The organism is Pectobacterium betavasculorum, from assembly GCF_000749845.1.
Lineage (GTDB): Bacteria > Pseudomonadota > Gammaproteobacteria > Enterobacterales > Enterobacteriaceae > Pectobacterium > Pectobacterium betavasculorum.
Window position 1 is genome coordinate 1 of record NZ_JQHM01000008.1, and the last position, 115,343, is coordinate 115,343.

The following is a 115,343-nucleotide window of genomic DNA, read 5'->3' on the forward strand; positions in this document are numbered from 1 at the left end:
GCCAGACTCAGTGACAGGCTGAAAGGCCGGTTCAACCCCTCATCCAGCCTGAAATCCACCACCGCAAAGGTGCCTGCCTCCAGCGCGCCAACCTTTACGGTGAACTGTAATCCTGTACTGTTTGCCACCTGCCCTCTCCTTACTGGCCGTTGCCATAGCTACCGCACACCTCGGATTCCCCCGAAGCGGCACGTCGCTACCCTGATGAAAATGAAAACCTGCGTTGTAATCTGAGTCTGCTCACACCACAACGTTGTTGAATAAGTGTGTGAACGTCCTGTTCTGTATAGCAATACTCACGCCAAAATTTATTTCATTGTTTTAAATGAAAAATAACTTAACTCAAATTTTCATTAAGTAAAATTTGAGCAAGAAGTTGCGCAGACCTCGCGAAAAAACGGCATCCATTGCGCAAAAAGTGATTTTCACCAAAAAGTGAGCAATAAATTGCGCAGAATGCGCACTTATTCTGAAAATTTGAGTTATTGATGAATTGACCAAAGGAATGACCGATTTAGAAGTGTTGTTTTGATAGTTATATATTAAATAAGGCGATAATTTACTCATCTTTGCGACAGGCGTAAGTGAGCAATCACTTACATGCATTATGCATAATGCATTAGCTTGATTTCATCAGACAACATATAGCCGACGAATTTTTCTACTAGACTGAAATCATATGCCTGTTCCTGAGAGGGATCGCGTTCCTCTCTGTCCATGATATGAACAGGTCGCCCATCCAGTTAAGCCTATAATACGTTTATGGGTTAACGGATATAGAAGGAGAATGAGATGACGCAACCGAAAGTGAAGCTGGCGGACGGTAATATCATGCCCCAGCTAGGCCTTGGGGTCTGGCGGGCAAGCAGTGAAGACACGGCGATCGCCGTAACTGAAGCATTGTCCATCGGTTATCGGGCGATCGATACCGCCGCGATTTATAAGAATGAAGAAGCGGTCGGTCAGGCGCTAAGTTCCGCAAATCTACCGCGTGAAGAAGTATTCATCACCACCAAGCTCTGGAATGGCGATCACACCGATCCGCAAAAGGCACTGGAAGAGAGCCTGCGAAAACTGCGGTTAGATTATATCGATCTCTACCTGATTCATTGGCCGCTCCCACAGCAGAATACCTTCGTAGATGCCTGGCGTGGACTCATCAAACTTCAGGAGCAAGGTCTGGCTAAAAGTATCGGCGTCAGTAACTTCCATATTCACCACTTACAGCGGCTAAAAGAAGAAACGGGCGTATTGCCGGTCATCGATCAGGTTGAACTGCACCCGCTTCTCCAGCAAAAACAGCTTCATGCCTGGAATGCTACACACCATATCCAGACTGAATCCTGGAGCCCGCTGGCGCAAGGTGGCGAAGGGGTCTTTGATCATCCCATTATCCGTAAACTGGCGATGAAATACGGGAAAACACCGGCACAGATTGTCATCCGCTGGCATCTGGACAGTGGACTCGTGGTGATACCTAAATCGGTGACGCCTACACGTATCAAGGAAAACTTCGAGGTGTTTGATTTCCGTCTGGATAAAGACGAGCTGGGTGAAATTGCCAAGCTGGACAGCGGAAAACGCCTGGGATCGGATCCTGACGAACCAAGAAACGACTGATCCACCGTTGATGCCAGCATTCATAATGCTGGCATTTTTCCTCTAATCGGCAAATTGAATTTCATACACATCGCTACGGCAGTGCGCTTCGCTGTACTCCAATAGTTCGCCCTGTTCGTTATAAACATGCAGTTGGCAATACAGCACAGGAGTCTCCGCCGCGATACCAAGAAGCGCCGCGATTTCTGCTGAGCAGGCAATTGCTTTGAAACGATAGCGTTTTTTGTCCGGTGTAATCCCATGCGTCATCCAGTATTGATAGAGCGACTGTTCGAGAGCTTCTGGGTCGGGTAAGAATTGTTGCGGAATCCAGGTTGTTTCCAGCGAAACCGGTTCGTCATTACTAAGCCGGACACGCCGCAGATAGGTAACAGCTTCGCCTTCTGGCAGAGACATTTTTTCCGAGATGCTAGCAGGCGGAATCTGTATTGCTCTCTCTAACCAGAGGCTGCCAGCGATACCGCCTTGTTTCAGCACAAGCGCGGTGAACCCTTCATCCTCAGCACTCAAGGCATAGTTAAGCCGCTGGGTAACGCGGGTTCCCACTCCCTGCTGGCGAACAACCAGCCCTTTTTCTTCCAACAGCGACAGGGAGCGGGAAACCGTCACGCGCGATAACCCCAGTTGTTGCGCAATCAATCGTTCAGCAGGTAAAAACTGGCCTGACAACACCTTACGACGACCGATTTCTGATTCAAGCAACGACGCGAGCTGCATGTAGCGAGGCGCCGACGGCGCTCCAGCCAGCTGCTCCCTGACCCAAAGCAGTAATTCCCGCATAGTGCAGCCTTTTTTAGTGACGCAGCGTCTGGCTACGTACAGGTTAAAACAGAAGTGAACCTGATTTCATGGCGAAACGAAACGTTCTGACTCTGAAATTGTTGTAATAAGAAATGTTTTTTAGCACTCATCAGACACGGAATAGCACACGCCCGAATGGCAACTTACCTTAATTCAGAGCAACATCAATATATAAGGTATCGTCCGCACGGCTCAGCATCTTTAATTTTGGTTTGCCTGAATAGAGGTGGATCACACTAAAAAACAACTGGGCATCGGAAACATCTCGGTCAACGAGGTTGCCGTAACATTGGTCACGGCTGAGGGATAACGGCAGAAGATGACTGACGGGCTATAGATTTACATCGCTGACTGTACGATGAGCTGCCCTGTCGAGCCGCGATCGGCCAGTTCCAGCGTCTGGCTGTAATACAGGAAGGGGAATACCATTGAGGAAGGTTGCATGAAATAAACCAGCAGCTCGACATCATTATCCACCCAGACTGTATCTTTCCAGCCGCTGTCTTCCACTGCCGGTGGACGACCATTCGCGCTGCGCACCAGGAATTTTACGCCCTGAATGTGGAAAGCCTGCGGCGTGTCGGCGTGAATAATCCAGCGTTCACAGCGGCCAAGCTGGGTCTGCACATCGGCACGTGTCGTGTCCCACATCGCGCCATTGATGCCGGGTAAGCTATCGCCCAGACGGAATTCTCGCGTGCGGCTGATGCTGCCTTCAATAATGTTATCCGCCAGCAAACGCATCGGAAGGTTGTCCGTTACCAATGGCAACAACCCCGTCGGCTTAAGCGTCAGTATTTGGGTAGAAATCAGTATGCTGGAAGGCTCAAACAGCCCACGTAGGCGATCCATAATCCCGGCAGACTCACCGGCCGCCAGCGTGACTTCTTCGCCTTGCGACATGTCGATCAGAATTTCACGTCGTTCACCGGGCGCGAGAGAAAGCTGGCTCACGGCCATCGGTGCAGGTAGCAGCCCTTGATCGCTGGCGATCACGTGCATCGCTCGACCATCGCTTAATCGCATGAGGTAACGACGAGAGTTAGATGCATTCAGCAATCTCAGTCGAACCCAGCCACGGGAAACCTCAACAAAGGGGCTTTGGACGCCGTTAACTAGCAGAGAGTCCCCCACGAATCCACCGCTAGAAGGCGGGTTATAGAGAGGCACACCAAAGTTATCCAGTCTTTTATCCTGAATAATCAATGGGAAATCATCAACACCGTAGTGATTGGGAAGCGGTAGGGATTTACTGATGCTGTCTTCCACCAGCCATAGCCCAGCCAACCCGTTGTAAATATGAGGTGCCATGCGGTTAGGCGTATTCGCATGATACCAGCAGGTCGCCGACGGCTGACGAATCGGCAACACGGGTGACCAATCACCGCCTGGAGAAATAATACGAGCAGCACCCCCCATCAGCGGCCCTGGCACCTGCAATCCGCCAATTGTCATCGCAACAGGCTCGTTCAGGCGATTGCTGTAAATTAGCTTAACGTCATCGCCGTCATATACCCGAACCGTCGGCCCTAAATAACGGCCATTGATTCCCCAAATGGATGTTTTACGGTCACTGGAAAACGCCCAATGGGCACGTTGCATGGTCAGAAAAAGAGGCTGGCCTCGGCGCGATTCCAGTAATGGCGGTATCGGCAATGCGTCGGGACTCCCACTGGCCTTCGCAGCCAGTGGCGTCATACCTGCACATAACGCAAGACCCGATGCCTGAATAAACTGACGTCGGCTGAGTGACATAATGACTCCGTGAATTCATTAACCGTAAGCAAAGTTTAACTTCCGATTATTTATTTCGACTATGTATTCGAAATAAATAATCGGAAGAAATAATCCAATAACCGATGGGTAAACTTATTTTTTGCCCGTCGCTTCGCGTGCCGCGACTTCCGCATCCAACTCCGCAATCTTGGCGGCCATCACATCATGGCAATGCGTAGCCAGTTCGCGAACCTGCTCTTTGGTATACGCACGGGTATCAATGGGTGGCAACATTTCGACGATCACCAGGCCGTTATTCCAGCGATTCAATTTCACCTTATTGCTGGTAGTAGAAACACAAATCGGCACAATCGGCACGTCTGCGCTAATCGCGGCATGAAAAGCGCCGGTTTTAAATGGCAGCAGGCCACGTCCACGGCTACGTGTACCTTCTGGGAACATCCAGATAGACGTATTGCGCTCTTTAATATGCTTTACCACCTGAGCGATGGTGCCATGCGCTTTGGCTCGGTTTTCGCGATCAATCAGCAGATTGCCCGTCAGCCAGTAGAGTGGCCCAAAGAACGGAATCCACAGCAGGCTTTTCTTACCCACGGTAACAGTACGGGGCTGAACCGCGCTGGATACCGTGACCATATCGTAGTTATTCTGATGATTGGCGATATAGATGCAGTTGCCGTAATGCGCCGCTTCTTCCGGTATCCGCATTTCTACTTTCAGGCCAAACACCACGGACAAGCGACCAAAAAGATGGCCAAAAGTCGCTACGTGGCGGGGATTTCGAGGGCTGAACAGGCAGTAAAACAAGCCAAAAATACAGATCAAAATCGAAAAAATAACGACAACAAAAAAACGCAAAATGGATAACATAGCAACCTCATTAGCCGACAGCCGCCGCTAGTATAGCGATTTCGCGCTAAAACACACGGTGATTCAATTTGCTGCAAGATGGCAACCGGAAATCAAAGAAAGGCGGTAAACACCGCCTTTCTCAACATGCACATGACAATATGGAGGAATTATTCTTCGCTGCTGCCGGTGCTAATCTGCTGTGGTGCATCCACCTCAATTCGGTCGATGCGCTGTAGCCCACGCAGCAATGTGCCTTTCCGTCCGCGCTCCCCTTGATACTTCTGAAGCTCGTTCGGACGCAGCACCAGCTTACGCTTGCCGAAGTACAGCGTGACGGAAGCCTGTGGTGGCAGCAGATACAGCCAGGTCAGACGGTCTTTACCTTCCGCAAAATCAGCCGAGGAGATGGACACAATCTTGTTGCCCTTGCCTTTCGACAGTTGAGGCAGATCGGAGACAGGGAACAGCAGCATTCTGCCCGCGGCGGTGATCGCCATCAGCAGGTTATCCTCGCCCTTGATCTCGATCGGTGCCAGCGCCTTCGCGTTATCCGGCAGCGTAATAATCGCTTTACCTGCGCGGTTACGCGCCACCAGATCGTTGAAGGTACAGACGAAGCCATAACCCGCATCCGATGCCATCAGCAACGGCTGATCGTCTGCGGCCATCAGCACCTGTTCAATCGTCGCACCCGGCGGCGGTGTGAGTTTGCCCGTCAGTGGCTCACCTTGACCACGCGCAGAAGGCAGGCTGATCGGATCCAGCGCATAGCTACGACCCGTGGAGTCAATAAACACCACGGGCTGATTGCTCTTGCCTTTAGCAGCGGCGCGGAAGCTATCGCCCGCTTTATAGCTTAGTCCGGCAGGATCGATGTCATGCCCTTTCGCGCTACGTACCCAGCCCATTTCCGATAGCACGATAGTCACCGGTTCAGACGGTACAAAGTCGTGTTCACTCATCGCTTTCGCTTCGCCACGTTCATGTAGCGGCGAACGACGATCGTCACCATAGGCTTGCGCATCCGCCTGAATTTCTTTCTTAATCAGATTGCTAAGCTTACGCTCTGACGCCAACAGCGCTTGCAGTTGATCGCGCTCTTTGGCCAGATCGTCCTGCTCGCCGCGGATTTTCATCTCTTCCAGCTTGGCCAAGTGCCGTAATTTCAGCTCCAGAATCGCTTCAGCCTGTGTTTCACTCAGGCTGAACTGGCGCATCAAAACGGGCTTCGGCTCATCTTCCGTACGGATGATATGAATCACCTCGTCAATATTCAGGAACGCAATCAGCAAGCCTTCAAGGATATGCAGGCGCTTGAGCACTTTTTCCAGACGGTAGTTTAGCCGGCGGCACACGGTGTCGCGACGGAATACCAGCCACTCGCTCAGGATTTCGACCAGCCCTTTCACGCTGGGGCGACCATCCAGACCGATCATGTTCATGTTAACGCGATAGCTCTTTTCCAGATCGGTAGTCGCGAACAGATGATTCATCACCTGATCCATATCGATACGGTTTGAGCGCGGCACCAGCACCAGGCGGGTTGGATTCTCGTGATCGGATTCATCACGCAGGTCTTCCACCATCGGCAGCTTCTTCGCACGCATCTGGCTGGCAATCTGTTCCAGCACTTTGGCACCAGAAACCTGATGCGGTAGCGCGGTAATCACGACATCGCCGTCTTCTTTCTTCCAGACCGCGCGCATCCGCACCGAACCACGACCGTTCTGGTAAAGTTTGCGCACTTCATCACGCGGCGTGATGATTTCAGCTTCCGTAGGAAAATCCGGCCCCTGCACATGTTGGAGCAAATCTTCCAGCGAGGCTTTCGGGTTTTCCAGCAGCATGACGGCGGCAGCAGCGACTTCACGCACGTTATGCGGTGGAATATCCGTTGCCATCCCGACGGCGATCCCGGTGGTGCCGTTCAACAGAATATTCGGCAGACGCGCGGGCAGCATCTTCGGCTCTTGCATCGTGCCGTCAAAATTCGGGGTGTAATCGACCGTGCCCTGCCCTAACTCTGAGAGCAGCACTTCCGCGTATTTGGACAACCGCGATTCGGTATAACGCATGGCGGCGAACGATTTCGGGTCGTCCGGTGCCCCCCAGTTCCCCTGACCATCCACCAGCGGGTAGCGGTAAGAGAACGGCTGCGCCATCAACACCATCGCTTCATAGCAGGCGCTGTCACCGTGCGGATGGTATTTACCCAATACGTCACCCACGGTACGGGCGGATTTTTTAAATTTGGCGCTGGCATTCAGTCCCAGCTCGGACATCGCATACACAATGCGACGCTGCACAGGTTTCAGGCCATCGCCAATGAACGGCAATGCCCTGTCCATGATGACGTACATGGAATAATTCAGGTATGCATTTTCGGTAAACGTGCGCAGCGCAAGGCTTTCTGCGCCGTCATGAGTCATCTCACTCATTTATCTCACTTTCCTCACATCGCGGCGCGATTGTTACGCTTTCCGACACGCCATAGCGGCGGTATGTTTGGCGGGAATAGTACCTTATCTGATGAGGTGATGTCACAGGGAACAACGTCGCGACGCCTTTAGGCGATTTAGAATATCTTGCCATTCAAGCAGCGTTTCATCGGTTAAAGCGCAAACGCAGTCTGCTTTAGACTTTGATAGCAAACATACCGTTTCATTAAGAATTATTCATCATCATTGCCGCTTCAAACGATAATGATTAACATATTGATAATAATTATCATTACCACATGATAATTAATGTTATTCGCCGTTTTGCATTTCCCTTGCAGACGTTAGTTACCAGCACGCCATGTTTCCTCACGCCGCTGGTCAGAACAACCTTATAGCAGAGTATCATTATGTTAATTAACAAGAATTTAAATAAAATTCTTCTCACCGGCATCTTGACTGGTGTCGCGCTAAACAGCATGGCAGCGGATAGCACCACAGGCAACAACGCACTCAACGTGAAGAATCAAGACAATCCGGCAGCGAAAACGGAACCGACGGGTGACGTCATGACCGTGCACGCGCCTGAGATTGAGAAAAAAGCGGGTTCGTCCGTTTCAATCACAGCCAATGATATGCAGAAGTCTGGTGGTAATGACTTTGGCACTATCATGCGTTACCAGCCGTTAATCAGCGCTACAGGCTCCAGCGGCGGTAGCAATACGGGAAAAAGTGGCTTTGATCGTGGCGGCTACACGGGCTACAACATTCGCGGGATAGAAAGCAACCGCGTCGCCATTGATACCGATGGCATCGCGTTGCCCAATGCAACGGGGCGCAGTTATGCCAGCAGGGCTGGATTTAATACGTTTGGCATGGGGCGCGACTATGTCGACCCTTATCTCTATGGACGGGTCAATATAGAATCTGGCGTGACCTCGGCGGAAAATACGATTAATGCATTAGGTGGGAGCGTCTCATTCCGTCCCAAATCAGCAGACGACTATTTAAACGCGAATAAGCAGGAATATGTCGGCTTCCAGAGTGATTTCGACTCTGCCAACCATGGTTGGCATAACGGCATTACCGCCGCAGGCGGGGATGCCGAACTGCGCGGCATTGTCGTGCTCAGCCGCCGCGACGGCCAGCAAACACGTAATAACAGCGACGAGATCGCTGCTTACCCTGCAAACTGGCACTCTAACGCCATTCTGGCATCGGCTATCTGGCAGCCAAATGATGAACATCAGCTCACCGGTACGCTGGATTATTATCATAAAACCAACCATACCCACTACGATTACTGGGGTAACTTGCCGAGCGGCAATAATACGATTTATGGCACCGCACAACAAAGCAGCGAGACTCGCCGCTGGAGCGCCAGCCTGAAAGATCGCTGGACACCAATCAACAATACCTTAGTCGATATGATCGACAGCCGCATTTACTTCCAAAACAGTGAGTCTCACGACAACACCTGGTTGCCTGCAACAACAGGAACGGCAGCAGCCGATAGCCACCGCGTCTATTCTGATTACAATGTAAAAACGTACGGCTTCGATACCCATCTGGTGAAAAGCTGGGATCGTCACGAATTTAGCTGGGGCCTCAATGCCAGCCAAACCAAAACCGAGCGTCCGTTCAGGCAATCACCGAATCAAACGGGTGCGAATAACATCATGCAGCCAGAAGCCGATAGTGACAGCTACACCGTCGGCGGCTTCGTGCAGGATACTGTCTCCTGGGATCTGGCCGGGCATGCTTTCTCGGTCATCCCTGCCGTACGTGCCGTTCATCAACGTACCAAAGCGACCAACGTGGCTCGCCTGAGCGGTGATGGCAGCGTCATCAGTGGATCAGATGTCAACAGACTGTACGGTAAAACCAACAGCGATACGCAAATCCTGCCTTCACTGAGCTTCCTCTACGACATCACCCCCACGCTAACCACCTATTTGCAGTACCGTCGCGGCGCACAGTTCCCCGATGCCAGCCAACTTTATGGCAGCACCAACCTTGACGCCAACTATGCCGGGCCGTTCCAGTATGCTTTTATCGGCAATAGCGACCTCAAAACGGAAACCAGCAACAACGTAGAATGGGGATTAAAAGGAGAAGCAACGGAGGGGATCACATTCCGGACGGCGCTGTTCTACAACACGTATAAGAATTTTATCGCCAATACCCGCTACCGTCGTAGCGCAAACCCAGACAGATTTACCAATGTTCCAAGCAATATCAGTACGATATATCAGGCGGAAAACCGTGATAAAGCCTACATCTACGGCGGTGAAGTCAGCAGTAAAATACAGCTAGGCACCTGGTTCCCAGCGGTTGATGGCCTGAGCACCACGCTAGCGTTTGGTTACACCAAAGGCCAATCGCAATCCCGCTACCTTGGCGACCGCTATGTCGATCTCGACAGCGTTGCACCAATGAAAGCGATTGTTGGCATCGCCTATGACGATCCTTCGCAGCGCTACGGTGCCGCGCTGACGTCGACCTTCCAGAAAGGGAAACAGGCGCAGGATACGAATCGTCAAAACTACACCAATGCTGGCACTGCGATTGCCGGCTCGACTGCCGAATATATGCGGATTCCCGGTTATGGCATGGTGGACCTGACCGCCTACTATCGCGTCACCAAGGACGTGAAAATCAGCGGTGGCGTGTATAACCTGACTGACCGTAAATATTGGGACTACCTGAGCAGCCGTCAGATTGAAACCAATGACCGACAGGGACAATACGATCGCGCCCTGTCTACTGCTCCCGGCCGTTCCTTCCAGCTCGGCGTGAATATCGATTTCTAATCGGCATAACACATTGGCTCACTGAAAGTGAGGCGATGCTCAGTTCAGACATCGCCTCCGTCATCAGGCAAGAACGCGCAGTACGGCTTTCTTGCCTTTTTATTTCCCCCTGCCCTAACTTGCTCACATTCTTATTTTTACTGCATCGTTTAACGAAACAATTAATATGCAGATGAGATCACAATTATTACCCATAATAGCGTGATCGCGATCCCAATTAATATTCACTCAACACCCTGTTTTATTTTTGTCCTATTCAGCGGACAGCATTTAGTATTGTCCCTATCGACTATCACGACTAGATTAATCATTACAGCACCCTATTCAAATAAAATGAAAGTGAAAATAAAACAGGAAATCATTTAGAAAAAATCATCAATCCGATAAGCATCAGAAAATCTAACGAATCACAGAGGGTAATATGATGCAGCCACTCACCTCTCGCCAGAACCGTTTATTGAAATATCTGTTACAACACCAGGGATATGTAACAGTTAAAGATATTGCACATTACCTGGATGTGTCGGAAAAAACCGTCTATCGTGATATGCAATTTGTTGAAGCCTTCCTTTCTGTCTGGAATATTTATCCAGACAAAAAGGTCGGTGCGGGAATTATGTTAACAACGGATGACGACCGACACCTCACGTTGCTGGAACAGCAGCTTGTTGTGGATGATGGGGAGACCGATGCGCTGATCAACAATGCTCGCCGCGTCAAAATCGCCTCGCAGCTATTAAGCGATACGCCTCACGAAACCTCCATCAGCAAACTGTCAGAACGCTACTTTATCAGCAGTGCCTCTATCGTTAACGATCTGAAAATCATCGAAAGCTGGCTACATCCACTGGGATTATCACTGGTGCGCAGCCAGAGCGGCACGCACATTGAAGGCAGTGAAAATCAGGTGCGTCAGGCGATGGCGTCACTGATTAATGACGTTATGCATCATAAAGAACCCGGTTCGCTTAGCCACTCCCGCCTCGACCCCGGCAGCTATAGGGCGCTGATTAACTATTTCGGTGAAAAAGACGTTTCCTTCGTCGAAGCGCTGTTACAGGACATGGAGAAAGCGCTTTCTTATCCGCTAGGCGAGCCTTATTACATTAATATTTTCACCCATACCTTAATTATGATGCACCGCATTGCGCAGGGAAAAGCGCTCATCATCGCGGAAGACTCTGTTCATCAGCAGGTTGATAATCGCATATTCTCCATCGCTAAAAATATGGTGACCCAAATAGAGCAATGCGTCGAGAGTACGCTACCTTCTGATGAAGTCTGGTTTATTTACCAATATATTATTTCTTCAGGCATTGTGATGGAAGAGCGTGCGGATAATCAGTTACTCCACTATCAATTCTCTAATGGTGAGTCACGCAGAATTACACGTGCATTAACGCAGGTATTTTCTGATTTAATCAATATCGACTTGCGTACGGATAAGTTATTACATGAAGGATTGCTTATTCATATCAAGCCATTGCTTAACCGATTAAAATATCAAATACATATTCGCAATCCATTATTAGACGATATCAAAAGCGAGTTTATCGATATTTATGAGATGACTCAGCAAGCCATGAATGAAGTCTGTCTGCGGTTCCAATTAAAACCGGTCGCTGAGGATGAAGTCGGCTATCTGACCATTCATTTTCAAGCCGCGCTGGAACGTCAAATTGCTCACAAACGAATTTTGGTGGTGTGCTCCAGCGGTGTAGGAACATCGCATCTGCTAAAAAACCGAATTCTGCGCGCGTTTCCTGACTGGGTTATTGTTGGCGTTATTTCGGCTAGTAATATGCAGATATTCTGTCAGCAGGAAGATATTGAGCTAATTATTTCTACGATTCACCTGGAAGAGAAACTGATTCCAGTAGTTTATGTATCCGCCTTTTTTAATGACGATGACATTAAACGTGTTACCGAAAAAGTTATCGCGAATCAACTGCATCAGGCCGTTCCTCACTGATTATTGGCCGAACGTTAATTTTTTAAATTTATAGATGAGGTGTGATAAATGGATATCAATAAAATACTGAATGCCAACCGCGTGAAGTTAGACATGTCCGCGACCAATAAAGATGAAGTCATTAATGAATTAACCGATCTGTTATATGCCGATGGTGCTATTACCAATAAACAGGATTTTATTCACGATGTCTGGTTACGCGAAGCCGAAGGTTCCACCGGTTTTGAAAACCATATTGCGATCCCCCACGGGAAATCATCCGCCGTAAAACAAACCACGCTCGCGATTGGCCGAACCCGTCAGGATATTCCCTGGGAAACGCTCGACGGCAGCCAGGTTCGCTGCATTATTCTCTTTGCCGTGCGTCTGGAAGATCAGAACACGACACACATTCGCCTGCTGTCTCAGGTTGCCAGTGCACTGGCCGATGATGAGGTGATTACTCAACTGTTAGACGAATCCGATCCCCATAAAATTATTCAGCTGTTTAGTCAGTATGCAGAAACAGCGCCTGTCACTCCGACATAAGACGAGGCTCAAAATGAATATTGTTTGTGTTGCCGCCTGCACGGCAGGTATCGCGCATACCTATATCGCCCGCGAGAAACTGATTAAAGGTGCCAACGCGTTAAATTACGCGATCAAAGTGGAAACCCAAGGCACGATTGGCACCGAGAATGAATTAACACCCGATGAGATAGCCGCAGCCGATGTCGTTATTCTAGCTATCGATATCAAAATAACAGGAGAAGAACGATTTAAAGGTAAACCTATCGTTCGGGTAAAAACGGAGGTCGTTATTAAATCTCCAATCAAGTTTCTGGAAAAAGTCGCTAGCTCTTTAGCGGGTGCCTGAATATATCCATTTCGGGGTAATCATGATGAACACCAGAAAAATAACCATTGGACAGGAAATAAAACGGCATCTGCTTACCGGTATTTCCTGGATGATCCCGCTGATTGTTGCCGCCGGGATCTGCATTGCACTCGGTCAGGTTATCGGCGGACCGGATGTGGGTAAACAAACCGGCAGCATCGCATGGATGCTCAATCAGATCGGCGGCTGGGGAATGGGACTGATAGTGCCGCTGATCAGCGCCGCGATCGCTTACTCGATTGCCGACCGCCCCGGCTTCGCACCCGGCCTGATTGTGGGCTTTATCTGCGGCCAGATTCAAACCGGGTTTATCGGCGGTATTCTCGGCGGATTTTTAGTTGGCTACACCGTGTTGCTGCTGCGCCGCTACATCAAACTCCCCACGTCGATGCAGGGGCTGATGCCCGTCATGATCCTGCCGCTGCTCAGCACCATTATCGCGGGATTACTGATGATGACGTTTATCGGTCAACCCATCATCTGGCTGCAAAAATCGCTGATTCACCTGCTGGAATCCATGCAGGGCGGATCGAAATTCCTGATGGGTGCGATTTTGGGGGCAATGGCCACCTTCGATTTCGGCGGACCGGTAAACAAAACGATGTCGCTCTTCGCAGACGGCATGTTGGTCGATGGCATCTACGGGCCGGAAGCCGTCAAATTTGTCGGCTCAATGATCCCGCCCTTCGGCATCACACTGTCCTTCCTGTTGACCCGCTACAAATACACCCGCGCAGAAAAAGAGGCGCTGAAAGCCGCCTTCCCGATGGGGATCTGCATGATTACGGAGGGGGTCATCCCGATTGCCGCACGCGATTTGTTTAGGGTCGTTGCCAGTTGCGTCGTTGCCTCCGCCATTGCGGGCGGACTGATCATGGTCTGGGGTGTGGAGGCGCCCGTGCCGCACGGCGGCATGTTTGTAGTCCCGCTGTTTACCAAGCCGCTGATGTTCTGTCTGGCGCTCGGTATCGGCACCGTAATCTGCGGCGTGATGCTGTCGCTGATTAAGAAACGCGTGACGCAGGCAGATGAAGAGTTCGACGACGTTGACGACAGCAGCGTGCGTGACGAAGACATTAAATTCACTCTCGAATAACAGGAGCCGCCATGTATGCCGCAATGAAAGCCCTCATTGATGACGCGTATCAACGGCAGTATGCCGTGCTCGCCATCAACTGTTTCAACCTGGAGACCGCTCGTGCGGCCATTGCCGCCGCCGAGCAACAGCGTGCGCCGCTGATCCTGAATGTTTATCAAGGACACAGCGTACACTTTCCGCCGCATCTCGCGGTGCCGCTGGTCAAGGCGCTGGCCGAACGGGCAACCGTCCCTGTGGCGCTCAGCCTGGATCACGGCACGGCATTCAACCTGATCGGACAGGCGTTCCGTGCGGGGTTTACCGGACTGATGATCGATGCCTCCAGTCATCCGCTCGCGGAAAACATCCAGCGTACACAGCAGGTAGTTGCCATCGCCACAACCGCTGGCGTCTGTGTGGAAGGCGAGCTTGGGCACATCGCCGATGCTCCCGTCTACGACCTTGAGGATGCCACGGTGAAAATGACGCAGGTGGAAGATGTCACTCCCTTTATCCACCAAACCGGTATCGACCTGCTTGCCGTATCGGTCGGCACCGCCCACGGTATTTATCCTGCTGGAGTGACGCCACAGATTGATTTTGAGCGACTTGAAGCCCTGCACCGGGAATCCACGGTGCCACTGGCGCTACACGGCGGTAGCGGCACCAAAGCCGACGACATTCGTCGCGTCAGCCGTCACGGCGTCGCCAAAATCAACGTCGGTGCGGCCGTTTTTGAGGCAGGAAAAACGGCGTTACAGCAGTCGCTGCATCAACACCCAACAATGGAGCTATCCGACCTGCTGGCGAGGATGGAAACCGCCTGCCGCGATGTGGTCGCCGATTATCTCAGTTGGTCTGGTTCAACTAACAAAGCCTGACCGTTCGCGCTTTACCGACTTTCGCCATCAGTGGTTATCCACTGGTACAGGAACGCTTTGCCCTTTATCCGACACAGGAGAGAAATAATATGTTGATTTCAATGACCGATATGCTTAAGCCCACGCGTGAACACCGCTTCGCTATCGGCGCCTTTAACGTGGCCGACAGCTGCTTTATCCGCGCCGTGGTAGAAGAAGCCGAAGCAACGAATACCCCCGCCATCATCTCTATCCACCCGAGCGAATTGGAATTCGTTACCGATGAGTTCTTCGCTTATGTGCGAGAAAGAACGCTGCGCAGCCCGGTGCCGTTTGTCATCCATCTCGATCATGGTGCATCGATCGCACACGTTTTGCGCGCCATTCAGTGCGGATTCACCTCCGTGATGATCGACGGCTCGCTCCTGCCTTACGAGGAGAACGTCGCACTCACCACCGAAGTGGTGAAACTGGCGCATGCCGTTGGTGTTTCCGTCGAGGGGGAATTAGGCACGATTGGCGATACCGGCACCACGATAGAAGGCGGCGTCAGCAAAGTGATCTATACCGACCCCGAGCAGGCGGAAGATTTCGTCAACCGGACGGGCGTTGATACATTAGCCGTCGCTATCGGCACCGCACACGGCATCTACCCCAAAGACCTGAAGCCAGAGCTGCAAATGCATATCCTGCGGGATATCTCGCAGCGGGTTTCTATCCCGCTCGTCCTGCATGGAGGTTCAGCAAACCCGGACGCCGAAATTGCCGAAGCGGTGACGCTTGGCGTGGGCAAAATCAATATCTCCAGCGACATGAAATTCGCCTATTTCCAGAAAGCGCGGGAAATCCTCAGCCGTGAAACCTGGTGGGACCCTAATGCCATCTACCCGGAACCCATCAACGCGGCGAAAGAGGTGATTCGCTATAAAATGGCGCTCTTCGGCTCAACTGGAAAAGCGGCTTTATATTGATATCTAATGCGTCAGGTTGGTATGTTCCCGAAACCTGCCTGACGCTTTAATATCAAAACAACATATTAATAGTGCTAATTAATTTTATTAACCCAGTCTGTAAATCAAGCCTCCCTTCTTTTTTAACCCCGTCTATACTTTAATTTTTCTAATTTAAAAGTTTCCTGTGTCAGTTATCAACGACATGAAATAGTAGACAAAAAAAGGGGATGTACTATGAACGCGACAGCTGAACTGTATAAGTCAAAGAAAATTTCATGGGGCAGTATCATCGCTGGTGTTGTCACCGTGTTAGCCGTTTCTCTACTGCTTTCCACATTAGGCACAAGTCTTGGCCTCGCCATTGTCGATCCATTATCGGATGAACCGGCCAGCGGCGTTGGCACTACCGTTCTGGTGTGGTCGTCTTTATCCATCATCATCAGTTTGGCTGTGGGCGGATTTATTGCGGGGAGACTGGCCGCGATTGATGGCGTTATTCACGGTTTTTTGGTGTGGGCAACAACGCTGCTCGTTGCCGCCGTTCTGGGTGGAATGTTGATTGGCGGTACACTGAAAGCAACGGGTAGTGCGCTAGGCTCTGTCGCTTCTGCGACAGGCAACGCGCTGTCCGGTGCAGGCTCGGTGGTGGGGGGAGGCCTTCAAGGGCTGGCGAATCTCGGTTCTCAGGCATTTGGTAACATCGAACTGGATTCTTCATTACAGCCGGAAGAAATCACTCAGGACGTCGCCGATGCACTGCGTAAAAGTGATATCGATTCCCTCCATCCAGACTATATGAAACAACAGTTGGAGGCCGCGAAAAAAGACATTAGCACAGCGGTTAAAGCCATCGCGGTAAACGGCGAAGACAGTGAAAAAGTGATTCAGGAGCTTCTGGCTAAACTCAAAAAACGTGGCGAAGCATTAACTCAGGATGTCGATCGTGACAGCCTGACCAAAACGCTAGCGGATAACACCAGCCTGTCACAGGACGAAGTGAATAAAACCGTCGATAATCTGATTGCCGCGAAAAACAAAACCGCTGAGTTAGTGAATACCCGTTTGCAGGATGTCGAAGCCAGCATTGAGCAGGCAAAACAGCAGTATGAGGCGCTGAAACAAAAAGCACGTGAACAAGCCGCAGAAGCCGCCGCCGCAGGTGCGAAAGCCGCGCTGTGGTCCTTCTTTGCGCTGTTAATTGGTGCCATCGTCAGCCTGTTCTCTGGTCTATGGGGGGTTAAAACCAGCGCACGCTATCGCCACACTGCACAGGCGTAGGGATGAACGCCGCGTGATATTGTTCGTCACAAGACAGTAAAAAAACGGCCACGAAGATAACCTCGTGGCCGCTTTTATCAGATAAACACAACCTGACGTTATACTTCGATCTCTGCCTTATCGCCTTTCTCTTGCAGCCAGTTGCGACGGTCTTCCGAGCGTTTCTTCGCCAGCAGCATATCCATCATCGCCATTGTCTGATCCATATCTTCTTCGTTGATGGTCAACTGCACCAGACGACGAGTATTTGGATCCAACGTCGTTTCGCGCAGTTGTAGCGGGTTCATTTCGCCCAGACCTTTAAAGCGCTGTACGTTTGGCTTGCCTCTCTTACGCTTAAGCTGTTCCAACACGCCCGCTTTTTCCTCTTCGTCCAGCGCGTAGTAAACCTCTTTGCCCAGATCGATGCGGTACAACGGCGGCATCGCGACATAGACATGCCCACCCTGAACCAGCGCCCGGAAATGACGAACAAACAGCGCACATAACAGCGTTGCGATGTGCAGGCCATCGGAGTCCGCATCCGCCAGGATACAGATCTTGCCGTAACGTAGTTGGCTAAGATCGGTGCTGTCGGGATCGATACCGATCGCCACCGAAATGTCGTGCACTTCCTGCGAAGCCAAAACTTCATCGGAGGAGACTTCCCAGGTATTCAGGATCTTACCTTTCAACGGCATGATCGCCTGGAATTCACGTTCGCGCGCCTGTTTAGCCGATCCACCCGCCGAATCCCCTTCCACCAGAAACAGTTCCGTCCGGTTGAGATCCTGCGAGGTGCAATCCGCCAGCTTGCCAGGCAACGCCGGCCCGCTGGTCAGCTTTTTACGCACCACTTTTTTGGCGGCACGCATACGGCGTTGAGCGCTGGAGATGGCCAGTTCAGCCAACTGCTCCGCGGCCTGTACGTTCTGGTTCAGCCACAGGCTGAAAGCATCTTTCACAACGCCGGACACGAACGCAGCACATTGACGAGAAGACAGACGCTCTTTCGTTTGACCAGCAAACTGTGGTTCTTGCATTTTTACCGACAGCACGTAAGCACAGCGTTCCCAGATATCATCTGCGCTCAGCTTCACGCCGCGTGGCAGAATATTGCGGAATTCGCAGAATTCTCGCATCGCATCCAGCAGCCCTTGACGCAGACCGTTAACGTGCGTCCCGCCCATTGGCGTGGGAATAAGGTTAACGTAGCTTTCCGTCAGCAGCTCACCGCCTTCCGGCAGCCAGAGCAGCGCCCAGTCTACGGCTTCCGTATCGCCGGTAATCGAGCCCAGAAACGGTTTTTCCGGCAGCGTGATCAGGCCATTTATTGCCTCACACAGGTAGTCGTTCAGGCCATCCTGATAACACCAGCGCTGCTCGGTGTTATTCACTTTATCTTTGAAGATGATTTCCACACCGGGGCACAAGACCGCTTTGGCCTTCAGCAGGTGCGTCAAACGAGATACCGAAAAGCGTGCGCTGTCGAAGAACTTCTCATCTGGCCAGAAATGCACGCGCGTACCGGTGTTGCGACGCCCGCAGGTGCCTGTTACCGTTAGTTCCTGCACTTTATCGCCGTTTTCAAAAGCGATGTCATAGACCTGGCCGTCACGCTTGACGGTGACTTCAACACGGGTAGACAGGGCGTTCACTACGGAAATCCCTACGCCGTGCAAGCCGCCGGAAAACTGATAGTTTTTACCGGAAAATTTGCCGCCCGCATGTAGACGACAGAGGATCAGCTCAACGGCGGGAACCCCCTCTTCCGGGTGAATATCTACCGGCATCCCACGGCCATCATCAATCACTTCAAGTGACTGATCGGCGTGCAAAATCACATCAATACGGCGTGCATGACCCGCCAGCGCTTCATCAACGCTGTTATCTATGACCTCTTGTCCCAGATGGTTAGGGCGCGTGGTATCGGTGTACATTCCCGGACGACGGCGCACCGGTTCCAGTCCGCTGAGTACTTCAATCGCATCAGCGTTATAACTTGATTGAGCCATAGTTTGCGTTAATTCTTTGAGTTCAGTGAATGGTGTTTAACGAACCGCTTCGGCGATTCGTTTTTCAATGCATAGGTGGCGATTCAGTCTGTCGCGAGCCCTAGAAAATTCACAATGGGTGTGAAAAAGTGCTCAAATCCAACAAAGGCATGATTGCCCCCTGACTCCACAGTTTGACGGCAGGCCGTGTAATACGCGACTGCCTGACGATAGTCCAGAACCTCATCTCCAGTCTGCAACAGCAGCCAGAGCAAATCCGGCGATTCCAGTCGGTCAACCTGCATGACTTTCAGATCGTACACGTGCCGAGACTCTAGCACATATTGTTCGCCAGTGTAGGGGTTCTGATATTCCCCCAGATGGTCCAGCAATAGCTCAAACGGCTTCACAGCAGGATTCACAACCACGGCAGGCAGCATAAAACACTGAGATAGCCAGGTGGCATAATAACCACCGAGGGAAGAACCAACAATGCCCACGGGACGACCAGCCCGTTCAATAATCAACGATTCCATCATCTCGGCGGCCTCTGCCGGATAAGGCGGAAGCTGTGGAATCACCATGTCAATTTCAGGATGCTGTTCTGCCAGCCACGTTTTCAGCGCCGTCGCTTTCGCCGACTGAGGTGTACTGTTGAAACCGTGCAAATAAAGAAGCGTTGGCATTAGTAACCGTCCGAATCCATGTCAGGCAGGAATTCACTGCCCGACAGACGGTAGACCTCAGTTTCCAAACGACCATCCGGTAGCAGGTCCAAATAGCGCCATCCCGGTGACACGTTATCAATAGTGAAATTAGTACAGTGAGGTTTGAACTGCACGCAGGTCGACGGCGTTGCCAGCAGGCGGCGGCCATGCCAGTCAAAATCCATCTCCTGATGAATATGCCCACACAGCACGGTGTTCACCTGTGGATAGCGATCCAGTACCGCAGAGAGATTATGCGCGTTACGCAGACTGTGCTGATCGAGCCAGGTACAGCCGGAAGGATGCGGGTGATGATGCAGCAGCAGCAGCGTAAAGCGATCGGGCTGACTTTTCAGACTGCGCTCCAGCCATTCAAGCTGGTATTCGCTCAGCTCGCCGTGTGGGACGCCAAATACCTGACTGTCCAACAGGATGATTTGCCACTTGTCACCCAGCAGCACATGCTTGGACGGCGCAATACCGGCGTCAGCCAGCGCATCGACCATCGCGGGTTGGAAATCGTGGTTACCCGGAAGCCATACGCAAGGTGCAGGGATCTGCGCAATCCCGCGTGAGAAATGGTGATAGGCTTGCAGCGTATGATCCTGCGCCAAATCGCCCGTCGCCACGATCAAATCAAACACATCCTGCCGAGCCTTGATGGCATTCAGCACAGCGTGATAGCTACGATAGGTATTGATACCCAGCAAGGTTTCATGCTCGCCCGCAAAAAGATGGGTATCTGTTATTTGTAAAATCCTGACTCTGGCGCCACTCGCCACAGGCAGTGTTAACAGGCTTTCCAAATGGTGTCCTTGGTTACGTAAATCTGTCTCTACCCGTCATCTTTCAAATTGCAGAATATATCCATCATACTTCAAGCTGCATGTGCGTTGGCTTTCCTCGCTCACCCCAGTCACTTACTGATGTAAGCTCCCAGGGATGAATGAGAGACATATTGTCTCTCACCAGAGGTCAGCCTTTGGCTGCTCAAATTCGCCTTTGACGAATTTGTCACTGTGTCGCCGCCATCCTGCAACTCGAATTATTTAGGGTATACGTTGGTTTCCCTTATGGCTCAACGGTCACTTTCCTGCACGTTGAAATCTATTGGGTATCAAAAACCGGTATCGACATCGAACCATACGCCAAACAATATTTTAGCCAATCAGCAAGAAACTGATTAATTTGATGCTTCTCGTCACGTTGATGTAACTTCTTATTAGGATAATCATAACGTGCTTTGAAACGAAAGATCTGCTGGCTGGCACACACTTCCGCAACCAACGCATCATGATACAACCTAACACTCATCATTGGCAGGCTCCAATAGCTGACAGCAGGTGCCGTCTGCTTAATTTCTACCAATGAGGTATAGCGAGTAGATTCAAGAATCGTCAACTGGTAGACCGCATTATCGACGTGATAAACCGCGATTTCACCGACCTCATCAACTTTTGGCAGCAAACGCCGTAATTGCATGAAATTGGTTTCACATAACCTCATCATGGCAGGGAAATCCGGTGTATAACGTTTCATCAATTCAACCCACCCACGCGCGTTTGAGTTCTTCATGGTGCAACGCCAACCATTGCAAGGCAATGACAGATGCCGCGTTATCAACAATCCCCGCTTCAACCCATTGATAGCTCTGCTCGCGGCTCACCACATGGACGCGGATATCTTCATTTTCCTCCGCCAGACCGTGAATTCCTTTTGCCATACGAGTATCCACTTCACCCACCATCACCGCCAAACGTTCGCTCGTGCCACCGGGGCTGGCAAGGTAGTTGATTATCGGTCGGCAACGGCCAACCCTTAATCCAGCTTCTTCTTCTGCTTCACGCCGCGCCACCTCTTCGTGGCTTTCTCCTGGCTCAATCATGCCAGCCACCAGCTCAAACAGCCAGGGAGACGCGCTGGTGTCATAGGCAGCGATACGAATCTGTTCTATTAATACCACTTCATCACGTACCGGATCGTAAGGTAGCAACACAGCGGCATGACCACGCTCTAAAATCTCACGACTGACTTCACCGCTCATACCGCCATTAAACAGGCGATGACGGAAACGGTAACGCTCCAGCGAAAAAAAACCGTCGTACAGCGTTTCGCGTGCAATAATTTCTACATCATCTTTGGTAAAAGTAACGGGGCCGGATACGAAAGACGCCATGGCTGCACTCCTGTAACAAGTATTAATGGAATCCGGTATTGTATGGCGGAATCCGCTGTCATTATACTCGTCATTGTTTTTGAACGTTTATTAGGCATGACGTCCGCGAGGTAGGGCTATCCCCGCTCGTCGCATCAGTTTTCGGTGCCTTACTGAATAGCAAAACGTCACACTGAATCATCCAACGGGTCAATTTACCTGACCATTTGGATATATTCCGCTGAAAGATGGCACGTTCAGCTACCTTATCCTATTGGCAGATTCTGATAGAATCGACAATTATTCGTCTACAGACAGCGCTACCATCGCGAGATTGCTGCACAACAAGGAATGCAAATGAAGAAATTGCTCCCTCTTCTTATTGGTCTTAGCCTGGGTGGCTTTAGTGCCATGAGTCAGGCGGAAAACCTGTTACAGGTCTACCAACAGGCAAAAAGCACCAACCCTGATTTACGCAGTTCTGCGGCAACCCGCGATGCCGCGTTTGAAAAAATCAACGAATCACGCAGCCCCTTACTGCCGCAGTTGGGTTTAGGCGCTGACTATACCTATAACAAAGGCTACCGTGACAGCAAAGACGTCAATAGCAACGTCAAGGGTGCTTCACTGCAATTGACCCAGACGCTGTTCGACATGTCCAAATGGCGTGCGCTGACGTTGCAGGAAAAACAGGCCGGTATTGAAGACGTAACCTACCAGACCGCTCAACAGAATCTGATGCTGAACACGGCGACCGCTTATTTCAACGTGCTGCGCGCTATTGACTCGCTGTCCTACATCAATGCGCAGAAGCAGGCGATTTATCGCCAGTTGGATCAGACGACACAGCGTTTCAACGTTGGCCTGGTGGCTATTACCGACGTACAGAACGCCCGTGCCCAATATGACAGCGTGCTGGCCAATGAAGTGTTGACGCGTAACACGTTGGATAATGCGCTCGAATCACTGCGCCAGATTACTGGCAATTTCTACCCGCAACTGGCCGGCCTGAATATCGAACGTTTCTCTACCCAGAAACCTGAAGCCGTTAACAACCTGCTGAAAGAAGCCGAAAACCGCAACCTGAATTTGTTATCCGCACGTTTGAGCCAGGATTTAGCACGTGAGCAGATTCGTTCCGCCGAAACAGGCTATATGCCAACGCTGGATCTCACGGCATCGACGGGCGTGAGCGATACCCGCTATTCCGGTTCACGGACGAATAGTGGCAACTTCAACGACACCGACGCTGGGCAGCACCAAGTGGGGATTAACTTCACTCTGCCGCTTTATAGCGGTGGCGCGACCAATTCTCAGGTGAAACAGGCGCAGCACAGCTACGTTAGCTCTAGTGAACTGCTGGAAAGCGCACACCGTTCTGTTATCCAGACGGTACGTTCATCGTTTAACAACATTTCAACCTCCATCAGCAGCATTAATGCATACAAACAGGCTGAAGTGTCTGCACAAAGCTCTCTGGATGCCATGGAAGCCGGCTATCAGGTAGGAACGCGCACCATCGTTGACGTACTGGACGCGACCACCACGCTTTATAACGCCAAACAGCAGCTCTCCAGCGCACGTTATGATTACCTGATCAATCAGTTAAACATCAAGTCCGCGCAGGGCACGTTGAGCGAAGCCGATCTGCAAGTACTGAATGCGTCATTAGGTCAACCAGTATCAACGACGCCGGCCGTAACGGATAATAACGCTCCGCAGGCAACGACCGCCTCAATGCTGCGTTAATCTGTAGCCGCGTGACAAGTATCCGATACAGGGGAACCACGGTTCCCCTTTTTTATACCGGTATCTTTTCCACAAAATAACGTAATGCCATCAGAACGCTGGGGCCGTCTTCCTTCTTCATAAAGAGAAACGCTGCACGACTTAATGTATAGCAACGTAAAGACCCCCTCCGTTACACCTATTGCTGCTTTAAATTCAAGCAACGTTCCCCTATTCTTAGGCATACTTATTTGCTATTGGCCGTGATGCTTTGCTCTGGGATAAACACGATGAAACGCACAAAAAATATTAATCAGGAAACGTTCCGCAAGGAATGGCGAACGCACCGTCTGGCACCTGTTGCTTTGGCCGTCAGCGCTGTATTTTTCCTCGCGGGCTGCGAACAAACGGATGAAACCGTTTCCCTCTACCAGAATGCGGATGACTGTTCGTCAGCAAACCCGTCAATGGCAGCCCAATGCACTACCGCGTACAATAATGCGTTAAAAGAAGCGGAAAAAACGGCACCGAAATACGCAACAAAAGAAGACTGCGTAGCGGAATTCGGCGAAGCACAATGTACCCAAACACCTGCGCCTGCACAGGCCGGTATGGCAGCAGAATCGCAGCAAGGCGGCGGTATGTCCTGGATGCCGTTGATGGCCGGTTACATGATGGGCAGGATGATGGGGGGTGGTGCCGGTTTCGCACAGCAGCCGCTGTTCAGTCCAAAAACGCCAGCCAGCCCAGCCAATGGGCAATTCGTTGATGCAGCAGGTAAAAACTACGGCAACGCGACAACAGGCCGCACGATGACCGTGCCTAAAACCGCACTGGCACCAAAGCCTGCAACCACCTCGACCATCACGCGTGGTGGCTTTGGTGAAACCGTCGCGAAGCAAAACAGCATGCAGCGCAGCAGCGCCAGTTCAAGTTCCAGCTCTTCCCGTAGCATGGGCGGCTGAGGACGTATCGAATGAAGCGGATAGATATTACAGCGCGTCCTGACTGGCAGGAAAAAGCCACCGAATTTGGTTTTCGTTTCCACACCATGTACGGCGAGCCTTACTGGAGTGAAGAGGCTTACTACCAGTTCACGCTCGCTCAGATCGAAGAGCTGGAGGAAACCACGGCAGAACTGCATCAGATGTGCCTGCAAGTGGTGGAAAAAGTCATTAACAGCGACGCGCTGCTCGCCAAATTCCGAATTCCCAAACACACCTGGGAATTCGTTAGACATTCATGGCGCACCAATCAGCCCTCACTGTATTCGCGTCTCGATCTGGCGTATGACGGCAAGTCTCCAGCCAAGCTGCTGGAAAACAATGCGGATACACCAACATCGCTATATGAAGCCGCCTTTTTCCAATGGCTGTGGCTGGAAGATCAAATCAACGCCGGAAATTTGCCGCAGAATTCTGACCAGTACAACAGCATCCAGGAAAAGCTGATCGAACGCTTTGAAGATCTGAAGCTGAATCATGGCTTTGGCTTGCTGCATTTCGCCTGCTGTCAGGATACGGAAGAAGATCGCGGTACGGTGCAATATCTTCAGGATTGTGCGCTGGAAGCAGGTCTGCCGAGCGAATTTCTGTACATCGAGGAAATCGGCCTCGGAGAGAAAGGGCAGTTTACCGATCCTGAAAATCAGGTAATTAGTAACCTGTTCAAGCTGTATCCGTGGGAATTCATGCTGCGTGAGGTGTTTTCCACCAAGCTGGAAGATGCAGGCGTGCGCTGGCTGGAGCCAGCCTGGAAAAGTATCATTTCCAATAAAGCGCTGCTGCCGATGCTGTGGGAAATGTTCCCGAATCACCCCAATCTGCTTCCTGCCTACTTTGCGGAAGATGAACACCCCAAACTGGACAGCTACGTCATCAAGCCGCTGTTTTCACGCGAAGGGGCAAACATCCAGATCGTTGAAAACGGAAAAGAGATTGCATCAGCCGACGGCCCTTACGGCGAAGAAGGGATGATCGTCCAGCAATACCATCAATTACCGAAGTTCGGCGACAGCTACACGCTGATTGGTAGCTGGCTGGTGAACGATCAACCTTGTGGTATCGGCGTACGTGAAGATCGCGCCCTGATCACGCAGGATCTCTCGCGTTTCTACCCGCATACCATTCTGGATTAAGCAGAAAAATTGAAAGTAAGAAGGCACGATTTTCACCGTGCCTTCTCATTTCTAAAGCAAAGAGCAGATTAGCCCACCTGTACCGACAGCATACTCAGCGATCCCATTTCAAGCCCATCGACTGGAATACTTATCGCTTCTTTGCCGTCCCAACTTCCCAGCACATAAAGCAGCGGGAAGTAGTGATCGGGCGTCGGGTTAGACAAGGCCGCACCATCATGCTGCATAAAATTAACCAGCGGATGATCGTCTCCCTGATACGTCAGGTTATCACGCACAAATTGATTGAATGAAACAGCCCAAGGATACGGCTCTGCGTCACTGTCCCATTTCACCATCCGCAGGTTATGCACGACGTTGCCACTGGCCACAATCATAAAGCCTTCATCACGCAGAGCTGCCAGCTTGCGCCCTAATTCGTAGTGATACGCAGCAGGCTGCGTACCGTCCACGCTCAGTTGCACAACGGGAATATCCGCGTTCGGATACATCTTTATCAGCACGCCCCAGGAACCATGATCCAAACCCCATTGGCTTTGATCGGCAGTAACCGGATACGGTGCCAGCACCTGTTGGATTCTCGCCGCTAACTCAGGTGAACCGGGTGCTGGATACTGGGTATCAAACAGCGCCTGTGGGAAACCGCCGAAATCATGAATTGTGCGTGGTTTCTCCATCGCCGTCACAGCCGTGCCACGGGTATACCAATGGGCGGAAACAGCAATAATTGCCTTCGGATGCGGCAACGTCTCACCTAGCGTTTGCCATGCCTGAGTATAAGTATTACTTTCCAACACGTTCATCGGGCTACCGTGGCCGAGGAACAGTGCAGGCATCCGGGAAGTGTTGTTCATAATCATATCCTCTGAAAGATGTCAGCGAGCGTGCAGCCGCACGCGATGGCCTTACTTTACGCGCTTTATGACAGAGAAAAAGTCAGAGTTATGTGATGGAGAACATCAATTAATTTGACAGGTGTGGCACGGCAAGAAAAACTACCGACAAGGGATAAGACTCGCAAAAGACCAGATTAAGCAGAGCGACCTTTTATAGTATTTCCTAAGCATCGCTTCACACTGACCGTTAAGCCGCGTTCTTTCATAAAAAGCGTCGTGGACAGTCATTCATCTTGCCTGCCCCATAAAGCAAAACCCCGCCGAAGCGAGGTTTCATGATGAAGGGCGTTGACCGTTAAGCCGCGTTCTTTCATAAAAAGCGTCGTGGACAGTCATTCATCTTGCCTGCCCCATAAAGCAAAACCCCGCCGAAGCGGGGTTTTATGATGAAGGGAGTTGACCGTTAAGCCGGGTTCTGTCGTGGACAGTCATTCATCTAGGCCAGCAATCACTCACTGGCTCAAGCAGCCTACCCGGGTTCAGTACGGGCCGTACCATGTGAACCCCTATTTGGCCTTGCTCCGGGTGGAGTTTACCGTGCCACGAACTGTTGCCAGTCGCGCGGTGCGCTCTTACCGCACCCTTTCACCCTTACCTGATCCCACTTGCGTGGGCCATCGGCGGTTTGCTCTCTGTTGCACTTGTCGTAGGCTTGCGCCTCCCAGGCGTTACCTGGCACCCTGCCCTGTGGAGCCCGGACTTTCCTCCCCTCCACCTGTCTCCCCCGAAAGGGACGGCAGTGAAGCGGCGACTGTCTGGTCAACTCCGGCGCGGATAATAGGACAAATTGTCCTACTTGTCATCTTCCGATTCGCCGCCACCTTCCTGTTCCAGCCCATAGCGATAAAGCGCGTTTTTCTTCACGCCGTGAATCTCTGCCGCCAGCGCCGCCGCTTTCTTCAACGGCAGCTCGCCGCGTAATAGCATTAGCGTGCGCAGCGCTTCGGAGGACAAGGCGCTCTCATCCACCTGATGCCCCTCGACAATCAGCACCATTTCCCCTTTGCGGCGATTCTCATCTTCTTTCACCCAGGCAAGCAATTCGCCCACAGGTGCGCCATGAATCGACTCCCAGGTTTTGGTAATTTCGCGTGCTAACACCACATAGCGTTCAGCCCCCAGCACCTCACAAATATCCTGCAAGCTATCCAAAAGGCGATGAGTCGATTCGTAGAAAATCAGCGTGCGGGGTTCTTCCTCTAGCTCACGCAGCTTATCTTTACGCCCTTTGGTTTTGGCTGGAAGAAAACCTTCATAGCAAAAACGGTCAGACGCCAGACCGGACGCAGAGAGCGCCGTTATAGCCGCACAAGCACCCGGTAGCGGAACAACACGAACACCCGCTTCGCGGCAGCGCCGAACCAAGTGGTAACCAGGGTCGTTAATCAGCGGCGTGCCTGCATCCGAAACCAGCGCGATACTTTGCCCTGACTGCAATTTAGCCAGCAGCACATCCGCTTTTTGTTGTTCGTTATGGTCGTGTAATGCGAACAGTCGCGCATTAATCGCAAAATGTTGTAACAGCAGACCGGTATGGCGGGTATCCTCTGCGGCGATCAGATCAACGCTCGCTAATACCGCCAGCGCACGCTGCGTGATGTCGCCCAGATTTCCGATTGGCGTGGGGACAATGTAGAGGGTAGATGCAGAAATATCTGCTTGTTGGTCTTGATTCATTGTTTCATCCGGGTTGCCGATTTAATATTGAGCATCTTTAAAAAAAATCACTGGATACAGTATGCTTCCCTTTCATTTCGTCCGTACCCAGGCAGGGCGTGTTATCCCAGTTTTGTTAGCAGCACTGTTTCTCGCAGGCTGTCCAAGTCACGCACCGCAGAGCCCATCACCCGAGGTTCAGGGCAAAGCCGACGCATCATCCGATTATTATCTGCAACAGATGCAGAAAAGTAGCGATAATAACAAGGCTGACTGGCAATTACTTGCTATTCGTTCCCTGCTACAGGAAGGGAAAGCGCCTCAGGCAAGCCAGCAGTTCAACGCGCTGCCAGAAAAACTGAGCGCGGCGCAGAAGCAAGAGCAACAGCTACTCAGTGCAGAACTGTCCGTCGCCCAGAACAATATGGATGCGGCTAAAGCCGCGCTGAGCCAGCTTGATGTGGGCGCACTTTCCGATCAGCAGAAACAGCGTTATTACCAGACGAAGATCAAAACAGCGCAAGGGCGTCCTTCCATTGAGCTGCTGCGCACCTATATCGCTCAGGAGCCGCTGCTGAAAGGCGACGAACATCAGATGAACCTCGATCAGACCTGGCTGGCCTTGACGCAAATGTCACCGCAGGAGTCCAGCTCGCTGCTGATTAATGCGAATGAAAACGTGCTGCAAGGCTGGGTCGATCTGCTTAATAACTATCAGGATAACCGTACTTCTCCCGATCAGTTGAAGAGTGCGATTCAGGATTGGCAAACCCGCTATCCGCACCATCCTGCTGCAAAAACGCTCCCTACGCAGTTGAATCAGGTCATTAACTACCAGCAGTCATCGGTTAACAGCATCGCATTGCTGTTGCCACTCAATGGTCAGGCGCAGGTTTTCGCCAATGCTATTCAGCAAGGCTTTAACGCGGCAAAGAATGGTCAGATAGTCACCGCCCCCGTATCTGCTCCTGCCGCACCGGCAACAGATCCGACACAAAACGGGCAGGTCACGCCATCATCGGATGGGCAGAGCACTCAGTCGCCTGCGCCATACAGCGATCAGGCGGTAGCATCAACGACACCAACACCGGAAGCACAGGCGACAAGCGCAGGGCTGTCCAGTTCGCTACCGGTAAAAGTGTATGACACCTCTTCACAACCGCTGGCCAATATTCTCACGCAGGCACAGCAAGATGGGGCATCGCTGGTCATCGGTCCGCTGCTGAAAAATGAAGTGGATCAGTTGGCGAACAGCCAGTCACCGCTGAATATTTTGGCACTGAACCAGCCGGAACATGTCGAAAATAGCCCCAACATCTGCTATTTCGCCCTCTCTCCAGAAGATGAAGCCAGAGACGCAGCAAAATTTATCCACCAGCAGGGTAAACAGCAGCCGCTGGTCTTAGCCCCTCGCGGTGCGCTGGGTGACCGTATCGTCAACGCCTTTGCTCAGGCCTGGAACCAGCAAAGCGGCACCAGTTCTCTACAACAACGTTTCGGCAACACGGCAGAGTTAAAACAGGCCATCAATAGCGGTGCAGGCTTAAGCCTGAACGGTCAGCCTGTTAACGTCTCGCAACCGCAGGCACAGCCGGGCACCACTATCGGCGGCCTGACCATCCCGTCACAGGTTCAACCAACAACCAGTTCGTCCGTCAGTGGCAATATTGATGCGGTCTATATCATCGCAACGCCAGACGAGCTGGCGCTGATTAAACCGATGATCGACATGCGCACCACTTCACGTGCACGTCCGGCACTCTATGCCAGTTCACGCAGCTTTCAGGCTGGATTAGGCCCTGACTTCCGCCTCGAAATGGAAGGTTTACAGTTCAGCGATATCCCACTGCTCGCCGGCGCGAACCCGGCATTGATGCAGCAGGTAAGTAGCCAGTTTAAAAACGATTACTCATTAGTCCGCCTATATGCAATGGGGATGGATGCCTGGACGCTCGCCAGCCGCTTTGGTGAAATGCGCCAGATTCCAGGCCACCAGATTTCCGGTGCAACAGGCATGTTAAGCTCAGGTCCGGATTGCACTATCAACAGGCAGTTAACCTGGCAGCAATACCGTCAGGGCCAGTTGGTGCCCGTTCTCTGAATCAACGAGCGGCTGGCGCAGTTTACGAACAACAGGCTCGGCGCTATCTTGAACGCGCAGGCCTAACCTTCACCGCCGCAAATGTTACGCTACGTGGCGGCGAACTGGATTTGATCATGCGCGATCGCCATATTTGGGTGTTTGTCGAAGTACGCTATCGGCGCAACGCACATTTTGGTGATGCGGCAGCCAGCATCACCCGACGCAAACAACAGCGGCTACTGCATGCTGCCGCCGTGTGGCTGGCACAACGAGGTGCCAGTTTTGACACGGTGGATTGCCGTTTTGACGTACTGGCAATTACGGGCGAGCAGTTCAACTGGATCCCCAATGCCTTTGCTGCACAGGGATAATACATCCTTGATGAATTTCAATTTACGTAGGTTAACTCAACGTGCTGGATAGAATAAAAGTTTGTTTTACCGAGAGTATTCAAACGCAGATTGCAGCGGCAGAAGCCTTGCCTGACGCCATTTCCCGTGGCGCAATCGCGATGGTGCAGTCTCTGCTGAACGGCAACAAGATTCTGTGCTGCGGTAATGGAACGTCGGCAGCGAATTCGCAGCATTTTGCCGCCAGCATGATTAATCGCTTTGAAGCCGAGCGTCCCAGCTTACCGGCCATCGCACTTAATGCGGATAATGTGGTCTTAACTGCGATAGCGAATGACCGCTTGCATGAAGAGGTCTATGCCAAGCAAGTCAGAGCGTTAGGTCAAGCGGGGGACGTATTACTGGCCATTTCAACCCGTGGTAACAGCCGCGATATTGTTAAAGCCGTAGAGTCAGCCGTTACCCGCGACATGACGATTGTCGCGCTGACCGGCTACGATGGCGGAGAACTGGCCGGGCTGCTCGGGCCGCAGGATGTGGAAATTCGCATCCCGTCACACCGCAGCGCCCGTATTCAGGAAATGCACATGCTGACAGTAAATTGCCTGTGCGATTTGATTGATAACACACTTTTTCCACACCAGAACGATTGAAGGAGCACTACATGAGGATAAGTTCTGCATTTGCCGTGCTGTCTATCGCCCTGCTGCTACAAGGCTGTGTCGGGGTTGTTGCTGTTGGCAGTGCCGTGGCAACCAAAACGGCCACTGACCCGCGCACTGTAGGCACGCAGGTTGACGATGGCACACTGGAAGTCCGCGTGACGAATGCAATCAGCAAAGACGAGCAGTTGAAAAAAGATGCCCGTATCATTGCGACGGCTTATCAAGGGAAAGTATTGTTAACAGGGCAGGCACCAAGCACCGAAATGGCAAGCCGGGCTAAGCAAATTGCCCTCGGCGTGGAAGGGGCTGCCGAAGTCTACAACGAAATACGTCAGGGTACTCCGGTTTCAATGGGAACCGCCTCCATGGATACCTGGATCACCACCAAAGTTCGCTCACAAATTTTGGCAAGCGACACGGTTAAATCCTCTAACGTCAAAGTCACAACGGAAAACGGCGAAGTCTTCCTGTTAGGCCTGGTGACACAGCGTGAAGGTACCTCCGCCGCAGAAATCGCCAGTAAGGTCGGCGGTGTGAAACACGTGACAACGGCCTTTACCTACCTGCAATAACACTTTGTCTCTTTGCGTTTTCGATGTATTAAAAAAACCGCTGATATCTTCATCAGCGGTTTTTTGTTTTCTGCTCTTTTTATCCTGGTTCGGGGAAACGTATCTTTACCCGATGGAATCAGCGTGCCACAGAATTACGGCGTAGCTGGATTAAGCAACCAAAGTGCGCGGCGGGTTTCAGCGCTGATATGACTCAGCTCTTTATCACGCGTACTCGCCTCGCCGGTGAGTAATTCAGCAAACCCCGCCTGCTTGATTTGCGTCTCGTAACGCGACGTTTTCAAACCACGCTCCGCCTGCAATAGCAGCGGAATAAGACGGCTGCTTTGCCTATCCATCGTCTTGCGCGGCCACGCTTTATTCTCATCGAGATACGGTGCCATAAAATCCAGTGCCTTTATCACACTGCTTCCTCTCGGCGTTTGGTATTGCCAGATATTCTCCCCGACACGAGAAGCCAGAATAGCCATATCCGTTATTGCCTGAAGATTGAAGTAGCTGTAATGGAAAGAGCGGGTACGCGCCAGCTCTTCTGGCTGAGAGCCATCCGCTTGCAGTTGGTGATCCAATTTCTCACGCTGCAATTGCGCCATGGATTTCACCACGTCGATTTTTCCCAGATACCAGGCGATACCCGCGACCTGCACGGTATACCAGCTACCGTGGTTGTTCTTGGCAGTCGCTTCTTTTTTACCCAGCTTACTCGTTTGTAGCCAGTGCAGATAATCGCCCATCCATTTCTGCATCTGCTGCTCATCCTGCGGTGTCCAGCCCGGAGCCTGACGCAATATCATCAGCGAATCGACAATACGGGTGGAAAAATAGCGTCCGTCCAACACGCCCGAGCCCCGACCCGGCGCAATGCCCGGAACGCCCTGTGCAAAATCAAGATTAGGGTTCATGCGCGTTGCAGGGTCGATAAACCAGGTACGGATCATCGACATGGCCTTATCGGCATAAGCCTGCTTGCCAGAGAAATACCATGCCAGCGTCAATGACTGCGTTTGGGCGGTGAATTTCGCCAGACGAACGCCGTCGGTCTCTTCATCCTTGCTAGCAGGGTTTACCTGCCCATCACGACGAATCCAAGGCAAACCATCAGCTTTGTCGGGATCGGGCCACCAGTAGGCGCTGAGGCTCAAATAATCATGCTTTGAACCACTGGGTGGCGTGGTTTTTTTTTCCGTCACTCTGGGGTTAGCAATTTTCAACGCACGATCGGCTTCCGAAATAAGCTGCTCATACGCCATTCGCGTCTGCGGCTTTTCTGTTTTCTGCTGTAGCTGCTGTTTCACTGCGGATAGTTGAGGCTGTTGCAAGAAGGCGTAAGGATTATCGGGGGATGACGCTTTATGCTCTGCGTCCGCACGGACAACGGAAGCGATACAACACAACACAACCAATAACCCTGACCAATAACGTAACCGCATACTTTCTCCTGGTGTCGAAAACACGACCGTTAACGCGAAAACCTCTCGGTATACTCAACGTAAAAATCGCCTTAATTCAGATGGTTATCTCGCAAAAATGCATCACCACCCATCTGTCGCATCTGACGTAAAATCCACTGCTGGCGTTGAATAACGTAGCCGGAGGGCGCATTCGCACGGAAGCGAATAGGATTTGGCAGCACCGCCGCCAGTAAAGCGGATTCGCTTGCCGTCAACTTGCTCGCGGGTTTATTGAAATAACGTCTGGCGGCCGCTTCCACGCCAAAAATCCCAGGGCCAAATTCGGCGATGTTGAGATACACGGTAAGAATTCGCCGCTTTGTCCAGACCAGCTCAACCCCAGTGGTAATACCCGCCTCAAGCCCCTTGCGTACCCAGCTACGCCCATCCCACAGGAACAGGTTCTTCACCATCTGTTGCGACAGCGTAGACGCACCGCGAATCCGCTGCGTATTGCGTTCGTTGTGTTTCAATGCCTGACCAATCGCATCAACATCAAAACCCCAATGCTGAGGAAATTTTTGGTCTTCCGCCGCAATCACCGCCAGCGCCATTTCCGTTGCGATATCCTCCATCGCCACCCAGTCCGAGTGCGCAACGTAGGAAAACTCGCCTTTCAGCCAGGCGCTGATCTGCCTGTCGACCATCACAGCGGAGAACGGCACGGGCAGGAAGGAAAATAACAGGATCCCAGCCAACCACACACCGATAACAACCAACACACTCCGAACGATCAGGCGCTTTAGCCGCATGAATAAGCCTCCACGCCCTCGGCTCCACCTCATTCGGTGAGATCCAATACGTGCGCAACGAGCTTATCAATGCCTTGTGCCGCTTCACTGATGGAGTTAGCCAACATATAAGCAGGCGTCGTCACGATTTTATGTTCTTCATCCACCACAATATCATCGACCGGACAAACAACATGGATACCCCCCATCTCTTCGATGGCTTCCGCGGTATCAATATCGTTACCAATGCTTACTCGAACGGGTATCCCCAGGATCGTCGGCAGTAACGCGGGCGAGATGCAAATAAAACCAATTGGTTTGTTTTGCTTATAAATTTCCTGTGTGAGCAATTTTAGCGTTTCATCAATCTGACAGGCCGATCCCTGCATCGCAAAATCGCTTAAATTTTTCGCAGCGCCAAAACCACCCGGCACAATCAGCGCATCTAAATCTTGTGCATTTGCTGTAGAAAGCGGCTGGATTTTTCCTCTGGCGATACGTGCTGATTCTGCTAAAACGTTGCGATTCTCATCAGTTACGTCACCTGTAAGGTGATTAACCACCTGTAATTGCGGTTTATCTGGCGCAAAGCAAACTGCTTGTGCGCCTGCGCGATCCAGCGCAAGTAACGTCAACACGGCTTCATGAATCTCGGAACCGTCATAAACACCACAGCCACTAAGTACAATGCCAACTCGTTTCATCATCTTTTCCCTCATTTCATTACATCAACTAATTGATTTTTTAATTGACAAACACTAATCTACATCACACATTTTAATGATTCTTGTAACAAAGATTTCTACATTTGCTATTTTGTTGCTTGATGAAGATGTAAAGTAGTTAGGTTGTAATTGTTGTTGTAAGCTGTATGTCGTTAAGACGGTTAGTTAAGACACGAATCTCCGCACTTGCGAGTTTACAAACCCTGAGATCTAAATGCAGGTGCATGTTTTCCCTGGTGTTGGCGCATAATTCGCGCACCCCGGCTTCGGCCGGGGTCATTTTTTTCTACCGTATGAAAACGTGCAAAGCCCTCGCATTCTCCATCCCTTTTCGGTAATAAACATCACTCATACCTGACGTCGTTCTGTATTTTTTGCAGAATAGCGCGTGATACGAAAAAATTTTTTCTAACCGTTTTACACGCCACATCCTTGTGGCCGCAGCTGTCTGAACCAACAGAAAGATCGTATCAGGACTCTTTTTCCGCTTTTGCTACCCAATCGCGCAGTACCTGAACGTCGTGACGCCAGTCGTGCTTAAGTTCATCAACCCATTCCTGCACATTGTCCCACCATGCTGGTAGCGATGAGGTCTGAATCTGCTGGGCGACTTGTTGCAAATGTCGTAACCCGACGGAACCCGCCGCCCCTTTAATTTTGTGACCTTCTTCCGTAATACCTTTCTGGTCACGCGCCGTCATGTTGGAATCCAGAATCGCCAGATAGCCCGGCATCATCTGCTCAAACATCTCCAGACTTTGGTGAATCAGTTTCGGTCCCACCAAATCCAGATACTGTTCCAGCATCGGGATATCCAGCAGATCTTCTTTTGCTTGTGCCATTTCATTACCTTTTTCAACCATCGGTTCTTCCGCCCACACGGTGTGAGTATCCCAGTATTGCTTAATAACGGCCGTTAGCGCAGGTACCGACAGCGGTTTACTAAGCACGTCATCCATACCCGCATCCAGATATTCGCGTTTATCCTTCAGCACGTTCGCCGTCAGCGCTACCAGCGGCGGCAGACTGCGGTTGCCATAGCGCGAACGTAGCTGACGTGCCACATCCAGCCCGGTCATATCCGGCAGTTGGATATCAAGCAACACCAGATCGAACTCATCGGGATCGAACATGTCCAGCGCTTCCTGCCCGGTCATCGCGACTTCCACGCTATTACCCAGCTTCTCCAGTACCGAACGCGCAACCACCACGTTGAGTTCAATATCCTCCACCAGCAGAACGTGCAGCGCCGGTAGCGGCAAATCATCATCGTCCTCCAGACCGCTTCCCGCGTCATCGACGCTCGGAGCAATGACCGTCAGGGTGAAGCAAGAGCCCTTGCCTTGCGTACTGGAAACATGGATATCCCCCCCCATGTTCTGTGCCAGACGCTTCGATACCGCCAGACCGATTCCTGAGCCCGTTGCTGGCTTCCCGCCGTGCTGATCTTTGACCTGATAATACATGGCGAAGATTTTTTCTAATTCATCTGCTGGAATACCCATCCCAGAATCTTCAACCTCGAAGCGCAGGCGATCGCCCTTTTCATGCCAGACGCGCACCACAATTTCGCCCTTTTCGCCTTTCTCACCCTTCGGCGTGAATTTCACCGCGTTACTGAGCAAGTTCCACAGAATCTGCCGCAGGCGCGTTCCGTCGGTAATCACTTTCTGCGGCAGAGGCTGGTGCTGATCCATAATCAGCTTCAAGCCTTTTGGTTCCGCCAGCAGACCACCGAGGTTCTCCAGATCCACCAGAAAACCGGTGAAATCTATCGGCTGGTTATCCAGTTGCACCTTGCGGCGCTCCTGTTTGTCCATCTCAATCACATCGTTAAAAATATTACCCAGCGTAATCGCGCTGACGTGGATGGTTTTCAGGTATTTTTGCTGTTCGGGGTCAAGTTGCGTATCCAGCAGGATGCGACTTAAGCCGACAATGCCATTAAGCGGCGTACGAAGCTCGTGGCTGATTGTTGAGATAAAAGTGGTCTTCTCCCTACTGGCGTTCTCTAACGCGTCCTGGTAACGCTTACGCTCCGTTATATCGCGTCCAAACCCCATTAGCCCGTGGCGTTTGCCCATTCGGTCATAAAACGGCACTTTGCGCAGCTCAAAACAGGCTTTACGCCCATCGGGATAAACCAGCCACTGTTCATAGGTCAGAGAAACGTTATGGCGGAACACTTTCTCGTCCGTCTCCATCACTTTCTCAGCAATATCGGGGGCGTAAACATCCTGCGGAGTTAGGCCAATGAGCTGCTTCTGGCTTTTGCCCACTAACAGCTCCATCGCACGATTGCAGCCGGAAAATTCTTTTTCTTCGTTACGGTAGTAAACCAGATCCGGCGAGGCATCGAGGAACGAGCGCAGCAATGCAGATTGCTGCTCCAGCTCAATCTGCGCCTGTTCGCGACGGGACATCTCTTCTTTGAGCCGGCTCATCACCAGCACACGAGCCTCTTCCGCTTTGATACGGTCGGCAATTTCCTGATTGAGCTGTGCGATGTTCTCTTGAAGCTGCGCGTTCAGCTCCAGATCCCGATGACGCATTTCTTCCAGCTTCGCCACCAGCTTCGACAGCCGCTGACGCGACTCTTCGAGCTGTTCCACCACCACGGAAAGAAAATAAACGGCCCAGGGCGTAATCAACAGCCCGAAGAAAATGGAGCGGACGACGTCGATATTTTCGACTTCCCCGCTGAGCAACAGGGTGACCGCCATTTGCACTACCATCGCCAGCAGCACCAATACCGAAGCCAGCAGCAGTGAAAAACGGACAAGCCCCAGTTTTACCATCAAATCAACATAGTACTGAGCCAACAGACGAATTTGCTTCATAGCGATTTCCCTTAGTCACCCACCCGCGCATCATAACGTAAAATGACGGCTTATACGGTGCGGTCCTGTAGATTCACAACATGAAATATCGGCTTCTACTGCCAGTCTCTTTTGACGAATTACACATCAGCATAGCGGTAGGGCGTGCCGAGCGCGGAACCCTGTACGCCATGCGTTTGCAGATAGCGGTCCAGTTCTACCATGCCCGTCCAGCGGTTTTCACACCAGAGCGGCGCAAGCAGGGTCGGGCAACGGGCGCTGGCGGAAATGCGGTGATAAATCACATCCGGCGGCGTATGGCGAATCATCTCTCCTGCCGTCTCCACATAACGCTCCAGCGCCAATTCAGGCAGCCTTCCCGCTCGCCAGGCTTTCGCCATCGTACTGCCTTCCACGATATGGAGAGGGTGCAGCTTAATGCCCTCAACGCCTGTTTCGACCACCTGCTCCAGCGTCGTTAAACAGCGCTGTGCATCTTCTCCCGGCAAACCCACAATCAGGTGGCTACATACCTTCAAGCCGCGTTCACGCGCGCGATGGGTGGTTTCCTGATAGCAGGCGAAGTCATGTCCACGATTAATACGATGCAGCGTTTTGTCACAGGCACTTTGCAATCCGAGTTCCAACCAAACCTCATAGCCTCGATCATGATAACGGGACAGCAAATCCAGTACCGCATCGGGCACACAATCAGGGCGTGTGCCCACGCAAATTCCTACCATCTCGGCCTGCTTCAGCGCTTCCTGATACATGCTTTCCAGAACCTGAACCTCGGCATAGGTACTGGTATACGCCTGAAAGTAAGCCAGATAGCGCTTGGCCCGATTCACCTTTCCCGCCTGCGCTTCCAACTGCTGCGCAATACTGCGTTGCTGCATCTGCTCATCGGCAAACGAAGCGACATTACAGAACGTACACCCGCCTCTCCCCAGCGTGCCATCACGGTTAGGGCAATTAAAACCACCGTGCAGCGTCAGCTTATGGATCTTCTCGCCATAGCGACGTTGAAGATTTCCGCCAAACATATTGATTAATTTTTGCAATTGCATATTCTAGCCTGCTCCCTTGAGGAACAGCAGGCTACCTTTCTCTTGCCTCTTTCGCGATGACCGCGATCAATCACACACCCCAATGAAATGAATTTTTATTCGCTTTGAGTGAAAATAAACTCACGTTCGTGCTAATTAATTTTTCTTATCCCGTATGCAGACTTAATGAAAAGATGAAGCAACACTTAAAAATAGTTTCATAAAATCTAAAAGTAGCCATATACAGCAGAATATTCTAGAACGCAGAAATAACGTAGCATGGATAAGGGTTCTCACGCTTTTGCATAGTGATACAGCTCACACTTCAATTAGATCCCATATTCACTTCCCGAGATAGTTTTTCTAAAAAAATCATTACGTTTCATAGGTATAATTAAAAATTATCGTTTATCAGCACATTTTGCACTGATATTTGACCTGAACAGGGTTTCTCGCTAATTTGGGAATCCGCTGGAAGCTTTCCTGACGGGTCCATGATTCGTCATATTTATGCAGTAAATGAAGACTCCCTCTAAAAACAAGTCATTTACCACTTGTGAGACCGTCACGAGAGGCCGAAGAAGAGAGCGTAATACTAGCCGCTCAACGCCACGGTGCTTTCTCGCAGTAGGTTGTGAGAGTCACACAGAGCCTGGGGAGGTTCACTAATTATGTTGTACGATGCATCCCAAGAGAGAGATAACTGTGGTTTCGGATTAATCGCCCATATAGAAGGTGAGCCAAGCCACAAAGTAGTGCGTACTGCCATTCACGCACTCGCACGCATGCAGCACCGTGGCGCAATCCTTGCTGACGGCAAGACTGGCGACGGCTGCGGTTTATTACTTCAGAAGCCCGATCGTTTCTTTCGTCTGGTGGCGGAAGAGCACGGCTGGCGTTTAGCCAAAAATTACGCCGTTGGCATGATGTTTCTCAATCAGGACGAAGAGCTGGCTCGCGCCACACGTCGGATTGTAGAAGAAGAGTTGCAGAACGAAACGCTGTCCGTACTCGGCTGGCGTGAAGTTCCGACCAACCCGGATGTGCTGGGTGAAATAGCCCTGTCATCTATGCCGCGTATTGAGCAAATTTTCGTTAACGCCCCAGCAGGCTGGCGTCAACGCGATATGGAACGCCGCCTATTCATGGCGCGTCGCCGTATCGAAAAGCGTATCGAAGACAAAGAGTTCTACGTTTGTAGTTTCTCCAATCTGGTCACGATCTATAAAGGTCTGTGCATGCCAGCGGATCTGCCACGCTTCTACCTCGATCTGGCCGATCTGCGTCTGGAATCGGCAATTTGCCTGTTCCACCAGCGCTTCTCAACCAACACCGTACCCCGCTGGCCGCTGGCACAGCCGTTCCGCTATCTGGCGCACAACGGCGAGATCAATACCATCGCCGGTAACCGTCAATGGGCACGCGCGCGTGCTTATAAATTCAAAACTCCGCTGATCCCAGATTTGCAGGATGCCGCACCGTTCGTCAACGAAACCGGTTCTGACTCCAGCTCACTGGACAACATGCTGGAACTGTTCCTGAGCGGCGGGATGGATATTATCCGTGCCATGCGCCTGCTCGTTCCGCCAGCCTGGCAGAACAACCCAGATATGGATCCTGAACTGCGCTCCTTCTTCGACTTTAACTCCATGCACATGGAGCCGTGGGATGGCCCGGCCGGTATCGTCATGTCCGACGGGCGCTATGCAGCCTGTAACCTGGATCGTAACGGCCTACGTCCCGCGCGCTATGTCATCACCAAAGACAAGTTGATCACCTGCGCGTCCGAAGTCGGTATCTGGGATTATCAGCCGGATGAAGTGGTTGAAAAAGGCCGCGTTGGCCCTGGCGAACTGATGGTGATCGACACCCGCAGCGGCCGCATCCTACACTCAGCCGAAACCGATAACGATCTGAAAAGCCGCCATCCTTACAAAGAGTGGATGGAGAAAAACGTTAAGCGTCTGGTTCCATTTGAAGAGTTGCCAGACGATCAGGTCGGCAGTCGTGAATTCAACGATGAGCTGCTGGAAACCTACCAGAAACAGTACGGCTACAGCAGTGAAGAGCTGGATCAGGTCATCCGTGTACTGGGCGAAAATGGTCAGGAAGCCACTGGCTCCATGGGCGACGACACGCCGTTCGCCGTGCTGTCGAGCCGTCCGCGCATCATTTATGACTACTTCCGTCAGCAGTTCGCGCAGGTGACCAACCCGCCGATCGATCCGCTGCGTGAAGCACATGTGATGTCGCTGGCGACCAGTATTGGTCGCGAGATGAACGTCTTCTGTGAAGCAGAAGGTCAGGCTCACCGCCTGAGCTTTAAATCACCGATCCTGCTTTACTCCGATTTCACTCAGTTGACGTCACAGGATGAGCTGCACTATCGCGCCGACACGCTGGATCTGACGTTTGATTCGTCGCAGCAAACGCTGCAACAGACGATCGAGAAACTGTGTGACGAAGCAGAAAGCAAGGTCAGAGACGGTGCCGTGCTGCTGGTGCTGTCCGACCGTGGCATTAGCGAATCACGCTTGCCAGTCCCTGCGCCGATGGCAGTGGGTGCCGTTCAGCGCCGTTTGGTAGAAAAGAGCCTGCGCTGTGACGCCAACATCATTGTTGAAACCGCCAGCGCACGCGACCCGCATCACTTTGCCGTGCTGTTAGGCTTTGGTGCGACGGCTATCTACCCTTACCTCGCCTACGAAACGCTAGCGCGGATGGTGGATAACCACACCATCGACAAACCTTATCGTGCCGTGATGCTGAACTACCGTAACGGCATCAATAAAGGCCTCTATAAGATTATGTCCAAAATGGGCATTTCGACGATTGCATCTTACCGCTGTTCCAAGCTGTTTGAAGCTGTGGGTCTGCATAAAGATGTGTCGACGCAATGCTTCCTGGGCGTAGTCAGCCGCATCGGCGGGGCAAACTACAGCGACTTCGAACAAGACTTGCTGAATCTGTCCAAGCGCGCCTGGCTGAAGCGCAAAACGCTGGAACAGGGTGGCCTGCTGAAATTTGTTCACGGCGGCGAATATCATGCCTATAACCCGGATGTCGTCACGACGCTGCAAACTGCGGTGAAAACTGGGGAGTACAGCGATTACGAACAATACGCCAAGCTGGTGAACGAGCGCCCAGCGGCGACGTTACGCGACCTGCTGGCGCTGAAACCGCAAGAAGGCGCGGCCATCGCTATCGACAGCGTTGAACCGGCCACTGAAATGTTCAAACGTTTCGATACCGCAGCCATGTCTATTGGTGCACTCAGCCCCGAAGCGCATGAATCGCTGGCAGAAGCGATGAACGAACTGGGCGGTTTCTCCAACTCCGGTGAGGGTGGTGAAGATCCAGCGCGTTACGGCACGAATAAAGTGTCCCGTATCAAGCAGGTTGCCTCTGGTCGCTTTGGTGTGACGCCAGCCTATCTGGTCAACGCCGATGTGATTCAGATTAAAGTAGCACAGGGTGCGAAACCGGGTGAAGGCGGTCAGTTACCGGGTGATAAAGTCACGCCGTACATTGCTCGTCTGCGCTATTCCGTACCGGGTGTGACGCTGATTTCGCCACCGCCGCACCACGATATTTACTCTATCGAAGACTTGGCACAGCTGATTTTCGATCTGAAGCAGGTCAACCCGAAAGCAATGATTTCGGTGAAACTGGTGTCCGAGCCGGGCGTTGGGACTATCGCTACGGGCGTTGCCAAGGCCTATGCCGATTTGATTACCATCGCCGGTTACGACGGTGGTACGGGTGCCAGCCCGCTGTCCTCCGTGAAATACGCGGGTTGTCCGTGGGAACTGGGTCTGGTTGAAACACAACAGGCTCTGGTATCCAACGGCCTACGTCACAAAATCCGCCTTCAGGTGGACGGTGGTCTGAAAACGGGTCTGGATATCGTCAAAGCAGCGATTCTGGGTGCGGAGAGCTTCGGCTTCGGAACTGGACCCATGGTTGCGTTGGGCTGTAAATACCTGCGTATTTGCCACCTGAATAACTGTGCAACGGGCGTTGCAACGCAGGATGAGAAGCTGCGTCGCGATCACTATCATGGCCTGCCTGAGCGTGTGACCAACTACTTCCACTTCATCGCACATGAAACTCGCGTACTGATGGCAGAACTGGGCGTTAGCCGTCTGGTGGATCTGATTGGTCGTACCGACCTGTTGGTTGAGCTGGACGGTTTCAGTGCGAAACAGAACAAGCTGGATCTGTCGCCGCTGCTGCACGCGGCACAGCCTCAGCCGGGCAAAGCGCTGTACTGCACTGAAAGCAATCTGTCGTTCGATAAAGGCTTGTTGAACAAAGAGCTGCTGGCGCAGGCACAGCCGCACATCGATGCGAAACAGGGTAAAGCGCTCTACTTCGATATCCGCAACACCGATCGCTCCGTCGGCGCGACGCTGTCTGGCGCGATTGCCGAGAAACACGGCGATCAAGGTCTGGCTGGCGATCCGATCAAAGCTCACTTCTCCGGTACCGCAGGACAGAGTTTTGGTGTCTGGAACGCTGGAGGTCTGGAGCTGAAATTAACCGGCGATGCCAACGACTACGTGGGCAAAGGTATGGCTGGCGGCAGTATCTCCGTGCGTCCTCCGGTGGGTTCGGCCTTCCGCAGTCACGAAGCCAGCATCATCGGTAACACCTGCCTCTACGGTGCCACTGGCGGCAAGCTGTTTGCCGCAGGCCGTGCAGGTGAGCGTTTCGCCGTGCGTAACTCCGGCTGTATCACCGTGGTAGAAGGTATCGGCGATAACGGCTGTGAATACATGACGGGCGGTATCGTCTGCGTGTTGGGTCGTACCGGCGTGAACTTTGGCGCAGGCATGACCGGCGGGTTCGCCTACGTACTGGATGAAGACGGCGAATTCCGCAAACGCGTTAACCCAGAGCTGGTAGAAGTGCTGGATGTGGAAGAGCTGGCTATTCATGAAGAGCATCTGCGTGGCCTGATCACCGAGCACGTACAGAATACCGGTTCACACCGCGGAGAAGAGATCCTCGCTAACTGGCCGACCTGGGCACCGAAATTTGCTCTGGTGAAACCGAAGTCAAGTGATGTGAAGGCATTGTTGGGTCACCGTAGTCGTTCCGCAGCTGAGCTGCGGGTTCAGGCGCAGTAAGAGGTCATCATGAGTCAAAATGTTTACCAATTTATCGACTTACAGCGCGTTGATCCGCCCAAGAAACCGCTGAAGATTCGTAAAATTGAATTTGTTGAGATCTACGAGCCGTTCTCAGAAAGCCAGTCCAAAGCACAGGCAGATCGCTGCCTGTCATGCGGAAACCCTTACTGTGAGTGGAAGTGTCCAGTACATAACTACATTCCGAACTGGCTGAAGCTGGCGAACGAAGGCCGCATTATCGAAGCGGCTGAGTTATCACACCAGACCAACAGCCTGCCGGAAGTCTGCGGCCGCGTATGCCCGCAGGATCGTCTGTGTGAAGGGTCTTGTACGCTGAATGATGAGTTCGGCGCGGTCACCATCGGCAACATCGAGCGCTATATCAATGATAAAGCGATAGAGATGGGCTGGAAGCCAAGCGTTGCCAACGTCAAACCAACCGGCAAACGCGTCGCCATCATTGGCGCAGGCCCAGCTGGGCTGGCCTGTGCCGATGTGCTGGCACGCAGTGGCGTACAGGCCGTCGTTTTCGATCGTCACCCTGAGATCGGTGGCCTGCTGACCTTCGGCATCCCCTCTTTCAAGCTGGAAAAAGAGGTGATGGTGAAACGCCGTGAAATCTTCACTGAGATGGGGATCGAATTCCGTCTGAATATCGAAGTCGGCAAAGACGTACAAATGAAAGCGCTGCTGGACGAGTACGATGCGGTATTCCTCGGTGTCGGCACTTATCAGTCTATGCGTGGCGGATTGGACAATGAAGATGCTCAAGGTGTCTACGATGCGCTGCCGTTCCTGATCGCTAACACCAAGCAGCTGATGGGCTTTGACGCCGCAGTAGACGAGCCTTACATCAGTATGCAGGGGAAACGCGTTGTGGTGCTGGGCGGTGGTGATACCGCGATGGACTGCGTGCGTACCTCGATTCGTCAGGGCGCAACGCACGTTACCTGTGCCTATCGTCGTGATGAAGAGAACATGCCAGGCTCCAAGCGCGAAGTGAAAAACGCGCGTGAAGAAGGCGTCGAGTTCAAATTCAACCTGCAACCGTTAAGCGTCGAGATCAATGGCACGGGCAAAGTGTGTGGCGTGAAAATGGCCCGTACTGCACTGGGCGCACCGGATGCCAACGGCCGTCGTCGTCCTGAAATCGTAGAGGGTTCCGAGCACGTACTGGAAGCGGATGCGGTCATCATGGCGTTCGGCTTTCGTCCGCACAAAATGGCGTGGCTGGCAGAACATGACGTCAAACTGGACGATCAAGGGCGCATTGTTGCACCAGAAAGCTGCGACAACGCTTTCCAAACCAGCAACCCGAAGATTTTTGCGGGCGGCGACGCAGTACGCGGTTCCGATCTGGTGGTTACGGCCATCGCAGAAGGTCGTAAAGCCGCAGACGGCATCATGAACTATCTGGAAGTGTAGAAACACAACACACCTCTTGAGGGCAGCATTAGCTGCCCTTTTCTTTTTCCGGTTTAACCTCAAGCACCTGTTAGCAACCGACAGAAACCCACTCTGTTTCTTTCTTTGGCATTTCACACCAGACGGGCTAATAAACCCTTCATCTTTCCACTCCGCTCTAAAGAACTTTTCGTAATAAATCCTGCAATTTTACGTGAAAGGCCTACACTTACCTCCGGCATTTACTTGTCTTTATTAAGATTGGATTTTATTAAGGAGGAAATATGACAGTTGAAGTGGCTCTTGTAACAGGAGGCGGTCAAGGTATTGGCCGTGCTATTGCTCTCAGACTGGCGGCAGATGGCTTTGCCGTCGCCATCGTGGACTATAACCAAGAATCCGCACACAGCGTGGCGCAGGAAATCGAAAAATCCGGCGGGCAAGCCATCGCACTACAGGCAGACGTCGCGGATCGTGAGGCGGTTTTCGCCGCCGTCGCAGAAGCCAAAAAGCGCTTTGGTGACTTTAACGTCATCGTCAATAACGCCGGTATTGCCCCCTCAACCCTGATTGAAGATATCACGCCAGAAGTCATCGATCGCGTTTACAACATCAACGTCAAAGGCGTCATCTGGGGCATTCAGGCTGCGCTTGATGCCTTCAAATCTCTGGGTCACGGCGGAAAAATCATCAATGCCTGCTCACAGGCTGGACATGTCGGTAATCCCGAACTCGCTGTATACAGTTCGAGTAAATTTGCCGTTCGCGGCTTGACGCAAACTGCCGCTCGCGATTTAGCGCCGTTGGGAATCACGGTTAATGGTTATTGTCCAGGCATCGTAAAAACGCCGATGTGGGATGAAATCGATCGAAAAATCTCTGAATCCGCAGGAAAACCGCAAGGCTATGCGACGGAGGAATTCGCCAAACGCATCACGCTGGGTCGTCTTTCCGAACCAGAAGATGTCGCCGCTTGCGTCTCCTATCTGGCCAGCCATGATTCCGACTATATGACAGGACAGTCGTTATTGATTGATGGCGGAATGGTGTTCAATTAACGTCATATTTTGCTAACGATACGAAATAAGCAAGGGCACCGCAGTGGTGCCCTTAGGAACAGATTACTTTACGACCCGTAGAGAGGGTCTGCCACCTTTAGGCGGCTGTGGTGGTTCATCATCAGAACCCGAGTCATCGTCAGGCGCTTCTGAATCAGGCGAGCTATCGACAATCGACATGACCGCTCCTGAAGAGGGTAAGTCTTCTTGCAAGTCTTCATATTCACCCGCGGATTCGTAAGCAGGTTCGGACTCAAACATCGTTCCAGCCCCGTTCTCACGTGCGTAGATCGCCATTACGGCCGCCATCGGCACATAAACCTGACGCGGTACGCCGCCAAAACGGGCATTGAAACGAACGCTGTCATCAGCTAACTCAAGGCCACCAACAGCGCGCGGTGCGATATTCAGCACAATCTGGCCGTCACGGGCAAACTCCATCGGCACCATAACATCTGGCAGAGTCACATCGACCACCAGATGAGGCGTTAATTGGTTGTCCAACAACCAATCATAAAAAGCCCGTAATAAATACGGACGACGCGGAGACAGTTGAGACAACGCCATACAGTTTAACCTCGGGTTTGCAAACGCATTTCACGTTCCACTTCCGTCAGGGAAGCCAGGAACGCATCACGCTCAAAGACGCGTGTCATGTAGCCTTTCAGTTCTTTCGCGCCCGAACCACTCAGTTCAATGCCTATCTGTGGCAAACGCCACAGCAGTGGAGCCAGATAGCAATCCACCAGGCTGAACTCCTCACTCATGAAATAAGGCGCTTCATTGAACACCGGGGCAATTGCCAGCAGTTCTTCACGCAGTTGTTTACGCGCAGCGTCCGCTTCCTGAGCGTTGCCATGCGTAATTTTCTTCAGCAAAGAATACCAGTCGCTCTCAATGCGATGCATCATCAGGCGGCTGTTACCGCGCGCAACCGGGTAGACGGGCATTAATGGCGGATGAGGAAAACGTTCATCCAGATACTCCATGATAATACGTGATTCATAGAGCGTCAGTTCGCGATCGACCAGCGTCGGCACGGAACCATAAGGATTGAGGTCAATAAGATCCTGAGGCAAATTATCCATGTCCACCTGCTCAATCTCGACACTCACACCTTTTTCCGCCAATACAATGCGGACCTGATGGCTAAAAATGTCGGACGGACCAGAAAACAGCGTCATTACCGAACGTTTGTTGGCAGCGACAGCCATGAAAACCTCCAAGTTTATTGAGAAAATATGGCGAATAACCACGCAGTGAATAACCTGCAAACCGCTATTCGAAATTCTGCTCGCCAATGTGTAAACGTCACCTGATAAAATCCATCGTTTTAAACGACTACGCGATAGCTGGCACACAGGCATAAAATCGGCTAATAGCTTATCAGATTTTGTTCGTTTTGTGGGGGCATAAGCGCAATTTCATCGCTAAGATACGGAAAGTAAAGCGTATATTTCGATTAAATTATTTTTAGACATAAAAAACCCGGTGACCAGCACCGGGTTTTTTGCATTGATTTCGCTGCAATGCAGCCAGAAATTAACGCTTGGAGAACTGAGGACGACGACGTGCTTTACGCAGACCGACTTTCTTACGTTCAACCTGACGAGCATCACGAGTAACGAAACCGGCTTTACGCAGTTCGCCACGCAGAGACTCATCATACTCCATCAGAGCACGGGTGATACCGTGACGGATCGCACCAGCCTGACCAGAGATACCACCACCTTTAACGGTGATGTACAGATCAAATTTACCAACCATGTCGACCAGTTCAAGCGGCTGACGAACTACCATGCGGGCAGTTTCGCGACCGAAGTACTGTTCCAGACTACGCTGGTTGATAACGATGTTACCGTTGCCCGGTTTGATGAACACGCGAGCGGCGGAGCTTTTGCGGCGACCAGTGCCGTAGTATTGATTTTCAGCCATTGCCTATAATCCCGATTAAATGTCCAGAACTTGCGGTTGCTGTGCCGCGTGATTGTGCTCGGTGCCCGCGTAAACTTTCAGTTTACGGAACATAGCACGACCCAACGGGCCCTTCGGCAGCATGCCTTTAACCGCGATTTCAATCACACGCTCAGGACGGCGGGCAATCATCTCTTCAAAGGTCGCTTGTTTAATACCACCGATGTGACCGGTGTGATGATAATAAATCTTGTCAGTACGCTTGTTGCCAGTTACAGCAACTTTGTCAGCGTTCAGAACGATGATGTAATCACCCGTATCAACGTGCGGAGTGTATTCCGCTTTATGCTTGCCGCGCAGACGACGAGCCAGTTCAGTAGCGAGACGGCCTAAAGTTTTACCGTTCGCATCAACAACGTACCAGTCGCGTTTTACGGTCTCTGGTTTAGCTGTAAAAGTTTTCATTAAAAGCTTACCCAATAATTAGTTACACGTTGGTGAACACCCAAACGCTCGAAAACAGTTGAGGCTCACACGACCATCAAGTCCAGCAAACCTACCCCTTCGAATAGCCATTGCCGGCACTATAAAGTTTTTGGGAAAAAAACTTTGTTGTAACGTGGGGTCGCAAGATTATAGAGAAGTCATTCTCAAAAATCGACCTTTTTTCACACGCAAATGACGAAAACTACAGCCAGCGTTATGCCAAATGTGGCTGCCGTAGGTACTCTTCGCTTTGCATTTCCTGTAAACGAGATAAACAGCGCTGATATTCAAATTTCAAGTGCTCTCCCTGGTAGATATCAAACATCGAGGCCTGTGCAGAGATAATCAATTTGATACGACGATCGTAGCACTCGTCTACCAGCGCCAGAAAACGGCGAGCGGTATTCTCTTCTTTCGTATCCATCACCGTCACATTGTGCAACAGCACCGTGTGGTAGAGGCGCGAAAGCGCGATGTAATCATTCTGGCTGCGCGCCTCTGTACACAGCGTGTGGAAATCGACTGCCAGCACGCCGTCGCTTACGCCGAGTGTCGCTAGCGGACGATGATTGACCTCCAGCATCGGTCCCGGCGTCTGCAATTTCTTCCCAGTCAGGCGGGTGAACATCTGCTGCATCGCGGCACTTGTCTCTTCATTCAGCGGGGAAAGATAAAGATGTGCCTGTGTTAGCGTTCGCAGACGATAATCGATGCCGGCATCGACATTGCGCACTTCACAATACTGTTTAATTAACTCAATGGCAGGGAGAAAACGCGCACGTTGTAATCCATTGCGATAGAGATCGTCCGGCGGAATATTCGACGTCGCTACCAGCGCAATACCACGGGCAAACAGCGCACGCAGCAATTCAGCCAGCAGCATCGCATCGGTAATGTCAGAGACGAAGAATTCATCAAAGCACAGTACATCGGTTTCGGCTTTGAAACCGTCGGCCACCTTCTCCAGCGGATTTTCTTGCCCCTGAAACTGATTCAACTCTTCATGTACACGCAGCATAAAGCGATGGAAATGCAGACGCATCTTACGTTCGGCAGGCAGGCTATGGAAAAACATATCCATCAGCCAGGTTTTACCACGCCCGACGCCGCCCCACATATACAGCCCTTGAACCGGCGCAGACTCGCGTTTATCACTCAGCCCCAGCCAGCTACGCCATTTCCCCACGCGGCCAGACGCCCCTGCATTGTCATCCGCAACACGTTTGCATAGTGCCTGATGTATCGCTTCCAGACGCACAACCGTTTGCCGCTGCACCTCGTCTGGTTGATATTCACCGGCGGAAAGTGCCTGTTGGTAAAGCGCCAAGGGTGTGGTTTGCTGCCATGTTGTCTGTGGAGTAGCCATCGCAATCCCTGAGAAAAAAGTTAGTTGTATTTTGCTGTGTGTTGCCGTCGATTTAAGCCGTAATCGTCGCAGTTAACAACCTTGATGTCTGCGCTGAGTCAACATTCCTGTCGGTCATCGAGCATCAGGATTCCACTCAGGCAAGGTTAACGGTTATAGTGACTATTATTAAGTGAAAAACCCTACGGGACAACGACGTCAAAATAGGAGCTATTATGACTTGGGAGTATGCGCTGATAGGTTTAGTTGTCGGTATTATTATTGGTGCTGTCGCCATGCGCTTTGGTAACCGTAAGCTGCGGCAACAGCAGGTATTGCAAAATGAGCTGGAGAAAAGCAAAACCGAACTCGAAGACTATCGTCAGGAATTGGTTGGACACTTCGCCCGCAGTGCGGAGCTGTTGGACAACATGGCGGATGACTATCGTCAGCTTTATCAGCACATGGCGAAAAGCTCCAATAACCTGTTACCTAACGTTCCCGGCCATGATAATCCGTTTAAATATCGGCTGACCGAGTCAGAAGCAGATAACGATCAGGCTCCGGTGAATATGCCACCACGCGATTATTCCGATGGCGCGTCTGGTCTGCTGCGTGGCGAAAGCCCGATTCGCAAATAATCCATTCAATCAACTTAAGCGTGAGGCGGCTTGTCTCACGCTTTCTCTTCTCTTGTTCTACGCTTATTAAGATGCGCACCGCAGGCTGTCATCGTTCGATCACACACCATAAAAAGCGATAGTTACAATCTGCTGACGAAACAGCAGTGAACTTTACACATTGATCGTCAGTCTGACTCTTCACCGTGTCTTTAAGTTTATATATCATCGTTTTATTCATCCGCAGGCCGTGAGAGAGTTAATAACAATGAAAAAAACGTCATTATTATTTAGTGCACTGGCAATGAGTATAGGTTTGACCCTGTCCACGCTTCCCACAGCGAATGCTGCACTGCCAGCCGTGGTTCAAGGGCAACAGACGCCAAGCCTGGCTCCGATGCTGGAAAAAGTCTTGCCAGCCGTCGTCAGCGTGCATGTTGAAGGTACACAGGTACAGCGCCAGCGCGTGCCAGAAGAGTTTAAGTTCTTTTTTGGTCCGAATTTCCCGACAGACAAACAAAATTCTCGTCCGTTTGAAGGTCTGGGTTCCGGCGTGATTATTGATGCAGCAAAAGGTTATGTGCTCACCAACAATCACGTTATCAATAACGCCGACAAAATCCGCGTCCAGCTTAATGACGGACGTGAATATGATGCGAAGCTGATCGGTCGCGACGAGCAGACCGATATCGCTCTGCTACAAGTGAACGACGCCAAAAATCTGATCGCCGTGAAAATGGCGGATTCCGATCAATTACGCGTCGGTGACTTTGCCGTTGCCGTTGGTAATCCGTTCGGCCTCGGCCAGACTGCAACATCCGGCATTATCTCCGCACTGGGACGTAGCGGCCTGAATCTTGAAGGACTGGAAAACTTCATCCAGACCGATGCTTCCATCAACCGCGGTAACTCAGGTGGTGCGCTGGTTAACCTCAACGGCGAACTGATCGGTATCAATACCGCGATTCTGGCGCCCGGCGGTGGGAACATCGGCATTGGTTTCGCCATCCCTAGCAACATGGCCCAGAATCTGGCGCAGCAATTGGTTGAATTTGGTGAGGTCAAGCGTGGGCTGCTGGGTATTAAAGGCAGCGAGATGACGTCTGAGATGGCGAAAGCCTTCAAAGTCGACGCGCAGCGCGGTGCCTTCGTCAGCGAGGTTTTACCGAAATCTGCCGCGGCCAAAGCCGGTATTAAGGCGGGCGACGTGTTGACCACGCTGGATGGTAAACCAATCAGCAGCTTTGCAGAACTTCGAGCCAAAGTCGGCACCACCGCGCCAGGCAAGACCGTGAAAATCGGCCTGTTGCGTGATGGTAAACCGCAAGAGGTTTCCGTCGTGTTGGATAACAGCACCTCGGCATCAACCAGCGCCGAAACGCTTTCACCGTCATTACAGGGCGCATCTCTAACCAATGGTCAACTGAAAGACGGCAGTAAAGGTGTACAGATTGATAACGTCGCTAAAGACACGCCAGCAGCGCAGGTCGGTCTGCAAAAAGGCGATATTATCATCGGCGTAAACCGCGAACGTATTGAAAATATCACGCAACTGCGCAAACTGCTGGAGGCAAAACCTTCCGTTCTGGCGTTGAATATTGTTCGTGGCGAAGAAACGATCTATCTGCTGCTACGTTAATCGCTTGTCGTTTTTACGACGGCTTAACCGGCCAGAAAATCGCTAATGTTAAAAAATTTCCAGGAGAAATTTTTAACGTTGTATCAGCAACGGCCCGTAAGGGTGACGGCCAGGGATGGAACGCCATAAAAAATCGGACACCGAGTCATGCGGTGTCCGAACTTCTCGTGATATCCTTCCTCCATCTCCCTTTTTCCACAGAAAATCGCGGCCATGCTTGCTAAGTTATTACGTTCAGCGCTATTTGGTGCCCTCGTTGCCGGTATTATTCTGGCCGTACTTCCGTTTATCGGATCTGGCATGTCGTTTCTGAAAAGCAATGACAGAAATACTGAAGGCTCGCCCGTCAGTTATCATCAGGGCGTCAACCGCGCGGCTCCCGCTGTGGTTAATATTTATAATCGGGTTGCCAATACCGACAAACCCAGTGAAGTCGCGATTCACCCTCTGGGTTCTGGCGTCATCATGAATGAAAAAGGGTATATTTTAACCAACAAGCATGTGATTAATAACGTGCAACAGATTCAGATAGAGCTGTCAGACGGCAGGCTGTATGAAGCACGCGTCATCGGTTCTGATTCCCTGACCGATCTGGCGGTGTTACAAATTGATGGCGTCAACTTACCCGTTATTCCCATGAATCCAGACCGTATACCGCACGTTGGCGATGTTGTGATGGCAATCGGCAACCCTTACAACCTGGGGCAAACCGTCACGCAAGGCGTAATCAGCGCCACCGGTCGTGTCAGCCTCAGCACTTACGGACAGCAAAGAAGCCAGGTTGGACGCCAAAATCTGTTACAAACCGATGCGTCAATTAACCACGGGAATTCCGGCGGCGCGTTGGTCAACACACTCGGTGAACTGGTCGGTATCAATACTCTCTCTTTTGATAAAAGCAGCAATGGCGAAACGCCAGAAGGCATTAGCTTCGCGATTCCCGTGGCACTGGCGACCAAGGTGATGGGCAAGCTGATCCGCGATGGTCGTGTGGTTCGCGGCTATATTGGCATCAACGGCGTACAGCTCGAAAATTTTGAGAACAGCACATCAACCAACAATCGTGATGCGCAGGGTAGATTGACCGGCATTCTCGTCCAGACTATCGATCCAAATGGTCCAGCTGATAAAGCGGGTATCCACATCGAAGACGTCATCGTTAGCGTGAACAATAAGCCTGCACGCTCAATTATCGAGACGATGGAACAGGTTTCGGAAATACATCCCGGCACCGTCATTCCGGTCACTATTGAGCGTGCTAATAAGCAAATCACGCTACAAATGACAATTCAGGAATTCCCGACCCAATAGCAGTATGCAAAGTCGTTAATAAAAGTCACAGCGCGGGCAAACAAGAAACCGGGTGGGAACCCACCCGGCGGCTAACAAATATCATTTGAAGATTAAACGGCAGAAACGCTTACTCGTGCTCTTTAACGCGCTCAATGTTCGCACCCAAGGCACGCAGTTTATCTTCAATGCGGTCATAGCCACGATCGATGTGATAAATACGATCCACTATCGTCACGCCTTCCGCAATACAACCTGCTAATACAAGACTGGCTGACGCACGTAAGTCGGTCGCCATCACCTGCGCCCCCGACAGCTTATCTACGCCGTGGCAAATCACCGTATTGCTCTCGATTTCCGCCTGTGCGCCCATACGGATAAGCTCAGGCACATGCATGAAGCGGTTTTCAAAGATAGTTTCGGTAATCACCCCCGTCCCTTCTGCGACCAGATTCAGTAAGCTGAACTGCGCCTGCATATCGGTCGGGAACCCAGGATGCGGGGAGGTGCGAACGGTAACCGCTTTCGGACGCTTACCGTGCATATCCAGGCTGATCCAGTCTTCGCCAATTTCAATCTCCGCGCCCGCTTCGCGCAGCTTCGCCAACACCGCATCCAGCGTATCAGGACGGGTATTGCGACAAATAATCTGACCACGAGATACCGCAGCCGCGACCAGGAATGTGCCGGTTTCAATACGGTCAGGGACAACGCGATACACGCCGCCACCCAGACGCGCAACGCCTTCAATGGTGATTTTATCGCTGCCTGCACCGCTGATTTTCGCACCCAACGTATTCAGGAAGTTTGCCGTATCGACAATCTCTGGTTCACGCGCGGCGTTCTCAATAATCGTGGTGCCTTCCGCCAGCGTTGCCGCACTCATGATGGTTACCGTGGCACCCACGCTAACCTTATCCATCACGATATGCGCACCTTTCAGGCGTCCATCAACCGTTGCTTTTACATAGCCTTCTTCCAGTACGATCTGCGCCCCGAGCTGCTCAAGGCCGTAAATATGCAAATCCACCGGGCGCGCGCCAATCGCACAGCCGCCGGGCAGCGATACCTGACCCTGGCCAAAACGCGCCACCAGCGGCCCCAAAGCCCAGATCGAAGCGCGCATGGTTTTCACCAGATCGTACGGCGCGCAAAACACGTTTACATCGCTGGCATCCACATGGACGGAACCGTTACGCTCAACGCGCGCACCCAACTGACCAAGCAGCTTCATAGTGGTATCGATGTCGCGCAGTTTCGGTACGTTCTGGATTTCTACCGGCTCTTCTGCGAGTAACGCAGCGAACAGGATTGGCAACGCGGCATTCTTGGCACCGGAAATGGTCACTTCCCCCGCTAAGCGGGTTGGGCCCTGAACACGAAATTTATCCATAGTCTTTGTATCTCAATGTCTTAATTCAATATTTCGTCATACTGATACCGGCAGTGTATTCCCTATCGTACAGGGAATACTTAGAAGCCGTTCAGTTTACGGTCACGTTGCCACTCTTCAGGCGTATAGGCCTTAATCGACAATGCATGAATACGGTTATCCGCGATGTACTCCATCAGCGGCGCATAAACAGCCTGCTGTTTTTTTACTCGGCTCATTCCAGCAAAAAGTCCGCCCACTGCGATGACTTGAAAATGGCTGCCATCACCAGAAACATGGGCTTCTTCCAGTGCTAATGCGTTCATCAGCACGTCTTTAATTTCGTTATTTTCCATCGCTCTCGATTTCTATGTCAGGGGGAGATGATTTACAGGGAGGTATCTTAGATGAATATGACGCTATCTTAAACAAAGAATGCGCCCCTTCAGACGATGCCTAGAGGGGCGAATCCGGTAACCCGCGTTACCGTTTAAGACACAGGAATGATTTCATTCAGGTTATAGAGCGCAATGAGCGTTTTTAACCGATCGCTGGCACCTACAATCGTTATCTCATCGCCTGAACACGGCTGCTGATAAACGTGTATCAGCAATGCCAACCCAGCAGAATCAACACGGTTTAATCCAGACACATCCAGCGTGGTTTTACCCGCTAGCAACGATTCACGCTGCTGCCAGAACGGTAACAGCGTTTCACGATCCAGATCGCCGGTTAATGCCAACGTTGCTTCCTGCGCCTGCCAGTTCAATGCGTTCGCCATGTTCGTACCCAAATTACTTTTTCTGATCCAACGTGATTTTCTGCTTCGCCGAGGCTTCCAGTTGTTGAGTCAGGCCGTCAACGCCTTTCTGACGCAATATTGACGCCCACTCGTTCTGCTTCGTGGTGATCATACTGACGCCTTCGGCAATCATGTCATACGCCTGCCAGTTACCGCTTTTACTGTTCTTACGCCATTGGAAATCCAGACGTACCGGAGGACGGCCACCGTTATCAACGATAGTGACGCGAATGGAAACGATATCGGCATTGCCTAGCGGCTGTTCAGGAGCGATTTGATAAGTCTGCCCGTTATACATCGCCAGAGCCTGCCCATAAGCCTGCTCAAGATAGGCTTCAAACGCTTTGAAATAGGCATCACGCTGTGCCGGTGTTGAATCTTTGTAGTAACGGCCCAGAACCAACGCACCGGCATATCTCACCTGAACATACGGCAACAGTTCTTCACGCACGACAGTACGCAAATAGTCAGGGTTTTGCTTGATTTTGGGCTGCTCATTCTTTAAACGATCAAAGGTTTTTCCCGCCGCTTCATTCATTAAACGATAGGGATTGGTTTGATCCGCCGCGTTGGCTAATGGCGCGACCACCAGTAAAGCTACCATCAGTAAACGTTTAAACATGCAGATATCCTCTTATGGATGTGAAGGAACAGGTTCGTTGCTGTGCTCAGAGGTTGCCGCAGAATCGTCACCCGGCTCCGGCCCCGATTGCCCCGATTGCCCCGCATTATCCTCACTATTGCCACCGCTCTTATATAGGAATTGACCGATGAGATCTTCAAGCACCATCGCTGACTTGGTGTCTTGAATCACACCACCGTCCTTCAGAATCGTCGTCCCCATATCCTCATCTTCAAACCCGATATTCAATGCCAGATACTGCTCGCCCAGCAAGCCCGAGGTACGAATAGCCAGAGAACTGGTATCGGGGATATGATCGTAACGCTGCTGAATATCCATCGCCACACGCGGCAGGTAGGTTTTCTCATCCAGCGAGATATCCGCCACGCGGCCAATGACCACGCCGCCAATTCGGATCGGAGAACGCGCTTTCAACCCGCCAATGTTGTCAAATGTCGCGTACAGACGATACGTTGGCTCACTGCCTATCGCCTTGAGATCGGCCACTTTCAGGCATAAAAAGAGAATGGCAGCCAGCGCGATCAACATAAACACACCAACCCAGACTTCAGTTTTCTTTGTTTGCATCGACTCAGTTCCCAAACATCAGTGCTGTCAGCACAAAATCCAATCCCAGTACCGCTAACGACGAATGCACGACGGTTCGGGTCGTTGCACGGCTAATCCCCTCAGACGTCGGGATCGCATCATAGCCGTTAAACAGTGCAATCCAGGTCACGGTAATCGCAAATACGATACTTTTAATCACACAGTTCAATACATCCTGACGCCAGTCAACCGCGCCCTGCATGGCAGACCAGAAGAACCCGCTGTCGATACCTTTCCAGTCCACACCGACCAACGCGCCTCCCCAAATGCCCACCGCGACAAAAATCACTGCCAGCAGCGGCATACTGATTAACCCAGCCCAAAAGCGCGGTGCGACAACGCGGCGCAGCGGGTCAACCGCCATCATCTCCATGCTGGAAAGCTGCTCGGTTGCCTTCATCAGACCGATTTCCGCCGTCAACGCGGACCCAGCTCGCCCGGCGAACAGCAGTGCCGTCACCACCGGACCAAGCTCACGCAGCAGCGACAGCGCCACCATCATGCCCAAACTGGCCTCGGCACTGTACGTCGTCAGGATGATATAGCCCTGTAACCCCAGCACCATACCGATGAACAAACCGGAAACCATGATGATAAGCAGCGACTGCACGCCAACGCTGTAAAGTTGTTTCACCAACAGCGGCCACTGTTTTCTGAATTCAGGTCTACCCACCAGCGCATTAAACAGCATCAGCCCTGCGCGCCCAAACGAGGCACTAGTAGAGATTCCCTGACGCCCTAGCGACGCCAACGTCCGTAATAACATGACTGCGTTAACCCCCTGAGCCTAGCAGCGACGTTTTATAGTCGCCCGCTGGAAAACGGAAAGGCACTGGCCCGTCGGCGATGCCATCCAGGAACTGACGAACCTGCGAATCATTATTCGCCCTTAGCTGTTCCGCTGTTCCTTCCGCTATCACCCGTTTGTCGGCCACAATATAGGCGTAATCGGCGATGCTCATCACCTCCGGTACATCGTGAGAAACCACAACGCAGGTCACGCCCAATGCATGGTTCAACTCGTCAATAAGCTTCACCAGAGTCCCCAGCGTGATCGGATCCTGCCCGACAAAAGGCTCATCAAACATAATCAGTTCAGGGTCGAGCGCAATGGCTCTCGCCAGCGCCGCGCGCCGCGCCATACCACCGGAAAGCTCCGCTGGCATCAGCTCGGCAGCACCACGCAACCCCACGGCTTCCAACTTCATCATCACAATGCTACGCAGCAGCGACTCCGGCAGTTGGGTATGTTCACGCAGCGGCCAGGCGACATTATCAAACACGTTCAAATCGGTGAATAACGCCCCGGACTGAAACAACATGCTCATTTTCTTGCGCGCGTTGTACAGTTCGCTGCGCGATAGCGCGGGGATGTTCTCACCATCAAACCAGATTTGACCACTGTCCGGCGGTAGTTGCCCGCCGATCAGACGCAGCAACGTAGTTTTACCGATACCAGAAGGCCCCATGATCGCAGTGACCTTGCCTTTAGGAACGTTCAGCGTGATATCCGTAAAAATCTCTCGCTCTCCGCGACGAAAGCTAAGACCACGGATCTCGACCAGATTAGTTGCCTCATGGTTCATTATTTCCATTCCTTACCAATCAGTACGCTTATAGAGGTCTTTCATTCCAGCCTAACGGCTGGTTTTGATCAGAGTGAGAGTTTTACAAAAACTTACCGCAAGTTCTTGTCCAAAATGGCGGCATACACCGTTATCTGGTTTTACTTATCGCGACAGGTTTTACTTTTTCGCCCAGCACCGTCAGAATTAGCACTCATCACAGAAAAATGCTTTTTGTGCGAAATTCGTCCAAAAATACTGACTTATTCGACAACAAGCTGGTGATTATACACTAAATAATTCGAGTTGCAGGAAGGCGGCGGCGCAGCGCGTCTCAGCGAACTTACACCAGTAAGTGACTGAGGTGAGCAAGAAAAACCAGCGCACATGCAGCTTGAAGTATGATCCTATTAAAGGACTCTGCATGCTTTTTGCAACACTACTCTTGTTCGTTGGTTTGCTACTACTGGTCTACGGAGCCGATCGTCTTGTCTATGGCGCCGCTGTGCTTGCACGTTCCCTCGGCTTACCTCCTTTCGTCATCGGCATCACCGTTGTCGGCTTCGGCACTTCGCTACCGGAGCTGGTTGTTTCTGTTACCGCCGCTTTAAACGAACAGAATGATATGGCTGTCGGTAATGTTATCGGCTCCAATATCACCAATATTTTACTCATCCTCGGCAGCGCCGCGCTCATTCGCCCACTCACGGTACATTCGACCATACTGCGCCGGGAATTGCCGCTCATGTTGTCCGTCACTTTATTGTGTGGCGTTTTACTGCATGATAGCTACCTGAGCCGTGCCGACGGCATGCTGCTACTCTTTGCCGCCATTCTGTGTCTGGTGTTGATACTTCGGATGGCGCAACAGGCGCAGTTGGAAGGCGGTGATAGCCTGACTCGCGAACAGTTGGCGGAACTTCCGCAGGACGACAGCAATCAGATGGTTGCTGTGCTGTGGCTGATTCTCGGCATGATTATTTTACCCATGGCTGCCCGTATGGTGGTGGATAACGCAACCGTCATTGCACGCTACTTCGATGTCAGCGAGTTGACTATCGGGCTGACGATATTGGCGATTGGCACCAGCCTGCCCGAACTCGCTACCGCTATCGTCGGGACGTTGAAGAAAGAAGATGATATCGCGCTGGGTAACCTGATCGGTTCGAACATTTTTAATATCGCGATTGTTATGGGTGTACCCGCGCTGCTCTCGCCGGGCGCACTGAACCCTCAGATTTTTCAGCGCGACTATTGGGTTATGCTGGCGGCGAGTGTGCTGTTGACCGCCCTGTGCCTCAGCAAAAAACGCCATATAGGACAGGGCGCAGGCGCATTATTATGCTGCGCGTTTATCACCTATCTTACGGTGCTGTTCTGTTTTTCATAATTACGCGGTTTCGTTTCTCATAATATGTTGTTCCGTTTTTCATCATAATCAGGACTATTGGTATGTCACAGTTTGAACAAGACGCTCACCTAAAACAGCAGTCTGACCGTGCACTATCCGAACATAGACTACAGCCCGATTTCGACTTCCAGCAGGCGGGTAAGCAAGTATTGAGTATTGAACGCGATGGGCTTGCGCAATTAGACCAGTACATTGACGACAATTTTACCCTCGCCTGCAAAAAGATCTTTCACTGCCAAGGCAAAGTGGTAGTGATGGGCATGGGCAAATCTGGCCATATCGGTTGCAAAATTGCCGCGACCTTCGCCAGCACCGGCACTCCCGCGTTTTTTGTTCATCCGGGCGAAGCCAGCCATGGCGACCTCGGCATGGTGACACCACGTGATATCGTGATCGCCATTTCTAATTCTGGCGAATCGCATGAAATCCTCTCGCTGATACCCGTTCTGAAACGCCAGAAAGTATTCCTGATCTGCATGACTAGCGCCCCAGAAAGTACGATGGGTAAAGCGGCGGATATTCACCTGTGCGTCCACGTCCCACAGGAAGCCTGCCCACTCGGCCTGGCGCCAACCACCAGCACCACGGCAACATTGGTTATGGGTGACGCGCTGGCCGTGGCCTTACTACAGGCACGCGGCTTTACCGCTGAGGATTTTGCCCTTTCTCACCCCGGTGGCGCACTCGGCCGCAAACTTTTACTGCGCGTCAGCGATATCATGCACTCAGGCGACGAGATTCCTCATGTCTCACACGATGCCTCTCTGCGTGATGCGCTGGTGGAAATTACGCGCAAAAATCTGGGTATGACGGTAATCTGCGAGGCGGATATGAAAATTCAGGGCATCTTCACTGATGGTGACCTGCGCCGCATCTTCGACATGAATATAGACTTGAACAGCGCGCGCATTGCTGATGTGATGACCGCAGGCGGCATCCGGGTGTCACCGCAAACGCTGGCGGTGGATGCTCTTAACCTGATGCAGTCACGCCATATCACCTCGGTGCTGGTAGCAGAAAACGATCGTCTGGTCGGTATTGTCCATATGCACGATATGTTGCGGGCTGGCGTGGTTTAAAAAGAAAGGATAATTGTGAATGAGTGAAACCAGGGCGCAAACCGATACCTGTTATGGACCGGTCGATCAGCAGGTACTGGATAAAGCCCGTGAAGTTCGCCTGTTAATCTGCGACGTTGACGGCGTGATGTCCGATGGTCTGATTTACATGGGTAACCACGGTGAAGAGCTGAAAGCCTTTAACGTCCGTGACGGCTATGGCATTCGCTGCTTGCTGACATCTGACATTGAGGTTGCAATCATTACCGGGCGTTCCGCAAAATTGCTGGGAGATCGCTGTAAAACGCTAGGCATTACCCATCTTTATCAGGGGCAGTCGGATAAGGTTTTGGCCTTCAACGATCTGTTAGATAAACTGTCAGTAACTGCAAATCAGGTCGCGTATATTGGCGACGACATGATCGACTGGCCAGTGATGGCACAGGTTGGGCTGAGCGTTGCCGTGGCAGATGCACACCCGCTGCTATTACCGCGTGCAGATTATGTCACCCGCATTGCGGGTGGTCGTGGCGCAGTACGTGAGCTATGTGATTTGATTCTGTTCTCGCAGGACAAGCTGGAGCATGCCAAAGGGTTGTCAATATGAGTAAAACCAAGCGTTGGCTGACCGCTTTTCTGGCACTATTGGTGCTTATCCTCATCGGCTGGACTATTGCGGATGACAACACGGTAACGACACCGGGTGCCAACGATCCTGCCGTGCCAGTCTATACCAGCGAAAAAACCAACACGCAGGTATATAGCCCTGCCGGTAAACTGAGCTACAGACTGATTTCGGAAAAAGCCGAGTATTTCAACGACGAGCAGTTGAGTTGGTTTACGACTCCTGTTGCCACGCTGTTCAACGAACAGGGTACAGCAACCTGGTCAGTACGCGCCGATCGCGCCAAGCTGACAAAAGACAAGATGCTCTATCTGTACGGTCACGTCGAGGTGAATAGCCTGACGAAAGACGCACAGCTTCAACGCATCACAACGAATAATGCCCAGGTGAATCTGGTCACGCAGGACGTCTCTTCCGATGATGAAGTCACCCTGTACGGCACCAGCTTTACCTCAAGCGGAATGAAAATGCGCGGGAACCTGCGTAACAAAACGGCCGAGTTGATCGAAAAGGTAAAAACCTCTTATGAAATCCAAAACCAATAACCTGATGCGTAACACCCTGATCGCCAGCTCGCTGTTCGCCGTCAGCATTTCCGCCTTTGCCGTCACGGGCGATAGCAACCAGCCTATTCACATTGATTCAGCACAGCAATCTCTGGACATGCAGGGCAACACGGTGACGTTCACTGGCAATGTTGTCGTTAAGCAAGGGACGATTGAAGTGAAAGCCGACAAGGTCGTCGTGACGCGTCCACAGGGCGCGCAAGGCAGTGAAGTGGTGGAAGGTTACGGTAACCCCGTGACGTTCTACCAGATGCAGGACAATGGCAAGCCGGTAAAAGGTCACGCGCAAAAAATCCGCTATGAACTAGCCAAAGACTTTCTGGTGCTGACAGGTGATGCTTATCTGGAACAGCAGGACAGCAATGTAAAAGGCGATCGCATCACCTATCTGGTGAAACAACAGCAGATGGAAGCAACCAGCGACAAAGGAAAACGCGTGACGACGGTGTTAGTTCCCTCTCAGCTTCAGGATAAAGAGAACAAGAGCCAGCCTTCTCGTTCTCAACAACCGCAACCTCGGGTCACTGAATAAGTTATGGCAACATTAACCGCAGAAAATCTGGCCAAGGCGTATAAAGGCCGTAAGGTCGTGGAAAACGTCAGCCTCACCGTCAATTCAGGTGAAATCGTCGGCCTGCTCGGGCCGAACGGTGCGGGTAAAACAACCACGTTCTACATGGTCGTCGGCATCGTCCCGCGTGATGAAGGACGTATCGTCATTGACGACGATGACATCAGCCTGCTACCCCTGCACGAACGTGCCCTGCGCGGCATCGGTTATTTACCGCAGGAAGCCTCTATTTTCCGTCGCTTAAGCGTCTATGACAATCTGATGGCGGTGTTACAGATCCGTAAAGATCTGACGACCGAGCAGCAGGAAGATCGTGCTAATGAACTGATGGAAGAATTCCATATTATTCATTTGCGCGATAGTCTGGGACAATCGCTGTCTGGTGGGGAAAGACGCCGCGTAGAGATTGCTCGGGCACTGGCGGCGAATCCTAAATTCATCCTGCTGGATGAACCGTTTGCGGGCGTAGACCCGATCTCCGTACTGGATATTAAAAAAATCATTGAGCATCTGCGTGACAGCGGGCTTGGCGTGTTGATTACCGATCATAACGTCCGCGAAACGCTTGATGTCTGTGAACGAGCCTATATCGTGAGTCAGGGCAACCTGATCGCCCACGGTTCACCGACCGATATTCTGGCCGATGAACAGGTGAAACGCGTCTATCTGGGCGAAGGCTTCCGACTCTGATAGGGTAATATTTTCTCTTTGCAGTACTTATGGGACGTTAGCGCGATTTATGAAGCAAGGTTTGCAACTCAGGCTTAGCCAGCAACTGGCCATGACTCCACAGCTCCAACAGGCGATCCGCCTGTTGCAACTGTCCACGCTTGAATTGCAACAGGAGATTCAACTGGCGCTGGAAAGCAATCCGTTGCTCGAACAAACGGATCAGCACGACGAAATCGAGTCATTTGAAAAGACAGATAGCGATTCACTGGATACCGGTGAAGCCCTTGAACAAAGGGATATGCCGGAAGAATTGCCGCTCGATGCCACCTGGGATGAGATCTACTCCGCAGGGACACCGTCAGGCACCGGCACTGACTATCGCGATGAAGAACTGCCTATTTATCAAGGCGAAACCACGCAAACACTTCAGGATTACCTGATGTGGCAGGTTGAACTGACGCCGTTTTCAGATACCGATGCCGCCATTGCGACTTCTATCGTCGACGCGGTAGACAACACTGGCTACCTGACTGTGCCGCTGGAGGACATCCTCGACAGCATCGGTGATGACGAGGTGACGCTGGAAGAAGTCGAAGCCGTACTCAAGCGCGTGCAGCGCTTTGATCCCGTTGGCGTCGCCGCCCGCGATCTGCGTGATTGTCTGCTGGTACAGCTTTCCCAATTTGACGACAGCACATCGCGTCTGTCCGAAGCCCGCCTGATCGTCAGCGAACATCTCGATCTATTAGCCAATCATGATTTCCGCAGCCTGATCCGCGTTACTCGTCTGAAAGAAGAGGTGCTAAAAGAAGCGCTGGCGCTGATCCAATCGCTCGATCCACGTCCTGGGCAGTCGATCAACACCGGTGAATCCGAATACGTAATCCCTGACGTACTGGTGCGCAAAATTCAGGGCGTCTGGGCCGTTGAACTGAACACCGACAGCGTTCCCCGCCTACAGATTAACCAGCAATATGCGGCGCTGGGTAACAGTGCGCGCAACGACAGCGACGGGCAATTTATCCGTAGCAACCTGCAAGAGGCGCGCTGGCTCATCAAAAGCCTGGAAAGTCGCAATGACACGCTGCTGAAAGTGACCCGCTGTATCGTCGAGCAACAGCAGGATTTCTTCGAGCAGGGTGAAGAATTCATGAAGCCTATGGTACTGGCAGACATCGCGCAGGCGGTGGATATGCATGAATCCACTATTTCACGCGTGACGACACAGAAGTTCCTGCACAGTCCACGCGGCATTTTTGAGCTAAAATATTTCTTCTCCAGCCACGTAAATACCGATAGCGGCGGAGAAGCCTCGTCAACGGCAATTCGCGCGCTGGTGAAGAAGCTTATTGCAGCGGAAAACCCCGTGAAGCCATTGAGCGATAGCAAGCTTACGGCACTGCTCTCCGATCAGGGCATCATCGTGGCGCGCCGTACCGTTGCAAAATACCGAGAGTCTTTATCTATCCCACCATCAAATCAGCGTAAACAACTGATTTGATCACAACTAGAAGGAAGACACTATGCAGCTCAACATTACCGGACACCACATCGAGATCACTGAGCCACTGCGTGATTTTGTGAATGGAAAATTTGCCAAATTAGAGCAGTATTTTGACCGGATTAATCAGGTCAATGTGGTATTGAGAGTGGAAAAAGTTCAGCAAATTGCCGAGGCTACGCTCCATGTTAATGGTGGAGAGCTGCATGCAACCTCTGAAGCGGAAGATATGTACGCGGCAATAGATTTATTGATTGATAAGCTGGCGAGACAGCTCAATAAGCATAAAGATAAACTCAAACAGCACTAATTTTCTCCCTTGCCGTTTGGCAAAGGGACAAACTCGGCCCATCGAACAGGTGGGTCGGGATCACCAGAAGTGAAAGCGTCATTAAGTGAAAATAAAATGAACCACGATCCCGTATTGCAACTCAGCACCGTTTTACGTCCTGAGTGCACCCGAAGCACCGTCCACTGCCAGAGTAAGAAACGGGCATTGGAAATTATCAGTGAGCTGGCCGCTCAGCAGCTCAATATTCCTTCGCAGATTATCTTCGATGCCATTCTCACCCGGGAACGTATGGGCAGTACGGGAATCGGCGGCGGCATTGCCATTCCTCACGGTAAGCTGGAAGACGATAATGCGCTGGGCGCCATCGGTGTTTTCATTCAGTTAGAGCAACCGATCGCTTTCGATGCCATTGATAATCAGGCTGTTGATCTGCTTTTTGCCTTGCTGGTTCCAGCAGAACAATGTAAAACCCATTTACATACCCTGTCGCTTGTTGCCAAGCGGCTGGCGGATAAAACGGTTTGCCGACGCCTGCGGGCGGCGCAAAGCGATGAAGAGCTGTACCAGATTATGACGGAAGCGGGTTAATCGTCATACTCACGATGACTGGCAATTCGCGGAGAGTCAGAGAATGCTTGCAATCCGTGCGCTAAGCCGTCATTTTTTTAGCTATACATCACTTTATAAAAACAGCGGCAATGAAAATTCGCCATCACATTGCCAGAGGGGAGTCGTCAGATGGTGCTGATGATTGTCAGTGGTCGCTCAGGTTCAGGGAAATCTGTCGCCCTGCGCGCATTGGAAGATATGGGGTTCTACTGCGTAGATAATCTACCCGTGGTGCTACTGCCAGAACTGGCTAATACGCTTGCGGCACGTAACATTTCCGCAGCGGTCAGCATTGACGTGCGCAATATGCCGGAATCACCGGAAATCTTTGAGCATGCCATGGAGCAACTGCCACCAAGTTTCTCGCCTCAACTGCTGTTTCTGGATGCCGATCGCAATACGCTGATCCGTCGCTACAGCGATACCCGTCGCCTGCACCCGCTGTCCAGCAAGAATCTGTCGTTAGAAAGCGCGATTGATGAAGAAAGCGATCTGTTGGAACCGCTGCGTTCACGCGCCGATCTGATTATCGACACCTCAGAGATGTCAGTGCACGAACTCGCTGAGATGCTGCGTACGCGGCTGCTCGGCAAGCGAGAACGCGAGCTCACGATGGTGTTCGAATCATTCGGCTTCAAGCATGGCATTCCTATCGATGCCGATTACGTCTTTGACGTGCGCTTCCTGCCGAACCCGCACTGGGATCCGAAACTACGCCCGATGACCGGTCTGGATAAGCCCGTTGCATCCTTCCTCGACAGGCATACCGAAGTTCACAATTTCATCTACCAAACTCGCAGCTATTTGGAACTGTGGCTGCCGATGCTGGAAACCAATAACCGTAGCTATCTGACTGTCGCCATTGGCTGTACTGGTGGTAAACACCGTTCGGTGTACGTCGCAGAGCAGTTGGCAGACTACTTCCGCTCACGCGGTAAGAACGTACAGTCACGCCACCGTACGCTGGAAAAACGGAAACCCTCGTGATAGTCGGCAAACCAGTACAGCCAGGTAACCCATGACAGTCCGGCAAACGGTTGAAATTAAAAACAAGCTGGGTATGCATGCTCGCCCAGCGATGAAACTGTTCGAGCTGGTGCAGAGCTTTGATGCAGAAGTGATACTGCGTAATGACAGCGGCACCGAAGCGGAAGCCAGTAGCGTGATTGCCATGCTGATGCTGGACTCGGCCAAAGGTCGGCTCATCGAAGTAGAAGCCACTGGCCAAGACGAAGAACAGGCGCTTGCTGCCGTTATCGGGCTATTCGAAGCGGGGTTCGACGAAGACTAGCCATTTCCTTAGCAGGCTATCAACTGACCTTCGTGACAAGGATCGCTTCACTTTCCCCCCCGAACCTCCTACTATCCCTAATATCATATTTTCTTATACCCCCTGCTCCTCTGGGCGCGGGGGGTTATTTTTATATCATCTGAAAACATCAACTGGAGAGGAGTATGACGAAACCTAACCTGACAATCAGTGAATTGGATGCAGAACGTCTGGATAAGTTATTGGAGCAGCCCGCCTTTGCGGACAGCGATATCGCACAGGCGTTGAATGACGAACTGGATCGGGCAGAAATTCTGCCTTCAGCATCGATTCCCCCACATGTCGTCACCATGAATAGTCGGGTGCGTTTCCGCGATCTGAATACCAACGAAGAGCATATTCGCACACTGGTTTATCCAGCCGCGGTGAAAGACAGTAAAGAACCGCTGTCGGTGATGGCTCCGCTGGGCGCAGCACTATTGGGGATGCATGTGGGAAACGCTATCACCTGGCAATTGCCAAACGGTGAAGAGACGCGAATTGAAGTATTAGAACTACTCTATCAGCCAGAAGCCGCAGGCGAGTACCACCGCTAAGCCAGAGAAATGCTATAGAGTAACAGCCGTCGGACACTGCCGACGGCGACGGTTACTCATGCAAGTTAGGTTTATTCCCCTGCGATCTTCATCTCTGGCAGCAACACGGAACCACACTGGATATTGCTTCGGGTTTCGATATCATTCCCCACCGTCACAATATTGCGCAGCATGTCTTTCAGGTTACCCGCGATCGTAATCTCGCTGACCGGATACTGAATTTCGCCGTTTTCGACCCAGAAACCGGATGCCCCACGGGAATAATCCCCCGTGACACCGCTCACGCCTTGTCCCATCAGTTCGGTCACCAACAGGCCTTTGCCCATCTGTTTCAACATACCGTTGAAATCCAAACCTTGTCCGGCAATCCGCCAGTTGTGGATACCACCAGCGTGGCCGGTGCTCTGCATCCCCAGTTTACGTGCGGAGTAGCTGGTCATCAGCCAGGTCTGCAACACGCCAGCCTTCACAATGTCACGTGCCTGCGTACGCACACCTTCGCTATCGAACGGCGTAGAGGCCAGCCCTCTGAGCAGATGTGGATGTTCCTCAATCGTCAGCCACTCTGGCAGAATCTGTTGGCCCAACTTATCCAACAGGAAGGTGGATTTACGATAAACGCTGCCGCCGCTGATGGCACCAACCAAATGACCAAACAGGCCCGTCGCCACTTCCGCAGAAAACATCACGGGTGCCTGCATCGTTGACAGTTTGCGCGGTGACAGGCGGGATAACGTCCGGCGCGCGCACTCTTCACCCACCCATTCAGGGCTACACAAATCCTCAAGCGCACGGCCGACGGTGTAAGCATAATCCCGTTCCATATCGCCATTCACTTCGGCAATTACACAACTGGACATGGAATGGCGGCTGGAGCAGTAACTTTTTAGCAGGCCGTGGCTATTGCCGAACACCTTGACGCCGTAGTGACTGTTAAAGCTGCCGCCTTCGGTGTTGGTGATACGCTTGTCAGCCTGTAATGCAGCCTGCTCTGCGCGAGCCGCTAATTCAATACCACGATCCGCATCCAACTCGCTCGGATGGAATAGATCCAGATCCGGCGCATCAAAAGCAAGAAGATCGCGATCTGCCGGACCAGCAAAAGGATCGACAGAGGTATAACGGGCAATATCCAGCGCGGCTTGTACCGTACGCGCTATCGCATCTGGACTGAGATCGGTGGACGATGCGCTGCCTTTACGCTGTTGGTGATAAACCGTGATGCCCAAGGCACCATCGCTGTTGAATTCAACATTTTCAACGTCACCATAACGGGTACTGACGCTAATCCCCGTCGTTTTTGACACCGCGACTTCTGCCGCATCAGAACCGGCACGCGCCAGTTCCAGCGCCTGAGCAACCGCGAGTTCCAGCGCTTTACGCTGCTCTGCAACCTGAGTAGTTATCGTCATTGTTCTGCCATAATGAGTGGAAGAAAGCTCACCATTATCATCCCCGCAACAAGCACAAAGGGGAGGTATACTCTAAATACTTCGCGCAGCCAACGCATAGGCAACTTGAAGTATGACGAGCATAAAAAGGTGTAGCATAATGCTTTCTAGTCTAACAGGATCTACGGACAATTTCGCACAAAGCCCAAACCTGTTAGTATCAGCCTCTTTTTTCTGGTGGGCGCGCTGTTCACCATCCCGGAGCCGCTACGCGTAGCGTTAAGAATTGCTCCTGGACACTTTTTAGGAGCCAACCATGAAGCAAAAGTACGAAGACTGGCTAAACGACGTCCCGGATAATCAAGAAGACGACGAAGATGATGAAATTATCTGGGTCAGTAAAAGTGAAATAAAGCGTGACGCCGAAGCGCTGAAAGATCTCGGTGCGGAACTGGTTGATCTGGGTAAAAATGCGCTGGAAAAGATCCCACTGGACGACGATCTGCGTGCGGCAGTGGAACTGGCGCAGCGGATCAAGAAAGAGGGCCGACGCCGTCAGCTACAGCTGATTGGTAAAATGTTGCGCGCCCGCGATCCAGAGCCGATCCAAACCGCGCTGGATAAGCTGAACAACCGTCATAATCAGCAGGTGGCGCTATTCCACAAACTGGAACAGCTGCGCGACCGCCTGATTGCCGAAGGAGACGATGTGGTTCCAGAGATTCTGACACTGTATCCACATGCTGACCGTCAGCAGCTGCGTTCTCTGGTGCGCAACGCCCAGAAAGAGAAAGCTGCGAACAAACCGCCGAAAGCCACCCGTCAGATCTTCCAGTATCTGCGTGAGCTAGCTGAAACCACAGACTAATGGCGATAACGGGATGAGGAGTAACCACTACTCATCCCGTGCTTTACCTATATCTTATTGCGTTCACGATCAATTCAGATCGCGACATTCATTCAGATCACAGCCCGCCTAAATGCCAGGTTTTCACTTCCAGAAATTCGTCCAGCCCCAGTACAGAGCCTTCTCGACCTAACCCCGATTCTTTCACGCCGCCGAAGGGGGCTAATTCGGTTGAAACCGCGCATTCGTTAATACCAATCATGCCGCTCTCCAGCGCTTCTGCCACGCGGAACACACGCTGCAAATTCTGGCTGTAGAAGTAAGCCGCCAGGCCAAACGGCGTATTGTTGGCGCGTTCAATGACCTCTTCTTCCGTTTTGAAACGAAAACATGGTGCGACCGGGCCAAAGGTTTCTTCCTGCGCAAGGAGCATCGCTTCGTTAGCATCAACAATCACTGTCGGTTCAAAAAAGCTGTGGCCCAGCTTGTGTCGTTTACCGCCAACAAGTGCCTTGCCGCCTTTCTCCACCGCATCATTGACGTGTTTTTCCACCTTCTCGACGGCGGCATCATCAATCAGTGGGCCAAGCTCGACACCGTCATCCATACCGTTGCCGACCTTCAGCTTTTTCACTTCTTCTGCGAGCAGAGAGACAAACTCATCGTAGACGCCGTCCTGAATATAAAACCGGTTGGCGCTAACACAAACCTGACCTGCGTTACGGAAACGGTTAGCTATCGCGCCTTTCACTGCGGCCTGAATATCTGCGTCATCAAACACGATATAAGGCGCGTTGCCGCCCAGTTCCATCGACACTTTCTTCATGGTCTCTGCGGCGTTGCGCACCAGCGTTTTCCCTACCTCTGTTGAGCCGGTGAAGGAAATTTTGCGCACGTTATCGCTCGCCATGACAGTATCGCTTATCGCCTGCGTATCGCCCGCGACGCCGTTAAGCACACCATCCGGCACACCTGCTTTCTGTGCCAGCGCCAACAACGCAAACGCAGACAGCGGCGTGTTGTTCGCGGGTTTGATGACGCCGGTACACCCCGCAGCCAGCGCGGGCCCTAACTTACGCGTCAACATCGCCAGCGGGAAATTCCACGGTGTAATCGCCACAACGACCCCAACGGGTTCACGTGTGGCATAAATCTTCGAGCCGGGCTTGGCGGGAGGAATAATCTCACCGTTGACACGCTTTCCCTGCTCAGCAAACCACTGGATGAAATTCGCCGCGTAAACGACTTCGCCTTCGGCTTCCTGCACCGGCTTGCCCTGCTCTGCGGTCATTAACTCCGCCAGGTAGCGTTTATTCTCCAGAATCAGCTCGTACCAGCGATACAGAATTTCAGAACGCTCCTTCGCGGTTTTACGCTTCCAGGCAGGGAATGCGGCATGGGCAGCGTCAATCGCCGCCTGCGTCTCTTTCTTTCCCGCTTTCGCTACGCTGGCAATAGACTCACCCGTCGCCGGATTCACCACCTCGAAAGTGGTTCCGCCCTGTTGCCATTTCCCCGCTACGAAGTAGCCCGTTTTAAACAGTTCATGATCCTGCAAATGGTGTCCTGACATCGTGTTACCTCCTGAAAATGGTCATATCCCATGACGTTCTGTGGGAAGCTATAGATAATTCAGTATAGAAGTGATGGACACGGTCTGCGCTACTCTCGGATTAATCGTCAGGTTGGCTACACCGCTCTGTCCACTAACATTAGTTGCTCAGCGCATGCTGATAATCACGTAGGATCCCAGTCAATCGCCCTACTGGCGCGGTCACACTCGGGGGAAGCTGATGTTCTGTCAGCATCTGCTGATAGCACTCAAGCTCATCCAACAACTGCGTAAAATAACGGCTGCGAGTAGCATCGCGTCGGGCTGAAATCACCTGCTCCGCCGTCGCACGAATCTGGCGATGAAAAGCAGACAGCGCCGCGTTTTGCGGAATATCCAGCGTTCTCAGACGTTGGTGCATGATGATCAGCCACAGTGCGAGGCGATATTTGGCAATATCGTCAGGGAAGCGGCTCAGCAGCAGGAACAGCTGTTGGTACAGCGCTGGCAGATGATTCTCTTTTCGTCGCGCCCTGTTGGTGGTCAGCGCCGAAACCGCACCATACACAAAGCGATTCAACAACGTTCTCCCCGTATGCGCCTTGGTGTTATCCCGGATCAGCAAGATCACCATCAGCGCCAGAAAACAGCCGATGATCTGGCCGATCGCGCTGTCCAGAAACTGGCTAACGTTGAACGTCATCGGATTATCCAGCACCAGAATATTGATCGTACTGGCCAATGCGCCCAGCGAACCCAGCCGACGTTTTTGTACTTCAAGCCCGAGAAAGAAAGCCATCGCCCCCAGACTCAGACACAGCAGCAGCATACTTTGCTGCGTCGACGGCATGATAAACATGAACATCAGCGCACCCAGTGGCAACGCATAGATCGTTCCAAAAAGAAAATCCTTCGCCATCATCTGTGGATTCGGCAAACGCATGGCGAGCGACGTCACTACCGCAATCATCACCATACACACGCTGCCAGATGTCCAGCCAGTGCTGAGCCAGAACAGGCAGCCTAGCGCCGTCGCCACACCGGTGCGTAAACCATTAATCATGGCGTGATGGGTTTCCGCTGAGGGGGCTTTAATTTCAACATCGCTGTTGAGCACGTCAGCTTCTATCGTGTTGATGCGTCCATTGGCCCGCACGCCCTTCGCCAGTAGCAGATAGCGCGTCGCCGCTCCGACCCAACTGATCAGCATCGGCGGCACGTCACGGCTGTCCGCCGCAATCAGGTGGCGCAAGGCTTTCACACGGCAATGCACGTCGCGAAATGACTCAACAGGCTGATCCAACACCAGCTTCAGGCTACTTTTTACGGGAGTCGGAACATCCTGCAAAATCAGGTAAGTTTCACACGCCTGAGTGATCATCGTGAGCGATTGTGTATGCAACGACGTTAAGCGTCGATTGCTGTTCTGCCAGCGCGAGGACTCCAGCATCAGGCTGCTGCGCATACCGCTGAGCGCCGTTGTTTTGCGCACCAGCGCGTGCCATGCCGCATCTATCGCGTCTTTCTCCGTCCCGCTCATGCTGAGTTGCAGTAACCGATATTGATCCACCAGCAGTTCACCGATGCTACGGTCAACATCCTGCTTGATCGATCGTGGTGAGAACAGTAAATCAGCCAGAATGGCGCAAACGATGCCCAGCACAATCTCACTACAGCGCTCCACCGCGAACTGCGGCGTCAGCAGCGGCGTTCCCTGCGTCGACACAATAATAATCAACGCGGTATAGCCCGCCAGCCCGAATATATAGGCGTTTTCAACTTTAACCAGCGAGGAAACCCAGGTACAGAGGCCAGCCCAAATACAGCACAGCATCAGCATGACTACAGGCGCACGAACGGTAGCGATAATGATGATAAGCGCACCAATACAGCCAATAAATGTCCCGATAATACGCAAGATACCACGATGGCGAATCGCACCGGAAAACGGCTCGCCGCCCGCAGCAAATGCGGGGCCAGCCGCGACAATCGCCGCCGTCAGAACCGACCAGCGTGGCGTTTCCAACTGTAGATGGAATCCCAGAAATAGAGACAGTACAATCGCAAAACTCAGTTTAAAAGCGAAGCGAAGGCGCGCAAATTTTGGTGTCGTAAAGAACAGGGAACCTGTTAGTGAAGAGGTTTTCATCATCGCCTCACTTAGCCAAACTCACGCAGGCGATAGAGAAGGCGGATAAGCGGCGAAGGCTTTTTGTCATTATTGACCTGCTCACCGGTAACCACCACAGTCGCCGTCGTACCGGCAGGATAGAGGTCACCCATCTGCCGATCGAGGCGGATTTTTACCGGCACGCGCTGCGCTAAACGTACCCACTCCAAATTGGAATCTACGTTAGCCAGACCTTTAGTGTTCGCACTGTTGCTGCTGTTATTTATCCCAGCCGCCACGCTATCAACGGTGCCGTAAAATATCTTTTCGCTACCCAGCGGGGTGATTTCCGCACGATAGCCACGGCGAACGCCTTCAAGCTTGGTCTCTTCCATGTACGCCAGCAGGTAAAACGAATCCTTCTTCACCAGTGCTACCGCCGTATTACCGCGTTCGATGAACTCACCGCTTTGCACATGCAGGTTAGTCACCCAGCCGTCGGCAGGGGCACGTACCACGGTGCGCTCCAATTCCAGTTTCGCCAGCGACAATACCGCCTGCGCTTTAGCAAGCTGGTGCGTTGCGGTTTCTAACGCATTACTGGACTGATCGATATTTTCCTGTGACATCGCACTGACACCCAGCCGCGCCCGACGTCCTGACTCCCGGCGTTTTTCCGTCACTAGCGCCTGATAGTAAGCAACATCGGCTTCCGCCTGCGCCACGGACTGGTGGTAGCGTGGCTGGTCGATGACAAATAACACATCGCCTTTGTTCACCAACTGATTGTCTGTGACGCGAACATCGGTCAGCAACCCGCTGACGTCCGGAGCTATCGCCACCACGTCCGCCGTGAATTTGGCATCACGCGTCCAGGGCGATTCGGTATAAAACGCCCAGACACGAAAAATGGCCACAATTGCACACAGCACAATCACCAGCGTGATGACTACACGGCTCAGTTTTTTGATCAGCGCGGCCTGCTGCCTAAACAAGGTTAAAAAGAAATTTTTCACAAATGCCTCACAGACCGTAACGGAACAGTAAATAGAACAAGCAGCAGAACAACGCACTGTTAAACAGCGCCGGATGCCAAACAAAGTCATAGATACCCGTCGGTTGCAGCAAGCGGTTCACGACAAAAAACAGGGTCAGCGACACCAGCAAGACAAAAAATACCGGGGGAAATGACAGCCCGAACAGCACCATAACCGGGAGTGAACTCATCCTCTTTTCCTTTTTCTATTAGGTAGCGGTAGCGATCAAGCGTGCTACCGGATGGTAAATGATGTCGTGCAATAGCGCAGCGTAGTGCTGACGTTCAGCATCGACAAAAGCGCTTCATCCCGCAGGCTGACGGCCAGCGGATTGGATAGCGGTAAACTGATGAGTAGCGGTGTCAGCAGGAACTGACTAACGATGGGAAATCAGCGCACGATCTACATTGGGTAAATAAACACAGCCATTGGCTAACTCTGGGTGGTAAATACTCATGGGCAACAGCAAGGACGGTGTCTGTTCACTTTCAGCTTCAAGCAACGCTTGCCGCTTGAACGATGGCGGACAATGTTCCACTCGGCATCACCGGATAGGCTATATTATGGATGCTTATTATCACCTTATCTACATAGCGTGATCTAAATCACTTTTAAGCCAGAGTGAATAATGGAAAGACTAAAAAGTATGTCGGTGTTTGCCCGCGTGGTGGAATTTGGTTCTTTTACCGCCGCCGCACGCCAGTTGCAGATGAGCGTATCCGCCGTCAGCCAGACCGTTACCAAGCTTGAAGATGAGCTACAGATTAAGCTGCTTAACCGCAGTACGCGCAGCATTGGCCTGACGGAAGCGGGGAAAATTTACTACCACGGCTGTCGCCGCATGCTGCATGAGGCTCATGAAGTCCATGAGCAGCTTTATGCCTTCAACAACACGCCGATCGGCACGCTGCGCATCGGCGGTTCCTCCACTATGGCGCAGAATGTGTTGTCCACCATGACGGCCGCGATGCTGAAGGAATATCCCGGTTTGTCCGTCAATCTGGTTACCGGAATTCCGGCTCCCGATCTGATCGCCGACGGGCTGGATATCGTTATCCGCGTCGGCGCACTACAGGATTCCAGCCTGTTCTCGAAACGCCTGGGCTCGATGCCGATGGTGGTCTGTGCCGCAAAAAGCTATCTGGCACAGCACGGCACGCCGGATAAGCCAGCAGATATGGTGAATTTTTCCTGGCTGGAATACAGCGTAAGGCCCGACAGCGAATTTGAGCTGATCGCACCGGAAGGCATCTCGACCCGCGTCACGCCACAAGGACGCTTTGTCACCAATGACCCACAAACGCTGGTACGCTGGCTCAAGGCCGGCGCGGGCATCGCGTACATTCCGCTCATGTGGATTGTAGACGAGATCAATCGTGGCGAAATCGAGATTCTATTCAACCGCTACCACTCCGATCCGCGTCCGGTCTACGCGCTCTACACCCGCAAAGACAACCTGCCGCTGAAAGTACAGGTCTGCATTAACTACATGACGGAATACTTCAAAAACGTTGCCCTCACGTATCAAGGCTATCGGCAGGATCATGGCGAGGAAAAAAAGTAGGTTTTGCAAAGAGAAAATGCGAAGCGTTTTCCCCTTTCATATAAAACGCATCCCCATCCCAGCATCCGTGCGTTATACCTCTTTCTTCGTTCAGGAAAGTAAAATCACATGGATAAGGTACGAATAAATTCGTACAATATAGGTAAGGAATGGGATTCAAGGATGCCAAAAAGCAGCTTATTGTCTGTTTGCATTCAGGTAATGTTCTGCATGAAGCCAGAGGGAATATCGGCACGAAGAATTTGCTGGCAACCGGACAAACATCAATAACAGAACTCATTGATATTATTTATCAATCTGCGGGGACAGCCTACTCTTCTTCACCCCATCATTTTGCAGCACATATTGATGTTCATATCATCCGTTGCCGCTATCGGGGAGTGCCGTGGTATATCAAATGGTACTTTACCGAACCGGATTGTGTCTTTATTAGCGTCCACCATTGAGGCGATGACATGAAAATTTTCAAAGTCGGCGATACACAAGGAGCGCTCTGTAATACCTGCCAGTCATATGAAACAGCGACGTTTCAACTTAAAAACGTCCCATTCAGTGACAACAGTGGCGTGGTGAAACAGGTTCTAGTGGGCGTTTGCGATCGCTGCGGGAATGTTGCCATCATCCCCCATCAGTCCACCCCCATGATTAAGAAAGCACTAAATGTGCAGCTTAAAGCGCTGGAAAGTCGAGTCCCCACGCACATGATTGACATCCTAAATCTGGCAAGTTGCGAATTAGGTGGGGAGCCCGATTTTATTCCCACGCTGATGAAATACTATCTTCACACTCTGGCGGCTGACCACGCAGCGGCAAAAGATATCCCGCGTTTTCTACAAAGCGATTTGGCAAAAGGAAAATCCGAGAAGCGCCTTTCTCTTAAAGGCAGACATGTTGCGACAGACATTGACGTACTAAAAACCACGACAAACATCTCCAGCACAACAGATCTGTTAAAAGGCATTGTTCTCAAAATTAAGGAAGATGTTTTGGTACAGCGGGATGAGATACACATCAAGCAGCTCAAATCGATTATTGCTGCCGTGTCCTGATTTTGTACTCCGCTACATAAAAAACCGCGCTAATAAAGCGCGGTCTTAAAGGAAATCAGGATTCAGAGCAAATTACGCGGTGCCGCCGACGGTCAGGCTTTCCAGCTTCAGCGTAGGCTGACCAACACCGACGGGCAGGCTTTGCCCTTCTTTACCGCACACGCCGACGCCTTTATCCAACGCCAGATCGTTGCCGACCATCGAGATCTGCTGCATCGCTTCAATGCCGGAGCCAATCAACGTCGCGCCCTTGACTGGCGTGGTGATACGGCCTTTTTCGATCAGGTACGCTTCGGATGTCGAGAAGACGAATTTACCAGAGGTAATATCGACCTGACCGCCGCCAAAGTTTGGCGCATACAGGCCGTATTCGACGCTGGAGATAATCTCTTCCGGCGTGGATTTCCCAGCCAGCATGTAGGTGTTTGTCATACGCGGCATCGGCAGATGCGCATAAGATTCGCGACGACCATTACCCGTCGGCGCAACGCCCATCAGACGAGCGTTCAGCTTGTCCTGCATGTAGCCTTTCAGCATACCGTTTTCGATCAGGACATTGTATTGCCCCGGAACGCCTTCATCATCCATCGAGAGTGAACCGCGACGCCCACTCAGCGTACCGTCATCCACCACCGTACACAGCTCGGACGCGACAAGTTTGCCCATCTGTCCGCTGAAGACTGATGTCCCGCGACGGTTAAAATCACCTTCCAGACCGTGACCGACCGCTTCATGCAACAGCACGCCCGGCCAGCCTGCGCCCAGCACCACAGGCATAGGCCCTGCCGGAGCAGCCACAGCCGACAGATTAACCAGCGCCATGCGTACCGCTTCTTTTGCCCACGCGTCAACGCGAGGTTCGCCGTCCGTCACTTCCCAGAAATACTCATAGCCGCCACGCGTGCCGCCGCCGCTGCTACCGCGCTCACGTTTACCTTCCGCTTCGACCAGCACGCTGATCGACAGACGAACCAGCGGACGCACATCCGCTGCCAGCGTGCCGTCCGTCGCAGCCACCAGCACCAGTTCATACACGCCGGTCAGGCTAGCGGACACTTCCTGCACCCGTGTATCCGCAGCGCGAGCAACCGTATCCGCACGTTGCAACAGTGCGATTTTATCTTCACGCGTCAGGCTATCCAGCGGATTCAACGTTGGATAGAGCGCACGATGCGACACTTCACCCAGCGTGCGCGCCGTACCAGTGCCTTGTTCCCGCACAATGCTGCGTGCTGCCTGCGCGCTCTGATGCAACGCATTCAGCGTGATCTGATCCGCATACGCAAACCCGGTTTTTTCACCGTCAATCGCACGGATACCCACGCCCTGATCGATGTTATAGGAACCGTCTTTGATGATGCGATCTTCCAGTACCCAGGATTCATGGTAGCTGGATTGGAAATAGAGGTCGGCATAATCCAGTCGACGCTCATTAAGCGACCCCAGCACAGCGGCGAGATCGTCAAGATTCAATTTGTTGGCGGTGAGTAACTGCTCACTGACAAACGAAAGGCTCATAGTTTTTCACTCTTTATCAGATAATCGGCTGAGTACGCTGCGCTGCCCTAATGGCATTATTCGCCTTTCTTCTTGTTCGGCTCACGCAGCACTTCCTGAATCTTTGGCTGATCGAGGCTACCGGAAATCTGGTAGCGAATCAGCGAAATCTTGTTCCATAGCGGTGCCAGTACTTTACTGGCAGCAAACACTGCGGCCCCCACAACCGGATTGACGGCAAATGCGGTCGCCACGCCCACCGTCGCAGATATTTCCGGGGCAATAACCGCTTCCATATTGACCTGTCGCTTAGCGAGGTCGAGATCGCCTTTCATCGCGATGTCCGCCTCCAACCCGTCGATCAGCATATCATCAGTATGCAGCACGCCATCTTTAATCCATGCGGTGCTGCTAATCGAGTCGAAGTAGAACCCACGACCAAACGTATCACTAAAATCGAACCGCAGCTTACGCATCAGCGCATCGAAGCTCAATAAACGCAGCAATTGACCGGCCTGACCAGCACCGACTTCGGCAATTTCACCTTTGCCAATGCGCATGTGCAATATTCCACTCAGGCTGGCAATATCCGGTGCCCAAGGCGTCCCACGCCAATACAGATCGTAATCTACATCGAAAGAACCGGCCTTCAGCGGTGAATCGACGCCAAACCAGTTAGCATTCTGTTCCAGACTGTCCCCCGTCAGGCGGCCTTTTAGCGCAGTCCGCACGCCTTCTGCATTTTCCTGCCAGGATCCGTTTACCGTCAGACGAGCCTTACCTGTATCAATGATACCGTCCGTCAGCGTTAATTTTTCCTTTTCTGGCAGCATCGTTCCCTGAATACGTCCCATATTCTGCCCGACAATCCAGCACTGGCGACAGTTAACCGCCAGCGACGGCCAGTCCTCAAAGCTGATACTCGGATCGTTCAGAGGCGATTTTTTCTCCGCCAGCGCCACCGGGTTGGTCGCTTCGTTGCCTTTCCACTGAGGATTGTAGTAGAGATAATTGATGTCGCTGCGCCATATGCCGCGATTGGGTATCTCAACCTTTCCGTCAATTTCACGTCCTTTCGCCTGCACTTCACTACCGCCAAGCGTATTTTTTCGCGTGATTTCCAGATCGTGCCACTGCTGTCCTAACAGTTGCAGCTCAGGCGTTCGCAGCGTCACCGACTCAGGAAAACGGAAAGCACTATGCGATTTCTTCCCTTGCGCCGATGTAGAGGTACGCAGCGATGGCAGAAGCCCCAGCCAGCTTTCGGCATCCAGCGGTGGCAGATCGAGCACCAAAGCGGAATCTTCTGGTAATGCCGGTGCCGCGGCTGCCGCATTCTGCCAGCTTGCCCGAGACAGCGTCACGGTGTCGCCTTTCAGCAGCCATTGGCTATTGAAACGGTTATCTTTGCCCACTCGCCCCTGCATAGTAAAACCCTTCAGGTCACCACTGGCTTTGACTTCCAGCGGGAGGCTCTCGCCAGCAGGCTTATTTAGCGGGTTAGGTAAGTGACTGCTTACTTTATTTAAATCGGCCTGTACATCAACATCGTAGGTTGTTTTACCCGAGTGCAGCAGGTTGACCGCTACCGTACTTTTCCAGTTAGCCGTGCCGGACAGTGCTTTGATTGTCGATGCCGGTAAACCGGGCAATAACGCGGGCTGCCAGTCACCCTGCAAACCCACATTCACCAGAAAAGCTTTCGCCTGCTCTTCCGTCGTGAAATTCACCGCCATCGGCTGATTCAGCCAATTTGCCTGTAGCGTTTCACTGCGTAAATTGCCGTTTTCATAGCGGAACTTACCCGTAAGATTGTGAATCGTGGTATCCAGAGGTTTGATATACAGGCTGTTATTATTCAGTGTAATGTCACCACTGGCACGGACATCATCACCGACAAGCGGAATATCCAGATGCAGCGTGCCTTTCACCAGCCCGCCAATTTTTAGCTCATCCAGCGCCGTGCCCAACGAAGATTTCAGCGGCGTTTGATGAAAATAGTTCCCCACTTCAGACCCAGGCCCTACAACCTCACCATCGATAAACAACCGCTCTTTTTCATAATCAGGAATGACCGCGCTAATATTTTTGCCTTCCACCTTACCCAGCCAGGTTTGCGGCGCAAACATCCACAGACCGTTATTAGCGAAATCCAGATTGATATCCAGCGGCGTCAGCGCAGGCCAGCCCGGTTGAAACTCAAAGGTAGCATTTTTAATCGGCACCCAGACTTCAAACTGGCCTTCGTTGTGGGTATACGGGAAATGCTGCGGATTACCGGCAAAGATCAGCGTCGCATTATCGACACGCCCACCTTTCAGCGCGCCGCTCAAATAATCCACCACCTCAGTGCCCATAAATCGTTCAGGATAATAGCGCCAGGCATCCGACGCATCGGTCATCTGGATTCCTGCCAGAATATCCAACCTCGGTTCCTGCTTAGCAGGCTGCTCGTAACGGAAATCACCGTTAGCCCACAGTGATTTCGCCTGTACGTCCAGCCCATGGCTCCAGAGCAATAGACCTTGCGCGTCATTACGCCAGTCTAGCGTGCCGCTGGCCTGCTTGATTTCCAGCGGCGCGCGGAACATATCCACATAAGGCAGCGTGCTCTGCTTTAATGCTATGCTGACCTGGCCACGCTCGGCACTGCCGCGGGCAGAACCGGAGAAGTGATTGACGCCCGGCAGCAATTTCCACTGCTTCCAGCTCACATCCTGCCAATTGGCGTGAAAGCGGCTTCTTTCAGGCTGTTGCAGAGGGATATCGACGGCAACGGTATTCAGCGTGCCCGTCGGTTGCAATTCATCCCAGCGCGTTTTCAATTCTGGCGTCGTACCAGACAACAACGGAAGCAGCGTGCTTACCCGCTCCAGCGCCAGATTACTGGCTCGAATGCGCAGTTCTTCCTGCCGATCCGGCCCCAGCATGTGTTCATTTTTGGGCAGCCACAGGGCAGAAAGCCGACCTTTCGGCCAGGCGACACCATCCGTTGCCAGATTCAACGTGGGAACATCCACCTGCCAGCCATTTTCCTGACGGCTGACATGTAGCGTCATATCATCCACATTCAGACGATGCGCGCCACTTCCCTCACCCCAATTTGCCGTTCCCTGATTAAGGCGCACATCACCACTGTGGAGCCCGCCATCACGGACGTTGAGCCACGCCGCCAGACTAAAATCTGCGCTTTCAAGCCCGGTGTTGTTTTTCATCCAGCGGCTGAGCCATGGCTTCATATCGATATTGTCAGCTTGCAGGTAGAACGTACCGTTGCCAAGCAACCCCTGCTCATCGCGCAAATCCATGCGCATCTGCACCACACCGTGCTGGCCGTTAAAACTCGACAGGCTAATCAAACCTTCTGCACGGTGGCGTTTGTCGGAGTTCAGCCAGGTCAGTTGAGGAATACTAAGTTCCGCTCGGGAACCGGAAGGGGTAAGAAAGGTAATCTGGCTATCACGCAGGTCAAAGTGGTCAAACTGGCGCAGGAAAAGATCGCTGACCTTTCCTGACTCCATCAGTTTGCTATCCTGCTGCTGCCCATTAAATTGGCTATTAAGATCGAGCTTTAACTGATGAAACGTGAGATCGCGGAACTGCCAGCGCCCGTGCAACAGCGACTGCCACACATCCAGCGCCAGCGTAATACGATCAACCTGCCAGTCTGACTCCGGCAGAGACGTGCGAAATTTTTCAATTTCCAGCGTGGGGCCAAAGGACTCCCAGCGCCCCGTCATTGAGCCGATTTCTAACGGAACACCGGCAGCAGACTGCGCCCAGGCCACCAGCTGTGGCCGGAAATGATCGAGCTGTGGCAGCACCAGTCTTAAGCCGCTGACTAACAGCGCAACCATCACGACAAGAGTGGCACCCGTGATGACTAATATTCCGGGCAGTCGCCTCACTAATTTCTCCTTCTTTCGTCGCCGACGACGAGCGCACGAATTTACATCATTACGACGTCAAACTGCTCCTGGCTATACAGGGGTTCGATTTGTACTTTGACCTGCTTGCCGACGAAAATTTCAACCTCAGCTAACGCGTGCGATTCTTCACTTCTCAGCGCTTCACCCACAGCCGGTGAGGCATAAACCAGGAAACGGTCGGTGTCATAAGCGTGGTGGACGCGCACAATTTCACGCATGATTTCGTAGCAGACGCTTTCTACCGTCTTCACGGTGCCACGACCATGACACGTCGGGCATTCATGACACAACACGTGTTCGATACTCTCACGCGTGCGTTTGCGCGTCATCTCTACTAATCCTAGTTGAGAGAAGCCGTTAATACTGGTTTTAACCCGATCTTTACTCAGCGCCTGCTCCAGTGAATGCAGCACCCGCCGACGGTGATCTTCGTTATTCATATCGATGAAATCGATAATAATGATGCCACCGAGGTTACGCAGGCGCAGCTGTCGCGCTATAGCCTGGGTCGCTTCGGTATTGGTATTGAAAATGGTTTCATCCAGATTGCGGTGGCCGACGAATGCTCCCGTATTGATATCGACGGTCGTCATGGCTTCTGTCTGATCGATAATCAAATAGCCACCGGACTTCAGTTCAACCTTTCTGTCCAGTGAACGCTGGATCTCATTTTCCACATCAAACAGGTCAAAAATCGGTTGCTTACCCGCATAGTGTTCAAGTTTGCGCGTCATCTCCGGGATGTATTCGGCGGTAAATTCCAGCAGCGCTTCATACGTCAGTCGGGAGTCAATACGAATACGATCCAGCGCAGCCCCTGCGAAATCACGTAAGATTCGCTGTGCGAGCGCCACTTCACCGTAGAGCTTACATTTGCTTTGGTTGCGCTTTTTGCGCTCCATCACCTTGCCCCACAGGCGCTTTAGGAACGCCGCATCCTGCGAGAGTTCTTCTTCACCGATCCCTTCCGCGGCGGTACGAATAATGAAACCACCGTCATCATCGCAATAGTCAGCGACCGTTTTCTTTAAGCGATCGCGTTCCACTTCACTCTCAATGCGCTGTGAGACACCAACGTGCGATGCGCCGGGCATGAACACCAGATAGCGCGACGGCAGTGTGATGTCGGTAGTCAGACGCGCGCCTTTGGTTCCCAGCGGATCTTTGACCACCTGAACCATAAGGTCCTGTCCCTGACGCACCAGTTCGGCGATATCACGGACGTTAAAATTCTTTTGTTCGTCACCGGCAACGCATTCGGTATGCGGCATAATATCGGACGCGTGCAGGAACGCCGCTTTATCTAAGCCGATATCCACAAACGCCGCCTGCATACCCGGCAGGACGCGGCTCACGCGGCCTTTATAAATATTGCCGACAATACCGCGTTTCGCATCACGCTCAATGTGAATTTCTTGCAGAATACCGCCGTCGATATAGGCAACGCGCGTTTCTGACGGTGTAACGTTTACCAGTAACTCAGCAGTCATGTTTTCCTCTTGCACTCCGCAATGCAGCAAAATTACTGAATAGCTCATGAGTTTCTACCAGCGGCAGCCCAACGACCGCGTAATAGCTCCCGTTAAGCGACCGGACAAAGCATCCACCTTTGCCCTGAATACCATAAGCCCCGGCTTTATCCATCGGCTCACCGCTAGCGATATACCGTTCGATATCCTGCTGCGAGAGCGGACGAAAGACGACATCGGTTATCACCAGACAGCTCAAGATATCGTCTTTATCTACCAGCGCGACGGCCGTCATCACCTGATGTTGTTTTCCGGACAGCTGGTTCAGCATCTCTGCCGCATGAGTTTCGTCTTGCGGCTTTTCCAATACCTGACCGTTCAGCACCACGATGGTATCCGCCCCCAGAACCGGTAAATCGAACGGTGCAGCCGCAACCCCCGCGGTCGCTTTTTCGTACGCCAGACGTCGGACGTAAACCTCCGCAGCTTCCTCTGGTAAACGCTGTTCTTCCACCGCGACATTCAGCACAGAAAAAGGAATATCGAGCTGCGTGAGCAGTTCGCGACGGCGGGGAGAAGCGGAGGCCAGATAAAGCTGAGTCATGAATCACCTTATTGCACAGTAAACTGACGACGAATTTTACGCATCAGTAGGAACAGCCACGGCCAGAGTACGCCATCAACGACACTATTCCAGAATGTTTCCGGCCGGAAAGAGACATTAATAACTAAAAATTCTGCCCAAAATACTGTGAGATCCATCAGCAGCGACAAGAGCATGACGATTAATGCCTGCTGCCATAGCGCCATATTTCGGAATAGCTGGAATTTAAAGGCGACCAGATAAGCAACAATGCTAAGTGCCAGCGCCCGTACTCCCAGTGTAGACCCAAGAATCAGGTCCATAATCAGGCCCAACACAAATCCTGTGCCGACATTCACCCGATGTGGCAATGCCATCACCCAGTAAATGAGAAACAGCGTCAGCCAGGAGGGGCGAAACATGTAGATTTCATCCGGCCACGGCATAATCTGCAAGACCATAGCGATCAGAAAAGAAAGCCAGATAATCCAGTTGCCATGCCTGCGATAACGGTTCATTGGCGGCCTCTCTGTGGCTCAGCGGCGGGCGTGGCGGCATCAGGTGGAAGCGGCGGCCCCATTTCGTCAGGCGATGGTAAAACCTGCGGCATCATCTGCATCAGACGCTCATTAGCAACCCGATGCACTTCCGCTGGCGGCAGCGACGTAGTGGAGTTGTTTTCCACGCCCCATAGTAATAACAGATAGCGTAAGCGTTGCAGCCCCGCCGTCGGGCGAGCTTGAATAATCGTATAGGCCCGCTGCGTATCCTCTTTAACCGATGATACTACTGCGACCGGATACCCTTCGGGGAAACGTCCGCCCAGACCCGATGTGACCAGCACGTCACCCACTCGGATGTCTGTATTATTAGGGAGGTGCTCTAGTTGCAGATCGTCGGTGCAGCCATTACCAGCAGCAATCACACGGATATCATTGCGTAGCACCTGAATCGGCAACGCGTGGGAAACATCACAAATCAACAAAACCCGGCTGGTAAACTGGCCAACCGCCACAACCTGACCCACCACGCCTTTATCGCTGATGACCGGTTGCCCTTCATACACGCCGTTCGCCTGACCTTTATCGATCACAACCTGATCGCTGTAAGGGTCGGTTCCGGCGGACATCACCTGTGTCACCATCTTCTGCTCATCCTGACGCAGCGGCGAGCCCAGCAGTTCACGTAACCGCGCATTTTCCTGCTTAAGCTGGCCCAGCAGCAACAGGTCACTGTTTTTCATCAACAGTTCCTGACGCAGTGCGGTGTTTTCAACGCCTAATTGCTCACGAGTTGCCAGTGATGCAGACATATTGTCCAGAACCTGGCGGGGCCCATTCGCCAGAAAATAGAATGGGCTGACAGTGGTGTCCATATACGTTCTGATTTTGACGAACGAACCGAGCCGACTGTCCGCAACGATCACGACAATCGCGGTAACGACAGCAAGAAAAAGTCGTAATTGCAGGGAAGGTCCCCTGCTAAAAAGCGGCTTCATAGAATTTGCGTATTCCTCGACAGCAACCTCAAATCGCCTTTGGCGATTTTTAACGTCACAAAGCAGCACCCCGTAGGGCGAGTTTCATTGAGCAGGCAAATAAAAAAGGGGTAACCACGAGAGATGAAAAACGCAGGCGTTCATCCATCCGGTCCCCCCTTTTTTCCAGACAGGATTACTCCTCGCTGAACAAATCGCCACCGTGCATGTCGATCATTTCCAGCGCCTTGCCACCACCACGCGCAACACAGGTCAGCGGATCTTCAGCTACCACAACCGGAATGCCGGTTTCTTCCATCAGCAAACGATCTAAGTTACGCAACAGCGCACCGCCGCCGGTTAGCACCATACCGCGCTCGGAAATATCGGAGGCCAGTTCCGGTGGGCACTGTTCCAACGCTGCCATCACCGCGCTGACAATACCCGTCAACGGCTCTTGCAGCGCTTCCAGAATTTCGTTGGAGTTCAACGTGAATCCACGCGGTACGCCTTCAGCAAGGTTGCGGCCGCGCACTTCAATCTCCAGCACTTCGTCGCCCGGATAAGCGGAGCCGATTTCATGCTTGATACGTTCTGCCGTCGCTTCACCGATCAGTGAACCATAGTTACGACGAACGTAGTTGATAATCGCTTCATCGAAGCGGTCACCGCCAATACGTACAGAAGAGGAATACACCACGCCATTGAGCGAGATAACCGCAACTTCCGTGGTACCACCACCGATATCCACAACCATGGAACCGGTCGCTTCGGATACAGGCATGCCAGCACCGATCGCTGCCGCCATCGGCTCTTCGATCAGGAAGACTTCACGGGCACCTGCACCTAGCGCAGATTCGCGAATGGCACGACGCTCAACCTGAGTCGCCCCGACCGGAACACATACCAGCACGCGCGGGCTTGGACGCATAAAGCTATCGCTATGCACTTGCTTGATGAAGTGCTGCAACATTTTTTCCGTCACCTGGAAATCGGCAATCACACCGTCTTTCATCGGGCGAATCGCCACGATATTCCCAGGTGTCCTGCCCAGCATCTGCTTAGCGTCATGACCTACCGCCGCAACGCTTTTTTGGGAACCGGAACGATCCTGACGGATCGCAACCACAGAGGGTTCATTCAGTATGATGCCCTGCCCTTTAACATAAATCAGGGTATTGGCGGTACCCAGGTCGATGGACAAGTCGTTGGAAAACATGCCACGAAATTTCTTAAACATAACTAAAGGATAATCCTGCAAGCTGGGGGCGAAAAATAAATCCGCCTACTTTACCAACCACACGAAGCAGCGACAAGGCACGAAAAGGCTCTGCTTCGGTGAAAAATAAGTCTGCGTTGCGCACGTCGGCGTCAGGGAGAAGGCACAAAATGCTTTCTCCTCAGGCGGCAAGGTATCTTACCACTGTCCACCCGACAGAATTGCGCTAACACAGGACATAAAAGCTAACATTTAATCGGATTGACGCTAACGTGAGCACACACTAACCGATTTAACAACCGCCTCATTCTACGTCAATTTGAACAGGACGTTTATACTAAACACGATGCCGCGGTGAATATTTTTTCAGCTCATCCGTAACAAGGACTGACGCGGCAAAAAAATCGCCTTGCCCGCCATAAACGCCCTTGCCCAGCAGCATCCGCCACTCCTCTTTAGTACGCACGCCAGCGGCAAACACCCGCGTTTGCGTTCCTTTACACGCCTCAGTCAGGCTTTGTACAAAAAGCTGATTTTCCGGACGGCGTTCAAGGCTGCGCACCAAACCGGGATGAAGCTTGATGACCTCCACGGGAAGTGACTTGATATACGTCGTGCTGACCAACGTCAAACCCGCCTGCGTAACTGCCAGGCGACAGCCTAATCCCAAAATCAAATTGAGAACCGGGCGCAGGCGGCCGATATATTGACAAACATCTGCCTCAGCAAGTTCAAATAAAATGCACTGCCGCTGCATTTTCGGACATTGCAGCAATATTTCTTTCAGCCAGCGCAAAAAAGGTTTTTGTAAAAGTGAGTCCACACTTACCGGTAGAGCCAGTGTTTCTCCAGGCCAGTTCGCTGACAAATCCACAATTCGTGTAACTAACTGCCGATCATAGCTGGTCGCCAGTCCCAGCTGTTGCACCAGCGGCATATACTCGGCCGCAAGCAGTTCCTGTTCCCCGTCATAAATCCGGCTCATCATTTCACGATGATGCACAACGCCCTCTTTGGTGACCGCAGGCTTTTGATACAGTCGCGGCCCGCCGCGCGCTAACGTCTGTTCCAGCAAGGTACGCCACTTCACGCTGCCGCGACTTTTATCTGGCACCTGTCTGTCAAACACACACCAACTGTTACCGCCCTGCAATACCGCATTGCGCGTCGCGTCCTCCACACTTTCCATCACCTGCTCGGCGCTTTGCCCGCCACGATAAGCACAGATGCCAATGTGGAGAACCTCCTCGCGGTCGATCAACGGGCAGGCCGGGAGAATATCGATAGCTTTCACCAGTTGCGTGGCAATCGCATTGGCTTCTTTTAGCGTACTGTGGGGGAGTAACACGGTGAAATCGCTGCTGAAATAACGCGCCAGCAGCGCAGAGGGATAACGCATGACAAATGTCGACAGCAGGTTAACGAGAGTAAAACGATACTCCTGAAGCACACTGCTATAACCATGTGTTTCCTGCAACGTTTCAAAATCTGGCACACGGATCATCATGACGATGCCGTGCGTCCCCACCTCTTCACTATCTTCCAACTGGGTGGTCAGTTGATTATCGAAAAACAGACGGTTACTTAGTCCGGTTTCAGAATCTTGCGCGGCGAAAGCACGGATCAAGGTATCAACCCGCCCACGTTCCTCACGCGCTTGCACTAAATCGGCCAACAGTTGATCGAGTGCTCCGCTGGTATTGACGGGCCATTCACGTACCGACCCCCGCATAACCGATTCACGCTCACCCTTGAGAATACGCTGCGCGCGCTTTTCCAACTCTTCCTGTCCAGCAGCCTGTCGGCGTAGCCAGCGAATGGAGAAATACAGCATCAGAAGCATTAAGCCAGCGGCCAGCAACACCGACAGCGTCGAAACCACTAAGCGCGGTAAACCAATCAGCGGATCGACATATTTTAAGACGATCGCCATGTTCAGATGATGCATCAGTGGAAATTCGACCTCATGATAGAGGTGCGTTCGTTGCCAGCCAAGCTCGGGCAACTGTATTGAATAGAGAGGCGAATCGTTATCCTGAATCTCCAGTGCGACAATGCCTGCCGTTTTCATCATTCCCGGCAGCCAATACTGGATATTTTCGGGCGATTGCACTAATAACGCCTGATCGATGCTGGCCGTGACCTCACGTAGCTGTTGCTCGGTTCGCAACTGACTGTAATAACAGAGGCTAAATATACTACTGAAAAACATAAGAAAAATGGCGATAACCGTCAGAAATACTATGAGTATCGAGAATCTGGTCGTAAATCCCATCCCTGCGTCCTATTCCAAATAATTGTCATTTCTGCGAGTTTGTTGTTTTTTATCAGTTCGCATAAGTCAGCTACAACGCATAGTACCAGCACTAGCGAAGGTAACGGTATTAACCAATAGTATCTGTAATAACTATACCCTAAATAATTCGAGTTTCAGGACAAAACGCTAGCGTTTTGAACAACGCAAAGCGTTGGCCCGCTAGGGCGAAGCACACGCAAGTGTGCCGAGTAACGCAGCCAACAAACATGCAACTTGCAGTATGACGGGTATATAGTCGTTAATGACTTCCCCATTTTTAATCCTGCTACAGGAGATAGCCCATGCAGGCTTTAGTTCTTGAACAGTCAGACGGACTGACTCACGCTCAGATTCGCGAGATTGAGGCGGAGCAGCTTCCCGCTGGGGATGTGACTGTTGATATCAGTTGGTCCGGCATTAATTATAAAGATGCGCTTGCTATTACAGGCAAAGGCAAAATTATCCGTAACTTCCCCATGGTTCCAGGGATCGATTTTGTCGGAACCGTGCGCCACAGCGACAGCGATCGGTTTTCCGTCGGCCAGCCCGTCATCCTGACTGGTTGGGGCGTGGGTGAAAACCATTGGGGCGGACTGGCGCAACAGGCACGCGTGAAGAGCGATTGGCTGGTTCCGCTACCCACGTCGCTGGAGGCACGTAACGCCATGATTCTTGGCACGGCTGGCTTTACCGCAATGCTGTGCGTGATGGCGCTGGAAGAGGGTGGCATAACCCCAGAAAGCGGCGACATTATTGTGACGGGTGCCAGCGGCGGCGTCGGCAGCACGGCAGTCGCTCTGCTTGCAGAGCTAGGCTATCAGGTCACCGCCGTCAGCGGTCGTGCTGACAACACCGATTATCTGAAAAAGCTGGGAGCCAAACAGGTGCTGGATCGCAGCGAATTCAGCGGAAGCCCGCGTCCGTTAGAAAAACAACGTTGGGCTGGCGCGGTTGATACCGTCGGCGATAACGTGCTGGCGACGCTGCTGGCGCAGATGGATTACAACGCAACGGTTGCTGCGTGCGGTCTGGCGGGCGGTATCGCGCTGCCAACTACCGTGATGCCATTTATTTTACGCAATGTTCGTCTGCAAGGCGTGGATTCCGTCATGGCACCACTGGCACGCCGTCAGCAAGCGTGGGAGCGTCTCGCGACCATCCTGCCTGAGTCGTTCTACCAGCAGGTGACACAGGAAATCGGGTTGGAAGACGTGCCCGCTGTCGCCGCTGCGCTGCTGGAAAACAAAGTCACCGGTCGCACGCTGGTGAAAATCAGCTAACGTATTTCGTTGATGCACCAATTTACGGAACGAAAACGGTGATAATGGAATAGAAGAGTAAAGCGTCCGCGACATCCCTGTCGCGGCTCGAGCGTACAAGGATGTATTCACAGCGTCTTTACGATCTATCCATTATCATCGCTCGGCGCACTATCAGTAACATAGGGTACCTTCGGGTGACTGTTACACCCTGCAAAAAAGTATTTCATCTCTCCTGTCGCAATTTTTACCGCAAGTCATCTATAACTAAGTGAACGGTAAGCATTAAAAACGCCACTTTGCGTCAAAAAATAACGACTGGCGGGAGTTCACATGCACAAACATCGCAAGTTCACGGAAGCCGACGTTACCCCGGAATCCCTCTTTTATCAGCGTCGGCGCGTATTAAAAGCGCTGGGGATTTCCGCTGCGGCGCTGTCATTACCGTTTTCCGCGCAGGCTGACCTGCTTGCGTGGTTTAAAGGCAGCGATAAACCTAAAGCCCCGCCGGGTAAACCGCTCACGTTTAACCAACCCGCTGACTGGAAGCTCGATCTGCCGCTCACGCCGGAAGATAAGGTCACGGGCTATAACAACTTCTATGAATTCGGCTTGGACAAAGCCGATCCGGCGGCCAATGCGGGCGGATTAAAAACCGACGGCTGGACCATCAAGATAGACGGTGATGTCGCCAAACCGCTCACGCTGGATATCGACGATTTGCTAAAACGCTTTCCGTTGGAAGAGCGGATCTACCGTTTTCGTTGCGTCGAGGCGTGGTCAATGGTGATTCCGTGGGTCGGGTTTGAATTGGCCAAGCTGATTAAATACGCCGAACCCACCAGCAACGCGCGCTACGTGGCGTTTCAGACGCTTTACGATCCAGAGCAGATGCCGGGGCAAAAAGATCGCTTCATGGGCGGCGGATTAGACTATCCCTATGTAGAAGGATTACGGATAGATGAAGCCATGAACCCGTTGGCACTGCTGGCTGTCGGTGTTTATGGCAAGACACTGCCGCCGCAGAACGGTGCACCCATCCGGCTAGTTACACCGTGGAAATACGGCTTCAAGAATATCAAATCTATCGTGCATATCCGGCTCACCCGCGAACAGCCACCCTGCACGTGGAATCTGGCAGCATCGAACGAATATGGCTTCTATGCCAACGTTAACCCACATGTCGATCACCCCCGCTGGTCGCAGGCGACAGAACGCGTCATCGGATCAGGCGGTCTGCTTAACGTTGAGCGTCAACCTACGCTGTTGTTCAACGGCTATGCAGAGCAGGTCGCCTCGCTGTATCGCGGTCTGAATCTACGCGACAACTTTTAGCTATCGCATCCTGTCAGGATAGGAATCCACATCAGCATGAGACTGACGTTACAACACATTAATCGGCTAAAAGTGCTACTCCATCTGGCTGGTTTGCTACCGCTGCTGTGGCTGATATTGTCAGTCGACCAAGGGTGGTTTAGCGCTGACCCAGCCAAAGATATCCAGCATTTTACCGGCCGAATGGCGCTGAAATTGCTGCTGGCAACGCTGTTGGTCACGCCACTGGCGCGCTACGGCAAGCAGCCGCTATTGATTCGCTGCCGACGTCTCCTCGGGCTGTGGTGTTTTTTCTGGGCGACGTTACATCTGGTGAGCTATGCGCTGCTGGAATTGGGTCTGGATCATCTGGCGTTGTTGAGTAACGAGCTGATATCCCGGCCGTATTTAACGCTGGGTGTTATAAGCTGGCTGATTTTGCTGGCGCTGGCGGTGACGTCGCCACAGATCATGATGCGTAAGTTGGGATCGCAATGGCAAAAACTGCATAATTTCGTCTATTTAGTCGCCATCCTTGCGCCTATCCACTATCTTTGGTCAGTTAAAACGCTGTCCCCGCAGCCTATTTTATATGCGCTCGCGGCACTGATATTACTGCTGTTACGCTATAAGAAATTTCGTCAATGGTGGCGCTAAACGCCGCAGCAACACAGGAAAAGTCGATTGCCAGACACGGTGAGATTCACGCCTTATCACAATCCTGCGTAGGAATATCTCCGCAGATAAGACCAGTATTTAGCTGCGAATTGCCACGATATGGTTATAATGCACGACTTTAATTTCTCGGGCCGGACAAATTGCGTCATGAAAGGTGACAAACGAATAGCTTCGCGCTATTTTGTGCGACACTGTTTTTGCAATCTTGGTCAATCGCGGGAGATAGCAGCACAATGGCAGAAAATTTTCACATTTTGCTCTTGAATGGTCCAAACCTGAATCTGCTAGGTACCCGAGAGCCCGACAAGTACGGTCACACGACGTTAGCAGACATTGTCAGCGAACTGGAAACACAGGCGCAGGCATTGAACGTGAAGTTTTCCCATCTGCAATCCAATGCGGAACATGTCCTGATCGATACCATCCATCAGGCCAGAGGAAACACAGACTTCATCCTGATTAACCCGGCGGCATTTACCCACACCAGCGTTGCGCTGCGTGATGCCCTGCTGGCTGTCGCGATTCCGTTTATCGAAATTCATCTGTCCAACGTGCACGCACGCGAGCCTTTCCGTCATCATTCCTATCTTTCTGATGTTGCGGTAGGCGTGATATGTGGCCTGGGGGCAGAGGGTTATCAGTATGCTTTACAGACGGCGGTAAAACGCCTGTCAACTTCCAATTAAACAAAAGAGTACGGAACCACATCCATGGATATTCGTAAAATCAAAAAACTGATCGAACTGGTTGAAGAGTCCGGCATTGCCGAACTGGAAATTTCTGAAGGTGAAGAATCAGTACGTATCAGTCGTGCACCAGCAGCGGTTAACTACCCGATGATGCAACAGGCTTACGCTACGCCAATGATGCAGCCACAGCCAGCTCTGGCTACCGCCGTTGCACCAGCGCCAGTGGAAGCAGCTGTAGCACCGGCTGCCATCAGTGGACACATCGTTCGTTCTCCAATGGTTGGAACCTTTTACCGTACCCCAAGCCCGGACGCTAAAGCGTTTGTGGAAGTGGGTCAGCACGTCAACGTCGGCGATACCCTGTGCATCGTCGAAGCCATGAAAATGATGAACCAGATCGAAGCCGACAAATCAGGCGTGGTTAAAGCCATCCTGGTCGAAAACGGTCAGCCGGTTGAATTTGACGAGCCACTGGTTGTCATCGAATAACGAGGCTTATCATGCTAGATAAAATCGTTATCGCTAACCGCGGAGAAATTGCGCTGCGCATTTTGCGTGCCTGTAAAGAGCTGGGCATCAAAACTGTCGCCGTTCACTCCAGTGCGGATCGCGATTTGAAACACGTATTGCTGGCGGACGAAACTGTGTGTATCGGCCCGGCGCCGTCAACAAAAAGCTATCTGAATATCCCAGCGATTATTTCCGCTGCGGAAATCACGGGTGCCGTAGCAATTCACCCGGGCTATGGTTTCCTGTCTGAAAATGCTGATTTTGCCGAGCAGGTTGAACGCTCCGGCTTTATCTTCATCGGCCCACGCGCAGATACCATTCGCCTGATGGGCGATAAAGTCTCTGCAATCAGCGCGATGAAAAAAGCAGGCGTGCCTTGCGTACCGGGTTCTGATGGCCCGTTAGACAGCGACATGGACAAAAACCGTGCCTTTGCCAAGCGCATCGGCTATCCGGTCATCATCAAAGCCTCTGGCGGTGGCGGTGGTCGTGGTATGCGCGTTGTGCGTAGCGACAAAGAGCTGGAGCAATCCATCAACATGACCCGTGCGGAAGCCAAAGCGGCTTTCAACAACGATATGGTCTACATGGAAAAATACCTGGAAAATCCACGCCACGTGGAAATTCAGGTTCTGGCTGATGGTCAGGGCAATGCCATCTATCTGGCTGAGCGCGACTGCTCTATGCAACGCCGCCACCAGAAAGTGGTGGAAGAAGCACCAGCACCGGGCATTACGGACGAGCTGCGTCGCAATATCGGCGATCGCTGCGCCAAAGCCTGTATCGATATCAACTATCGCGGTGCGGGTACGTTCGAATTCCTGTACGAAAACGGTGAGTTCTACTTCATTGAAATGAACACTCGTATTCAGGTGGAGCATCCGGTAACCGAGATGATTACCGGCGTGGATCTGATCAAAGAGCAGTTGCGTATTGCTGCTGGTCAGCCGCTGTCCATCAAGCAGAAAGACGTCAAGGTTCGCGGCCATGCGGTGGAATGCCGTATCAACGCGGAAGATCCGAATACGTTCCTGCCAAGCCCGGGGAAAATTACACGTTTCCACGCACCGGGTGGCTTTGGTGTCCGTTGGGAATCCCATATCTACGCTGGTTATACCGTACCGCCGTATTACGATTCCATGATTGGCAAGCTGATCACCTACGGTGAAACCCGCGAAATCGCGATTTCCCGTATGAAGAACGCGCTGGCTGAACTGATCATCGATGGCATCAAAACCAACATCGAACTTCAGATGAAGATAATGAGCGACGAAAACTTCCAGAGAGGTGGCACTAATATCCACTATCTGGAGAAGAAACTCGGCTTGCAGTAAACGCTGCGTGATTTCAGTCGTGACTCTCTTAAAGGTCGGTGAAAGCCGGCCTTTTTCTTTTTCTGCGAATTCTTACTAGTCAATTGACCCACATCCCGTAAAATTCCCGCTTTCGTCGTCACGACGATCATAACAATACCCATGCCCTAAAATGACGGGTTGATGCTCCCTTTACGGTGGAGAAGAACATGGATACACGCTTTCCTCAGGCGCACAAAGAGGCCCGCTGGGCTTTTGGCCTGACGCTGGTTTATTTAGTGGCCTGGGCGCTTGCCGCCTATTTGCCTGACAACACTCAAGGGATAACGGGTCTGCCACACTGGTTTGAGATGGCCTGTCTGCTGCTACCGCTCGTGTTTACGCTGCTGTGCTGGCTAATGGTGCGCGTTATTTTCCGCGATATATCACTGGAGAGTGACGATGCAAATTGAAATTTTATTGCCGCTGATTGGCTATCTGCTGCTGGTTTTCGGGCTGTCGGTCTATGCGTACCGTCGCCGTCAAGCGGGTAACTTTCTTAACGAGTATTTCCTCGGTGGCCGCTCAATGGGCGGGTTTGTGCTGGCGATGACGCTCATCGGCACTTACGTTAGCGCCAGCTCTTTTATCGGCGGGCCGGGTGCCGCTTATAAATACGGGCTGGGATGGGTGCTGCTTTCCATGATTCAGCTTCCCACGATGCTGCTGTCGCTCGGGATCCTGGGGAAAAAATTCGCCATTCTGGCGCGGCGCTACAACGCCATCACGCTGAATGACATGCTGTACGCCCGCTACAACAGCCCGCTGCTGGTGTGGTTCGCTAGCATTAGCCTGCTGGTCGCGTTTATCGGTGCCATGGCCGTGCAGTTCATTGGCGGCGCGCGCCTGCTCGAAACCGCGGCAAACATTCCTTACGACATCGGCCTGCTGATTTTCGGCGTCACTATCGCGCTCTACACCACGTTTGGCGGCTTCCGCGCCAGCGTGCTCAATGACGCAATGCAGGGCATCGTGATGCTGATCGGCACCGTCATCCTGCTGGTCGGCGTGATTTATGCCGCTGGTGGTTTGCACAGCGCAGTGGATAAGCTGCAACAGATCGACCCAATGCTGGTCTCGCCGCAGGGCAGCGGCGGCATTCTGTCGATGCCGTTTATGGCTTCATTCTGGGTGCTGGTCTGCTTCGGCGTTATCGGCCTGCCGAACACCGCCGTTCGCTGTATCTCTTATCGCGACAGCAAGGCGCTGCACCGCGGGATTATCATCGGCACCATTGTCATCGGCATTCTGATGCTCGGCATGCATCTGGCCGGTGCGCTGGGTCGCGCCGTGATGCCAAATCTGACCATTCCCGATCAGGTGTTACCCGCACTGATGGTCACCGTGCTACCACCGCTGGCCGCGGGGATCTTTCTCGCCGCGCCAATGGCCGCTATCATGTCCAACATTAATGCGCATTTGCTTCAGGCTTCTGCCACGATCATCAAGGATCTGTATCTCAGCGTGCGCCCTGAGCAGATTCATAACGAGCGCCGCATCAAGATCCTGTCCAGCATGACCACGCTGCTATTGGGCCTGCTGGTGCTGCTCGCCTCCTTACGGCCACCGGATATGATCATCTGGCTGAACCTGCTGGCGTTTGGCGGACTGGAAGCGGTGTTCCTGTGGCCGCTGGTATTGGGCCTGTATTGGGAACGCGCGAATGCCGCGGGCGCGCTTAGCGCCATGTTCACCGGGGCGATTTGCTATACCTTACTGGCTAGCTTCAATCTTCAGTTGGCTGGATATCACCCGATTGTGCCATCGCTGTTACTCAGCCTGATGGCGTTTATTATTGGCAACCGCTTTGGTCATAATCCACCAGCGCCGGTTGCCGCTTCATCTTCACTTTAAATGTAATAGAGACTGCTATGCCGTGGATTCAACTAAAAATAAACACCTCAGGAAATGTTGCAGAACAACTGGGTGACGCAATGATAGAAAGCGGTGCGGTATCCGTTACGTTTCAGGATACGCACGATACGCCCGTGTTTGAGCCGCTGCCGGGCGAGACCCGCCTGTGGGGCGATACCGACGCGATTGCGCTGTACGATGCCGAAACCGACATGGACGCAGTTATCGCGATATTAGAGCAAGAACCGCTGCTGGGCGTCGGCTTTAAACACAAGATCGAACAGTTGGAAGACAAAGACTGGGAACGCGAGTGGATGGACAACTTCCACCCAATGCAGTTCGGCAAACGCCTGTGGATTTGTCCAAGCTGGCGTGACATTCCTGACCCAACTGCCGTCAACGTGATGCTCGATCCGGGTCTGGCATTTGGCACCGGTACCCATCCAACAACTTCACTGTGCCTGCAATGGCTCGATGGGCTGGATCTGGAAGGGAAAACCATCATCGATTTCGGCTGCGGTTCCGGCATTCTGGCGATTGCCGCCCTAAAACTGGGTGCAGCACGCGCTATCGGGATTGATATCGATCCGCAGGCAATTCAGGCCAGCCGTGACAACGCCCAGCGCAACGGCGTTTCTGAGCGTCTTGAGCTTTATCTGCCGAAAGACCAGCCTGCCGACCTGTCTGCCGATGTCGTCGTCGCCAACATCCTTGCTGGCCCGCTACGCGAGCTGGCACCGTTGATTAGCGATCTGCCAAAAGCTGGCGGTTATCTCGGCCTGTCCGGCGTGCTGGCGACACAGGCCGATGGCGTCGCAGAAGCCTACGCAGGCAAGTTCACACTCGATCCGGTGGCAGAACGCGAAGAGTGGTGTCGCATTACCGGCCAACGCCGCGCATCGTAATAACATTATCCCGCTAGTCCCGCCCATCGTGTACGCAACGGTGGGCGCACTTCTCTTGTTGTACCTCATTATTTATCCCCAAAAGCTGGCGTATTATGCTGGTCGGCAAGTGATCGGACACACCCGATGCCAGCACTCAAAGACGCTGTATCATGATTTTCAAGGGATGAAAAATGAAAGGTAAACTCTCTATCGCATTTATGCTGTCGGCCTGCTTTTCTGCATCGGCGGCAAATTCGGTTCACTGGGGCTACGAAGGCAACGGCGATCCGGCGCATTGGGGAAAGCTGTCCCCAGACTTCTCGCTGTGTGAAACGGGGAAAAATCAATCTCCAGTCAATATCCAGCAGGCGCTAAGCGCCCAGCACACCCCTTTACAACTAGCCTTCCTGCCAGGGACACAGCACATTATCAACAACGGGCATACCGTTCAGATTAACGTCAGTTCGGGAAATACGCTGTTGCTGGATAACGAGACATTCACCTTGCAGCAATTCCACTTTCACGCACCGAGTGAAAATGAAATTGATGGTAAACAGTTTCCGCTGGAAGGCCATTTTGTCTATAAAGACGCAAGCGGTGCGCTTACCGTTATCGCAGTGATGTTTCAGGAGGGAGCAGCCAATCCACAGTTAGCCATGGCATGGCAGCAGATTCCGGCTCACGTCGATCAGGCGGAGGAAGTGCGCGCGCCGATTGCGATTCAGGCCTTGTTACCGACGTCATTAAACTACTATCGATTCAGTGGGTCACTGACCACGCCACCGTGCTCAGAAGGCATTCGCTGGCTGGTCCTGGAGCATCCCGTCACCGCCTCTGCCAAACAAATAAATCAGTTCAGTTCGGTCATGAATCACGCCAATAATCGCCCTATACAGCCGCTTAATGGCCGAATCATCATACATTAAGCGATTCCGCGAAGCTGGTCAGAGCATTTGCCGGCCAGCCGCAGGTAAATTGGTGCCTTTTTTGCCGCATTAACCAAAGCATTTCACTGATAAAGCATTGATAGCCTATTGTATCTTCAGTAAAAATGACCGCGCTTGCAGATAAAATTCTGTAAGCAGATGAATATTTTATCGTTCAAAAAATCACCACAAAAACATAACACACTGTTAAATATGAATAATATTTTCATATACCTCTACGAACTGCATTTTCATTGATCGATAGCCGTAAATTGGTCAAAGTTTGGCCTTTCATCTGACGTAAAAAATGCGTAATATACGCGCCCTTGCAGGCACAGTATGGTCAATTTTTGTCTATGCACATTGGACAATTTCAGCTTAGTAATCGCTTGATAGCAGCCCCAATGGCTGGTATTAGCGATCGCCCATTTAGAGCACTCTGTCATGCGATGGGCGCTGGAATGACCGTGTCTGAAATGCTGTCTTCCAACCCGGAAGTCTGGCGTTCAGACAAGTCGCGTTTGCGAATGGTTCATAGCGATGAACCGGGTATCAGGGCCGTGCAGATCGCCGGTTGTGACCCCGATGAGATGGCGGCGGCAGCGAGAATCAACGCTGATTCCGGCGCGCAGATCATTGACATCAATATGGGCTGCCCGGCGAAGAAGGTGAACCGCAAGATGGCAGGATCTGCGCTGTTGCAGTATCCGGATTTGGTCAAACAGATCCTCTCTTCGGTAGTGAAAGCGGTAGACGTACCGGTAACACTGAAGATCCGTACCGGTTGGGCACCAGAGCATCGTAACTGTGTAGAAATTGCCAAACTGGCTGAAGACTGTGGCATTCAGGCGTTAACCATTCACGGACGCACCCGTGCGTGCCTGTTCAATGGTTTCGCCGAATACGACAGCATTCGGGCAGTTAAGCAGGCCGTTTCCATTCCTATTATTGCGAATGGCGACATTACAGACCCGCATAAAGCCAGAGCGGTTCTTGACTACACCGGGGCTGACGCCCTGATGATAGGACGAGCCGCTCAGGGAAGACCCTGGATCTTTCGGGAAATCCAGCATTATCTGGACACAGGGGAGTTGCTGGCACCACTACCGTTGGTAGAGGTCAAGCGCTTGTTGATCGAGCACATACGGGAATTGCACGACTTTTATGGTCCAGGCAAGGGATTTCGTATCGCTCGTAAGCACGTATCCTGGTATCTCCAGGAGCATGCCCCAAACGACCAGTTTAGGCGCACATTCAACGCCATTGAGGATGCCAGCGAGCAGCTGGAGGCGTTGAAGGCATATTTTGAAAATCTTGCGTAAACAGAAAAAGAGCTGACAGAACTATGTTCGAACAACGCGTGAATTCTGACGTACTGACCGTTTCCACTGTAAACTCTCAGGCTCAGGTAACCCAAAAACCCCTGCGCGACTCGGTTAAACAGGCACTGAAGAACTATTTTGCTCAATTGAACGGTCAGGATGTAAGTGACCTGTATGAGCTGGTACTGGCTGAAGTTGAACAGCCACTGTTGGACATGGTGATGCAATACACCCGCGGTAACCAAACCCGCGCAGCCCTGATGATGGGCATCAACCGTGGTACTCTGCGTAAGAAATTGAAAAAATACGGCATGAACTGATAACAGTTTGTATCGCATTGTTTTATAAGGCGCTCGTCAGATATGACGGGCGTTTTTTATTTAAAATGACTACACCACTGACTACACATACCCGCGAACAGTCATGAACAAAAAAGGCCGCATGAGCGACCTTAGATGATTCTATTCAAATCTCTTCTTTGCATCGGCTAAATCCACCCCATTCCGTAATTACCCGGTTCCCAGATCCACTCATGGCCACAATCTCTACATCTATAATAACGCTCTGAGGCATCCTTCCCATGCGCATTAATTTCTTTACCACCAGTAGAAACTAAATTTTCGTGCGGCGACTCCTTTCGCCCTGCATTCCCGTGTTTCTTGCATAGCTCGCATAACTCTTCATTTTTCTCGGTCATATATTTTCCTGAACTTGTTATAAGAACTGCCGTAAACTGAAAGGTAGATAGCTCAATTAACACACAATGATAAAGTATATCGATTAAAAAGTTATCTGCGCAGGCTTTCTGGTTTTCTCCACACAAAAGCACCAGATTCCATTCGTTGGCAATGACGTTTTTTTGCTGCCAATGTTGATGATATGCGAGTGCGGATCATCAGCTTGTCTTGTCCGTTAAGCTCATGCCCCTGTATACGAGCCATCTCGCCGAGAACTTTCTCAATAGATTTCTGATCCATCATGTCCCCTCACTGCTGATCTTCTGCATAAATACCCGCTGAAATAATCGCGCCACCGATTCGGCGACGGCCATATAAAATTGGCACTGGATTACCCTGTGCAATAGAGTTAACGGGGCCGCCAAATGCGTATGACGGTTTATTGTCGGGAGACTCACGCATTGATATGCCGCCCTGCATAGGCGTTAACATCTGAACAACGCCGCCAAGCATCATGGATGCGCCCATTTGCATTATCGGCACACCAATGCCTACACCACCGAAATAAGAGATAGCCCCCCCTGCGACAACTAATACGGCACCTAAAATAGTCTGAAACACCCCGGCCTTTTTACTACCGATAATGATCGGCGCAATACGGATTTCACTACTGACGTTAAAGTCCAGTTCGTCCTTAGATAAGTTCCGTTTGCCATCAAAAACGGCGTATGTCAGCCCGCGAGATTTACTGGTCAGCAGGAACTTTTCAAAACCCGGAATGATGACGCTTAACGCCTTTATTGCTTCCTGACGGCTTTCAACTGCCAGCCGATGTACGCGCCCAAACGTTGCACCCAGAACGCCATAGAGACGGATGGTTTTCAGTGGTTGATACTCAATTGCTACATTCATCGTGTGCTCTCCAGTTAAATGCCGGTAAATTCAGCAAGTCTTTGCTGCTGCTCTTCGCTCATATCAAACGCAAAATCTTCATGCTCTGCCTGCCACGTACCAAACGACATCAGAAACGCGACGGCGGGGTCTATCTTGTTGGCAGACTTCTTCTTGTTCGGCTTAATGTTGGCGTTGGCGTCGGTCTCCATCACCACATTGCTCATCGCCCACGCCAGCACCGGATCGCCGTTGTGCCGGATAACACGACGGTTAACGAATACCTCTGCGGATTTCGCTACCGGACTAAATTTAAGGTAGGTTTGCGGGAATGGCTCGACGTCCAGCCCCGCGCCCTGTAGCTGGGTGCGTAAGTGGGTAGCGTTCCAGGTATCAAAACCCACCAACGTGATCCCGAATCGCTCCGCATCCCGTAAAATGTCATCGCGGATACGGTCATAATCGATGCAATCCCCCGGCGTGGTGCGTATCCAGCCCGCTTTCGCCCACTGACGATAGATAGCCCGGTTTTTATTGGCGACGTTATGCAACTGCGCTTCAGGCAGGTAATGGCGGGTTAAAAGAAGAAGTTCCCGGCCAGCGGGAAAGGTATAGCAAACGCTGGCGATATCCCCGGTAGAAGACAGGTCAAGCCCGGCGTAGCAGTCCTGACCGTCCAGATCGCCTTCGGTGTAATCGGCCTTACAGCCCTCCCAGGCTCCTACGCCCATCCACGGCGTTGCACCCTGACACCAGACGTTAAACCGCTTGGTGAGCATTTCCACCCACTGCGACGGAATGCCCCGCGCTTTCTGGATGGTATCGGCCAGCGCCGCCGCATCGACGGACACGTTAAGATTGGGATTGGCTTTCACCCATAGCGCCGGGTCGTCTATCTCGTTTTCGTCGTCCAGTTCGTAAATCAGCGCGAACAGAGAATCATTCACCTCGTCACCGTCCAGAATCAGGCAACAATAATCATAATGTTGCTTACAGGCCGATACGACATTACTCCCGGATGTGGTGATAGCAAACAACAAGGCTTCCGGTCTGGCTCCCATACCCAATTCCAACGCCGAATACACCGCGTTATCCGGGTGAAGGTGGTACTCATCGACCACAGCAAGGCTGGGGTTTGTCCCCTCAATGGTGGAAGCCTTCGCCGCCAGCGGCTTTAACAGGCTGTTGGATTTGGGGTAAATCATCTTGTGCTGCTGCACGGTGAGACGCTTTTTCAGCGGTTTGGATAACAGGCACATCTGACGGGCGTCATCAAACACGATTCGCGCCTGATCGCGGCTCACGGCAGCGGTGTAGATATCCTGTTGGCCGTGCTCCATGACTAGAAACCAGTTAGCCAACATGGCCGCTACCGTTGATTTCGCATTCTTACGTGGCACCTGAATGTAGGCGCTGCGATACTTGCGCCGTCCGGTGGCCGCAACACGAAACCCCAGAATGTTGGCAAAGGCGAACTGCTGCCACGGCTCCAGCACAATAGGCTGGCCGCGCAACGGCCCTTTGACGTGAGGACAGAGGCGAGAAAAAGCGATAAAACGCGCTACAGCGTCCCCATCGAACGTATACAGCGGGTTATTCAGGTCAGAAAAGTACCGTTCTACGGCCTGTTTTACCCGCTTACACGCCGGAATTTCACCGCTTTTTACCGCTTCTGCGTAATCATTATAGGCGGTCAAGTTCGTCTTCCTCCTCCGTTTCTACCGGATTACGGCGACGTGATACCGGGTCAAAGCCCAGCAAAGAGGACATTTTTATAATGATTTTTTCCGCGTCAGATTTGGCTTTCAGCGCCGGGTTACTGGTTGTTGCTCCGCGTGAGCCTTCAACCGAAAACCCGCGCAGAGCAATGTCTTCAACGGCTTTGCGGTACATCGAGTAATTAACACAATACAATTCCAGGTGGTTCCAGTCGGCGGGAGTCAGATCGCCCCGTTCAGCAAGTTGTTTCGCTTTTGTCTTCCACTGCTGGACAGCAATCTCATCGAGATAAAAAGGCGGTTTCGGTGGTCGTGCCATAACTTCTTATTTCCTTTGGGCTTACTGCAATTAAAAAAAATGCCGTGCGTAAAAATTTGAGGGGGTGGTCGGTTCCTAGCGAACAAGGTTTTGTCCTGAAAACGCCCCCCACCCCGTCAACGGTTGCGAAACGCCTCCCGAATCTCCCGATCCCGTTCGGTGGTGCGTCGTGGCGTATGCTGGCCTGTTGCCTTGTCTTTGCACTCCCTGAACTGGTCACGGCTGCGCCTCAAGCCGGCCATCATCTGATTGATCTCCTGCTCAGTCATGGCCTACCTCATACATCCAGTCATTACGCTGTGCTGCCCGCGCCTCCTGCTCCTGGTACATCCCTGCTTTACGGTTAGCCTTGGTGATCGGGTCTGATTGCGTGGTCTTGCGGTTGTGATGGGTCTGGCATAATCCCTGGTGATTCCAAACTGGCCAGAACAACACATCACTTTCGCCCTCTATCGGGATGATGTGATCCACGATGGTGGCAGGGGTATACACACCATCCTTGAGGCAGTGAGCACACAGCGGATTAGCACCGAGGAAGTGGCGGCGATATTCTCCCCATCGATTGGAGTAGCCTCGTTCGGTTCGGGTGCCACGTCTGCTGTCGCTTTGGCGGCGGGCTTCCCGCTTATGCTGGTCACACTTGCCTGACTTCACACGCACGTTACAGCCTGGCTCGGTACAGCGGCGTAAAGGTTGATAGGGCATCAGTACACCCCCGGATCACGATAGACTGACCACAATGCAGAAATAGCCAGCGGGACTTCTTTTACCTCTACATCGCTAAGAGTGGCGCGGTATTCATAAAGCTGGGAAACGTACATCATGCAACCCACCTTAATGGCAGGATTAAATTCCAACCCATCATCAAAGCGTTTACCGATATGTTTCTGACACACCTCCAGCGACGCAGCGATATAGCCTTGAATCAGCACATCTTCGTCATCAGCATCAATACGACAATGTAGCTTTGCTTCTGCCAGCGTAATCATTTCAGTCACGTTTCACCCCTCCCTTACACAGCAACTCAAGACGGGTAAAGGCTTCATCAGGAATCGCTGACACGATGTTGTAGGCCATCGCCTCACGGCCTTTCTGCTGCCAGATAAGACGGTTGGCGCTGGTCACATCAGCCCGGTAACGCATCCAAACACGAAAGCTCACCTCTGCCATTTCTGCACCCGCTGATATCAACTCACGCCCGTTAATGCCGGTTACCTGCGCCCATACCGTAGCTACATCACGCCACGTCTTGATAGGCTGACCGCTCGAATCACGGATTGTGGTGAAATGTTGGATCGTCACCCGGTGACGTAATCCGCCTGCTCTCACGGTTTCACCTCCTGTTTCACCTTCACTTCCTGTTTCCATGCCTGGCTGAACTCGTCGCCTCCTTCGCGTGGTGGCATCCCTTCACGCTCTCGCGCTTCATTCGGACACATCACCCCGGACTTGATCGCCGTTTCATAGCTGGTGAAGCGCTCTTGCGGATTAGCACGTAGCAGATCGGCAGAATCGAATTCCACCTGATAGCGAATGCCGGGAATACGGGGCGTGATTAACAGCGCGGACTTGATTTGCTGCTCAAAGTTGGTCAGCCAGGGGCGCATGGTCATGGTGAGAAAGGCGCGGCTTGCTTCGCTGAAATTGCTGTAGGTACTGTTGGAATATTCCTGTAGGAAGATAGGCGACACGTTGAACATGCGGGCAATATCTTCAATCGTGAAACGACGGGACGCCAACCACTCCGCATCCTGATTACTCATGCCTAACTGCTCGTACTCCATGTCACCTTCAAGGATGGGGGTTTTCCCGGCATTACGCGCCCCTTTATAGCGCTCCAGCGCGTCCATTGCTTTTTTACCATTCGCGCTGTCCAGCCAGCCTTTAGCCTTGATAATGCCGGACGCCATCATGCCATCTTTCATAATGCTGGCACCGTGGCGCTGTTGGGCGATACCCAGCCCCAGCGTTTCCCGGCAAATGGTGACGGGAGAACGGCCAAGAAAACCGTCATCGGTGGCATAGCGCAGGTGTAACACTTCTTCCTGAAGGTAAGTTCGCACTTCCCCGCTGAATGGCTCAGTAATAGTGTAGGTAAACCGATGCGGCTTGATGCGCTCCGCCACTACCGCATGAGGAGGATAAGGATGCAGGGATTTTGGCTGACCATCGCGCCCCCACTCAATCACGGCGTAGGCGTTACCATTCAGCAGGCAATGGCGCATCATGGTGCGTTTGAACTGGTAGGCCGTCTGGCAATCGTTAGGCGCTTCATTCAGCAGATAATCAACCGGATGGGTATGCAACCATTCCCGCGCTTCCCGGCCATTATCATTCGCTACCCGATACAGGTAACAAGGCATAGAAGCCACAGCCTCACTGATTACCGCCACGGCATTCATGACCGCAGGCAGGGACTCCGCTGTACCGGGGGAAACGTATTCGCCTGATCCGGTATTGGGAATCCCTGCCATCGCTAGGAACTCATCGATAGTCATGCTGCGCTGTTCTGTTTTACTGCGATTGAAAGGCCACATATCACAACCCCGCCAGTTCAGCCCAGCGGCGACGGTTATCATCGGTGCGGCGTAATTCAGGGTATTGGGCAAACAGGGAACGCTGTGCAATCTCTACGCCGCTTTCGGGGTAGGCGGGCATACTGGTGACGGTGATTTCACGCAGTTCGGCGGCTGTCACAGTACGCACGTAAGGCGCTGGCGTGATATCCCATGACTCTTTAAGCGCCCGGAAGCCAAAGCTCATACCGGAAATATCACCACGCTCCACCAGCGTTAACACATCGCGGCCTAGCTGTGTATCCGGTGGGGTAAGCTCAAAGCGTAGCCCGATATTGTCTTCCGTCAGTACCAGCGTACCGGACTTGCGACGGCCAAGCAGTTGGGTGTAATCATGCTCAAACAGCGCCCGCACATCGTTACCAGAAGCCAGACTTCCCGCAAATGCCCCCGGCGCGAACTGCTCCACAAATTCATCCCAGATAACCTCTGACAAGCTGTTCCAGCGCACGGCGTAACCCACCAGCTTTTTCTCGCTGGCGGTCACTTCTGAGGTGCGGACTTCAAACTCAATATTTTTCATGTCGGGACTCCATCAGACAGGAAAGGGGCTGTAGCCCCTTCAATCAGGCGTCAGCCAGTTCCAGAATCTTGATCGCGTTGGAGTCCACCACACCGCCGCCCAGGTACTTATCGGTATGCACCTTATAAAATCCGGGTTCGGTGATATTGTCCGGGCGAGTACGCGCACCCGTAGTGTGATCGACAATGAAATAGCCGCGCTTGAAGTCACCTACCGCAAGGAAGGCTTCCCCGGCTTCGGCATTTGGCAGGGTTTCAAGGTAGTGAACAGGACGGCCTAACAACGTATCGGGAGAATTCGCCACCAGCCGATCACGCCAGATGTAATCGCCATTACCGTTTTTCAGCTTCTGCAACGTGGCGGCGGTATTGGAGTTCATCACCCATACAGCATTTTTACGGTATTTGGCTTTCAGCTTGTACAGCAGGTCGATCAGGCCGTCAGAGGTAACAGCAGCGGCTTCCATCTTCTCCAGCGTACCAAATGGACGAGTTTTATCGCTGGTAGCAGCGCGAGGGTAGGACAGGAAGCCTGTAGATTTTTTGGTGCCATCACCGTTAACAAAATCGTCTTCTTCGGTGGCCGTGAAAGTATCGGCGATTTCAGAGGTCAGCCAGCCGAGAATATCTACCTCGGAGAAATCGAGAATCTCCTGGGTGGTTTTCGGGTAGGCATACACCGGATTCACCTTAATGGAAACTTCTTCCAGCTTCGGCGTGCTGGTCTGTGTGCGGGCTTCGCCTTCTGTACCACGGTTCACCGTAGCGCCACCCACCGATACCAGCTTTTTGTATTCGTTGGTCTTGGTGGTTCTCACCGTAGCGATGGAGCGCATCACGCTATCGTCCTGCAACTGGCGCATGACGTCTTTATCCAGTTCAGGAATAACGGTATAGCCACCGTCAGCGCCCACCGCCGTAGACAAGGTGCGGGTTTCGCCTGTCAGAATGTAATGGCGTAGCTCGTCGTTGGTGACTTTGCTTCGGGTCGATTTATCTTCAGGGTTGTTTTTCGCGTCTTCACGTTCTGCCGCCGCCAAATCTTCAAAACGCTGGATTTCGGTATTCAGGCTTTCCACCTGCGCCTTGATCGCATCAAACTGTTTGGCTTCTTCTTCGGTGAGGCTACGCTTCTCTTCTTCCGATTTGGTCAGCAGGGAGCGCATTTGCGTAGTGAGATCGGTTTTCTTCTGGCGGAGTTCAAGCAATTTTTTCATGTCGTGGTTTCCGTAACGTTTGTAGTTAAGACGTGAAACCAGCGCGGGGAAGGGTTGAGGCCGTTTAATTTTTTGTGCGTCAGCATTGCTGACTCGCAACTTGATTAAATGGTCAAGTGGCGGCTCACGTCTGAGTGCCACTCTTCAAGATATACATGAAAAATATTAAGGGAAGCCCCTATGTTCCGAGCTTTAAGCGCTAAAAAGCACGGAAACCAAACATTTACAAAATTATGCTATTTCCTTCTTATCATTTTTTTGAGTAATGCCATAAATAACAGGAATAGAATTAAGCATCATCATGACAAAACCGACAATAAACGACAGCACACCCGCCAACCAACCCAACCTTTCATAAAAAACCTGAGAAATAAAGAATAAATTAGGTATAAAAATCAGGACATATACTAAAAAAATAATAATCCCAATCACACTCATCACACCGCCTCTAACCTTATTTTTGTCTAAAAGCGCCATGACAATATAAGCGGTTATTAGTGAATAAAACGCCCATGAAAAATAACTTGCTGACTCATTAAAAGCCAGTTTTAGTAAACCTAAAAAATGATCCATATCTTCCTCACTTATCACTCATCCATTCAGGCGGCGTTGACATCTTGCTTCGGTATTCCTGCAAATGCTCAATCATTGCGTCAAACTGTTCAAGATTGGTAGCAAATATCTCCCCCGAAAAGGTACTACGCACAAACTCGTGATGATCAATCCAGAAGAATGCACCATCTTGCAACAATTGCCGATAGTGGCTGGTATGCATCGTACTCATATCAGTAATACCGTAATTATCATGATGCTCTTGGATATCTTGTAACGTAACAGGCATATCGCCCTCCTATAAAATTAAAAAATATATGTTTAAGTGTTCACCTGTTCACCTTTGTCTATTTCGCTTTATTTTTCATTGCGTTATAGGGTGAAGACTTTCATTTCAAGTGTTCACTAGTGTTCACCCTAACCCTTCACCCTTTGGAAGAGATTCCATAAAAAGGTGAACAGGTGAACACTTGGTGAATACTTAGAGAATAAGTGTTCACCCATTAACTCACTGTTATTAAATGGATTTTTAACAGGGTGAATACTGGTGAACACTTCGTCTATAAGTTTTATTTTTTCCCCTCTTCATATTGGCTGCTTTGGGGAGCGTCACATTGCGGCATCCACTCATCTGAATCATCATTCAACGTAACGTTTGAGCGTATCCCTAATTTCGTCTTCCGCTTCTGGTACTCCTTACCGTACTCAGCCATTGCCCCAGGCATATCAATGCCAAAGCGCATCAGAGATACAGGCTTGCTAAGCCCATTGGCTCGCATATAAGCAAGGTAGGCGTGATACAAGTAGCGACGTGGGCTAAATGGAACGATCTCAGCATTACCAATAAACATGCCATCACACAGCACCGACGCCATCAGATAGCCGCAGAAGTCCACCAGCGAATCCCCTTCACGCTTAATAGCCAGCGCCTCTTCGGATTTTTGCTGTTCGTGCAACAAACGCTTTGCCTCGTCCTGCTTACCAAAGCGAGTTAGTAAGTGCCGCATGATGACGGCCAGTTCACCTTCTATCTTTTCCGCCAGCATCGGATCACGTTCATTTTCCGGCACGACTTCGGAGAAGTTGAAAATCACCCGTCGCCGGGATATGCCCCCGCTTCGGTCACTGAATGTCATGGCGTTATTGTTGACCGCCAGCACCACGGCAGGAATGCGCGTTGAGTAAGGCGCTTTGTGTTTAGGGTCGATAGATACCTTATCCCCGCCCGTTATCGCCTTAATCCCTGCGCCGTCACCAGCGTAGCGGGTCATGTCCGGCATGATGATGAGCGAATAGCCAACCACCAGCGCACGATCTCGCGGGTCCTCCAGCGCCTTCATACTGGCTGATACGGTATTGGCTTTACCTGCCAGCATGGTGCAGATTTCTGCAAAAACGCTTTTACCACTGCCACCTGGTCCCGTAATTTCAAGGAACAACTGCCAGTCATAGCGGTTAGCCAGCACCATAAACAACGCTGACAGAACACGATCCGCTTTCCGTTTATTGTTGCCAACGGAACGGCTTAACCATTTCCAGAAGCTGGGCGCATGGGTCGCCAGCGTTTCCCCCTCTGCTGGGGCGCTGAATGGCAACTCACTGGCAATCAGTAACCAATCCTCTTGGCTATGGTCACGGAATTGTCCGGTACGGGTATCAAATACCCCGTTACTGAACCCGATAAGGTTACGAGCGGTAGCCCCCATGACAGGCAAGCTCAGTTTCATGGTTTCCACTGCGGATTTAATGGCGTTCTGCGAGTAGGCAATCTCCGCATCGATAAAGATTTGCGCCATTTCCCGCTGTAAATCCTTATCGGCCACTGGCTCCCATATCACGCCGTTATAGTGATGAACGGTGTCAGAATCGCCGTGTACAGCTAAAGCGCCGCCATAATGCGCCCTTAACACTTCACCGCGTTGGCTGGCTCCCATGCGGGAAAGGTCAGTTACCCCTATATCCTGCGCCTTCTTCTTTGGCGGGGATGAGGGAAATACTCGGTTAATCCGCTCATCGTCACAAAGCTGGGCTTTCACATCCTCCTGACCAATAATTCCGGCCACCAGCGCCATACGCTTTTCACGCTGCTTCTTTGAGTCAGTCGCTACCAGTCCCTGATCGCACAACCATTCGTAAGTGGTTTGGGTGGCATCCGCCAGCTTATGGAGTTCTACGGCTAATTTCCCATAACCTTTGGTACTGTCACTATGTCGTTGTATTGCCCGTGCTACGTCTTTCGGATTCAGCACATGACCATTAACCCACAGATACAGGCAGGAAAATAAGGCGTCGGACATGGCTTCCTGACGCTTCACTTTTGTGGACATGCCTGACCTCCATCTATGCAGGTAAACTCGGCAATAAAGCGGCTATCGGGATAAACACACTCCGCTGAATAACCATCGCGCACAAACGTTACACGGTTAAAGGCGTTGTCCCTGACAGTGACACGTTGGCCGTTCTTGTCCTGATAGCGATCATTTGGTTGAGGTTGGCGCATTGCGTACCTCCGTCGCTTTATCAAGATGATTAATCGCACCAGCCACCAATGATAAAACAGCGGCAACAAGATTAGCCTCTTCTTCGTCCTGCGCCTCATTTGATAAGGAATCAAGCCACATAGAGAGAACCGCCCTGGCCTGTTTGTTCATTACATTGGCATGTTCTACGCACGTAACGACTTCAAGGTGTTGTCCGTTCATGACTGAATCCCCGCATCCAGCTCCTCAAAGCACGTAATGGCGTAAATACCATCAACCCACAAATAAACTTCATGGCGTTGCTGTTCGTCAGTGATTTGGGGAATGACCTCAGTCAGCAGGTGCCGTAATCCCACCTGAGCGCGTAACAGGCGACTACGCGATATGTTTTCCGGGATAACGGGTACTGGCGCACAAGTGGAACCAATCAGAGCGTTAACACGTCGCTGATCGTCGTAGTAAGCATCCAGATTGATTTCTTTAGGCATGATGCACCTCCGCCAGTTCAGCTTCTGCCTTTTCCAGCATTTCAGTGACAGCTTCAAGCGCGTTTTCTACAGCGGCGCTATTAGTATCCTGCGACGCAATCAGGGTAATAATCGCCTTAGCGTGGACAATCTGAGTGATCGCCTCTTCGGTATGATTGAGGTGGTTTTTAGACATGACCGACCTCCGTTTCCGATGCTTGGAAAGCTTGATGCAGGCTGTTAAGGCGTTCCGCTAATACGAAAGTTAAAATCTCTTTAGCTTCGGGGTTGCTCAGTTCAACAATGGCGTAGGCCAGCGCACGGCACTGATCGATAACCTCTTCCAGTTCTAACGGCGTGTTATCAAACATGGCGCACCTCCTGAACAGGCAGGCGACCAGCAAAAACCATAACGCAGCCATCAGGTGATTTTTCCCGTGCTTCGCGTTCGGTAGTGGCGATGATGCGAACAATACCTTGAGACGAAATGCCCAGCGCCAGAAAGCGATACTGAAATTCCGGGCGAGTTTGGGTAGACTGGATATCAGCCATAGTGTTAGCTCCAATAACATTGTGGTTAGAAACCTCGGTAGTGCCGCAAACACTCCGGGGTTTCGCTGTTTTGGCACCTCTAAGAAATAAAGGTGTCGGACACAATGTATTTTATTCGTGTCGGACACGTCAAGCATTGCACTGAATATTTTTTTGTATATGATTGTCGGACACCATTTTGCAAGGAATCCAGTAATGGCAACAAAGTCAGTGAATGCCAAGTCAAAAAGATTTGACGTGCGGGTTCCGCACAATATCGCCGATGCAGTTGAGCGTTTGAAAGAAGACGGTGAAAGTACCGGACAGTTTGTTGTTACTGCCCTTGAAGGCGAGATCAAACGCCGCCAGCGTAAGCAAGCCAGAACGGAATCTGAAAGCTGAACAGGGTTACTCCCCGTAATGCTGTGAACTGCCCCGATGATTTCGGGGTTGTTTTGCGGGTGACTAATAGTCACGCACAAATTCCGAACTAACCCTCTTAAAGAGGTTAAGTTATCCCCGCACGTCTCTGTGTCATTCGTCGAAACCTCTAAACCACGTTTAACGTTGTTTTGCCTCAGCCATGTAACTCTATGATTTCTTTCCTTACATCCAATCAGGATGATTGCCGAACCTAAGCAGTGTTTATGTTCAGGCGAACCTGAATACGGGCAGACTAAGCGCAATTTTGCGCTTTGCTTTTCTTTCAAGCGGTTAACATGTTGATTTTGTTCCAGAGGACATTTTTGGGCTTTGGGTAATAACCACAAATATGTGGTATTCTGGACACGCTTTAGTTTTATGCAGTGACATGAGCGGCCTGGCGTGGCCGCTTTTGTTTTATTTAGCATTTGGATTATCCTTCCCGAAATTGAGCGGCAACTGGCTTAGGCTTTTAACCAGGTATTCCGCTTTCTCCAGTAGAACCAAATCATCCTGTCGTCTTCTGAGGCGGCGACCTGCATCACTCGAATCTTCATCCGAAAACTGACGAGCGGAAGTAACGATGTGTTGGAGTTCGTTGATGGTATGGGCTAAATATCCATCCCTTTGGCGATCCAGTTCTTCCATGTAGTCATATACCGCAGCTTGAAGCTCATAGCTGTAGCTCATTGCCATTAGGCAGGCTTCGCGCTTGGGGAATAGGTAACCGGGATATTCTTCCCCGTTTTGCTCATTGCGGAATGGGTATGCGAAATTTTTCGCATACCCCACACCAAGCACTTTGGGTACTTTTTTGTTGAAATCTGCATGGCGGAGTTTGTGATATTTGTTGCAAGGGAAACCCACCCCCTCCGCTTTGGCCTTTGATTTACGTTCGTCATTTATATAAGCAACCATTTGCAGGCTGCTCATCATTGGTACTGAATTAACTATCAGGCTGCTTTCAGGGTGATCGAATCCCTGCCCGGTAAGGGCATTTAATTTTTTCATTGTTGATTACCTGTCGTTAATTAAGCTGATTTTCGGCTATATGGTGTATTAACGTTCTCGACGGCTGGGGGATTGCGAACCCACCAAAGCACATCACTAAGAAGCCAGGCGCAACTATTACGGCCAAAGTGACAACGGGGCGGAAATTTGCCTTCATTCTCCATATTCCAACGAGTGGAACGGGAAAGGCTGGTTATTTCTTGACACTCGCTTTCACGAATACGACGATCAAACTTGAAACCGTATTCTTCAAGGATGGTACGGCGTTGTGTTGGGGTTGGTGGGGTAAAGCTAGTTTTCACTATGTTGTCTCCGCTGTTTTGATGTTTGCAGAGACAGCATCTATTTTTTTATACAAATTATTAAGCAGTTAGTCCCTTAATAAGGTGTTAAACCTTAATGAGATACTTGCTGAGGTTATTCTTTTAGCCATCTACCAATCGTATAGTCATCAAAGGAAATACTCTTCCCCTGTGATGTTGCTGTCGCTTCTAGTAATTCTGATATCTTCTTATAATTTCCTATTGATTCGGGATAAAGCTCTTGAAGCATTATTTTTATAGCATTTCTTGCTGATGATGAAGTTCTTTGTCTTTTCTTAATATCGACAATTCCAACCGAATATGAGTCAGATTTATTTTCTTCCTCATCTTTACCATCCCAAATGCCAATTTTAAAAAAATTTACTATTTTTTGAAGGTTATCATGATCAATTATTAAATTTGTTTTTTCTACATTAACTGGTTTTTCAAAACATAAAAAATCGTTTCTTCTATATGAAGAAAAACCATGAACAAATGCCACGCCAGATTTATTATCCATATCTAAAACACCAAACATATCAGATAAAACAACACCCTCATCAATAAATCTAGTTACTATTGTTGGAACTATATCCCATAGCCCATAAGCTTTCCCTGTGTATGTAAATAACCCAACATTACTTTCTTCATCCAAGAAGGAATCTTCGCTTTCCACTCCATTATCTAAGAACCATCTTCTACCTGTATAAATGTTATCGCTACCATAAATATCACCTAACATTCGATAAAAAGATCTTTCCAATCTATCATCGGGTAAGTATCTACTTAAACTACAGGGTTCGGCATTAAGATTAACCTGCAACTTAATACGCCCTGT

115 protein-coding genes and 1 other RNA gene (1 of these 116 running past the window's edge) are annotated in these 115,343 nt (G+C 51.7%); 51 read left to right on the forward strand and 65 right to left on the reverse strand.

Going from position 1 to position 115,343, the window contains the following annotated elements; all coding sequences use genetic code 11:
* The first annotated feature begins 792 nt into the window (after positions 1-792).
* The gene (dkgA, locus tag KP22_RS14980) at positions 793-1,620 is read left to right on the forward strand and encodes a 2,5-didehydrogluconate reductase DkgA (RefSeq protein ID WP_039304159.1); all 828 of its coding nucleotides are present in this window, start codon (positions 793-795) and stop codon (positions 1,618-1,620) included.
* A 42-nt stretch (positions 1,621-1,662) separates the two neighbouring features.
* Here the strand turns inward: dkgA and KP22_RS14985 are convergent, their stop codons facing one another.
* The 4 genes from KP22_RS14985 to parC all read right to left on the reverse strand — a co-directional run bounded on the left by KP22_RS14985 (position 1,663) and on the right by parC (position 7,448).
* Complete coding sequence (locus KP22_RS14985; RefSeq protein WP_039325066.1) at positions 1,663-2,400, reverse strand: GntR family transcriptional regulator; 738 nt, start codon at positions 2,398-2,400, stop codon at positions 1,663-1,665.
* A gap of 360 nt (positions 2,401-2,760) precedes the next feature.
* Positions 2,761-4,176 carry a cell division protein FtsP gene (gene ftsP, locus KP22_RS14990; protein WP_039304154.1) on the reverse strand — a complete coding sequence of 472 codons (1,416 nt, stop codon included), beginning with the start codon at positions 4,174-4,176 and terminating at the stop codon, positions 2,761-2,763.
* 114 nt (positions 4,177-4,290) lie between these two features.
* Complete coding sequence (locus tag KP22_RS14995; RefSeq protein WP_039304151.1) at positions 4,291-5,028, reverse strand: 1-acylglycerol-3-phosphate O-acyltransferase; 738 nt, start codon at positions 5,026-5,028, stop codon at positions 4,291-4,293.
* 149 nt (positions 5,029-5,177) lie between these two features.
* Entirely contained in the window at positions 5,178-7,448 is a 2,271-nt protein-coding gene (gene parC, locus KP22_RS15000) for a DNA topoisomerase IV subunit A (protein WP_039325067.1), read from the reverse strand.
* A gap of 410 nt (positions 7,449-7,858) precedes the next feature.
* Between parC and KP22_RS15005 the strand changes: the two genes are divergently transcribed.
* From KP22_RS15005 to KP22_RS15040, 8 genes are all read left to right on the forward strand, one after another.
* On the forward strand, positions 7,859-10,261 hold the full coding sequence (locus tag KP22_RS15005) for a TonB-dependent receptor domain-containing protein (protein ID WP_039325068.1): 2,403 nt from the start codon (positions 7,859-7,861) through the stop codon (positions 10,259-10,261).
* Positions 10,262-10,682: 421 nt separating this feature from the next.
* Positions 10,683-12,233 (forward strand): BglG family transcription antiterminator, encoded by a 1,551-nt coding sequence (locus KP22_RS15010; protein ID WP_081926254.1) that lies wholly within the window; start codon positions 10,683-10,685, stop codon positions 12,231-12,233.
* A 48-nt stretch (positions 12,234-12,281) separates the two neighbouring features.
* Entirely contained in the window at positions 12,282-12,761 is a 480-nt protein-coding gene (locus KP22_RS15015; RefSeq protein ID WP_039304142.1) for a PTS sugar transporter subunit IIA, read from the forward strand.
* Between the two features lie 13 nt (positions 12,762-12,774).
* The gene (locus KP22_RS15020; protein ID WP_010297459.1) at positions 12,775-13,089 is read left to right on the forward strand and encodes a PTS fructose transporter subunit IIB; all 315 of its coding nucleotides are present in this window, start codon (positions 12,775-12,777) and stop codon (positions 13,087-13,089) included.
* A 25-nt stretch (positions 13,090-13,114) separates the two neighbouring features.
* On the forward strand, positions 13,115-14,206 hold the full coding sequence (locus KP22_RS15025) for a PTS fructose transporter subunit IIC (protein WP_039304614.1): 1,092 nt from the start codon (positions 13,115-13,117) through the stop codon (positions 14,204-14,206).
* An 11-nt stretch (positions 14,207-14,217) separates the two neighbouring features.
* Positions 14,218-15,069 (forward strand): class II fructose-bisphosphate aldolase, encoded by an 852-nt coding sequence (locus KP22_RS15030; protein WP_039325072.1) that lies wholly within the window; start codon positions 14,218-14,220, stop codon positions 15,067-15,069.
* A gap of 89 nt (positions 15,070-15,158) precedes the next feature.
* Positions 15,159-16,019, forward strand: coding sequence for a ketose-bisphosphate aldolase (locus KP22_RS15035; protein WP_039304137.1), 861 nt, complete (start codon positions 15,159-15,161; stop codon positions 16,017-16,019).
* 216 nt (positions 16,020-16,235) lie between these two features.
* A complete protein-coding gene (locus KP22_RS15040; protein WP_039304134.1) occupies positions 16,236-17,279 on the forward strand; it encodes an AAA family ATPase in 1,044 nt (347 codons plus the stop codon).
* A gap of 98 nt (positions 17,280-17,377) precedes the next feature.
* Here KP22_RS15040 and parE read toward each other — a convergent pair whose 3' ends face one another.
* The 5 genes from parE to nudF all read right to left on the reverse strand — a co-directional run bounded on the left by parE (position 17,378) and on the right by nudF (position 22,135).
* Positions 17,378-19,273 carry a DNA topoisomerase IV subunit B gene (gene parE, locus KP22_RS15045; protein WP_039304131.1) on the reverse strand — a complete coding sequence of 632 codons (1,896 nt, stop codon included), beginning with the start codon at positions 19,271-19,273 and terminating at the stop codon, positions 17,378-17,380.
* An 83-nt stretch (positions 19,274-19,356) separates the two neighbouring features.
* Complete coding sequence (gene yqiA, locus KP22_RS15050; RefSeq protein ID WP_039304128.1) at positions 19,357-19,938, reverse strand: esterase YqiA; 582 nt, start codon at positions 19,936-19,938, stop codon at positions 19,357-19,359.
* A complete protein-coding gene (gene cpdA / locus KP22_RS15055; RefSeq protein WP_039325074.1) occupies positions 19,938-20,765 on the reverse strand; it encodes a 3',5'-cyclic-AMP phosphodiesterase in 828 nt (275 codons plus the stop codon). The genes yqiA and cpdA overlap by 1 nt, the downstream gene beginning before the upstream one ends.
* A gap of 301 nt (positions 20,766-21,066) precedes the next feature.
* A complete protein-coding gene (locus tag KP22_RS15060; RefSeq protein ID WP_039289649.1) occupies positions 21,067-21,498 on the reverse strand; it encodes a DUF1249 family protein in 432 nt (143 codons plus the stop codon).
* 4 nt (positions 21,499-21,502) lie between these two features.
* Entirely contained in the window at positions 21,503-22,135 is a 633-nt protein-coding gene (gene nudF / locus KP22_RS15065) for an ADP-ribose diphosphatase (protein WP_039304122.1), read from the reverse strand.
* A 336-nt stretch (positions 22,136-22,471) separates the two neighbouring features.
* On the opposite strand from nudF, the gene tolC reads away from it, so the two are divergent.
* The 3 genes from tolC (at position 22,472) to KP22_RS15080 (ending at position 25,979) form a co-directional block, all read left to right on the forward strand.
* Entirely contained in the window at positions 22,472-23,863 is a 1,392-nt protein-coding gene (gene tolC / locus KP22_RS15070) for an outer membrane channel protein TolC (RefSeq protein ID WP_039304121.1), read from the forward strand.
* A gap of 269 nt (positions 23,864-24,132) precedes the next feature.
* A complete protein-coding gene (locus KP22_RS15075) occupies positions 24,133-24,807 on the forward strand; it encodes a DUF1190 family protein (RefSeq protein WP_010280216.1) in 675 nt (224 codons plus the stop codon).
* Between the two features lie 11 nt (positions 24,808-24,818).
* On the forward strand, positions 24,819-25,979 hold the full coding sequence (locus KP22_RS15080; RefSeq protein ID WP_039304116.1) for a glutathionylspermidine synthase family protein: 1,161 nt from the start codon (positions 24,819-24,821) through the stop codon (positions 25,977-25,979).
* 68 nt (positions 25,980-26,047) lie between these two features.
* On the opposite strand, the gene ygiD is transcribed toward KP22_RS15080, so the two are convergent.
* From ygiD to rsmI, 3 genes are all read right to left on the reverse strand, one after another.
* Positions 26,048-26,833: a 4,5-DOPA-extradiol-dioxygenase gene (gene ygiD / locus KP22_RS15085; RefSeq protein ID WP_039325075.1), complete on the reverse strand. Its 786-nt coding sequence runs from the start codon at positions 26,831-26,833 to the stop codon at positions 26,048-26,050.
* 430 nt (positions 26,834-27,263) lie between these two features.
* Positions 27,264-27,642, reverse strand: an RNA gene (rnpB, locus tag KP22_RS21310) — RNase P RNA component class A.
* Positions 27,643-27,667: 25 nt separating this feature from the next.
* Positions 27,668-28,552, reverse strand: coding sequence for a 16S rRNA (cytidine(1402)-2'-O)-methyltransferase (gene rsmI, locus KP22_RS15095; protein ID WP_039325078.1), 885 nt, complete (start codon positions 28,550-28,552; stop codon positions 27,668-27,670).
* Between the two features lie 61 nt (positions 28,553-28,613).
* On the opposite strand from rsmI, the gene KP22_RS15100 reads away from it, so the two are divergent.
* Genes KP22_RS15100 through dolP form a run of 4 tightly spaced genes read left to right on the forward strand, consistent with a single transcriptional unit; the run spans position 28,614 to position 32,201 of the window.
* Positions 28,614-30,632, forward strand: a complete 2,019-nt coding sequence (locus KP22_RS15100; RefSeq protein ID WP_039325080.1) for a penicillin-binding protein activator — start codon at positions 28,614-28,616, stop codon at positions 30,630-30,632.
* The gene (locus KP22_RS15105) at positions 30,629-30,985 is read left to right on the forward strand and encodes a YraN family protein (protein ID WP_189339592.1); all 357 of its coding nucleotides are present in this window, start codon (positions 30,629-30,631) and stop codon (positions 30,983-30,985) included. The genes KP22_RS15100 and KP22_RS15105 overlap by 4 nt, the downstream gene beginning before the upstream one ends.
* A 41-nt stretch (positions 30,986-31,026) precedes the next feature.
* Positions 31,027-31,617, forward strand: coding sequence for a DnaA initiator-associating protein DiaA (diaA, locus tag KP22_RS15110; RefSeq protein ID WP_005975525.1), 591 nt, complete (start codon positions 31,027-31,029; stop codon positions 31,615-31,617).
* Between the two features lie 11 nt (positions 31,618-31,628).
* On the forward strand, positions 31,629-32,201 hold the full coding sequence (dolP, locus tag KP22_RS15115; protein WP_039304102.1) for a division/outer membrane stress-associated lipid-binding lipoprotein: 573 nt from the start codon (positions 31,629-31,631) through the stop codon (positions 32,199-32,201).
* Between the two features lie 134 nt (positions 32,202-32,335).
* Here dolP and KP22_RS15120 read toward each other — a convergent pair whose 3' ends face one another.
* From KP22_RS15120 to mnmL, 5 genes are all read right to left on the reverse strand, one after another.
* Positions 32,336-33,631 carry an alginate lyase family protein gene (locus tag KP22_RS15120; RefSeq protein WP_039325082.1) on the reverse strand — a complete coding sequence of 432 codons (1,296 nt, stop codon included), beginning with the start codon at positions 33,629-33,631 and terminating at the stop codon, positions 32,336-32,338.
* Between the two features lie 71 nt (positions 33,632-33,702).
* Positions 33,703-34,437, reverse strand: coding sequence for a monofunctional biosynthetic peptidoglycan transglycosylase (mtgA, locus tag KP22_RS15125; RefSeq protein ID WP_039304097.1), 735 nt, complete (start codon positions 34,435-34,437; stop codon positions 33,703-33,705).
* Complete coding sequence (gene elbB / locus KP22_RS15130) at positions 34,434-35,087, reverse strand: isoprenoid biosynthesis glyoxalase ElbB (RefSeq protein WP_039304608.1); 654 nt, start codon at positions 35,085-35,087, stop codon at positions 34,434-34,436. The genes mtgA and elbB overlap by 4 nt, the downstream gene beginning before the upstream one ends.
* A 491-nt stretch (positions 35,088-35,578) precedes the next feature.
* The gene (gene arcB / locus KP22_RS15135) at positions 35,579-37,948 is read right to left on the reverse strand and encodes an aerobic respiration two-component sensor histidine kinase ArcB (protein ID WP_039304094.1); all 2,370 of its coding nucleotides are present in this window, start codon (positions 37,946-37,948) and stop codon (positions 35,579-35,581) included.
* Positions 37,949-38,067: 119 nt separating this feature from the next.
* The gene (gene mnmL, locus KP22_RS15140; RefSeq protein ID WP_039325084.1) at positions 38,068-38,997 is read right to left on the reverse strand and encodes a tRNA modification radical SAM protein MnmL/YtqA; all 930 of its coding nucleotides are present in this window, start codon (positions 38,995-38,997) and stop codon (positions 38,068-38,070) included.
* A 650-nt stretch (positions 38,998-39,647) separates the two neighbouring features.
* On the opposite strand from mnmL, the gene gltB reads away from it, so the two are divergent.
* From gltB to KP22_RS15155, 3 genes are all read left to right on the forward strand, one after another.
* A complete protein-coding gene (gene gltB / locus KP22_RS15145; RefSeq protein ID WP_039304088.1) occupies positions 39,648-44,108 on the forward strand; it encodes a glutamate synthase large subunit in 4,461 nt (1,486 codons plus the stop codon).
* A 9-nt stretch (positions 44,109-44,117) separates the two neighbouring features.
* Entirely contained in the window at positions 44,118-45,536 is a 1,419-nt protein-coding gene (locus KP22_RS15150) for a glutamate synthase small subunit (protein WP_039304085.1), read from the forward strand.
* 263 nt (positions 45,537-45,799) lie between these two features.
* On the forward strand, positions 45,800-46,573 hold the full coding sequence (locus tag KP22_RS15155) for a (S)-acetoin forming diacetyl reductase (protein ID WP_039304082.1): 774 nt from the start codon (positions 45,800-45,802) through the stop codon (positions 46,571-46,573).
* Positions 46,574-46,636: 63 nt separating this feature from the next.
* Here the strand turns inward: KP22_RS15155 and sspB are convergent, their stop codons facing one another.
* The 5 genes from sspB to zapE form a co-directional block, all read right to left on the reverse strand.
* Positions 46,637-47,140, reverse strand: coding sequence for a ClpXP protease specificity-enhancing factor (gene sspB, locus KP22_RS15160; RefSeq protein WP_039304079.1), 504 nt, complete (start codon positions 47,138-47,140; stop codon positions 46,637-46,639).
* 5 nt (positions 47,141-47,145) lie between these two features.
* Entirely contained in the window at positions 47,146-47,787 is a 642-nt protein-coding gene (sspA, locus tag KP22_RS15165; protein ID WP_039304076.1) for a stringent starvation protein SspA, read from the reverse strand.
* Positions 47,788-48,115: 328 nt separating this feature from the next.
* Positions 48,116-48,508 (reverse strand): 30S ribosomal protein S9, encoded by a 393-nt coding sequence (gene rpsI, locus KP22_RS15170; protein WP_005975490.1) that lies wholly within the window; start codon positions 48,506-48,508, stop codon positions 48,116-48,118.
* A 15-nt stretch (positions 48,509-48,523) separates the two neighbouring features.
* Positions 48,524-48,952: a 50S ribosomal protein L13 gene (gene rplM, locus KP22_RS15175; protein WP_005975488.1), complete on the reverse strand. Its 429-nt coding sequence runs from the start codon at positions 48,950-48,952 to the stop codon at positions 48,524-48,526.
* A gap of 235 nt (positions 48,953-49,187) precedes the next feature.
* Positions 49,188-50,339 (reverse strand): cell division protein ZapE, encoded by a 1,152-nt coding sequence (gene zapE, locus KP22_RS15180; protein WP_039304073.1) that lies wholly within the window; start codon positions 50,337-50,339, stop codon positions 49,188-49,190.
* A gap of 215 nt (positions 50,340-50,554) precedes the next feature.
* Here zapE and zapG point away from each other — a divergent pair, with 215 nt between their 5' ends.
* From zapG to degS, 3 genes are all read left to right on the forward strand, one after another.
* A complete protein-coding gene (gene zapG / locus KP22_RS15185) occupies positions 50,555-50,959 on the forward strand; it encodes a Z-ring associated protein ZapG (protein WP_039304070.1) in 405 nt (134 codons plus the stop codon).
* Between the two features lie 247 nt (positions 50,960-51,206).
* Positions 51,207-52,577, forward strand: a complete 1,371-nt coding sequence (gene degQ, locus KP22_RS15190; protein ID WP_039304067.1) for a serine endoprotease DegQ — start codon at positions 51,207-51,209, stop codon at positions 52,575-52,577.
* Between the two features lie 213 nt (positions 52,578-52,790).
* A complete protein-coding gene (gene degS, locus KP22_RS15195) occupies positions 52,791-53,888 on the forward strand; it encodes an outer membrane-stress sensor serine endopeptidase DegS (RefSeq protein ID WP_039325086.1) in 1,098 nt (365 codons plus the stop codon).
* Positions 53,889-53,997: 109 nt separating this feature from the next.
* Here the strand turns inward: degS and murA are convergent, their stop codons facing one another.
* From murA to mlaF, 7 genes are all read right to left on the reverse strand, one after another.
* Positions 53,998-55,260 (reverse strand): UDP-N-acetylglucosamine 1-carboxyvinyltransferase, encoded by a 1,263-nt coding sequence (gene murA, locus KP22_RS15200; protein WP_039304060.1) that lies wholly within the window; start codon positions 55,258-55,260, stop codon positions 53,998-54,000.
* Positions 55,261-55,340: 80 nt separating this feature from the next.
* Entirely contained in the window at positions 55,341-55,595 is a 255-nt protein-coding gene (gene ibaG / locus KP22_RS15205) for a BolA family iron metabolism protein IbaG (protein ID WP_039304057.1), read from the reverse strand.
* 134 nt (positions 55,596-55,729) lie between these two features.
* Positions 55,730-56,020 carry a lipid asymmetry maintenance protein MlaB gene (gene mlaB / locus KP22_RS15210; RefSeq protein ID WP_039325088.1) on the reverse strand — a complete coding sequence of 97 codons (291 nt, stop codon included), beginning with the start codon at positions 56,018-56,020 and terminating at the stop codon, positions 55,730-55,732.
* Between the two features lie 13 nt (positions 56,021-56,033).
* A complete protein-coding gene (mlaC, locus tag KP22_RS15215) occupies positions 56,034-56,663 on the reverse strand; it encodes a phospholipid-binding protein MlaC (RefSeq protein ID WP_039325090.1) in 630 nt (209 codons plus the stop codon).
* A gap of 12 nt (positions 56,664-56,675) precedes the next feature.
* Positions 56,676-57,251 (reverse strand): outer membrane lipid asymmetry maintenance protein MlaD, encoded by a 576-nt coding sequence (mlaD, locus tag KP22_RS15220; RefSeq protein ID WP_039325092.1) that lies wholly within the window; start codon positions 57,249-57,251, stop codon positions 56,676-56,678.
* Between the two features lie 4 nt (positions 57,252-57,255).
* Positions 57,256-58,038, reverse strand: coding sequence for a lipid asymmetry maintenance ABC transporter permease subunit MlaE (gene mlaE / locus KP22_RS15225; protein ID WP_039304049.1), 783 nt, complete (start codon positions 58,036-58,038; stop codon positions 57,256-57,258).
* 7 nt (positions 58,039-58,045) lie between these two features.
* On the reverse strand, positions 58,046-58,858 hold the full coding sequence (gene mlaF, locus KP22_RS15230) for a phospholipid ABC transporter ATP-binding protein MlaF (protein ID WP_039304045.1): 813 nt from the start codon (positions 58,856-58,858) through the stop codon (positions 58,046-58,048).
* Positions 58,859-59,261: 403 nt separating this feature from the next.
* Between mlaF and KP22_RS15235 the strand changes: the two genes are divergently transcribed.
* The 12 genes from KP22_RS15235 to rnk all read left to right on the forward strand — a co-directional run bounded on the left by KP22_RS15235 (position 59,262) and on the right by rnk (position 68,008).
* A complete protein-coding gene (locus tag KP22_RS15235; protein WP_039304042.1) occupies positions 59,262-60,227 on the forward strand; it encodes a calcium/sodium antiporter in 966 nt (321 codons plus the stop codon).
* A gap of 62 nt (positions 60,228-60,289) precedes the next feature.
* The gene (kdsD, locus tag KP22_RS15240) at positions 60,290-61,327 is read left to right on the forward strand and encodes an arabinose-5-phosphate isomerase KdsD (RefSeq protein ID WP_039304039.1); all 1,038 of its coding nucleotides are present in this window, start codon (positions 60,290-60,292) and stop codon (positions 61,325-61,327) included.
* A gap of 19 nt (positions 61,328-61,346) precedes the next feature.
* Positions 61,347-61,913 carry a 3-deoxy-manno-octulosonate-8-phosphatase KdsC gene (gene kdsC, locus KP22_RS15245; protein WP_039325094.1) on the forward strand — a complete coding sequence of 189 codons (567 nt, stop codon included), beginning with the start codon at positions 61,347-61,349 and terminating at the stop codon, positions 61,911-61,913.
* Positions 61,910-62,476 (forward strand): LPS export ABC transporter periplasmic protein LptC, encoded by a 567-nt coding sequence (gene lptC, locus KP22_RS15250; protein ID WP_039304032.1) that lies wholly within the window; start codon positions 61,910-61,912, stop codon positions 62,474-62,476. The genes kdsC and lptC overlap by 4 nt, the downstream gene beginning before the upstream one ends.
* Positions 62,457-63,029, forward strand: coding sequence for a lipopolysaccharide ABC transporter substrate-binding protein LptA (lptA, locus tag KP22_RS15255; protein ID WP_039304028.1), 573 nt, complete (start codon positions 62,457-62,459; stop codon positions 63,027-63,029). The genes lptC and lptA overlap by 20 nt, the downstream gene beginning before the upstream one ends.
* 3 nt (positions 63,030-63,032) lie before the next feature.
* A complete protein-coding gene (lptB, locus tag KP22_RS15260) occupies positions 63,033-63,758 on the forward strand; it encodes an LPS export ABC transporter ATP-binding protein (RefSeq protein ID WP_010296638.1) in 726 nt (241 codons plus the stop codon).
* A 49-nt stretch (positions 63,759-63,807) separates the two neighbouring features.
* Positions 63,808-65,241 carry an RNA polymerase factor sigma-54 gene (rpoN, locus tag KP22_RS15265; RefSeq protein WP_039325095.1) on the forward strand — a complete coding sequence of 478 codons (1,434 nt, stop codon included), beginning with the start codon at positions 63,808-63,810 and terminating at the stop codon, positions 65,239-65,241.
* Between the two features lie 22 nt (positions 65,242-65,263).
* Positions 65,264-65,551: a ribosome hibernation promoting factor gene (gene hpf, locus KP22_RS15270; protein ID WP_011091920.1), complete on the forward strand. Its 288-nt coding sequence runs from the start codon at positions 65,264-65,266 to the stop codon at positions 65,549-65,551.
* Positions 65,552-65,647: 96 nt separating this feature from the next.
* Positions 65,648-66,121 (forward strand): PTS IIA-like nitrogen regulatory protein PtsN, encoded by a 474-nt coding sequence (gene ptsN, locus KP22_RS15275; RefSeq protein ID WP_039325096.1) that lies wholly within the window; start codon positions 65,648-65,650, stop codon positions 66,119-66,121.
* A 150-nt stretch (positions 66,122-66,271) separates the two neighbouring features.
* Positions 66,272-67,129, forward strand: coding sequence for an RNase adapter RapZ (gene rapZ, locus KP22_RS15280; RefSeq protein WP_010296630.1), 858 nt, complete (start codon positions 66,272-66,274; stop codon positions 67,127-67,129).
* A 31-nt stretch (positions 67,130-67,160) separates the two neighbouring features.
* On the forward strand, positions 67,161-67,433 hold the full coding sequence (npr, locus tag KP22_RS15285; RefSeq protein WP_011091918.1) for a PTS phosphocarrier protein NPr: 273 nt from the start codon (positions 67,161-67,163) through the stop codon (positions 67,431-67,433).
* A gap of 164 nt (positions 67,434-67,597) precedes the next feature.
* Positions 67,598-68,008, forward strand: coding sequence for a nucleoside diphosphate kinase regulator (rnk, locus tag KP22_RS15290; RefSeq protein ID WP_039304022.1), 411 nt, complete (start codon positions 67,598-67,600; stop codon positions 68,006-68,008).
* Positions 68,009-68,079: 71 nt separating this feature from the next.
* Here rnk and pmbA read toward each other — a convergent pair whose 3' ends face one another.
* A complete protein-coding gene (pmbA, locus tag KP22_RS15295; RefSeq protein ID WP_039304021.1) occupies positions 68,080-69,420 on the reverse strand; it encodes a metalloprotease PmbA in 1,341 nt (446 codons plus the stop codon).
* Between the two features lie 295 nt (positions 69,421-69,715).
* Here pmbA and yjgA point away from each other — a divergent pair, with 295 nt between their 5' ends.
* Positions 69,716-70,267 (forward strand): ribosome biogenesis factor YjgA, encoded by a 552-nt coding sequence (gene yjgA / locus KP22_RS15300; RefSeq protein WP_039304019.1) that lies wholly within the window; start codon positions 69,716-69,718, stop codon positions 70,265-70,267.
* A 97-nt stretch (positions 70,268-70,364) separates the two neighbouring features.
* Here yjgA and KP22_RS15305 read toward each other — a convergent pair whose 3' ends face one another.
* The 4 genes from KP22_RS15305 to aaeX form a co-directional block, all read right to left on the reverse strand.
* Complete coding sequence (locus tag KP22_RS15305; RefSeq protein WP_039325097.1) at positions 70,365-71,819, reverse strand: NAD-dependent succinate-semialdehyde dehydrogenase; 1,455 nt, start codon at positions 71,817-71,819, stop codon at positions 70,365-70,367.
* A 139-nt stretch (positions 71,820-71,958) separates the two neighbouring features.
* Complete coding sequence (gene aaeB, locus KP22_RS15310; protein WP_039304014.1) at positions 71,959-73,947, reverse strand: p-hydroxybenzoic acid efflux pump subunit AaeB; 1,989 nt, start codon at positions 73,945-73,947, stop codon at positions 71,959-71,961.
* Between the two features lie 11 nt (positions 73,948-73,958).
* A complete protein-coding gene (gene aaeA / locus KP22_RS15315; protein ID WP_039304011.1) occupies positions 73,959-74,924 on the reverse strand; it encodes a p-hydroxybenzoic acid efflux pump subunit AaeA in 966 nt (321 codons plus the stop codon).
* A gap of 7 nt (positions 74,925-74,931) precedes the next feature.
* On the reverse strand, positions 74,932-75,135 hold the full coding sequence (gene aaeX, locus KP22_RS15320) for a p-hydroxybenzoic acid efflux pump operon protein AaeX (RefSeq protein WP_005975424.1): 204 nt from the start codon (positions 75,133-75,135) through the stop codon (positions 74,932-74,934).
* A 438-nt stretch (positions 75,136-75,573) separates the two neighbouring features.
* Between aaeX and aaeR the strand changes: the two genes are divergently transcribed.
* The 3 genes from aaeR (at position 75,574) to KP22_RS15330 (ending at position 77,558) form a co-directional block, all read left to right on the forward strand.
* Positions 75,574-76,509 carry an HTH-type transcriptional activator AaeR gene (gene aaeR / locus KP22_RS15325; protein WP_039325098.1) on the forward strand — a complete coding sequence of 312 codons (936 nt, stop codon included), beginning with the start codon at positions 75,574-75,576 and terminating at the stop codon, positions 76,507-76,509.
* A 149-nt stretch (positions 76,510-76,658) separates the two neighbouring features.
* Positions 76,659-76,955 (forward strand): hypothetical protein, encoded by a 297-nt coding sequence (locus KP22_RS21860; RefSeq protein ID WP_072012592.1) that lies wholly within the window; start codon positions 76,659-76,661, stop codon positions 76,953-76,955.
* A 9-nt stretch (positions 76,956-76,964) separates the two neighbouring features.
* Entirely contained in the window at positions 76,965-77,558 is a 594-nt protein-coding gene (locus KP22_RS15330; RefSeq protein ID WP_039325099.1) for a hypothetical protein, read from the forward strand.
* Between the two features lie 72 nt (positions 77,559-77,630).
* Here the strand turns inward: KP22_RS15330 and tldD are convergent, their stop codons facing one another.
* From tldD to csrD, 8 genes are all read right to left on the reverse strand, one after another.
* Complete coding sequence (tldD, locus tag KP22_RS15335) at positions 77,631-79,076, reverse strand: metalloprotease TldD (RefSeq protein ID WP_039304002.1); 1,446 nt, start codon at positions 79,074-79,076, stop codon at positions 77,631-77,633.
* Positions 79,077-79,132: 56 nt separating this feature from the next.
* The gene (gene yhdP / locus KP22_RS15340; RefSeq protein ID WP_039325100.1) at positions 79,133-82,963 is read right to left on the reverse strand and encodes an AsmA2 domain-containing protein YhdP; all 3,831 of its coding nucleotides are present in this window, start codon (positions 82,961-82,963) and stop codon (positions 79,133-79,135) included.
* A gap of 41 nt (positions 82,964-83,004) precedes the next feature.
* On the reverse strand, positions 83,005-84,474 hold the full coding sequence (gene rng / locus KP22_RS15345; protein WP_039303998.1) for a ribonuclease G: 1,470 nt from the start codon (positions 84,472-84,474) through the stop codon (positions 83,005-83,007).
* Positions 84,464-85,057 (reverse strand): Maf family protein, encoded by a 594-nt coding sequence (locus KP22_RS15350; protein WP_039303995.1) that lies wholly within the window; start codon positions 85,055-85,057, stop codon positions 84,464-84,466. The genes rng and KP22_RS15350 overlap by 11 nt, the downstream gene beginning before the upstream one ends.
* An 8-nt stretch (positions 85,058-85,065) precedes the next feature.
* The gene (mreD, locus tag KP22_RS15355) at positions 85,066-85,554 is read right to left on the reverse strand and encodes a rod shape-determining protein MreD (protein WP_011091903.1); all 489 of its coding nucleotides are present in this window, start codon (positions 85,552-85,554) and stop codon (positions 85,066-85,068) included.
* Positions 85,551-86,534 carry a rod shape-determining protein MreC gene (gene mreC, locus KP22_RS15360; protein WP_039303993.1) on the reverse strand — a complete coding sequence of 328 codons (984 nt, stop codon included), beginning with the start codon at positions 86,532-86,534 and terminating at the stop codon, positions 85,551-85,553. Before mreC ends, mreD begins: the two co-directional genes overlap by 4 nt.
* A gap of 175 nt (positions 86,535-86,709) precedes the next feature.
* On the reverse strand, positions 86,710-87,753 hold the full coding sequence (gene mreB, locus KP22_RS15365) for a rod shape-determining protein MreB (protein ID WP_039303992.1): 1,044 nt from the start codon (positions 87,751-87,753) through the stop codon (positions 86,710-86,712).
* Positions 87,754-88,069: 316 nt separating this feature from the next.
* A complete protein-coding gene (csrD, locus tag KP22_RS15370) occupies positions 88,070-90,007 on the reverse strand; it encodes an RNase E specificity factor CsrD (protein ID WP_039325101.1) in 1,938 nt (645 codons plus the stop codon).
* Positions 90,008-90,330: 323 nt separating this feature from the next.
* On the opposite strand from csrD, the gene acuI reads away from it, so the two are divergent.
* From acuI to fis, 12 genes are all read left to right on the forward strand, one after another.
* Entirely contained in the window at positions 90,331-91,308 is a 978-nt protein-coding gene (gene acuI, locus KP22_RS15375; protein ID WP_039303988.1) for an acrylyl-CoA reductase (NADPH), read from the forward strand.
* A gap of 312 nt (positions 91,309-91,620) precedes the next feature.
* On the forward strand, positions 91,621-92,622 hold the full coding sequence (msrP, locus tag KP22_RS15380; RefSeq protein ID WP_039325102.1) for a protein-methionine-sulfoxide reductase catalytic subunit MsrP: 1,002 nt from the start codon (positions 91,621-91,623) through the stop codon (positions 92,620-92,622).
* 36 nt (positions 92,623-92,658) lie between these two features.
* Positions 92,659-93,258 (forward strand): protein-methionine-sulfoxide reductase heme-binding subunit MsrQ, encoded by a 600-nt coding sequence (gene msrQ / locus KP22_RS15385; RefSeq protein ID WP_039303985.1) that lies wholly within the window; start codon positions 92,659-92,661, stop codon positions 93,256-93,258.
* 254 nt (positions 93,259-93,512) lie between these two features.
* Positions 93,513-93,965, forward strand: a complete 453-nt coding sequence (gene aroQ, locus KP22_RS15390; protein WP_039325103.1) for a type II 3-dehydroquinate dehydratase — start codon at positions 93,513-93,515, stop codon at positions 93,963-93,965.
* A 24-nt stretch (positions 93,966-93,989) separates the two neighbouring features.
* Positions 93,990-94,457 (forward strand): acetyl-CoA carboxylase biotin carboxyl carrier protein, encoded by a 468-nt coding sequence (accB, locus tag KP22_RS15395; RefSeq protein ID WP_039303978.1) that lies wholly within the window; start codon positions 93,990-93,992, stop codon positions 94,455-94,457.
* An 11-nt stretch (positions 94,458-94,468) separates the two neighbouring features.
* Entirely contained in the window at positions 94,469-95,812 is a 1,344-nt protein-coding gene (gene accC / locus KP22_RS15400; protein WP_039303975.1) for an acetyl-CoA carboxylase biotin carboxylase subunit, read from the forward strand.
* Positions 95,813-96,000: 188 nt separating this feature from the next.
* The gene (locus tag KP22_RS15405) at positions 96,001-96,243 is read left to right on the forward strand and encodes a YhdT family protein (RefSeq protein ID WP_005975355.1); all 243 of its coding nucleotides are present in this window, start codon (positions 96,001-96,003) and stop codon (positions 96,241-96,243) included.
* Entirely contained in the window at positions 96,233-97,684 is a 1,452-nt protein-coding gene (gene panF / locus KP22_RS15410) for a sodium/pantothenate symporter (protein WP_014913828.1), read from the forward strand. The genes KP22_RS15405 and panF overlap by 11 nt, the downstream gene beginning before the upstream one ends.
* A 17-nt stretch (positions 97,685-97,701) precedes the next feature.
* Positions 97,702-98,589 carry a 50S ribosomal protein L11 methyltransferase gene (gene prmA / locus KP22_RS15415; protein WP_039325104.1) on the forward strand — a complete coding sequence of 296 codons (888 nt, stop codon included), beginning with the start codon at positions 97,702-97,704 and terminating at the stop codon, positions 98,587-98,589.
* A gap of 173 nt (positions 98,590-98,762) precedes the next feature.
* A complete protein-coding gene (locus KP22_RS15420) occupies positions 98,763-99,497 on the forward strand; it encodes a carbonic anhydrase (RefSeq protein ID WP_039325105.1) in 735 nt (244 codons plus the stop codon).
* A gap of 356 nt (positions 99,498-99,853) precedes the next feature.
* The gene (gene dusB, locus KP22_RS15425) at positions 99,854-100,819 is read left to right on the forward strand and encodes a tRNA dihydrouridine synthase DusB (RefSeq protein WP_039303963.1); all 966 of its coding nucleotides are present in this window, start codon (positions 99,854-99,856) and stop codon (positions 100,817-100,819) included.
* Between the two features lie 23 nt (positions 100,820-100,842).
* On the forward strand, positions 100,843-101,139 hold the full coding sequence (fis, locus tag KP22_RS15430) for a DNA-binding transcriptional regulator Fis (protein WP_005975342.1): 297 nt from the start codon (positions 100,843-100,845) through the stop codon (positions 101,137-101,139).
* A 468-nt stretch (positions 101,140-101,607) separates the two neighbouring features.
* Here fis and KP22_RS15440 read toward each other — a convergent pair whose 3' ends face one another.
* The 20 genes from KP22_RS15440 to KP22_RS15525 all read right to left on the reverse strand — a co-directional run bounded on the left by KP22_RS15440 (position 101,608) and on the right by KP22_RS15525 (position 112,790).
* Positions 101,608-101,799, reverse strand: coding sequence for a hypothetical protein (locus KP22_RS15440; RefSeq protein ID WP_039325109.1), 192 nt, complete (start codon positions 101,797-101,799; stop codon positions 101,608-101,610).
* Between the two features lie 6 nt (positions 101,800-101,805).
* On the reverse strand, positions 101,806-102,408 hold the full coding sequence (locus KP22_RS15445; protein ID WP_039325111.1) for a tail assembly protein: 603 nt from the start codon (positions 102,406-102,408) through the stop codon (positions 101,806-101,808).
* A 14-nt stretch (positions 102,409-102,422) separates the two neighbouring features.
* Positions 102,423-104,084, reverse strand: coding sequence for a terminase large subunit (locus tag KP22_RS15450; protein WP_039325113.1), 1,662 nt, complete (start codon positions 104,082-104,084; stop codon positions 102,423-102,425).
* The gene (locus KP22_RS15455) at positions 104,071-104,424 is read right to left on the reverse strand and encodes a phage terminase small subunit P27 family (RefSeq protein WP_039325115.1); all 354 of its coding nucleotides are present in this window, start codon (positions 104,422-104,424) and stop codon (positions 104,071-104,073) included. Before KP22_RS15455 ends, KP22_RS15450 begins: the two co-directional genes overlap by 14 nt.
* Positions 104,425-104,540: 116 nt before the next feature.
* Complete coding sequence (locus tag KP22_RS22550; RefSeq protein WP_162940866.1) at positions 104,541-104,693, reverse strand: hypothetical protein; 153 nt, start codon at positions 104,691-104,693, stop codon at positions 104,541-104,543.
* Positions 104,686-105,129: an HNH endonuclease signature motif containing protein gene (locus KP22_RS15460; RefSeq protein WP_039325117.1), complete on the reverse strand. Its 444-nt coding sequence runs from the start codon at positions 105,127-105,129 to the stop codon at positions 104,686-104,688. Before KP22_RS15460 ends, KP22_RS22550 begins: the two co-directional genes overlap by 8 nt.
* The gene (locus KP22_RS15465; RefSeq protein WP_039325119.1) at positions 105,129-105,422 is read right to left on the reverse strand and encodes a head-tail connector protein; all 294 of its coding nucleotides are present in this window, start codon (positions 105,420-105,422) and stop codon (positions 105,129-105,131) included. The genes KP22_RS15460 and KP22_RS15465 overlap by 1 nt, the downstream gene beginning before the upstream one ends.
* Positions 105,415-105,753 (reverse strand): phage head closure protein, encoded by a 339-nt coding sequence (locus KP22_RS15470; RefSeq protein ID WP_039325122.1) that lies wholly within the window; start codon positions 105,751-105,753, stop codon positions 105,415-105,417. The genes KP22_RS15465 and KP22_RS15470 overlap by 8 nt, the downstream gene beginning before the upstream one ends.
* Positions 105,750-107,003 (reverse strand): phage portal protein, encoded by a 1,254-nt coding sequence (locus KP22_RS15475; protein WP_052012540.1) that lies wholly within the window; start codon positions 107,001-107,003, stop codon positions 105,750-105,752. The genes KP22_RS15470 and KP22_RS15475 overlap by 4 nt, the downstream gene beginning before the upstream one ends.
* Positions 106,963-107,523: an HK97 family phage prohead protease gene (locus tag KP22_RS15480; protein ID WP_039325126.1), complete on the reverse strand. Its 561-nt coding sequence runs from the start codon at positions 107,521-107,523 to the stop codon at positions 106,963-106,965. The genes KP22_RS15475 and KP22_RS15480 overlap by 41 nt, the downstream gene beginning before the upstream one ends.
* Positions 107,524-107,566: 43 nt before the next feature.
* A complete protein-coding gene (locus KP22_RS15485; RefSeq protein ID WP_039325127.1) occupies positions 107,567-108,739 on the reverse strand; it encodes a phage major capsid protein in 1,173 nt (390 codons plus the stop codon).
* A gap of 231 nt (positions 108,740-108,970) precedes the next feature.
* Positions 108,971-109,312: a hypothetical protein gene (locus tag KP22_RS15490; protein ID WP_039325128.1), complete on the reverse strand. Its 342-nt coding sequence runs from the start codon at positions 109,310-109,312 to the stop codon at positions 108,971-108,973.
* Between the two features lie 7 nt (positions 109,313-109,319).
* Positions 109,320-109,580 carry a hypothetical protein gene (locus KP22_RS15495; RefSeq protein ID WP_039325129.1) on the reverse strand — a complete coding sequence of 87 codons (261 nt, stop codon included), beginning with the start codon at positions 109,578-109,580 and terminating at the stop codon, positions 109,320-109,322.
* A 280-nt stretch (positions 109,581-109,860) separates the two neighbouring features.
* Complete coding sequence (locus tag KP22_RS15500; RefSeq protein WP_039325130.1) at positions 109,861-111,618, reverse strand: DNA primase family protein; 1,758 nt, start codon at positions 111,616-111,618, stop codon at positions 109,861-109,863.
* Positions 111,603-111,791 carry a DUF4222 domain-containing protein gene (locus KP22_RS21870; RefSeq protein ID WP_072012593.1) on the reverse strand — a complete coding sequence of 63 codons (189 nt, stop codon included), beginning with the start codon at positions 111,789-111,791 and terminating at the stop codon, positions 111,603-111,605. The genes KP22_RS15500 and KP22_RS21870 overlap by 16 nt, the downstream gene beginning before the upstream one ends.
* Entirely contained in the window at positions 111,769-111,993 is a 225-nt protein-coding gene (locus KP22_RS15505) for a hypothetical protein (RefSeq protein ID WP_039325131.1), read from the reverse strand. Before KP22_RS15505 ends, KP22_RS21870 begins: the two co-directional genes overlap by 23 nt.
* Complete coding sequence (locus KP22_RS15510) at positions 111,990-112,259, reverse strand: hypothetical protein (RefSeq protein WP_039325133.1); 270 nt, start codon at positions 112,257-112,259, stop codon at positions 111,990-111,992. Before KP22_RS15510 ends, KP22_RS15505 begins: the two co-directional genes overlap by 4 nt.
* Positions 112,252-112,434, reverse strand: coding sequence for a hypothetical protein (locus tag KP22_RS15515; RefSeq protein ID WP_039325134.1), 183 nt, complete (start codon positions 112,432-112,434; stop codon positions 112,252-112,254). The genes KP22_RS15510 and KP22_RS15515 overlap by 8 nt, the downstream gene beginning before the upstream one ends.
* The gene (locus KP22_RS15520; protein WP_039325135.1) at positions 112,427-112,609 is read right to left on the reverse strand and encodes a hypothetical protein; all 183 of its coding nucleotides are present in this window, start codon (positions 112,607-112,609) and stop codon (positions 112,427-112,429) included. Before KP22_RS15520 ends, KP22_RS15515 begins: the two co-directional genes overlap by 8 nt.
* Positions 112,602-112,790: a host cell division inhibitor Icd-like protein gene (locus KP22_RS15525; protein WP_039325136.1), complete on the reverse strand. Its 189-nt coding sequence runs from the start codon at positions 112,788-112,790 to the stop codon at positions 112,602-112,604. The genes KP22_RS15520 and KP22_RS15525 overlap by 8 nt, the downstream gene beginning before the upstream one ends.
* 195 nt (positions 112,791-112,985) lie before the next feature.
* Here KP22_RS15525 and KP22_RS15530 point away from each other — a divergent pair, with 195 nt between their 5' ends.
* Positions 112,986-113,171, forward strand: a complete 186-nt coding sequence (locus tag KP22_RS15530) for a YlcI/YnfO family protein (protein ID WP_039325137.1) — start codon at positions 112,986-112,988, stop codon at positions 113,169-113,171.
* Between the two features lie 438 nt (positions 113,172-113,609).
* Here KP22_RS15530 and KP22_RS15535 read toward each other — a convergent pair whose 3' ends face one another.
* The 3 genes from KP22_RS15535 to KP22_RS15540 all read right to left on the reverse strand — a co-directional run.
* Entirely contained in the window at positions 113,610-114,203 is a 594-nt protein-coding gene (locus KP22_RS15535) for a hypothetical protein (RefSeq protein WP_039325138.1), read from the reverse strand.
* 20 nt (positions 114,204-114,223) lie between these two features.
* On the reverse strand, positions 114,224-114,508 hold the full coding sequence (locus tag KP22_RS21875; RefSeq protein WP_072012594.1) for a helix-turn-helix transcriptional regulator: 285 nt from the start codon (positions 114,506-114,508) through the stop codon (positions 114,224-114,226).
* 112 nt (positions 114,509-114,620) lie between these two features.
* Positions 114,621-115,343: the 3' portion of a hypothetical protein gene (locus KP22_RS15540; RefSeq protein ID WP_039325139.1), read on the reverse strand. Its footprint extends 87 nt past the window's final position; the window shows 723 of its 810 coding nt (coding positions 88-810); the start codon falls outside the window, past its right edge — the gene reads right to left on this strand; the stop codon is at positions 114,621-114,623.

Excerpts from the sequence above, each read along its gene's own strand:
- dkgA (WP_039304159.1), top strand. The coding sequence starts at position 793 with ATGACGCAACCGAAAGTGAAGCTGGCGGACGGTAATATCATGCCCCAG.
- KP22_RS14985 (WP_039325066.1), bottom strand. The coding sequence starts at position 2,400 with ATGCGGGAATTACTGCTTTGGGTCAGGGAGCAGCTGGCTGGAGCGCCG.
- ftsP (WP_039304154.1), bottom strand. The coding sequence starts at position 4,176 with ATGTCACTCAGCCGACGTCAGTTTATTCAGGCATCGGGTCTTGCGTTA.
- KP22_RS14995 (WP_039304151.1), bottom strand. The coding sequence starts at position 5,028 with ATGTTATCCATTTTGCGTTTTTTTGTTGTCGTTATTTTTTCGATTTTG.
- parC (WP_039325067.1), bottom strand. The coding sequence starts at position 7,448 with ATGAGTGAGATGACTCATGACGGCGCAGAAAGCCTTGCGCTGCGCACG.
- KP22_RS15005 (WP_039325068.1), top strand. The coding sequence starts at position 7,859 with ATGTTAATTAACAAGAATTTAAATAAAATTCTTCTCACCGGCATCTTG.
- KP22_RS15010 (WP_081926254.1), top strand. The coding sequence starts at position 10,683 with ATGATGCAGCCACTCACCTCTCGCCAGAACCGTTTATTGAAATATCTG.
- KP22_RS15015 (WP_039304142.1), top strand. The coding sequence starts at position 12,282 with ATGGATATCAATAAAATACTGAATGCCAACCGCGTGAAGTTAGACATG.
- KP22_RS15020 (WP_010297459.1), top strand. The coding sequence starts at position 12,775 with ATGAATATTGTTTGTGTTGCCGCCTGCACGGCAGGTATCGCGCATACC.
- KP22_RS15025 (WP_039304614.1), top strand. The coding sequence starts at position 13,115 with ATGAACACCAGAAAAATAACCATTGGACAGGAAATAAAACGGCATCTG.
- KP22_RS15030 (WP_039325072.1), top strand. The coding sequence starts at position 14,218 with ATGTATGCCGCAATGAAAGCCCTCATTGATGACGCGTATCAACGGCAG.
- KP22_RS15035 (WP_039304137.1), top strand. The coding sequence starts at position 15,159 with ATGTTGATTTCAATGACCGATATGCTTAAGCCCACGCGTGAACACCGC.
- KP22_RS15040 (WP_039304134.1), top strand. The coding sequence starts at position 16,236 with ATGAACGCGACAGCTGAACTGTATAAGTCAAAGAAAATTTCATGGGGC.
- parE (WP_039304131.1), bottom strand. The coding sequence starts at position 19,273 with ATGGCTCAATCAAGTTATAACGCTGATGCGATTGAAGTACTCAGCGGA.
- yqiA (WP_039304128.1), bottom strand. The coding sequence starts at position 19,938 with ATGCCAACGCTTCTTTATTTGCACGGTTTCAACAGTACACCTCAGTCG.
- KP22_RS15060 (WP_039289649.1), bottom strand. The coding sequence starts at position 21,498 with ATGAAACGTTATACACCGGATTTCCCTGCCATGATGAGGTTATGTGAA.
- nudF (WP_039304122.1), bottom strand. The coding sequence starts at position 22,135 with ATGGCGTCTTTCGTATCCGGCCCCGTTACTTTTACCAAAGATGATGTA.
- tolC (WP_039304121.1), top strand. The coding sequence starts at position 22,472 with ATGAAGAAATTGCTCCCTCTTCTTATTGGTCTTAGCCTGGGTGGCTTT.
- KP22_RS15075 (WP_010280216.1), top strand. The coding sequence starts at position 24,133 with ATGAAACGCACAAAAAATATTAATCAGGAAACGTTCCGCAAGGAATGG.
- KP22_RS15080 (WP_039304116.1), top strand. The coding sequence starts at position 24,819 with ATGAAGCGGATAGATATTACAGCGCGTCCTGACTGGCAGGAAAAAGCC.
- ygiD (WP_039325075.1), bottom strand. The coding sequence starts at position 26,833 with ATGAACAACACTTCCCGGATGCCTGCACTGTTCCTCGGCCACGGTAGC.
- rsmI (WP_039325078.1), bottom strand. The coding sequence starts at position 28,552 with ATGAATCAAGACCAACAAGCAGATATTTCTGCATCTACCCTCTACATT.
- KP22_RS15100 (WP_039325080.1), top strand. The coding sequence starts at position 28,614 with ATGCTTCCCTTTCATTTCGTCCGTACCCAGGCAGGGCGTGTTATCCCA.
- dolP (WP_039304102.1), top strand. The coding sequence starts at position 31,629 with ATGAGGATAAGTTCTGCATTTGCCGTGCTGTCTATCGCCCTGCTGCTA.
- KP22_RS15120 (WP_039325082.1), bottom strand. The coding sequence starts at position 33,631 with ATGCGGTTACGTTATTGGTCAGGGTTATTGGTTGTGTTGTGTTGTATC.
- mtgA (WP_039304097.1), bottom strand. The coding sequence starts at position 34,437 with ATGAGGTGGAGCCGAGGGCGTGGAGGCTTATTCATGCGGCTAAAGCGC.
- elbB (WP_039304608.1), bottom strand. The coding sequence starts at position 35,087 with ATGAAACGAGTTGGCATTGTACTTAGTGGCTGTGGTGTTTATGACGGT.
- arcB (WP_039304094.1), bottom strand. The coding sequence starts at position 37,948 with ATGAAGCAAATTCGTCTGTTGGCTCAGTACTATGTTGATTTGATGGTA.
- mnmL (WP_039325084.1), bottom strand. The coding sequence starts at position 38,997 with ATGCAATTGCAAAAATTAATCAATATGTTTGGCGGAAATCTTCAACGT.
- gltB (WP_039304088.1), top strand. The coding sequence starts at position 39,648 with ATGTTGTACGATGCATCCCAAGAGAGAGATAACTGTGGTTTCGGATTA.
- KP22_RS15150 (WP_039304085.1), top strand. The coding sequence starts at position 44,118 with ATGAGTCAAAATGTTTACCAATTTATCGACTTACAGCGCGTTGATCCG.
- KP22_RS15155 (WP_039304082.1), top strand. The coding sequence starts at position 45,800 with ATGACAGTTGAAGTGGCTCTTGTAACAGGAGGCGGTCAAGGTATTGGC.
- sspB (WP_039304079.1), bottom strand. The coding sequence starts at position 47,140 with ATGGCGTTGTCTCAACTGTCTCCGCGTCGTCCGTATTTATTACGGGCT.
- sspA (WP_039304076.1), bottom strand. The coding sequence starts at position 47,787 with ATGGCTGTCGCTGCCAACAAACGTTCGGTAATGACGCTGTTTTCTGGT.
- rpsI (WP_005975490.1), bottom strand. The coding sequence starts at position 48,508 with ATGGCTGAAAATCAATACTACGGCACTGGTCGCCGCAAAAGCTCCGCC.
- rplM (WP_005975488.1), bottom strand. The coding sequence starts at position 48,952 with ATGAAAACTTTTACAGCTAAACCAGAGACCGTAAAACGCGACTGGTAC.
- zapE (WP_039304073.1), bottom strand. The coding sequence starts at position 50,339 with ATGGCTACTCCACAGACAACATGGCAGCAAACCACACCCTTGGCGCTT.
- zapG (WP_039304070.1), top strand. The coding sequence starts at position 50,555 with ATGACTTGGGAGTATGCGCTGATAGGTTTAGTTGTCGGTATTATTATT.
- degQ (WP_039304067.1), top strand. The coding sequence starts at position 51,207 with ATGAAAAAAACGTCATTATTATTTAGTGCACTGGCAATGAGTATAGGT.
- degS (WP_039325086.1), top strand. The coding sequence starts at position 52,791 with ATGCTTGCTAAGTTATTACGTTCAGCGCTATTTGGTGCCCTCGTTGCC.
- murA (WP_039304060.1), bottom strand. The coding sequence starts at position 55,260 with ATGGATAAATTTCGTGTTCAGGGCCCAACCCGCTTAGCGGGGGAAGTG.
- ibaG (WP_039304057.1), bottom strand. The coding sequence starts at position 55,595 with ATGGAAAATAACGAAATTAAAGACGTGCTGATGAACGCATTAGCACTG.
- mlaB (WP_039325088.1), bottom strand. The coding sequence starts at position 56,020 with ATGGCGAACGCATTGAACTGGCAGGCGCAGGAAGCAACGTTGGCATTA.
- mlaC (WP_039325090.1), bottom strand. The coding sequence starts at position 56,663 with ATGTTTAAACGTTTACTGATGGTAGCTTTACTGGTGGTCGCGCCATTA.
- mlaD (WP_039325092.1), bottom strand. The coding sequence starts at position 57,251 with ATGCAAACAAAGAAAACTGAAGTCTGGGTTGGTGTGTTTATGTTGATC.
- mlaE (WP_039304049.1), bottom strand. The coding sequence starts at position 58,038 with ATGTTATTACGGACGTTGGCGTCGCTAGGGCGTCAGGGAATCTCTACT.
- mlaF (WP_039304045.1), bottom strand. The coding sequence starts at position 58,858 with ATGAACCATGAGGCAACTAATCTGGTCGAGATCCGTGGTCTTAGCTTT.
- KP22_RS15235 (WP_039304042.1), top strand. The coding sequence starts at position 59,262 with ATGCTTTTTGCAACACTACTCTTGTTCGTTGGTTTGCTACTACTGGTC.
- kdsD (WP_039304039.1), top strand. The coding sequence starts at position 60,290 with ATGTCACAGTTTGAACAAGACGCTCACCTAAAACAGCAGTCTGACCGT.
- kdsC (WP_039325094.1), top strand. The coding sequence starts at position 61,347 with ATGAGTGAAACCAGGGCGCAAACCGATACCTGTTATGGACCGGTCGAT.
- lptC (WP_039304032.1), top strand. The coding sequence starts at position 61,910 with ATGAGTAAAACCAAGCGTTGGCTGACCGCTTTTCTGGCACTATTGGTG.
- lptA (WP_039304028.1), top strand. The coding sequence starts at position 62,457 with ATGAAATCCAAAACCAATAACCTGATGCGTAACACCCTGATCGCCAGC.
- lptB (WP_010296638.1), top strand. The coding sequence starts at position 63,033 with ATGGCAACATTAACCGCAGAAAATCTGGCCAAGGCGTATAAAGGCCGT.
- rpoN (WP_039325095.1), top strand. The coding sequence starts at position 63,808 with ATGAAGCAAGGTTTGCAACTCAGGCTTAGCCAGCAACTGGCCATGACT.
- hpf (WP_011091920.1), top strand. The coding sequence starts at position 65,264 with ATGCAGCTCAACATTACCGGACACCACATCGAGATCACTGAGCCACTG.
- ptsN (WP_039325096.1), top strand. The coding sequence starts at position 65,648 with ATGAACCACGATCCCGTATTGCAACTCAGCACCGTTTTACGTCCTGAG.
- rapZ (WP_010296630.1), top strand. The coding sequence starts at position 66,272 with ATGGTGCTGATGATTGTCAGTGGTCGCTCAGGTTCAGGGAAATCTGTC.
- npr (WP_011091918.1), top strand. The coding sequence starts at position 67,161 with ATGACAGTCCGGCAAACGGTTGAAATTAAAAACAAGCTGGGTATGCAT.
- rnk (WP_039304022.1), top strand. The coding sequence starts at position 67,598 with ATGACGAAACCTAACCTGACAATCAGTGAATTGGATGCAGAACGTCTG.
- pmbA (WP_039304021.1), bottom strand. The coding sequence starts at position 69,420 with ATGACGATAACTACTCAGGTTGCAGAGCAGCGTAAAGCGCTGGAACTC.
- yjgA (WP_039304019.1), top strand. The coding sequence starts at position 69,716 with ATGAAGCAAAAGTACGAAGACTGGCTAAACGACGTCCCGGATAATCAA.
- KP22_RS15305 (WP_039325097.1), bottom strand. The coding sequence starts at position 71,819 with ATGTCAGGACACCATTTGCAGGATCATGAACTGTTTAAAACGGGCTAC.
- aaeB (WP_039304014.1), bottom strand. The coding sequence starts at position 73,947 with ATGAAAACCTCTTCACTAACAGGTTCCCTGTTCTTTACGACACCAAAA.
- aaeX (WP_005975424.1), bottom strand. The coding sequence starts at position 75,135 with ATGAGTTCACTCCCGGTTATGGTGCTGTTCGGGCTGTCATTTCCCCCG.
- aaeR (WP_039325098.1), top strand. The coding sequence starts at position 75,574 with ATGGAAAGACTAAAAAGTATGTCGGTGTTTGCCCGCGTGGTGGAATTT.
- KP22_RS21860 (WP_072012592.1), top strand. The coding sequence starts at position 76,659 with ATGGGATTCAAGGATGCCAAAAAGCAGCTTATTGTCTGTTTGCATTCA.
- KP22_RS15330 (WP_039325099.1), top strand. The coding sequence starts at position 76,965 with ATGAAAATTTTCAAAGTCGGCGATACACAAGGAGCGCTCTGTAATACC.
- tldD (WP_039304002.1), bottom strand. The coding sequence starts at position 79,076 with ATGAGCCTTTCGTTTGTCAGTGAGCAGTTACTCACCGCCAACAAATTG.
- rng (WP_039303998.1), bottom strand. The coding sequence starts at position 84,474 with ATGACTGCTGAGTTACTGGTAAACGTTACACCGTCAGAAACGCGCGTT.
- KP22_RS15350 (WP_039303995.1), bottom strand. The coding sequence starts at position 85,057 with ATGACTCAGCTTTATCTGGCCTCCGCTTCTCCCCGCCGTCGCGAACTG.
- mreD (WP_011091903.1), bottom strand. The coding sequence starts at position 85,554 with ATGAACCGTTATCGCAGGCATGGCAACTGGATTATCTGGCTTTCTTTT.
- mreC (WP_039303993.1), bottom strand. The coding sequence starts at position 86,534 with ATGAAGCCGCTTTTTAGCAGGGGACCTTCCCTGCAATTACGACTTTTT.
- mreB (WP_039303992.1), bottom strand. The coding sequence starts at position 87,753 with ATGTTTAAGAAATTTCGTGGCATGTTTTCCAACGACTTGTCCATCGAC.
- csrD (WP_039325101.1), bottom strand. The coding sequence starts at position 90,007 with ATGGGATTTACGACCAGATTCTCGATACTCATAGTATTTCTGACGGTT.
- acuI (WP_039303988.1), top strand. The coding sequence starts at position 90,331 with ATGCAGGCTTTAGTTCTTGAACAGTCAGACGGACTGACTCACGCTCAG.
- msrP (WP_039325102.1), top strand. The coding sequence starts at position 91,621 with ATGCACAAACATCGCAAGTTCACGGAAGCCGACGTTACCCCGGAATCC.
- msrQ (WP_039303985.1), top strand. The coding sequence starts at position 92,659 with ATGAGACTGACGTTACAACACATTAATCGGCTAAAAGTGCTACTCCAT.
- aroQ (WP_039325103.1), top strand. The coding sequence starts at position 93,513 with ATGGCAGAAAATTTTCACATTTTGCTCTTGAATGGTCCAAACCTGAAT.
- accB (WP_039303978.1), top strand. The coding sequence starts at position 93,990 with ATGGATATTCGTAAAATCAAAAAACTGATCGAACTGGTTGAAGAGTCC.
- accC (WP_039303975.1), top strand. The coding sequence starts at position 94,469 with ATGCTAGATAAAATCGTTATCGCTAACCGCGGAGAAATTGCGCTGCGC.
- KP22_RS15405 (WP_005975355.1), top strand. The coding sequence starts at position 96,001 with ATGGATACACGCTTTCCTCAGGCGCACAAAGAGGCCCGCTGGGCTTTT.
- panF (WP_014913828.1), top strand. The coding sequence starts at position 96,233 with ATGCAAATTGAAATTTTATTGCCGCTGATTGGCTATCTGCTGCTGGTT.
- prmA (WP_039325104.1), top strand. The coding sequence starts at position 97,702 with ATGCCGTGGATTCAACTAAAAATAAACACCTCAGGAAATGTTGCAGAA.
- KP22_RS15420 (WP_039325105.1), top strand. The coding sequence starts at position 98,763 with ATGAAAGGTAAACTCTCTATCGCATTTATGCTGTCGGCCTGCTTTTCT.
- dusB (WP_039303963.1), top strand. The coding sequence starts at position 99,854 with ATGCACATTGGACAATTTCAGCTTAGTAATCGCTTGATAGCAGCCCCA.
- fis (WP_005975342.1), top strand. The coding sequence starts at position 100,843 with ATGTTCGAACAACGCGTGAATTCTGACGTACTGACCGTTTCCACTGTA.
- KP22_RS15440 (WP_039325109.1), bottom strand. The coding sequence starts at position 101,799 with ATGATGGATCAGAAATCTATTGAGAAAGTTCTCGGCGAGATGGCTCGT.
- KP22_RS15445 (WP_039325111.1), bottom strand. The coding sequence starts at position 102,408 with ATGAATGTAGCAATTGAGTATCAACCACTGAAAACCATCCGTCTCTAT.
- KP22_RS15455 (WP_039325115.1), bottom strand. The coding sequence starts at position 104,424 with ATGGCACGACCACCGAAACCGCCTTTTTATCTCGATGAGATTGCTGTC.
- KP22_RS22550 (WP_162940866.1), bottom strand. The coding sequence starts at position 104,693 with ATGACTGAGCAGGAGATCAATCAGATGATGGCCGGCTTGAGGCGCAGC.
- KP22_RS15460 (WP_039325117.1), bottom strand. The coding sequence starts at position 105,129 with ATGCCCTATCAACCTTTACGCCGCTGTACCGAGCCAGGCTGTAACGTG.
- KP22_RS15475 (WP_052012540.1), bottom strand. The coding sequence starts at position 107,003 with ATGATAACCGTCGCCGCTGGGCTGAACTGGCGGGGTTGTGATATGTGG.
- KP22_RS15480 (WP_039325126.1), bottom strand. The coding sequence starts at position 107,523 with ATGAAAAATATTGAGTTTGAAGTCCGCACCTCAGAAGTGACCGCCAGC.
- KP22_RS15485 (WP_039325127.1), bottom strand. The coding sequence starts at position 108,739 with ATGAAAAAATTGCTTGAACTCCGCCAGAAGAAAACCGATCTCACTACG.
- KP22_RS15490 (WP_039325128.1), bottom strand. The coding sequence starts at position 109,312 with ATGGATCATTTTTTAGGTTTACTAAAACTGGCTTTTAATGAGTCAGCA.
- KP22_RS15495 (WP_039325129.1), bottom strand. The coding sequence starts at position 109,580 with ATGCCTGTTACGTTACAAGATATCCAAGAGCATCATGATAATTACGGT.
- KP22_RS15500 (WP_039325130.1), bottom strand. The coding sequence starts at position 111,618 with ATGTCCACAAAAGTGAAGCGTCAGGAAGCCATGTCCGACGCCTTATTT.
- KP22_RS21870 (WP_072012593.1), bottom strand. The coding sequence starts at position 111,791 with ATGCGCCAACCTCAACCAAATGATCGCTATCAGGACAAGAACGGCCAA.
- KP22_RS15505 (WP_039325131.1), bottom strand. The coding sequence starts at position 111,993 with ATGAACGGACAACACCTTGAAGTCGTTACGTGCGTAGAACATGCCAAT.
- KP22_RS15510 (WP_039325133.1), bottom strand. The coding sequence starts at position 112,259 with ATGCCTAAAGAAATCAATCTGGATGCTTACTACGACGATCAGCGACGT.
- KP22_RS15515 (WP_039325134.1), bottom strand. The coding sequence starts at position 112,434 with ATGTCTAAAAACCACCTCAATCATACCGAAGAGGCGATCACTCAGATT.
- KP22_RS15520 (WP_039325135.1), bottom strand. The coding sequence starts at position 112,609 with ATGTTTGATAACACGCCGTTAGAACTGGAAGAGGTTATCGATCAGTGC.
- KP22_RS15525 (WP_039325136.1), bottom strand. The coding sequence starts at position 112,790 with ATGGCTGATATCCAGTCTACCCAAACTCGCCCGGAATTTCAGTATCGC.
- KP22_RS15530 (WP_039325137.1), top strand. The coding sequence starts at position 112,986 with ATGGCAACAAAGTCAGTGAATGCCAAGTCAAAAAGATTTGACGTGCGG.
- KP22_RS15535 (WP_039325138.1), bottom strand. The coding sequence starts at position 114,203 with ATGAAAAAATTAAATGCCCTTACCGGGCAGGGATTCGATCACCCTGAA.